88 protein-coding genes, 3 tRNA genes and 1 pseudogene are annotated in these 90,915 nt (G+C 66.5%); 57 read left to right on the plus strand and 35 right to left on the minus strand.

Annotated elements, in window-relative coordinates; translation table 11 throughout:
* A partial coding sequence (locus U7114_RS07155) for a CHAD domain-containing protein (protein WP_323056946.1) occupies positions 1-1,228 on the plus strand: 1,228 nt, incomplete at its 5' end.
* A gap of 79 nt (positions 1,229-1,307) precedes the next feature.
* Here the strand turns inward: U7114_RS07155 and U7114_RS07160 are convergent.
* Complete coding sequence (locus U7114_RS07160) at positions 1,308-2,744, minus strand: PucR family transcriptional regulator (protein WP_157241534.1); 1,437 nt, start codon at positions 2,742-2,744, stop codon at positions 1,308-1,310.
* Between the two features lie 168 nt (positions 2,745-2,912).
* Between U7114_RS07160 and U7114_RS07165 the strand changes: the two genes are divergently transcribed.
* Positions 2,913-4,343 carry a gamma-aminobutyraldehyde dehydrogenase gene (locus tag U7114_RS07165; protein WP_321214150.1) on the plus strand — a complete coding sequence of 477 codons (1,431 nt, stop codon included), beginning with the start codon at positions 2,913-2,915 and terminating at the stop codon, positions 4,341-4,343.
* Positions 4,344-4,395: 52 nt separating this feature from the next.
* Positions 4,396-5,766 (plus strand): 4-aminobutyrate--2-oxoglutarate transaminase, encoded by a 1,371-nt coding sequence (gene gabT / locus U7114_RS07170; protein ID WP_323056947.1) that lies wholly within the window; start codon positions 4,396-4,398, stop codon positions 5,764-5,766.
* 92 nt (positions 5,767-5,858) lie between these two features.
* Here gabT and U7114_RS07175 read toward each other — a convergent pair whose 3' ends face one another.
* Both U7114_RS07175 and rarD read right to left on the minus strand, forming a co-directional pair.
* Positions 5,859-7,112 carry an NAD(P)/FAD-dependent oxidoreductase gene (locus U7114_RS07175; protein ID WP_323056948.1) on the minus strand — a complete coding sequence of 418 codons (1,254 nt, stop codon included), beginning with the start codon at positions 7,110-7,112 and terminating at the stop codon, positions 5,859-5,861.
* A 40-nt stretch (positions 7,113-7,152) separates the two neighbouring features.
* Positions 7,153-8,193 carry an EamA family transporter RarD gene (rarD, locus tag U7114_RS07180; RefSeq protein ID WP_323056949.1) on the minus strand — a complete coding sequence of 347 codons (1,041 nt, stop codon included), beginning with the start codon at positions 8,191-8,193 and terminating at the stop codon, positions 7,153-7,155.
* 104 nt (positions 8,194-8,297) lie between these two features.
* Between rarD and U7114_RS07185 the strand changes: the two genes are divergently transcribed.
* The 14 genes from U7114_RS07185 to U7114_RS07250 all read left to right on the plus strand — a co-directional run bounded on the left by U7114_RS07185 (position 8,298) and on the right by U7114_RS07250 (position 23,493).
* Positions 8,298-9,296, plus strand: coding sequence for a DNA topoisomerase IB (locus U7114_RS07185; RefSeq protein ID WP_323056950.1), 999 nt, complete (start codon positions 8,298-8,300; stop codon positions 9,294-9,296).
* Between the two features lie 74 nt (positions 9,297-9,370).
* Positions 9,371-10,801: an FAD-dependent oxidoreductase gene (locus U7114_RS07190; protein WP_323056951.1), complete on the plus strand. Its 1,431-nt coding sequence runs from the start codon at positions 9,371-9,373 to the stop codon at positions 10,799-10,801.
* Between the two features lie 62 nt (positions 10,802-10,863).
* Positions 10,864-11,475, plus strand: coding sequence for a TetR/AcrR family transcriptional regulator (locus U7114_RS07195; protein WP_323056952.1), 612 nt, complete (start codon positions 10,864-10,866; stop codon positions 11,473-11,475).
* Positions 11,475-12,752, plus strand: coding sequence for a glycosyltransferase (locus tag U7114_RS07200; RefSeq protein ID WP_323056953.1), 1,278 nt, complete (start codon positions 11,475-11,477; stop codon positions 12,750-12,752). The genes U7114_RS07195 and U7114_RS07200 overlap by 1 nt, the downstream gene beginning before the upstream one ends.
* A gap of 176 nt (positions 12,753-12,928) precedes the next feature.
* Entirely contained in the window at positions 12,929-14,278 is a 1,350-nt protein-coding gene (locus U7114_RS07205; RefSeq protein ID WP_323056954.1) for a GAF domain-containing protein, read from the plus strand.
* A gap of 125 nt (positions 14,279-14,403) precedes the next feature.
* Positions 14,404-15,927, plus strand: coding sequence for an aldehyde dehydrogenase family protein (locus U7114_RS07210; RefSeq protein ID WP_323056955.1), 1,524 nt, complete (start codon positions 14,404-14,406; stop codon positions 15,925-15,927).
* 55 nt (positions 15,928-15,982) lie between these two features.
* Positions 15,983-17,005, plus strand: coding sequence for an alcohol dehydrogenase AdhP (gene adhP / locus U7114_RS07215; protein WP_197432478.1), 1,023 nt, complete (start codon positions 15,983-15,985; stop codon positions 17,003-17,005).
* On the plus strand, positions 17,005-17,412 hold the full coding sequence (locus U7114_RS07220; RefSeq protein WP_157241545.1) for a DUF779 domain-containing protein: 408 nt from the start codon (positions 17,005-17,007) through the stop codon (positions 17,410-17,412). Before adhP ends, U7114_RS07220 begins: the two co-directional genes overlap by 1 nt.
* A gap of 176 nt (positions 17,413-17,588) precedes the next feature.
* Positions 17,589-19,136, plus strand: coding sequence for an amino acid permease (locus U7114_RS07225; RefSeq protein WP_323056956.1), 1,548 nt, complete (start codon positions 17,589-17,591; stop codon positions 19,134-19,136).
* Positions 19,137-19,209: 73 nt separating this feature from the next.
* Positions 19,210-19,815, plus strand: a complete 606-nt coding sequence (locus U7114_RS07230) for a TetR/AcrR family transcriptional regulator (protein ID WP_157241547.1) — start codon at positions 19,210-19,212, stop codon at positions 19,813-19,815.
* 229 nt (positions 19,816-20,044) lie between these two features.
* A complete protein-coding gene (locus U7114_RS07235; protein ID WP_157241548.1) occupies positions 20,045-21,031 on the plus strand; it encodes an ABC transporter substrate-binding protein in 987 nt (328 codons plus the stop codon).
* Entirely contained in the window at positions 21,028-21,870 is an 843-nt protein-coding gene (locus tag U7114_RS07240; protein ID WP_323056957.1) for an ABC transporter permease, read from the plus strand. Before U7114_RS07235 ends, U7114_RS07240 begins: the two co-directional genes overlap by 4 nt.
* On the plus strand, positions 21,867-22,640 hold the full coding sequence (locus tag U7114_RS07245; RefSeq protein ID WP_157241549.1) for an ABC transporter permease: 774 nt from the start codon (positions 21,867-21,869) through the stop codon (positions 22,638-22,640). The genes U7114_RS07240 and U7114_RS07245 overlap by 4 nt, the downstream gene beginning before the upstream one ends.
* A complete protein-coding gene (locus U7114_RS07250) occupies positions 22,630-23,493 on the plus strand; it encodes an ABC transporter ATP-binding protein (RefSeq protein ID WP_157241550.1) in 864 nt (287 codons plus the stop codon). Before U7114_RS07245 ends, U7114_RS07250 begins: the two co-directional genes overlap by 11 nt.
* Here the strand turns inward: U7114_RS07250 and U7114_RS07255 are convergent.
* The 3 genes from U7114_RS07255 to U7114_RS07265 form a co-directional block, all read right to left on the minus strand.
* Entirely contained in the window at positions 23,471-24,106 is a 636-nt protein-coding gene (locus tag U7114_RS07255; protein ID WP_323056958.1) for a DUF2461 domain-containing protein, read from the minus strand. The genes U7114_RS07250 and U7114_RS07255 overlap by 23 nt on opposite strands.
* A gap of 125 nt (positions 24,107-24,231) precedes the next feature.
* Positions 24,232-25,728, minus strand: a complete 1,497-nt coding sequence (locus U7114_RS07260; RefSeq protein ID WP_157241552.1) for a catalase — start codon at positions 25,726-25,728, stop codon at positions 24,232-24,234.
* Between the two features lie 7 nt (positions 25,729-25,735).
* Positions 25,736-26,221 carry a Fur family transcriptional regulator gene (locus U7114_RS07265; protein ID WP_157241553.1) on the minus strand — a complete coding sequence of 162 codons (486 nt, stop codon included), beginning with the start codon at positions 26,219-26,221 and terminating at the stop codon, positions 25,736-25,738.
* Between the two features lie 112 nt (positions 26,222-26,333).
* Here U7114_RS07265 and U7114_RS07270 point away from each other — a divergent pair.
* Positions 26,334-26,618: pseudogene (locus U7114_RS07270) on the plus strand (MFS transporter); the annotation flags it as partial.
* 65 nt (positions 26,619-26,683) lie between these two features.
* Positions 26,684-27,553, plus strand: coding sequence for a zinc metalloprotease HtpX (htpX, locus tag U7114_RS07275; protein WP_321214133.1), 870 nt, complete (start codon positions 26,684-26,686; stop codon positions 27,551-27,553).
* A 112-nt stretch (positions 27,554-27,665) separates the two neighbouring features.
* Here htpX and U7114_RS07280 read toward each other — a convergent pair whose 3' ends face one another.
* Complete coding sequence (locus tag U7114_RS07280; RefSeq protein ID WP_104998705.1) at positions 27,666-28,157, minus strand: YajQ family cyclic di-GMP-binding protein; 492 nt, start codon at positions 28,155-28,157, stop codon at positions 27,666-27,668.
* A 185-nt stretch (positions 28,158-28,342) separates the two neighbouring features.
* On the opposite strand from U7114_RS07280, the gene U7114_RS07285 reads away from it, so the two are divergent.
* The 5 genes from U7114_RS07285 to U7114_RS07305 all read left to right on the plus strand — a co-directional run bounded on the left by U7114_RS07285 (position 28,343) and on the right by U7114_RS07305 (position 32,297).
* Positions 28,343-28,597 (plus strand): hypothetical protein, encoded by a 255-nt coding sequence (locus U7114_RS07285; RefSeq protein ID WP_157241554.1) that lies wholly within the window; start codon positions 28,343-28,345, stop codon positions 28,595-28,597.
* Between the two features lie 167 nt (positions 28,598-28,764).
* A tRNA-Tyr gene (locus U7114_RS07290) sits at positions 28,765-28,846 on the plus strand.
* Positions 28,847-29,062: 216 nt separating this feature from the next.
* On the plus strand, positions 29,063-30,133 hold the full coding sequence (locus U7114_RS07295) for a hypothetical protein (RefSeq protein ID WP_323056959.1): 1,071 nt from the start codon (positions 29,063-29,065) through the stop codon (positions 30,131-30,133).
* Between the two features lie 232 nt (positions 30,134-30,365).
* Entirely contained in the window at positions 30,366-31,724 is a 1,359-nt protein-coding gene (locus U7114_RS07300) for a CoF synthetase (RefSeq protein ID WP_323056960.1), read from the plus strand.
* A 141-nt stretch (positions 31,725-31,865) separates the two neighbouring features.
* Positions 31,866-32,297 carry a CBS domain-containing protein gene (locus U7114_RS07305; RefSeq protein ID WP_157241555.1) on the plus strand — a complete coding sequence of 144 codons (432 nt, stop codon included), beginning with the start codon at positions 31,866-31,868 and terminating at the stop codon, positions 32,295-32,297.
* A 92-nt stretch (positions 32,298-32,389) separates the two neighbouring features.
* Here U7114_RS07305 and U7114_RS07310 read toward each other — a convergent pair whose 3' ends face one another.
* Positions 32,390-33,358: a LysM domain-containing protein gene (locus tag U7114_RS07310; RefSeq protein ID WP_323056961.1), complete on the minus strand. Its 969-nt coding sequence runs from the start codon at positions 33,356-33,358 to the stop codon at positions 32,390-32,392.
* Positions 33,359-33,716: 358 nt separating this feature from the next.
* Positions 33,717-34,448 carry a potassium channel family protein gene (locus tag U7114_RS07315; RefSeq protein WP_157241557.1) on the minus strand — a complete coding sequence of 244 codons (732 nt, stop codon included), beginning with the start codon at positions 34,446-34,448 and terminating at the stop codon, positions 33,717-33,719.
* Between the two features lie 70 nt (positions 34,449-34,518).
* Here U7114_RS07315 and U7114_RS07320 point away from each other — a divergent pair, with 70 nt between their 5' ends.
* A complete protein-coding gene (locus U7114_RS07320; protein ID WP_157241558.1) occupies positions 34,519-35,067 on the plus strand; it encodes an acyl-CoA thioesterase in 549 nt (182 codons plus the stop codon).
* 3 nt (positions 35,068-35,070) lie between these two features.
* Here U7114_RS07320 and U7114_RS07325 read toward each other — a convergent pair whose 3' ends face one another.
* Positions 35,071-35,868, minus strand: coding sequence for an ABC transporter permease subunit (locus U7114_RS07325; RefSeq protein ID WP_323056962.1), 798 nt, complete (start codon positions 35,866-35,868; stop codon positions 35,071-35,073).
* A complete protein-coding gene (locus U7114_RS07330) occupies positions 35,865-36,788 on the minus strand; it encodes an ABC transporter ATP-binding protein (protein WP_323056963.1) in 924 nt (307 codons plus the stop codon). The genes U7114_RS07325 and U7114_RS07330 overlap by 4 nt, the downstream gene beginning before the upstream one ends.
* 159 nt (positions 36,789-36,947) lie before the next feature.
* Here U7114_RS07330 and trxA point away from each other — a divergent pair, with 159 nt between their 5' ends.
* Positions 36,948-37,361, plus strand: a complete 414-nt coding sequence (gene trxA / locus U7114_RS07335) for a thioredoxin (protein WP_323056964.1) — start codon at positions 36,948-36,950, stop codon at positions 37,359-37,361.
* Positions 37,362-37,437: 76 nt separating this feature from the next.
* Here trxA and U7114_RS07340 read toward each other — a convergent pair whose 3' ends face one another.
* Complete coding sequence (locus U7114_RS07340) at positions 37,438-37,716, minus strand: putative quinol monooxygenase (protein WP_104999812.1); 279 nt, start codon at positions 37,714-37,716, stop codon at positions 37,438-37,440.
* A 113-nt stretch (positions 37,717-37,829) separates the two neighbouring features.
* On the opposite strand from U7114_RS07340, the gene U7114_RS07345 reads away from it, so the two are divergent.
* Together U7114_RS07345 and U7114_RS07350 are read left to right on the plus strand one after the other, a co-directional pair.
* Complete coding sequence (locus U7114_RS07345) at positions 37,830-39,506, plus strand: AMP-binding protein (protein WP_323056965.1); 1,677 nt, start codon at positions 37,830-37,832, stop codon at positions 39,504-39,506.
* 153 nt (positions 39,507-39,659) lie between these two features.
* Positions 39,660-40,601, plus strand: coding sequence for a hypothetical protein (locus tag U7114_RS07350; RefSeq protein ID WP_157241562.1), 942 nt, complete (start codon positions 39,660-39,662; stop codon positions 40,599-40,601).
* 45 nt (positions 40,602-40,646) lie between these two features.
* On the opposite strand, the gene U7114_RS07355 is transcribed toward U7114_RS07350, so the two are convergent.
* Positions 40,647-41,630, minus strand: coding sequence for a DNA-3-methyladenine glycosylase family protein (locus U7114_RS07355; RefSeq protein ID WP_157241563.1), 984 nt, complete (start codon positions 41,628-41,630; stop codon positions 40,647-40,649).
* A gap of 163 nt (positions 41,631-41,793) precedes the next feature.
* Here U7114_RS07355 and U7114_RS07360 point away from each other — a divergent pair, with 163 nt between their 5' ends.
* Genes U7114_RS07360 through U7114_RS07385 form a run of 6 tightly spaced genes read left to right on the plus strand, consistent with a single transcriptional unit; the run spans position 41,794 to position 47,477 of the window.
* Positions 41,794-42,201 carry a VOC family protein gene (locus U7114_RS07360; RefSeq protein WP_157243009.1) on the plus strand — a complete coding sequence of 136 codons (408 nt, stop codon included), beginning with the start codon at positions 41,794-41,796 and terminating at the stop codon, positions 42,199-42,201.
* Positions 42,202-42,237: 36 nt separating this feature from the next.
* Positions 42,238-43,623: a cystathionine beta-synthase gene (locus U7114_RS07365; RefSeq protein WP_323056966.1), complete on the plus strand. Its 1,386-nt coding sequence runs from the start codon at positions 42,238-42,240 to the stop codon at positions 43,621-43,623.
* Between the two features lie 39 nt (positions 43,624-43,662).
* A complete protein-coding gene (locus U7114_RS07370; protein ID WP_157241565.1) occupies positions 43,663-44,826 on the plus strand; it encodes a cystathionine gamma-synthase in 1,164 nt (387 codons plus the stop codon).
* Between the two features lie 50 nt (positions 44,827-44,876).
* The gene (locus U7114_RS07375) at positions 44,877-45,368 is read left to right on the plus strand and encodes a winged helix-turn-helix transcriptional regulator (protein ID WP_157241566.1); all 492 of its coding nucleotides are present in this window, start codon (positions 44,877-44,879) and stop codon (positions 45,366-45,368) included.
* Positions 45,365-46,672, plus strand: coding sequence for an MFS transporter (locus U7114_RS07380; RefSeq protein WP_323056967.1), 1,308 nt, complete (start codon positions 45,365-45,367; stop codon positions 46,670-46,672). Before U7114_RS07375 ends, U7114_RS07380 begins: the two co-directional genes overlap by 4 nt.
* 34 nt (positions 46,673-46,706) lie before the next feature.
* Positions 46,707-47,477 carry an SDR family oxidoreductase gene (locus tag U7114_RS07385; protein WP_323056968.1) on the plus strand — a complete coding sequence of 257 codons (771 nt, stop codon included), beginning with the start codon at positions 46,707-46,709 and terminating at the stop codon, positions 47,475-47,477.
* A gap of 74 nt (positions 47,478-47,551) precedes the next feature.
* Here U7114_RS07385 and U7114_RS07390 read toward each other — a convergent pair whose 3' ends face one another.
* Genes U7114_RS07390 through U7114_RS07400 form a run of 3 tightly spaced genes read right to left on the minus strand, consistent with a single transcriptional unit; the run spans position 47,552 to position 50,938 of the window.
* Positions 47,552-49,090, minus strand: a complete 1,539-nt coding sequence (locus tag U7114_RS07390; protein ID WP_323056969.1) for an APC family permease — start codon at positions 49,088-49,090, stop codon at positions 47,552-47,554.
* Positions 49,091-49,103: 13 nt separating this feature from the next.
* Positions 49,104-50,315, minus strand: coding sequence for a glutathionylspermidine synthase family protein (locus tag U7114_RS07395; protein WP_321214114.1), 1,212 nt, complete (start codon positions 50,313-50,315; stop codon positions 49,104-49,106).
* 2 nt (positions 50,316-50,317) lie between these two features.
* Entirely contained in the window at positions 50,318-50,938 is a 621-nt protein-coding gene (locus U7114_RS07400) for a Tat pathway signal protein (RefSeq protein WP_157243011.1), read from the minus strand.
* Positions 50,939-51,134: 196 nt separating this feature from the next.
* On the opposite strand from U7114_RS07400, the gene U7114_RS07405 reads away from it, so the two are divergent.
* From U7114_RS07405 to U7114_RS07435, 7 genes are all read left to right on the plus strand, one after another.
* Positions 51,135-51,791, plus strand: coding sequence for an MOSC domain-containing protein (locus tag U7114_RS07405; RefSeq protein ID WP_157241570.1), 657 nt, complete (start codon positions 51,135-51,137; stop codon positions 51,789-51,791).
* A 405-nt stretch (positions 51,792-52,196) separates the two neighbouring features.
* Positions 52,197-54,341 carry a DEAD/DEAH box helicase gene (locus U7114_RS07410; protein WP_321214112.1) on the plus strand — a complete coding sequence of 715 codons (2,145 nt, stop codon included), beginning with the start codon at positions 52,197-52,199 and terminating at the stop codon, positions 54,339-54,341.
* Between the two features lie 248 nt (positions 54,342-54,589).
* Positions 54,590-54,661, plus strand: a tRNA-Thr gene (locus U7114_RS07415).
* Positions 54,662-54,722: 61 nt separating this feature from the next.
* Positions 54,723-54,796, plus strand: a tRNA-Met gene (locus tag U7114_RS07420).
* A 153-nt stretch (positions 54,797-54,949) separates the two neighbouring features.
* A complete protein-coding gene (locus U7114_RS07425; protein WP_323056970.1) occupies positions 54,950-56,146 on the plus strand; it encodes an acyltransferase family protein in 1,197 nt (398 codons plus the stop codon).
* Positions 56,147-56,216: 70 nt separating this feature from the next.
* Positions 56,217-56,774, plus strand: coding sequence for a dihydrofolate reductase family protein (locus U7114_RS07430; RefSeq protein WP_321214110.1), 558 nt, complete (start codon positions 56,217-56,219; stop codon positions 56,772-56,774).
* Between the two features lie 16 nt (positions 56,775-56,790).
* Positions 56,791-57,441: an NAD(P)H-binding protein gene (locus U7114_RS07435; RefSeq protein ID WP_157241574.1), complete on the plus strand. Its 651-nt coding sequence runs from the start codon at positions 56,791-56,793 to the stop codon at positions 57,439-57,441.
* Positions 57,442-57,447: 6 nt separating this feature from the next.
* Here U7114_RS07435 and U7114_RS07440 read toward each other — a convergent pair whose 3' ends face one another.
* The gene (locus U7114_RS07440) at positions 57,448-58,653 is read right to left on the minus strand and encodes an ROK family protein (protein WP_323056971.1); all 1,206 of its coding nucleotides are present in this window, start codon (positions 58,651-58,653) and stop codon (positions 57,448-57,450) included.
* Positions 58,654-58,749: 96 nt separating this feature from the next.
* Here U7114_RS07440 and U7114_RS07445 point away from each other — a divergent pair, with 96 nt between their 5' ends.
* The 4 genes from U7114_RS07445 (at position 58,750) to U7114_RS07460 (ending at position 62,762) form a co-directional block, all read left to right on the plus strand.
* Positions 58,750-60,462, plus strand: coding sequence for a glycoside hydrolase family 13 protein (locus U7114_RS07445; RefSeq protein ID WP_323056972.1), 1,713 nt, complete (start codon positions 58,750-58,752; stop codon positions 60,460-60,462).
* Positions 60,462-61,403: an aldo/keto reductase gene (locus U7114_RS07450; RefSeq protein WP_323056973.1), complete on the plus strand. Its 942-nt coding sequence runs from the start codon at positions 60,462-60,464 to the stop codon at positions 61,401-61,403. Before U7114_RS07445 ends, U7114_RS07450 begins: the two co-directional genes overlap by 1 nt.
* Positions 61,404-61,570: 167 nt before the next feature.
* The gene (locus tag U7114_RS07455) at positions 61,571-62,434 is read left to right on the plus strand and encodes a CoA ester lyase (protein WP_323056974.1); all 864 of its coding nucleotides are present in this window, start codon (positions 61,571-61,573) and stop codon (positions 62,432-62,434) included.
* 103 nt (positions 62,435-62,537) lie between these two features.
* A complete protein-coding gene (locus U7114_RS07460; RefSeq protein WP_321214105.1) occupies positions 62,538-62,762 on the plus strand; it encodes a DUF3188 domain-containing protein in 225 nt (74 codons plus the stop codon).
* Here U7114_RS07460 and U7114_RS07465 read toward each other — a convergent pair.
* Together U7114_RS07465 and U7114_RS07470 are read right to left on the minus strand one after the other, a co-directional pair.
* On the minus strand, positions 62,750-64,423 hold the full coding sequence (locus tag U7114_RS07465) for a SulP family inorganic anion transporter (protein WP_323056975.1): 1,674 nt from the start codon (positions 64,421-64,423) through the stop codon (positions 62,750-62,752). The two genes, U7114_RS07460 and U7114_RS07465, sit on opposite strands and share 13 nt — an antisense overlap.
* Positions 64,420-64,800 (minus strand): metalloregulator ArsR/SmtB family transcription factor, encoded by a 381-nt coding sequence (locus tag U7114_RS07470; RefSeq protein ID WP_323056976.1) that lies wholly within the window; start codon positions 64,798-64,800, stop codon positions 64,420-64,422. The genes U7114_RS07465 and U7114_RS07470 overlap by 4 nt, the downstream gene beginning before the upstream one ends.
* Positions 64,801-64,927: 127 nt before the next feature.
* Between U7114_RS07470 and U7114_RS07475 the strand changes: the two genes are divergently transcribed.
* From U7114_RS07475 to U7114_RS07495, 5 genes are all read left to right on the plus strand, one after another.
* Positions 64,928-65,389, plus strand: coding sequence for an FAS1-like dehydratase domain-containing protein (locus U7114_RS07475; RefSeq protein ID WP_321214102.1), 462 nt, complete (start codon positions 64,928-64,930; stop codon positions 65,387-65,389).
* Positions 65,390-65,392: 3 nt separating this feature from the next.
* Positions 65,393-65,830: a MaoC family dehydratase gene (locus tag U7114_RS07480; RefSeq protein ID WP_323056977.1), complete on the plus strand. Its 438-nt coding sequence runs from the start codon at positions 65,393-65,395 to the stop codon at positions 65,828-65,830.
* A 39-nt stretch (positions 65,831-65,869) separates the two neighbouring features.
* The gene (locus tag U7114_RS07485) at positions 65,870-66,937 is read left to right on the plus strand and encodes a UDP-N-acetylmuramate dehydrogenase (protein ID WP_323056978.1); all 1,068 of its coding nucleotides are present in this window, start codon (positions 65,870-65,872) and stop codon (positions 66,935-66,937) included.
* A gap of 73 nt (positions 66,938-67,010) precedes the next feature.
* Positions 67,011-68,120, plus strand: a complete 1,110-nt coding sequence (locus U7114_RS07490) for a winged helix DNA-binding domain-containing protein (RefSeq protein ID WP_323056979.1) — start codon at positions 67,011-67,013, stop codon at positions 68,118-68,120.
* A 164-nt stretch (positions 68,121-68,284) separates the two neighbouring features.
* The gene (locus tag U7114_RS07495) at positions 68,285-69,247 is read left to right on the plus strand and encodes a hypothetical protein (RefSeq protein ID WP_323056980.1); all 963 of its coding nucleotides are present in this window, start codon (positions 68,285-68,287) and stop codon (positions 69,245-69,247) included.
* Positions 69,248-69,331: 84 nt separating this feature from the next.
* On the opposite strand, the gene asd is transcribed toward U7114_RS07495, so the two are convergent.
* From asd to U7114_RS07550, 11 genes are all read right to left on the minus strand, one after another.
* Complete coding sequence (gene asd / locus U7114_RS07500) at positions 69,332-70,474, minus strand: aspartate-semialdehyde dehydrogenase (protein WP_323056981.1); 1,143 nt, start codon at positions 70,472-70,474, stop codon at positions 69,332-69,334.
* An 81-nt stretch (positions 70,475-70,555) separates the two neighbouring features.
* Positions 70,556-70,993 (minus strand): hypothetical protein, encoded by a 438-nt coding sequence (locus tag U7114_RS07505; protein ID WP_323056982.1) that lies wholly within the window; start codon positions 70,991-70,993, stop codon positions 70,556-70,558.
* A gap of 1 nt (position 70,994) precedes the next feature.
* Complete coding sequence (locus tag U7114_RS07510) at positions 70,995-71,657, minus strand: hypothetical protein (protein ID WP_323056983.1); 663 nt, start codon at positions 71,655-71,657, stop codon at positions 70,995-70,997.
* A gap of 19 nt (positions 71,658-71,676) precedes the next feature.
* A complete protein-coding gene (locus U7114_RS07515) occupies positions 71,677-72,633 on the minus strand; it encodes a hypothetical protein (protein ID WP_323056984.1) in 957 nt (318 codons plus the stop codon).
* Positions 72,634-72,746: 113 nt separating this feature from the next.
* Positions 72,747-72,965: an NF038396 family protein gene (locus tag U7114_RS07520; protein ID WP_323056985.1), complete on the minus strand. Its 219-nt coding sequence runs from the start codon at positions 72,963-72,965 to the stop codon at positions 72,747-72,749.
* Positions 72,966-72,968: 3 nt separating this feature from the next.
* Positions 72,969-73,553 (minus strand): dihydrofolate reductase, encoded by a 585-nt coding sequence (locus tag U7114_RS07525; RefSeq protein ID WP_157241584.1) that lies wholly within the window; start codon positions 73,551-73,553, stop codon positions 72,969-72,971.
* On the minus strand, positions 73,550-74,353 hold the full coding sequence (locus U7114_RS07530) for a thymidylate synthase (RefSeq protein ID WP_323056986.1): 804 nt from the start codon (positions 74,351-74,353) through the stop codon (positions 73,550-73,552). Before U7114_RS07530 ends, U7114_RS07525 begins: the two co-directional genes overlap by 4 nt.
* 44 nt (positions 74,354-74,397) lie before the next feature.
* A complete protein-coding gene (locus U7114_RS07535) occupies positions 74,398-75,366 on the minus strand; it encodes an NUDIX hydrolase (protein WP_323056987.1) in 969 nt (322 codons plus the stop codon).
* 11 nt (positions 75,367-75,377) lie between these two features.
* Complete coding sequence (locus U7114_RS07540) at positions 75,378-77,627, minus strand: RNA degradosome polyphosphate kinase (protein ID WP_323056988.1); 2,250 nt, start codon at positions 77,625-77,627, stop codon at positions 75,378-75,380.
* 128 nt (positions 77,628-77,755) lie between these two features.
* Entirely contained in the window at positions 77,756-78,727 is a 972-nt protein-coding gene (gene mshD, locus U7114_RS07545) for a mycothiol synthase (protein ID WP_321214091.1), read from the minus strand.
* A gap of 33 nt (positions 78,728-78,760) precedes the next feature.
* Complete coding sequence (locus U7114_RS07550) at positions 78,761-79,459, minus strand: winged helix-turn-helix transcriptional regulator (protein ID WP_157241588.1); 699 nt, start codon at positions 79,457-79,459, stop codon at positions 78,761-78,763.
* Between the two features lie 339 nt (positions 79,460-79,798).
* On the opposite strand from U7114_RS07550, the gene U7114_RS07555 reads away from it, so the two are divergent.
* The 5 genes from U7114_RS07555 to U7114_RS07575 all read left to right on the plus strand — a co-directional run bounded on the left by U7114_RS07555 (position 79,799) and on the right by U7114_RS07575 (position 84,537).
* Positions 79,799-80,566 (plus strand): permease, encoded by a 768-nt coding sequence (locus tag U7114_RS07555; protein WP_370460630.1) that lies wholly within the window; start codon positions 79,799-79,801, stop codon positions 80,564-80,566.
* 172 nt (positions 80,567-80,738) lie between these two features.
* Positions 80,739-81,347, plus strand: a complete 609-nt coding sequence (locus U7114_RS07560; protein WP_321214090.1) for an FABP family protein — start codon at positions 80,739-80,741, stop codon at positions 81,345-81,347.
* A 100-nt stretch (positions 81,348-81,447) separates the two neighbouring features.
* Positions 81,448-82,533, plus strand: a complete 1,086-nt coding sequence (locus tag U7114_RS07565; protein ID WP_321214089.1) for a YgfZ/GcvT domain-containing protein — start codon at positions 81,448-81,450, stop codon at positions 82,531-82,533.
* Positions 82,530-82,964: an ankyrin repeat domain-containing protein gene (locus tag U7114_RS07570; protein WP_323056989.1), complete on the plus strand. Its 435-nt coding sequence runs from the start codon at positions 82,530-82,532 to the stop codon at positions 82,962-82,964. The genes U7114_RS07565 and U7114_RS07570 overlap by 4 nt, the downstream gene beginning before the upstream one ends.
* Before the next feature lie 49 nt (positions 82,965-83,013).
* Complete coding sequence (locus tag U7114_RS07575; protein WP_323056990.1) at positions 83,014-84,537, plus strand: DHA2 family efflux MFS transporter permease subunit; 1,524 nt, start codon at positions 83,014-83,016, stop codon at positions 84,535-84,537.
* Here U7114_RS07575 and U7114_RS07580 read toward each other — a convergent pair.
* From U7114_RS07580 to U7114_RS07600, 5 genes are all read right to left on the minus strand, one after another.
* Entirely contained in the window at positions 84,499-85,215 is a 717-nt protein-coding gene (locus U7114_RS07580) for a GNAT family N-acetyltransferase (RefSeq protein ID WP_323056991.1), read from the minus strand. The genes U7114_RS07575 and U7114_RS07580 overlap by 39 nt on opposite strands.
* A gap of 82 nt (positions 85,216-85,297) precedes the next feature.
* Complete coding sequence (locus U7114_RS07585) at positions 85,298-86,323, minus strand: ATP-dependent 6-phosphofructokinase (RefSeq protein ID WP_104998653.1); 1,026 nt, start codon at positions 86,321-86,323, stop codon at positions 85,298-85,300.
* A 161-nt stretch (positions 86,324-86,484) separates the two neighbouring features.
* The gene (locus tag U7114_RS07590) at positions 86,485-86,742 is read right to left on the minus strand and encodes a PspC domain-containing protein (protein WP_104998652.1); all 258 of its coding nucleotides are present in this window, start codon (positions 86,740-86,742) and stop codon (positions 86,485-86,487) included.
* A gap of 3 nt (positions 86,743-86,745) precedes the next feature.
* Positions 86,746-87,045, minus strand: a complete 300-nt coding sequence (locus U7114_RS07595) for a hypothetical protein (protein WP_157241591.1) — start codon at positions 87,043-87,045, stop codon at positions 86,746-86,748.
* A gap of 1 nt (position 87,046) precedes the next feature.
* Positions 87,047-88,552 carry a PspC domain-containing protein gene (locus U7114_RS07600; protein WP_323056992.1) on the minus strand — a complete coding sequence of 502 codons (1,506 nt, stop codon included), beginning with the start codon at positions 88,550-88,552 and terminating at the stop codon, positions 87,047-87,049.
* Positions 88,553-88,676: 124 nt separating this feature from the next.
* Between U7114_RS07600 and U7114_RS07605 the strand changes: the two genes are divergently transcribed.
* Entirely contained in the window at positions 88,677-90,026 is a 1,350-nt protein-coding gene (locus U7114_RS07605; protein ID WP_323056993.1) for a PspC domain-containing protein, read from the plus strand.
* Positions 90,023-90,712, plus strand: a complete 690-nt coding sequence (locus tag U7114_RS07610; RefSeq protein WP_323056994.1) for a response regulator transcription factor — start codon at positions 90,023-90,025, stop codon at positions 90,710-90,712. The genes U7114_RS07605 and U7114_RS07610 overlap by 4 nt, the downstream gene beginning before the upstream one ends.
* Positions 90,713-90,915: the final 203 nt, after the last annotated feature.

The following is a 90,915-nucleotide window of genomic DNA, read 5'->3' on the forward strand; positions in this document are numbered from 1 at the left end:
GGTGGTGCGGCTGGAAACCAGCCGCACCACCCACGCCCTGTACGGCGAGGACGGCGTTCACTTGGCGGACCTCGCCGATGACCGGGTGACAGCCGAGCTCCTGCACCGCGGACAAAAAGGCGGAGCCGGGGGCGGCGGGGAGAAGCAGCATTGGCGTGAATGGGAGCTGGAACTCGTCCATGGCGATCCCGGGTTCTTCGGCCCCGCCGAGGAGCTGCTGGCCAAGGCCGGAGCCCGTCCTGCCGGGCACGCCTCGAAGCTTGCCCGTGCGCTGGGCGGCGCCGCCGGCTCCCTCCCGGACGCCGGCCCTTCCCGGAACGGAAGTACCCCTGCCCTGGCTGCCGGCAGGAAGGCCCCCGCAGCCGCCGTCGTCACTGCCTACCTCAGTGGACAGATCGGGGAGATCCTGGCCCAGGACCCGGGAGTCCGGCTGGAGGAGCCCGAGTCGGTGCACGACATGCGGTCCGCGCTCCGCCGGGTCCGCTCCGTGCTTTCTGCCTACTCAAAACTTTATGCAGCCGCTCCGGTGCGCCGGCTGCGCGACGAACTGAAATGGCTGGGCCAGCTGCTCGGCGCGCCACGGGATGCCGAGGTCCTGCTGGCCAGGCTCCGCGGGCACCTCGACGACCTTCCGCCGGGGGAGGGCGTGGACGACGTCAGGGCCAAGGTGGAGCACAAAGTGGGCGGCGCCTATGACGACGGTTACCGGCAGCTCCAGGAGGCGCTGCGCTCGGAACGCTACTTCCGGCTCCTGGATGACCTGGAGGCGTTCCGGGACAAACCGCCGGTCCGTCCGGACCCGGTGGCGCCGGGGCGCCGCGTGGCTGCGAAAGCCGTGGCCAAGGCTGCCAGGCGGCTGCGGCGCTCGCACAAGGCCGCGGTGCGGTCGAAGCGCGGAACGGCCCACGAAACCGCCCTCCACCAGGTGCGCAAGGATGCCAAGAAGCTGCGGCACGTGGCGGAATCTGCCGCCCAGGTCTACGGCAAACGTGGGGACAAGGTGGCCAAGGCCGCGCACCGGCAGCAAAAGATCCTGGGCAATTTCCACGACGCCGTGATCGCCCGGGACCTGCTGGCCACGGTGGGCTCACGCCAGGAACCGACGCCGGCTGCGGCAGCCTATGCAGCATTGGAGACGCGGGAGGACGGACTGATCAGCAGCTCCGAGGCCGAGTACCGGAAAGCCCGCAGGAAGTCCCGGAAACTGCTGCGTCGCGGGCTGGGGTAGCGGCATGTCAGGGCAACTCGGGGTCAGATAACGCCCGATAAATCGCTGATATCGGGCAGGAAGTGACCCCGCGTTGGCGTTATTTCCCCTGCCGCGCGGACAGCCGGGCCACGGCCAGCGCCAGCCAGAGCTGCACGCGGTCCGCAGTGACGGCGGGGTCGTAACCGGTCAGCTCGGTAATCTGCGCCAGCCGGTACCGGACGGTGTTCCGGTGCAGGGTGAGCTCCTCGGCGACGGCGGCCACCGAGCCGTTGTTGTTGAGGTAGCTCTCCAGCGTGGCCATCAGTTCCGAGCCGTGGGCGGCGTCAAAGGTCCGCAGCGGGTCCAGGGACTCGTTGGCCATGTCCGCCAGCGGTACGTCCTCGCTGGCCAGGAGCAGCGATGTCAGGCTGAGGCGCTCCGGCTCATTGACGGGCAGGCCGTGGCTTGCCGCGTCACGGGCCTCAAAGTAGCTCCACCGCAGGCCGTTCGGCTTGGTGTACGCGCCGCCGATCCCGATCGTGGCGTGGATGCCGGCTTCTGCCAGGTGGTCGCTCAGCTTCCGGGCAAGGGCAGGTGCGCCGCCGCCGTCGTCGTTAATGACCAGCACCAGGTCCTTGCCCACGACGGCGGCCACCGCCTTTTCCAGTTCGCGCGGCACCGAGGTACTCACCAGTGCCTTGTTGTGGGCGGCCGAAACGGCCAGCAGCACCACGTTCTTCCGGGTGCTGTTGACGCCCACGCCGGCCAGGCGCCGCTGGGCCTCGCTGGTCTCCAGCGCCCCGTGGATCACGTCTTCCAGGACCTGGCCGCAGAGGGCACGCTGGGCCTGGCGCTGCTTGACCATGTTGTTCAGCTCCACGCTGATCAGGCTTTGGGCGTACCCGATGATGCCCGAGTCCTCGAAGGGCTGCCGGACCCAGAGCGTGCAGGCATCCCGCCGGCCGGTGGGGACGGGATAGGAGGACCAGGAGTCCGCGGACGGGGAATCGCTGCTGCTGTTGTAGAGCTGGGCCGTGAACTGGGTGAGGGCCACGTCGGTGCGCAGCATGTTGCCCAGGTGCTTGAGGAGCTCGGCGAGCCCGCCACCGGTCAGCAGGGCCCGGGCCAGAATCTGGTGCCCGGCGATCAGCCGCTCGAGCTTGGCGTAGTGGTCCGCGGACTGGGCGTCGGCCACCAGCTTGCCAATGGCAATGAACGGCGTCTCGTAGGGAACCTCCACCACCGGCAGGCCCCACCGGTTCGCCTCCGCCAGCAGGGCAGGAGGGACCGTCTCGTGCGAGAGCCCCACGCCGAAGCCAATGCCCACGGCACCGGCCCGCTGCACCTGCCGGACAAAGCGCCGCTGCTCCGGCGCGGATCGCAGGCGCAGGCCGGTGGTGAGGATCAGTTCCCCGCCGTTGAGGAACCGGTGCGGATCCTCCAGTTCCGTGACTGCCACCCAGTTGATGTCCTGGTGCCAGGTGGTCTCGGCGACCCCGGCCTTGGACAACTTCAGGGAGTTAACACCCAGCAGGGCGGCAAGGGAGATGGCCATGGATCAAGGATAAACGGGCGCTGGGCAACCGCACTAAACAGCTCCCGGAAGGGTGTGCAGGTGGCTATTCACTGCACAGGGGCGCTGGCATAGGCTCAAGGCAGTTCCATCCATCCGCCCCGAACTCCGCCCGGGCGCGGGTGGCCCCTACGAAAGAGGTTGCACACCGTGGTCCAAACCTTGCAGAACTTCATCAACGGGAAGTTCGTCACCCCTGCCGGCACCACCCTGCTGGACATCGTGAACCCGACCAACGGGGAAGTCGTGGCGCACTCGCCCGTCTCGGTGCAGGCTGATGTGGACGCCGCCATGACCGCAGCCAAGGACGCCTTCAGGACCTGGAAGCACGTCACCCCGGGGCAGCGCCAGCTGATGCTCCTCAAGCTCGCCGACGCCGTCGAGGCCAACAGTGACGAACTCGTGGAGGCCCAGCACCGCAACACGGGCCAGGTCCGCTCCCTGATCGCCTCCGAGGAAGTGGCGGCCGGCGCCGACCAGCTCCGTTTCTTTGCCGGCGCAGCCCGCATCCTTGAAGGCAAGTCCGCCGGCGAATACTTCGAGGGGCACACCTCCTACGTCCGCCGCGAACCCATCGGCGTCGTGGCCCAGGTTGCACCCTGGAACTATCCCTTCCTGATGGCCATCTGGAAGATCGGCCCGGCGCTCGCCGCCGGCAACACCGTGGTCCTCAAGCCCTCGGACACCACCCCCGAATCCACGCTGGTCCTGGCCCGCCTCGCAGGGGACATCCTGCCCGCCGGCGTCCTGAACGTGGTGCTGGGCACGGGCGAGACCGGTGCCCTGATGGTGGACCACAAGGTTCCCGGCCTGGTGTCCATCACCGGCTCCGTCCGTGCCGGTATCGCTGTGGCGTCCGGTGCCGCCAAGGGCCTCAAGCGTGCCCACCTGGAGCTTGGCGGCAAGGCGCCGGCCATCGTCTTCAAGGACGCCGATATCAAGAAGAGTGCCGCGGCCATCGCCGAGTTCGCATTCTTCAACGCAGGCCAGGACTGCACCGCGATCACGCGCGTGCTGGTGGAGGACTCGGTGCACGACGACGTCGTCGCCGCCATGGTGGAGCACACCAAAACCCTCCGCACCGGCTCGCAGAACGATGAGGACAACTACTTCGGCCCGCTGAACAACATCAACCACTTCAACGCCGTCAGCTCGGTGGTGGAGAACCTGCCTGCCAACTGCCGGATCGAAATTGGCGGCCACCGGGCGGGGGAGAAGGGCTACTTCTTCGAACCCACCATCGTCACCGGCGCCAGGCAAAGCGATGACATCGTCCAGAAGGAAACCTTTGGGCCCGTCATCACCGTGCAGAAGTTCAGCACCGAGGAAGAAGCTGTGGAACTGGCGAATGACGTGGACTATGCCCTCGCCTCCAGCGTGTGGACCACCGACCACGGTACGGCCATGCGCCTGAGCCGCGACCTGGACTTCGGCGCCGTCTGGATCAACACCCACATCCTCCTCACCGCCGAAATGCCCCACGGCGGCTTCAAGCAGTCCGGCTACGGCAAGGACCTCTCCATGTACGGCGTTGAGGACTACACGCGCATCAAGCACGTCATGAGTGCACTCGACGCATAACCCCGCCGCCAAACCTCCGCATCAAACCCCAGGCTTTCCAGAAAGGCTCCCCATGACCACCACCGCATCAGACATCACCTTCCGCCTGGAGCAGAAGCGCCGGGTCCAGGCCGACTTCCCCGGGCCCAAGTCGGTGGCACTGGCCGAGCGCCGCAAGGCGGTAGTTGCCGCCGGCGTCGCCTCCGCCGTTCCCGTCTACGTTGCAGACGCCGACGGCGGGATCATCCACGACGTCGACGGCAACTCCTTCATCGACCTCGGCTCAGGCATCGCGGTGACCAGCGTGGGCGCGTCCGATCCCGCCGTCGTCGGTGCCGTCAAGGAAGCCGTGGAGCACTTCACGCACACCTGCTTCATGGTCACCCCGTACGAGGGGTACGTGGCACTGGCCGAGCAGCTCAACCGCCTTACGCCCGGCGACCACGAGAAGCGCACGGTCCTCTTCAACTCCGGCGCGGAGGCGGTGGAGAACGCCGTCAAGGTGGCCCGCCTCGCCACCGGACGCGACGCCGTCGTGGCTTTCGACCACGCCTACCACGGCCGCACCAACCTCACCATGGCGCTCACCGCCAAGGCCATGCCGTACAAGACCAACTTCGGCCCGTTCGCGCCCGAGGTCTACCGCATGCCCATGAGCTACCCGTACCGCGAGGAAAACCCGGAGATCACCGGTGCCGAGGCCGCCAAGCGCGCCATCACCATGATCGAAAAGCAGATCGGCGGGGACCAGGTTGCCGCGATCATCATCGAGCCCATCCAGGGCGAAGGCGGGTTCATTGTCCCTGCCGAGGGCTTCCTCCCGGCACTGGCCGCGTGGGCCAAGGACAAGGGCATCGTCTTCATCGCCGACGAGGTCCAGTCCGGCTTCTGCCGCACCGGTGAATGGTTCGCCGTCAACCACGAGGGCGTCGTTCCGGACATCCTGACCCTGGCCAAGGGCATCGCCGGCGGCATGCCGCTCTCCGCCATCACCGGCCGGGCAGACCTGCTCGACGCCGTGCACCCCGGCGGCCTGGGCGGCACCTACGGCGGCAACCCAGTGGCATGCGCTGCCGCGCTGGCATCCATCGGCTCCATGGAGGAGTACGACCTGAACGGCCGGGCCCGCCACATTGAAGCCCTGGCCACTACCCGCCTCCGCGCGCTGCAGGCCGAGCTTGCCGGTGCCGGAACAGCCGTCATCGGCGACGTCCGCGGGCGCGGCGCCATGCTCGCCATCGAACTGGTCCAGGCCGGCTCCAAGGAACCGAACCCGGAACTGACCAAGGCCGTGGCGGCCGCGTGCCTGAAGGAAGGCGTCATCATCCTCACCTGCGGCACCTACGGAAACGTGATCCGCCTGCTGCCGCCGCTGGTCATCACCGACGAACTGCTGACCGACGGCCTGGACGTCCTGGCCGCCGCCATCAAAGCCAACGCGTAGCCGTCCACAGAGTTAGCGTCCCTCGCAACGGCGCGAACACAACCCGAGGCCCCGGAACTATTGTTCCGGGGCCTCGGGGGATTAAGGCGCCGCTACCTCTGGGCTTTGTCCGGTTCGCCGATGACCACCTGCGCGGGACTGTGCAGCACGTAGCCGTTGAGCCAGGAAAACAGGGCGCGGACTTTCTGCTGGAATCCGGACAGCAGGGCAAGGTGCACCAGGAGCCAGGACAGAAAAGCCAGCGGACCCTGGAGCTGGACGCGCCGGCGCCCCAGTTCAGCCACCGCCGCGCCCCGTCCGATCATCGCCATGTATCCCTTGTCCACGTAGCGGAAAGGCTGCCGGGTTCCGCCGTTGAGGTCGGCAAGGATGTTGCGCGCGGCCCACTTCCCGGCCTGCTGGGCCACCGAACCGAGCTGCGGCAGTTTCGCTCCGGTCGAATCGGTGATGTTGGCGGCGTCGCCGATGACATACACGCCTTCCGCACCAGGGGCCGTCAGGTCAGCCTGGACGTCGATCCGGCCGCCCTTTCCCTGCGGCAGCCCCGAGCCGGCGATGAGGTCCCCGCCCTTCAGCCCGCCGGCCCAGACAACGATCCCGCCCGGGATGACCGTCCCGTCAGCCAGCGTCACGCCGTCGGCCCTGACCTCGGTGACGCCCACCCCCATATGCATCTGGACCCCTATCTTCGCCAGGCGTTGCCGGGTGTATTCCTGGGACTTGGAAGAAAACATGGCGAGCACGCTCGGCACCATGTCCACCAGGTGCACGCGGCACCTGGCCGCCAGTTCCGGGGAGAAGAACTTTGCCACAACGAACTTGATGTTTTCCGCCAGGGCGCCGGCGGTCTCCACCCCCGTGGGACCGCCGCCCACCACCACCATGTCCACTTCGGTTCCAGGCTCGCGGTCGGCCCGGTCCAGCAGCCGGGTCACGCTGGTTCCAAGCCTGGTGGCGTCGGTCACGGAGTACAGCGGGAAGGCATGCTCCTCCGCCCCGGGCGTATTGAAGAAGTTGGGCACGGCGCCCACGGCGATCACCAAAACCTGGGCGCGGAACGTGTCACCCTCGTCGGTGGTGACGGTGTGGTTTCCAACATCAACCGAGGCCACTTCCGCGGTCAGGACCCGCACGTTGCGAATCCGCCGGAACATGGACCGGATGGGGCGGGCAATGGCGGACACGCCTATCTGCGAGGTGGCCACCTGGTACAGCAGCGGCTGGAACTGGTGGTAGTTGTTCGAATCGATAAGCAGGACGCGGACGCCCTTGCGGCCAAGTTCCCTGGCTGCAGCGGTGCCGGCGAATCCGGCCCCGATCACGATGACCTGATATGAGTCCTCCATCCGAGCAACCTACTCCACCGGGGTTCCCGGCAACAGGGGGCTAGGAGGATTTGAGGGCCGCCCGGTTCCGTCGCCGGGCCACGGACGCCTTGCGGGCCGTGCGCAGCATGTCCACGGTCAGGACCAGCAGCGCCACCCACACCACGCCGAAGCCGATCCAGCGGTCCAGGGTCATCGCTTCCCTGAACACCACCAGCGCCAGGATGAACTGCAGCACAGGCGCGAAGTACTGCAGCAGCCCGATGGTTGTCAGGGGAAGGCGGCGGGCCGAGGCTCCAAAGAACAGCAGCGGTACCGCCGTGATCACGCCGGAGGCCAGCAGGAGCCAGAAATGGCCCGGTCCCTGGGTGGTGAGCGTGGCTGTTCCGGCGGCTGCCAGGTAGACCATCGTGGCCGCCGCGAACGGGGCCAGCACCATGCTCTCCACGCTGAGGCTGGTGACGGCGTCCACCCTGGACCCCACCCGCTTCTTGACGAAACCGTAGAGGCCGAAGCTGAGGGCCAGGGTCAGTGCGATCCACGGCAGCTTGCCGTAGGAGTAGGTGAGGACGCCCACCGCCACAAAACCGATGCCGACGGCGGTCCACTGCAGCGGACGCAGCCTCTCCTTCAGGACGAACACGCCCAGCAGGACAGACACCAGCGGGTTGATGAAGTAGCCAAGGGAGGCCTCAACGGCCTGCCCGGTGGTCACCCCGTAGGTGTACGTCAGCCAGTTGACGGCGATCAGGAAGGCGGCCAGGGCCAGCGAACCAAACACGGCGCGGTCCCGCAGGGCCTGCGCCAGCGCGGACCAGGAACGGGTGGCCATGATGAGGAGGGCGCAGAACAGCAGGGACCACACCACCCGGTTGGCCACGATTTCGACGGCGCCCGCCGGCATGAGGACAAAGAAGTACAGCGGGAGCAGCCCCCACAGCCCGTACGCCCCGATGCCAAAGAGGATTCCCGCCGTCGTCTCCTTATCTACGGCCTTGGGACCGGCGGCTTTGGGGCCGGCTGCCCGGGAAGGACGGGGCGCAGCGGCGGGAGCCGGGGCGCTGGCGGGGGAGGATCCATCGGGAGTGGGCACGGAACCCATAACACCACCCCGGGGGCAGGTATTCCAGCAGGCAGGGCACGCAACCGGCAAATAATCAGTAGGCTTGCTTTTATGATCTTCGCCAAGCGGCCGGACACGGCCCCATGAGGCTCCGGCGCAGCAACGCTTCGGGCCGAGGCTACCGCCGTGTTGCTGCCGGTAAAGGCTTCAGCTACCGGGACCTGGACGGCTCCACCTTGCCGCCCGGTCCGGTCCGGGACCGGCTGGAAAGCATCGGCATTCCGCCGGCGTGGACAGATGTATGGATTGCCCCGTTCGAGAACGGGCACATCCAGGCAACCGGTGTGGATGCGGTGGGCCGGCGCCAGTACATCTACCACCCGGAATGGCGGGAACGGAAGGACCGGGTGAAATTCGACCGTTCCCTGCAACTGGCGGAGTCGCTGCCGGCGGCCCGCCGCAGGGTCACCATGGACCTGCGCAGTGAGGGCTTTTCGCGTGACCGGGTCCTCGCCGGGGCCTTCCGGATGCTGGACAGCGGATCGCTGCGGGTGGGGTCTGAGCGGTACACGAACGAGAACGGCAGCCACGGGCTCGCCACCCTGCTCTGCGCCCACGTGACGGTGCGCAAGGACCGTATCCTGCTGAAGTTTCCCGCCAAGAGCGGCAAGGACTGGGAGTCGGAATTCCGCGACGCAGACCTCGCCGTCCTGCTGCGGCTGCTCAAGCGGCGCGGCCCCAATGCCCGGCTCCTGGCCTACAAGGAGGGACGGCAGTGGAAGCCCGTCACCAGTGCCGACATCAACGCCTACGTGAAGGAGCGGACCGGATCCGACTTCACGGCCAAGGACTTCCGGACCCTGCGGGGCTCGGTTGCGGCTGCGGGCAGCCTGGCCCGCACAGGCGCGCGGCGGACGGCGGCCAAACGCAAGAGGGCCATCGCCCGGGCCATGATGGAAGCGTCGGAGGTGCTGGGGAACACGCCGTCGATCGCCCGCAAGAGCTACGTCGATCCCCGCATAGTGGATCACTACCACGAGGGCGAAACCATCGATCCCAAACGGCCCGACTCCGCCGAAGCCGAGCTCAGGGCCCTGCTGTACCGCGAAGGTGACGTGGTTCCGCTGGCGAAGAGCGGCTGAGCCCTAGAATAGGGGACTGTGCGCTACCTGTCCGGCGCATTCTCGTCAAGACAGCCAGTTCAGAAGGGCTTCCGGTGTCCAACCACAGCGAATCCGCCTCCTCCCGTCCCCTCCGCGTCGCCATTGTGGGCGCGGGGCCGGCCGGTGTCTACGCTGCGGACATCCTCACGAAGTCCAGCGGGGTCAAGGACGGCGACTTCGCGGTCAGCATCGACCTGTTCGAGGCCTACCCGGCGCCGTACGGCCTGATCCGGTACGGCGTGGCGCCGGACCATCCGCGGATCAAGGGCATTGTCAATGCGCTGCACAAGGTCCTGGACCGCGGCGACATCCGGTTCCTGGGAAACGTAACGTACGGCCGGGACCTCACCCTGCACGACTTCCGGGCCTTCTATGATGCCGTGATCTTTTCCACCGGCGCGGTCAAGGACGCTGACCTGGACATCCCCGGCATCGAGCTGCAGGGCTCCTTCGGCGGCGCTGACTTTGTGTCCTGGTACGACGGCCATCCGGACGTCCCCCGCGAGTGGCCCCTGGAGGCGAAGGAAATCGCGGTGATCGGGAACGGCAACGTGGCACTGGATGTGGCCCGCATGCTGGTCAAGCATCCTGAGGAGCTGCTGAGCACCGAGATTCCGGACAACGTGTACCAGGGACTGAAGGCTTCGCCGGTCACGGACGTGCACGTCTTCGGCCGCCGGGGCCCGGCCCAAGTGAAGTTCACGCCGCTGGAACTGCGGGAACTGAGCCACATGAACGACGTGGACATTGTGCTCTACCCCGAGGACTTCGAGTTCGACGAAGCCTCCGATGACGCCATCCGCAGCAACAACCAGATCAAGACCATGGTGAACACGCTCACCAACTGGCTGGTGGAGGAGCACACCGAGTCCGAGAACCCGTCCTCCCGGCGGCTGCACCTGCACTTCCTGCACAGCCCCGTAGAGGTGCTCGACGACGGCGCGGGCAAGGTGGGCGGGATCAAGTTCGAGCGCATGCAGCTCGACGGGACCGGGAATGCCAAGGGCACGGGGGAGTACATCGAGTACCCGGTCCAGGCCGTTTACCGGGCCATCGGCTACCACGGCTCCGCCCTGGACGAACTCGAGTACGACGCCAAGCGGGGCGTCATCCCCAACGAAGGCGGCCGGGTCCTGGACGCTGAAGGCAACCCTGTTCCCGGCATCTACGCCACCGGCTGGATCAAGCGCGGACCGGTAGGCCTGATCGGCCACACCAAGGGCGACGCCCTGGAAACCATCGGTTTCCTCCTCGAAGACCGGCTGACCCTGCCCCCGGCCAAGAACCCTGACCCGCAGGCGATTATCGACCTGCTGGAAGAGCGCGGCATCGAATACACCACATGGGAGGGCTGGAACAGGCTCGACGCCCACGAAGCAGGCCTCGGTGCTGCCTGGACCGGGCCCGAAGGCCTGGACCACGTGGTCCGCGAACGCATCAAGGTGGTGCCGCGCGAGGAGATGATCCGCATCTCCCGCGGCTGAGGATTCCGTGACCATCCCCATACCCCTTACCTTGGGGCATATTTCGAGTTAAGCTGATTAACATGAATGCGGACGGGATGAAGACCCGGCCCTACGACTCGCCCAAGCGCGCCGCCTCCGCCGCCGAAACGGGGCGCCGGATACTGCAGGCAACTTTGGACCTGTTCAAGGAAGGGCCGCTCGGTGACGTCACCCTGAACGCAGTGGCGGATCGGGCAGCTGTTACCGTCCAAACTGTCATCCGCCGCTTCGGTGACCGCATGGGCCTCATCCACGCCGCCGCTGAATTCGCGTCCGCAGAGGTTGCCGGCCAGCGCGGCGCCGTTCCCCCCGGCGACGTCCCGGCCGCCGTCGACAACCTCCTGGAGCACTACGAAACTACCGGGGCGCTGGCCCTGAAACTGTTGGCTGAGGAGGACACCTCACCCCTCCTGGCGGAAATCACCGAAGGTGCCAGGCGCCTCCACCGGCAGTGGTGTGAGCGGGTTTTCGCCCCCTTCCTTGAGGGCGGGTTCCTCCCGGACGGGCAGGACCGGAACCGGCGCCTGGCCCAGTTCGTCGCCCTCTGCGACGTCTACACCTGGAAGCTGCTCCGCCTGGATGCGGGCCTCAGCCGCGGCCAGGTGGCACTTTCCTTACTCGAAATGCTGGAGCCCTTCACCCGGAGGCCGTGATGTCCACCGTTCTTGGCTATACCTCGCCCGCCATAGGCCATCTTTTTCCGATGGTTCCCCTGCTCCTGGAACTGAATGCCCGGGGCCACGATGTCCATGTACGGGCCCTTCCCGGCCAGGTCCCCATGCTGCGGAGCGCGGGCCTGCACGCCGAACCTGTCGACCAACGGCTCCTGGAGGTGGTGCACCGGGACTACCTAGCGAAGTCGGTCAAGGCGAACCTCGCCTCAAGCACCGAGACCTTCACAGCGCGTGCCCGGATTGACGCCCCGGACCTTCGCAGCGCCATTGGCGGCGTCAATCCCGACCTGCTGCTGGTGGACATCAACGCGTGGGGTGCCCGGATGGTGGCGGAAGCCAGCGGGCTCCCGTGGGGAGCGTTCAGTCCCTACACACCGCCGCTCCAGTCCAAGGGGACGCCGCCTTTCGGGCCCGGGCTGGACCCGATGCCGGGCCCGCTGGGAAGGATCCGGGACGCACTGGTACGCCCCCTCGTGACCGGAGCCGTGGAGAAGCTGATGCTGCCCGGCATCAACAGGGTGCGCGCTGACATCTCCGCCGGGAAACTTCCCCCGGTCCGGAGCGTGGACGCTTTCTTCCGCACCGCCCCGCTCACGCTGGTGACCACCTCCGAACCATTTGAGTACCCGCACCCTGACTGGGCGCCGGACGTCAGGATGATCGGGGCGCTGTCATGGGAACCGCCGGCACCGCCGCCCGCCTGGCTTGGTTCCCTCAAGGAACCGGTAATTCTGGTAACGACTTCGTCCGAATACCAGGCCGACGAAGCCATCGTTCACGCGGCACTGCAGGGCCTCGCGGGGGAGCCGTTCACCGTCGTCGCCACGCTGCCGGCCGCGGAGAGCGGCGCCGCAGGAGCGCACCGGGCTTCCAGTGTTGATGGCTTTGGACAGCTTCCCCCGAATGCCCGGCTGGAACATTTCCTGCCGCACGGGCCGGTTTTGGAGCACGCGGCAGTTGCCATCACCCATGGCGGAATGGGTGCCACCCAGAAGGCGCTGGCCAAGGGGGTTCCGGTGGTTGTGGTCCCGTTCGGCCGGGACCAGCATGAGGTGGCGGCGCGGGTTGTGGCGGCAGGCGCGGGTGTGCGCCTCAGCCGCAGGAAGCTCACTCCCGGGACGCTTCGAGCGGCGGTTCACGAGGCCCTTGGCAAGAGGGAAGGGGCCCGCCGGGTGGCCGAGGGGTTCAGGGCGGCCGGCGGTGCAGCCGCCGGAGCGGACGCCCTGGAGCAATTGGTCCGCATCCAATACGGCTGACGCGTCCCTGTTTGCGTAACTTTTGCAGGCAGCTGGTCCCCGCAACCGCGCCGTTCCGGGGACTGCCGCCTGCCACAGGGGCCAAAAGCAACGCATTTGCGGCTGCCGTTCAGCCGGCTGAGGGGTACAATTGCCGGGCTGGCAGAACGAGTGCCGCGCACCATCATGGGAGTTCGATGACGAACCTGATCCAGCCGGCCGCCGAGCCGCACCAGCGAGCCGCCCTCGCCGGGCATGAGTTCCTGGACGGTGCCGCTGCCGGCACCCCGGAAATACCAGGCCTGCGCAAGCTCATCAAAGAGTCCTGGCAGCGTTCGGCCAGTTTCAAGGCAAACCCGGACAGCCCGGCAGCCCCGCTCGCCATGGACCGGGACGTGCTGGAGGACTACCGCAGCCAGCACCCCCTGGCCGCCATCATGCCTGTCATTAACAAGCTCCTGGTCCAGCCCAGCCACGACAGCGGCCTGCTGGTGGCAGTGGGTGACGAGGTGGGCCGGCTCCTGTGGGTGGACGGGGACCCCGTGCTGCAGCGCCGCGCCGAGGGCATGATGTTCGTCCCGGGTGCCGACTGGTCCGAGGCAACGGTGGGAACAAGTGCCCCCGGAACCGCCCTTGCCCTGGGCCGGGGAATCCAGATCGCCGGGGCCGAGCACTACCAGCGCACCGTCCATCCCTGGAGCTGCACCGCTGTTCCTTTCCACGATCCGGATTCCGGCGCCGTCCTGGGCGTGGTGGACATCACCGGTACGGCCACGGCGGTGGCACCCCACACGTTGTCGCTCGTCGAGGCGACCGTGGCCGCCGCGCAGGCGCAGCTGCGGGTTGAACGGCTGCAGCTGGCGGCGTCGCTGGCCAGCAGGCCTGCACGACGGCGGAGCCAGGGCAGCGCTTCCCGGTCACCGGTGCCGGGGGCGAAGGAGGGCAGCCTGTACCGCAACAGCCTCCAGCTGCTGGGCCGCGACCAGGCCCTGCTCAGCATCGAGGGCAAAACCGTGGTGCTGTCCGCCCGGCACAGCGAAATCCTCGCCCTGCTGAGCTCGCACCCGGACGGACTGAGCGCCGAGGAACTCAGCGTCCTCCTGTACCCGGGCGACGGGTCCACCATGACGCTGCGCGCCGAAATGGTCCGGCTGCGCAAGGTCCTGCAGCAGCTCAACCCGGCCGCCGTTCCCGGCTCGCGGCCGTACCGGCTGCCCCTGGACCTGGTGCCGGACAGCGGCCAGGTCCTTAACTGCCTGCAGCGCGGCGCCCACCGGATCGCGCTGGAGATCTACCGCGGGGCCGTGCTGCCCAAGTCCGAGGCCCCCGGCATCATCGACCTCCGGGACAGGGTCTCGTCCCTGATGCGGGAAGCCGTCCTCACGGACGGCAGCGCCGAAACGCTGCTCAAGTACGCTGAGCTGCCCGAGGCGAGGGACGACGTCGGGGTCCGGCGTGCCGCCCTGAAACTGCTGCCTGCCCGCTCGCCCAAGCGTGCCGCCGTCGTCGCCGACCTCGAGCGGCTGGAAGCCGAACTGCGCGCCTGACAATGAGCCCCTGTGATGTGGGCCACAGGGTTGCAACCTGACTGCAACCTTTGCCCTCCTACGCTGAGTGCAACGGCAGAGGCCATGACCCGGCCTCCGCCCCATGCACAGCAAAGGAGCTAGCAATGACTGTTTACGCCCAGCCCGGTACCGAGGGTTCGAAGGTCACCTTCAAGGACCGCTACGAGAACTGGATCGGCGGCGAATGGGTGGCCCCGGTCAAGGGCCAGTACTTCGAAAACGTCACCCCCGTCACGGGCAAGGTCTTCTGCGAGGTGGCCCGCGGCACGGCGGAGGATATTGAACTGGCGCTCGACGCCGCGCACAAGGTTGCGCCGTCCTGGGGCAAGACCTCCGTGGCCGAGCGCGCCGCGATCCTGAACAAGATCGCTGACCGGATCGACGAGAACCTGGAAATGCTGGCCGTCGCCGAGTCCTGGGACAACGGCAAGCCCATCCGCGAAACCCTCAACGCCGACATGCCCCTGGCCGCGGACCACTTCCGTTACTTCGCCTCCGCCGTCCGCGCCCAGGAGGGCCGGCTGTCCCAGCTCGACGAGGACACCACCGCCTACCACTACCACGAGCCGCTCGGCGTCGTCGGCCAGATCATCCCGTGGAACTTCCCCATCCTAATGGCCGTTTGGAAGCTCGCGCCCGCCCTCGCCGCCGGCAACGCCGTGGTGCTCAAGCCCGCCGAGCAGACGCCGTCGTCCATCCTGGTCCTGATGGAGCTCATCGGCGACCTGCTCCCCGCCGGCGTCCTGAACGTGGTCAACGGCTTCGGCGTCGAGGCAGGCAAGCCGCTCGCCTCCAGCCCCCGGATACGCAAGATCGCCTTCACGGGCGAGACCACCACCGGCAGGCTGATTAGCCAGTACGCCAGCCAGAACCTGATTCCGGTCACCCTGGAGCTCGGCGGCAAGAGCCCGAACATCTTCTTCAACGACGTCGCCCAGGAGAACGACGCGTTCTACGACAAGGCCCAGGAGGGCTTCGCGCTGTTCGCCTTCAACCAGGGCGAAGTCTGCACCTGCCCGTCCCGCGCGCTGGTCCAGGAAGACATCTACGAGTCCTTCATGGCCGACGCCGTTGCCCGGGTAGAAAAGATGGTCCAGGGCAACCCGCTGGACACCGCAACCCAGGTCGGGGCCCAGGCCTCCAACGACCAGCTCGAGAAGATCCTGTCCTACATCGACATCGGCAAGCAGGAAGGCGCCACGGTCCTGACCGGCGGCGCCCGGGCCGAGCTGCCCGGCGACCTTGCCGGCGGTTTCTACGTCCAGCCCACGGTCTTCGAGGGCCACAACAAGATGCGGATCTTCCAGGAGGAAATCTTCGGCCCGGTGGTCGCCGTAACGAAGTTCAGCGACTACAACGACGCCATGGGCATCGCCAACGACACCCTCTACGGCCTCGGCGCCGGCGTCTGGTCCCGCAACGGCAATGTCGCATACCGGGCAGGCCGGGAAATCCAGGCCGGCCGTGTCTGGGTGAACAACTACCACGCCTACCCGGCGGGCGCCGCGTTCGGCGGCTACAAGTCCTCAGGCATCGGGCGCGAGAACCACGCCATGATGCTGGACCACTACCAGCAGACCAAGAACCTGCTGGTCAGCTACAACGAAAACAAGCTCGGCTTCTTCTAGAAGTAGCCGCTGCACCCAGTTCCAACCCCGCTACAACGACGCAAGGATTTCGCCAATGACGACGAGAATGCAAGCAGCAGTAGTAACCGAATTCGGCAAGGACCTCCAGGTCCAGGACCTCGAGATTCCCGCCCCCGGCCCGGGACAGGCACTGGTCAAGGTCCTGACCACCGGCGTCTGCCACACCGACCTCCACGCGGCGGAAGGTGACTGGCCCGTCAAGCCCTCACCGCCCTTCATCCCCGGCCACGAGGGCGTGGGGGAAGTGGTGGCCCTCGGCGAGGGCGTCACCGACCTGGCCGTCGGTGACCTGGTGGGCAATGCCTGGCTCTGGTCCGCCTGCGGCGACTGCCAGTACTGCCGCACCGGCTGGGAAACACTCTGCGAAGTGCAGAAGAACGCCGGCTACAGTGTTGACGGCTCGTTCGGCGAGTACATGCTGGTGGACTCGCGCTTCGCCGCCCGCATACCGGCGGGATCCGACCCCGTCGAGGTGGCGCCGGTGCTCTGTGCCGGCGTCACCGTCTACAAGGGCCTGAAAATGACCGAAGCAAGGCCGGGGCAGTGGGTCACCATTTCCGGCATCGGCGGCCTTGGTCACATCGCCGTCCAGTATGCCGTCGCCATGGGCCTCCGGGTGGCTGCCGTGGATATTGCCGACGACAAACTCGCCCTGGCGAAGGCGCACGGCGCCGAACTGACGGTCAACGCCCTGCATGAGGACCCGGTGGAAGTCATCCAGCGCGAAACCGGAGGATGCCATGGAGTACTGGTCACCGCGGTGCATCCCTCGGCCTTCGGGCAGGCGATCGGCATGGCACGCCGTGGCGGGACGATCGTGTTCAACGGCCTGCCGCCCGGCGACTTTCCCGCACCGATCTTCGAGATTGTGCTCAAGGGCCTGACAGTCCGCGGTTCAATCGTGGGCACCCGCCAGGACCTGGAGGAGGCGCTGGACTTCTACGCCCAGGGCAAGATCCACCCCACGGTGTCCGTCCGGGAACTCTCGGAGGTCAACGCCGTCCTGGATGAAATGAAGCACGCCAAGATCGACGGCCGCGTAGTCCTGAGGTTCTGATGCCGCTGGACAGGCTTGAGGCCGGGGTGACGCTGCCCGGGGAGGACTTCTCGCGGGTGGCGCTCACCCCGGCGGCCGTGCAGCTGCTGCGGAAACTGTGGCTCCAGCACGGTCCGCTCATGTTCCACCAGTCCGGCGGCTGCTGCGACGGGTCCTCGCCCATGTGCTATCCGGCGGGCGACTTCATCACCGCGGAAGCAGACGTCCTGCTTGGCCTCTTCGACCTCTCCGAGGGACTGGAACCGCAGCCGCTGGAATTCTGGATGTCCCGGGAGCAGTTCAGCTACTGGAGCCACACGCACCTGACGGTGGACGTGGTGCCGGGCAGGGGGAGCGGCTTTTCGGTCGAGGCGCCGGAGGGAAAAAGGTTCCTGATCCGGTCCGCCCTGATGGACTGGCCCGCCTAGGCCGGTTCGACCAACTACCACTTGGGACCCTTCATCTGAAGGGTCCCAAGTGCTTTGCCGGAATAAAGTTCGGCAGAGTAACCGTCTCACCATTCGGGACAATTGGGCCCGTCCAGTGGATGGACACTACCGTTAATAGGTCTGTTTCCATCCGAAACCAGGATTGTGATCCCCCAATGAACCTTCTCCGGACCAAATCCATCGAGCAGTCGATCGCCGACGCCGATGAGCCCGGGCGCAAGCTGAAGCGCTCCCTCAGTACCTGGGACCTGATGATCATGGGCGTCGCGGTTGCTGTCGGCGCCGGCATCTTCTCCGTTGGCGCCAAGGCCGCGGCCAACTTCTCCGGTCCCGCCGTGACCCTGTCCTTCGCCATCGCCGCCGTAACCTGCGCGCTGGCCATCATGTGCTACGCCGAGTTCGCCACCGCCATCCCCGTGGCCGGTTCCGCGTACGTCTTCACTTACGCCACCATGGGCGAACTCCTGGCCTGGATCATCGGCTGGAACCTGATCCTGGAGCTTTTCACCGCCGCGGCCGTGATCGCCAAGTACTGGGGCATCTACCTCAGCAAGGTATTCGCCCTCATGGGCGCCGATATTCCGCCGGCGATCTCCCTGGGCGGGATTGACCTCTACTGGGGTGCCTTCCTGATCGTCGCCGTCTTCACCGTGCTGCTGGTCCTGGGCACCAAGCTCTCCGCCCGCGTAGGCAACATCTTCACCCTGATCAAGATCGGCGTCGTCCTCTTTGTCATCGTGGTGGGCTTCACTTACGTGAAGATCGAAAACTACGCCCCGTTCATCCCGGCCGCCCAGCCGACCGGCGGCGCCGGTGGCGCCGACGTCCTGAAGCAGTCGTTCTTCGGCTTCCTCACCGGAGCCGCCCCCGCCCAGTACGGCACCCTTGGCATCTTCGCCGGCGCCGCTCTGGTCTTCTTTGCCTTCATCGGCTTTGACGTGGTGGCCACGTCGGCGGAAGAAGTAAAGAACCCGCAGAAGACGCTGCCGCGCGGCATCTTCGGCGGCCTGGCCCTGGTAACCCTGCTCTACATCCTGGTGTCCCTGGCACTCACGGGCATGGTGTCCTACACGCAGCTGGCCGAGGCCGAGAACCCCACCCTCACCACGGCCTTCGAAGCAGTGGGGGACACCTCGGCGGCCAAGATCATTGCCTTCGGCTCCCTGGTGGGCCTGACCACCGTGATCATGGTGCTCCTCATGGGCCTGTCCCGCGTGGTGCTGGCCATGAGCCGCGACGGGCTACTTCCCCGTGCACTGTCCAAGACCAGCCAGAAGCGTTCGACGCCGGTGCGCCTCCAGATCATCTGCGGGGCCGCCGTCGCCCTGGTCGCCGGGCTGACCAACGTGGACCTGCTGGAAGAAATGATCAACATCGGGACGCTGTCCGCCTTCGTGGTGGTAAGCCTGGGCATCCTGGTGCTCCGCAAGAAGCGCCCGGACCTGAAGCCGGCCTTCCGCGTACCGTTCGGCAAGGTCCTGCCCGTCGTGTCCGCCGTGCTGTGCTTCTACCTGATGACCAACCTCGCGGTGGAGACCTGGATCTTCTTTGCGGTCTGGCTGGTCATCGGCATGGCGATCTACTTCTCCTACGGCCAGCGCCATTCCCGCCTCAACGAGCGCTTCGGCGACGCGAGCGCGGCGGTCAACGGACCGGCTGCTGACAAAGTGCGCGACGGCGAGGACGAGCTCACCCGCGCCTGACACCCCGTGCGAATGCCCGCCCTGGCCTGGCCATGGGCGGGCATTCGCATGTCCGGCTTCTAGGATGGATCACATGGCCCGTCCCACACGATCCGAACGCAAGGCAGAACTCCTGGCCGCGATCCTGGATTACCTGATGGACAAAACGCTTGCCGAGCTCACCTTCCGGAGCCTCGCTGAGGGCCTGGGGATGAGCGCGTATGTGCTGGTGTACCACTTTGGAAGCCGGGACCAGCTGATCAACGACATTGTGGTTTCCATCGAGTCCCGGCTGGACCGGATGCGCAATACCGATGTGCACGACATCGACCGCGCCGCCTGGCGGGACTTCCTGCTCGACTCCTGGCAGTGGACCATGGCCCAGCGGAACCGGCACCTGACGCGCCTGGAATTCGAAGCGACGGCGCAGGACATCGTGGCCGCCGAACCGAGGGGAACGTCGCAGGAGCACTTCCGGATGCTCCACCATAAAACCCGCGACTGGCTCATGGTGCAGGGAATTCCGGAGGAGTTTGCCGACACCGACGCGCGGCTCTTCACGTCCACCTTCTACGGGCTGCAGTTCGACTTCGTGGTCATGAATGAGCCGGAAGCGGCCACCAAGGCCTTCGAGCTGATGCTGGCGGTCTTCTTCAACAACCTGGAAACGCGCCTGGCGCCCGGTGGAGGGCAGGGCTGAGCCGTCCCCGGCGCCGCAGGCCGGGCGTTGGCAGGAACTGCGGAAATCCCAGGCCTGGCCACTGGAAACTGTCCCTTACGGTGCCGTCTCAGAGCTGTAACAATGAGCCGTACACGGATGTGCTGGCAGTCGTACCATGATTGAATCGGATAGTCGAACTTCTGTTCGAATGTCGAACACTGGGCTTGGGGGCGGGTCAGCCCCCGGTCATGGGCACGAAGGAGTGATCATGAAACGTCGTCTTATTTCCATCCTGGCAGTTGCCTCTGTCCTGGGGCTGGCGGCCTGCGGAAGCGGCTCGCCCAGTTCTACCGGCGGCGGAAGCGCACCGGCCACCGGGGGCGGCGGCGCGGGCTTGACCAAGGTCAGCGTCGGCGTCATCCCCATTGTGGACTGTGCCCCCATCTACCTTGGCGACAAGCAGGGATTCTTCAAGGACGAAGGCCTTCAGCTGGACATCCAGACGGCCACGGGCGGCGCGGCGATTGTCCCCGGCGTGGTCAGCGGCAGCTTCGACTTCGCGTTCTCCAACCTGATTTCGGTGATGGTCGCCAAGGACAAAGGGCTGGACCTGAAGTTCGTGGCCAACGGCGCCTCCACCACCGGCGAGAAGGGCAAGGACATCGGCGGCGTCGTGGCCCCGGCCGGCTCGGACATCAAGTCCGCGAAGGACCTGGCCGGCAAAACGGTGTCCGTGAACAACCTCTCCAATATCGGCGACACCACCATCAAGTCGGTGATCGAGAAGGACGGCGGTGATCCAAGTGGGGTGAAGTTCGTGGAGGTAGCCTTCCCGGACGCCCCGGCGGCGCTGGCCAACAAGCAGGTGGACGCCGCCTGGATCCTGGAGCCCTTCCTGTCGAAGGCCGTTGCTGAAGGCGGAACCGTGGTGTCGTCCAACTTTGTGGAGATGAGCCCGGAACTGGACATCGCCGGCTACTTCACCAAGGGCGACACCATCAAAGGCAAAGCGGAGCTGACCGGGAAGTTCACCCGGGCCATGAACAAGTCCCTTGAGTACGCCCAGGAGCATCCGCAGGAAGTCCGCGACATCGTGGGCACCTACACGAAGATCGATGAGGCCACCCGGGCCAGGATGATCCTGCCGCGCTACCGCACTGACTTCGACAAGGATGCCTTCAAGACGCTCGGCGATGCCGCGGCCAAGTACGGCACCCTGAGCAAAGCGCCGAGTGCGGACGACCTCCTCCCGTGAGTTCAGGAACCCTGGCCACCGGCGGGGCCGCTCCACGGGCGGAGCGGCCCCGAAGGAAGGGCGGCAAGGGAGCGGCGAAACAACTGCTCGGAGTCGCGGGGATCATCGGATTCCTGGCCACCTGGGAGCTCATTCCCCGCCTCGGCCTGATTGATGAACGGTTCCTCCCGCCCGCCAGTGAAGTGGTTGCCGCCCTGGTTGTTGACTTCGGCCTCACGGCCTTCTGGGTTGCGGCGGGAGAAACCATGAAAGCGTGGTTCCTCGGCCTCCTGATCGCCGTGGCCGCAGCCGTCCTGCTCGGTTTCATCATCGGCTCCAGCGGCTTCCTCCGGAAGGCCACCAACTCCACCATCGAGTTCCTGCGCCCCATCCCGTCGGTGGCCCTTATCCCCTTGGCCGTGCTGCTCTTCGGGGTAAAGATCGAGTCGTCCCTGCTGCTCATCGTGTACGCCTCCTTCTGGCAGGTCCTCATTCAGGTGCTCTACGGCGTGGCCGACGTCGACATGGTCGCCAACAACACTGCCAAGACCTACGGACTGGGCCGGATGGCCCGCATCCGGTACGTCGTGTTTCCGACGGCCCTGCCCTACCTGATGACGGGTGTTCGGCTTGCCGCTGCGGTGGCGCTGGTCCTGGCCATCACGGCGGAACTGGTGATCGGTTCCCCGGGCCTGGGCCGGGAGATTGCCCTCGCCCAGTCCGGCGGCGCCATCTCCGGCATGTACGCCCTGGTGCTGGCCACCGGCCTGATAGGTGTCCTGATCAACATGGTGATGCGCCAGATCGAGAAGCGGATCCTGGCATGGCACTCGTCTGTGCGCTCGGAGGTGATCGTATGAGGTCGCTGAAAAACCTCGGCTATATCGTGGGCCTGCCGGTCCTGCTGGTCCTGGTCTGGTGGTCCTCCACCCTGGGAGCGGTCAACTTTTTTGTCCCCCGGCCCGCCGACCTTGTGGGGACCTTCGGCAAAGTCTGGTTCGGTGACAGGTTCTTTTCCGATGTCCTGCCCAGCCTGGGCAGGCTGGTGGTGGGCGTGGCGGTGGCCATTGCCATCGGAGTTGTGGGCGGGGTCCTGATCGGGTCCATCCGGTGGCTGCGGGCACTGCTGGAACCGACGCTGGAATTCTTCCGTGCCATCCCGCCGCCGGTCCTGGTGCCGGTGCTGATGCTGCTGATGGGCATCACCGACTCCATGAAGGTCATGGTGATCATTTCCGGTTGCGTCTGGCCCGTGCTGCTCAACACAATCGAGGGTGTGCGGGCTGTGGACCCGGTGCTCTCCGACTCGGCACACACGTACGGCATCAGCGGCTGGGCGCGCGTGCGGCACCTGGTGCTTCCTTCCGCCAGCCCGCAGATCATGGCCGGGGTGCGCCAGTCGCTGTCCCTCGGGCTGATCCTCATGGTGATTTCCGAAATGTTTGCCTCGTCCTCCGGGCTGGGCTTCACCATTGTCCAGTTCCAGCGGTCCTTCGCCATCCCGGAAATGTGGTCCGGCATTGTGGTCCTGGGCCTGCTGGGCGTGGCCATGTCTTTCATCTTCCAGTGGGCGGAGCGGAACATCCTGCGCTGGTACCACGGCCAGAAAGAGGTAGAAAATGCAGCCTGAACCCACCCAAGCGACCACGGAGGCCACCCTCTCCGTCCGCGGGCTGAAGAAGGTCTACCAGACCGACGGCGGTGACGTGGAGGCGGTCCGGAACCTCACCTTTGACCTGCGCGCGGGGGAGTTGGCCTGCCTGGTGGGGCCCTCAGGCTCCGGCAAGACCACGCTGCTCAAGTGCATCTCCGGGCTCATGGCGCCGACCGAAGGCGAAGTGCTCCTGGACGGCAAGCGGGTGACCGGTCCACCCAAGAAGATGGCCGTGGTGTTCCAGGAATACGGGCGTTCGCTGTTCCCGTGGATGCGGGTCCGCGACAACGTGGAACTGCCGCTGAAAAACCAGGGGGTGCCCAAGGCCGAACGGGACCGGCTGGTGGATGACGCCCTCGAGGCCGTGGGGCTCTCGCATGTGCCACGGTCCTACCCCTGGCAGCTTTCCGGCGGCATGCAGCAGCGCGTGGCTATTGCCCGGGCCATCGCGTACCAGCCCGAGGTCCTGCTGATGGACGAACCGTTCGCGGCCGTGGATGCGCAGACCCGGGCCGATCTTGAGGACCTGATCCGGGTGGTCTGGAGAAAGCTGGGCGTCACGGTGCTCTTCGTGACCCACGACATTGACGAATCCGTCTACCTCGGCGAGCGGGTAATCATCCTTTCCAGCTCGCCTACCGTGATCCAGGAGGATATTACGATCGACCTTCCGGACGAGCGCGACCAACTTAATACCCGTTCCCTGCCGCGCTTCACGGAGCTGCGCCACCACGTGTACGAACAGATCCAGCTGGCGAAGAAGGGGCACCGCCCGGCCGCGGCCTCATCCGGGAAGGAGACCCCGGTCAAGGGGCAGCATGCCGGCTGACCCAGTCAACTAATGGCCGCAGGTCCTCCCACAGCCCGGCGATGTCCTGGACCGCGGCAGGGGTTGCCAGCCAGTCCGGCCGGCCAAGGTTGACGCTGGCGGAGAGGGATTTGTGCTTTAGGAGTTCGGCCCGCGGGTGCTCCCGCGCATACCCGCGCGGCACCGTCTTCAGCTTCTCTCCCTCAACGGCAAAGCCGGCCGCGGCAACAGCCTCCAGGATCCGCAGGAGCGACTCGCCGGTGCCGGACGCGTCCACGGAATTGCGGTACCGGGCCAGCTGCGCAGGCGTATGCGAGTGGTAGCCGCCGCCCACCAGCAGGCCGTCAGCGCTTATCTGCAGGTAGTAGCCAACCCCTTCCTGGACGGATGCCACCGCACCCTGGGCCGTCTTGTAGGGGGACTTGTCCTCGGAAAACCGGATGTCCCTGTTGGGCCGGAAGAGCTTCGCCGGCCCAAACCTGGGTTCCAGCTCCGCAAGCAGTGACGAAAGCGGTTCCCTGACCAGGGAGAGGTACCTGTCCTTGTGTTCCTGCCACCACTCCCGGTTGTTGTTGTCCTGAAGCTCCTCATAGAACCCGAAGGCGCCGGCAGGTATGCCCTGGAAAGTTGTCATGCAGCGATCCTAGGGACGGCAGGCGGCGGCGGCCATGCGCGGAGCCGGGTATGTGGAAAAAAGAAGACCACCCCGCCACACGAACAGCGGCGGGGTGGTCTTCAGCAAGTCAAGACGGAGCTGGATCAGCCGATCTTGTTGGCAGCCTCAGCGTCGGAGGACGGAGCTGACGGAGCAGCCGCGGTACCGAGGTTGGCGCGCAGCTTGGCGCCGAGTTCGGCGTCAACGTTGGTCCAGTACTGGATGGCGCGTTCCTTGATGCCGGGGCTCTTGACGCCGCCCACGGCACCGGTGATGGTCTCGAGGAAGCGGGCCTTCGCTGCTTCGTCGTAGACCTCGCGGTAGAGCGTGCCCGCCTGGACGAAGTCGCCGTCCTCGGCGTGGAGGGAGTGCGCGGCGAGGGTCAGCTCGCCGTCGTTCTCCCAGCCGCCGGCCGGGTTCTGCGGCTCGACTGCGGCCGGGCCGCCAACGGAGTTGGGGGCGTAGACCGGCACGGACGGGGCGTTGAAGTGGTAGCGCCCGGCACCGTCCTGGCTGTAGTTGTTGACCTGGTTCTTGGGCTGGTTCACCGGGATCTGGGCGTGGTTGGTGCCTACGCGGTAGCGGTGGGCGTCCGCGTAGGAGAAGATGCGCGCCTGCAGCATCTTGTCCGGGGAAGCGGCGATGCCCGGCACGAAGTTCGACGGCGCGAAGGTGGCCTGCTCGATCTGCGCGAAGTAGTTCTCCGGGTTCCGGTTCAGCTCCATGGTGCCCACCTTGATCAGCGGGTAGTCGCCGTGCGGCCACACCTTGGTCAGGTCGAACGGGTTGAAGCGGTAGGTCTTGGCGTCCTCGTACGGCATGACCTGGACGTGCAGGTCCCAGGACGGGAAGTTGCCGGCCTCGATGTTCTCGGAGAGGTCGCGGATGTAGAAGTCGGCGTCGGAGCCTGCCAGCTGCTCGGCCTGCTCGCTGCCCATGGAGTTCACGCCCTGGTTGGACTTGAAGTGGTACTTGACCCAGAACCGCTCGCCCTCGGCGTTGATCCACTGGTAGGTGTGCGAGCCGTAGCCCTGCATTTCGCGCCAGGAGGCGGGCAGGCCGCGGTCGCCCATGAGCCAGGTGACCTGGTGTGCGGACTCGGGGGACAGGGTCCAGAAGTCCCACTGCATGTCGGCGTCGCGCAGGTGCGTGCCCGGCAGGCGCTTCTGGGAGTGGATAAAGTCCGGGAACTTGATGCCGTCACGGATGAAGAACACCGGGGTGTTGTTGCCCACGAGGTCGTAGTTGCCCTCGGTGGTGTAGAACTTCACGGCGAAGCCGCGGGGATCGCGCCAGGTGTCCGGGGAGCCGCTTTCGCCGGCCACGGAGGAGAAGCGGATCAGCATTTCGGTTTCGACGCCGGGCTGGAGGAAGGCTGCCTTGGTGTACCTGGACACGTCCTCGGTGGCCTTGAACGTACCGAATGCGCCGCCGCCCTTGGCGTGCACTACGCGCTCCGGCACCCGCTCGCGGTTGAACTGGGCGAGCTTTTCCACCAGGTAGTGGTCAGTCAGGATGATGGCACCGTCGGCACCGACTGACTTCGAGTGCGCGTCCGACGTAACGGGGGCACCTGACTGGGTTGTTGAAATGGCAGTCATTGTTCTCCTATTTCTCTATTTCTTGCGGGGGACGATTGGAAGGAAGTTGTTGGGACTGCTGGCAGTCCTGGCAGATGCCCTGGTACATGACATCGGCGATCTGGATGGTCATCGGCTTGGCGTTTTCATCCCAGTGGGGGGTGAGGCAGGGTGCGTGGCCCACTGCGCAGTCGACGTCCTCCACCCGGCCGCAGCTGATGCAGATGGCGTGGTGGTGGTTGTCGCCCACCCGCGTCTCGTACAGGGCGGGGGAGTGCGGGGGCTCAAACCTGCGGAGCATGTGCAGGTCCGTCAGGTCGCCGAGCACCACATATACGGACTGTGCCGTCAGCTCAGGCAGTTCGGCGCGGGCGGCGGCCAGGATGCTCTCCGCAGGGGAGTGGGGGTGGCGTTCGACGGCGGCCAGGACCGCCAACCGCTGTTTGGTCACCCTGCGGCCGTGGGCACGCAGGGCGGCAGCCCATGCCTCGTGGCCGTCAAAGTGTTCCGTCATGCCACCATTCAAGCACTTATTATGAGCATCTCACAATAAGGCTCGGCTAACACGTTGTGAACGGGAAGAAACCGCCGCCGCTAGGGTTGTTGGGTGGGGAAACTGCTCGCTGACGCGGCCCAACCTCCGGATGACCTTCGTGATCGACCTGGCGGCCATGGTCCTGGCCCGGCCGCGGGCGCTGATGCCGGCCATCGGTGCCGTCGTGATCGGCGGCGGCGAAGCGACCGTAGGCGTCCTGCTGGCGTCCACCGCCGTCGGCGCTTTCCTGGCGGGCCTGTTTTCCGGACCCCTCGGCGGCGTCCGCTGGCAGGGGAGCGCCGTGGTCATCTCGGTGACGGGGTGGGGTGCGTCCATGGCGGCCTTCGGCCTGGTGGTGCTGCTCGCCGGGCGTTCACCGGACGGGGACGCGCGGAACCCTGCCCCCTAGACAGCCGTTTCCATAGTGAGTAAGGAGGAGACGTGCACAAACACTACAACGGGCTCAAGACCGCGGCGCTCTTCGGGGTGCTGTGGGCGGTGCTGCTGGGCCTCGGGGCGCTGATCGGCACCAGTACCCGCAGCTCCGCGCCGATCTGGATCATGGCCCTCGTGGGCGTGGCCACGACGGCATACGGCTACTGGAACAGCGACAAGATCGCCATCCGCGCCATGGCGGCCTACCCCGTCACGGAACCGCAGGCGCCGCAGCTGTACCAGATGGTCCGGGAACTGTCCGTCCGCGCCAACCAGCCCATGCCGCGCATCTACCTCTCGCCCACCATGAACCCGAACGCCTTCGCCACCGGCCGCAATCCCCGGAACGCCGCCGTGTGCGTGACCGAGGGAATGCTGCAGTTGCTGGACGCCCGGGAGCTCCGCGGAGTCCTGGGCCACGAGCTCATGCACGTCTACAACCGGGACATCCTCACCTCGTCCGTGGCCGCCGCCGTCGCAGGCGTGATCACGTCGGTGGGCCAGATGCTCCTGTTCTTCGGCGGCGGTGACCGGCGCAATTCCAATCCGCTGGCGATGCTGGCCATGGCGCTCCTCGCCCCCTTCGCGGCGTCGCTGATCCAGATGGCCATTTCCCGGACCCGGGAGTACGACGCCGACGAGGACGGTTCGCAGCTGACCGGCGATCCGCTGGCGCTCGCCTCAGCGCTGGCCAAGATCGAGCGGGGCGTCACCATCGCACCGCTGCCGCAGGACCAGCGGCTGGTGAATGCCTCGCACCTGATGATCGCCAACCCGTTCCGCGGCGGTGCGATGACCAAGCTGTTTGCCACGCATCCGCCCATGCGGGACCGGATTTCCCGGCTGGAGCGGATGGCAGGCCGGCCGCTGGGCTGACGTCCGGCGTCTCCGGGACGCGCAAAGAGGCCGGCGCAGCCCTATTCCGGGTGCGCCGGCCTCTTGCGTGTCGGCCGAAATTATGCGCGTCGAGAACGACGGCGGCGGACGGCTAGCTGCGGAAGTTCACGAACTGCAGGTCGGCTTCCTCGAAGTCCTTCAGCAGGGCCATGGTGGCCTGCAGGTCGTCGCGGGACTTGGACGTCACGCGGAGCTCGTCGCCCTGGATCTGGGACTTGACCGACTTGGGGGCTTCGTCCCGGATGAGCTTGTTGATCTTCTTGGCAAGGTCCTGCGCGATGCCCTCCTTGATGGAGGCCTCCAGCCGGTACTCCTTGCCGGACGCATAGGGCTCGCCGGCGTCCAGCGACTTCAGCGAGATGCCGCGGCGGATCAGCTTGGACTGGAGCACGTCCAGCACTGCCAGGACGCGTTCCTCGGAGTTCGCCTTCATCAGGATCTTTTCGCCGCTGAAATCCACCTCGGCGCCGACGCCCTTGAAGTCGTAGCGCTGGGCCAGCTCCTTCTGCGCCTGGTTCAGCGCGTTGGCCACTTCCTGCTTGTCTACCTTGCTTACGACGTCGAACGTTGACTCGCCTGCCATGACTCTCCTTTTGCCGGTGGAAGCCCTGTGCGCGGACAGGGGGTGATCACTGCATTCCAGCCTAATACGGATGGCCGCGCTGAGGGGCTCAGGGATTCACAGTTCCCTCCCAGCGGACGCTCTGCAGGAACGAAGGAGGGCGGAGAACAGTTGAACGTGTTGGGAAGTTGTTCGAAGGGAACACCATGCACCGCAAGGCCGTCCGTTACGCCACCCGCACCACCTCGGCAGCAGCGGGGGCGGTGGCAGCAGCGGCGTCGTCGGTGGCCGCAGCAGCGGTGGCTGCGTCCATCATCCTCGCTCCGGTGGCCGATGCTTCATCCCGGATGGAGGGAGTCAGCGAGGACCTGCTGCGTGCAGTCCAGCTGAACCAGATCACTGAGGAGCAGGCCGTGAAGTTCGAGGCCCGCCTTGCCGGAAGGATTCTGGGAGAGGCCTGATTCCGTTCCTTTCCCCGTTGTTTCAAGGGATTTCCGGGCCTCCGCGGCCCGATTCGATTCTTCGGCGGAAGTTCTGTAAAGTTGTCTTGCCCGCGGTTACTGGAAGCGGAACGGCCCGGAAACGGACGTTCTGCAGACTGCATCGGCGGGTACTTCTTTTGAAGTTCGGCAGATTACCCGAGCGGCCAAAGGGGGCTGACTGTAAATCAGCTGGCAACGCCTACGGGGGTTCGAATCCCTCATCTGCCACCCAAGCGAAGGCCCGTAGTTTCCTGGAAACTACGGGCCTTTGTCATGCCCGGCCGCTGCGGGCCGTCGCCCTGGATCGGCTTCGGATCACGCCAGGCGGGCAGGCTGCCCGATCTTTTTCCAATCCTGTGACAAATCTGGGCGGATCTTGATGATGCCGCAGATAGTGTTCTCACATATTCGCAATTTTATGGGGGGAAATTGTCGGTGGCCGGCATGTCTGAAGATGTTCGGGGAGCCTGGCTCGATATCGCCGAGGAGGTCCGCTGGTATCCCTCGCCGCATAATTCCCAGCCGATAAAGCTGAGGCCGATCAGCGAGACCGTTGCAGTTGTCTATTACGACCTTGACCTTGGGCTGCCTGCCGAATCTTTCGGAATCCCTTTCGGCCACGTGTGCGCGGGGGTCTTCCTGGAGTCACTGTCCGTGGTGGCCGCGGCCCGGGGCTACCGCACCGTGGAAAGCCTTGAGCTTTCAGAAATGGATTTCGCTGCCGAGGACCGGCTGCATCTTATTGGCACAGTCCGATTGGAACCTGCTGCAGCTGGCTCCCATTCCCAGCCCTTGGCCGAAAGTGCTTTGGCCGCATTCCGGGCCAGGCGGACGTCGCGCCGGCCGTACGACAAGCGGGTGGTCGATGAGGCGATTTTGACGGCAGCTTCTTCCATTGCGGCCCGCCAAGGATACGCATTTCATTCAACCGCTGACAGCCGCACTGTTTCATCGCTTGTGCGGATCAATCAAAAAACTCTCTTTTCCGACTTGCGCAATAATGCGGTCTACGCCGAGATCATGGAGTGGCTGCGGTTTTCGAAGGACGAGGCTGCAGCCCGGGCAGACGGTCTCAGCGCGGAGACCATGATCATTCCCGGGCGGGTGCTTCGATTCGCGATGAAGCACCGTAATCTTTGGTCCTTCCCAGCCATCGGCGGTTTCATAAAGGCCGTCTATCTACGCACAATGCGTGGCGTGCGGCAGCTTGGATGGTTGGAGGGCCCGTTCGCGGAGCCGGGCCATTTCCTGGAAGCCGGGCGCACGTTCATGCAGGTATGGCTCTTTTTTTCGGAAAAGGGCGTATCCCTCCACCCCTTTGGCACTGTGATCACCAACCCGTCTTCTCACGCAGAATTCGTCGAGGAGGCTGGAATCAACGAGACAGCGAACAGGATGGCGTGGATGCTGTTCAGGTTCGGTTACAGCGACACCCCGCCAAAGTCTCACCGCCGCCCGGCGGCCTCGATGCTGCTCACCGATGACATGTCCGTACAGGAGCCACACCTTGAATAAGAAGCTCATATTTGCGTTCGTCTTTCTTATGGACAGATTCGTCGGGGTCTTTACGCCAAGGGTTTCAACTCACCGGATACTGCTGATGCCGGGCATCGAACCTTTCCGTTGGACCGCCGGACGCTGGAGGGCCTGGCGGACCTTTGAGATGGCGGCTAAACGGGTCCCTGCTTATCGTGAGTTCCTCTCCGAACATGGCGTCAGTGGAAGGCTTTCCCTTAAGCGCAGGACGGTGGCGGAGGCCTTCGCCGCGCTGCCGGAGATGGACAAGGACAGCTACATCAAACGCTGGACCATTCCTGCCCGCAGCGTGGACGGCGTGCTTCCCCGCCATGGAGTGGTTGTCGATGAATCTTCCGGAAGCTCGGGCGTTCCAACCAGCTGGGTGCGTGGCCGCGACGAACGTCTTGCCACAAGGCAGCTGCTCCAAGTTGGCTTTTCGCGCACCGCCGAGACACTGAGGAAGCAGCCGTTCGTGCTCAACTGCTTCTCACTCGGAGCATGGGCAACGGGGATGAACGTCACGACTTCCCTGACAGACGTGACAATGATCAAATCAATCGGCCCGGACCGTGACAAGGTAATCGCCACGATGCTGGAGTTCGGCCCGGATTACACCTACATCATCCTTAGCTATCCGCCCTTCCTGAAAGCCCTGTTCGACGATGATCGGATCATCTGGGAGGACTACGATATCGTGGCGGCATTCGGCGGCGAGGGCATCAGCGAGAACATGCGGGCCCACATCACGAAGTACGCCCACAGTGCCTTCGGCTCCTACGGTGCGTCCGACCTTGAGATCAACATAGCCATCGAAACGGACTACACCGTGGAGCTTCGCCAGGCGATCGCGGCCAACCCGGAACTGTCGTCACGGCTCACCCGGCAGGACGAATACGGCGTGCTCCCGATGATCTTCCAGTTCAACCCGTACGACTACCTCATCGAAACGAACGGGGACGGCGAACTCGTCGTCACGATCGTGCGCAAGGAGAACGTCAACCCGCGGATCCGTTACAACATTCATGACCGCGGACACGTGCTGCGCGTGCGTGAGCTCAACACTGTGCTTCGGGAATTTGGGCTCGAACACGTCATCCGCCAGCAGTTCCTCGATCTGCCCGTGCTCTTCCATTACGGCAGGAGCGACCTGTCCGTCGACTTCAACGGAGCAGTTGTGGCACCGGATGCATTGCGCGACGTCCTTAGCAGTGACCAGAGCCTTCTATCAGCAGTGGAAAACCATCGGCTTGTCAGTTTTGAGGATGCCTTGGGAAACCGGCAGCTTCACATCGCGCTTCAGCTCACCTCGAAAGCCACCACCGAGGGCACCTTCGAGGCAGCTTCCTACCGGACATACATCCTTGAACGACTAAGAAGCATGAACGGTGACTTCAACAACGCAATCCTTACATCACCTGATGCAAGCCTCCCGACGATTGCCTTCTATCCGCTGCGCACCGGCCCCTTCACGTCGGACGGTTCAAAGCTAAAGAACGAGTACGTCTGGCAACTTGGCCCTACGGCTCCCCAGGACTGGGAGCTGGACCTCACGTTCCGGGCCCAAAAGAGTCGGGCATCGGCTGACTGACGTGGGCCGTCCGGGGGGGCCGAAGCTGCCCCGGAACGGTGCCAGACCGCCGTCGACATCGGCACGGCCCGGGCGTAGTCTGGCAGCATCGGCGCATGTGCCCGATGCCCTGCGTCGATACCAATCGATGAAGGAGGACCAATGAGTGCCGTACGTGAATTCATGACTACGGACGCACAGTGTATTAAGGAAAACCAGTCCCTGGCAGATGCCGCCCGGATGATGAAGGACCTGGACTGCGGATCGTTGCCCATCTGCGGCGACGACGGCAAGCTGCATGGCATGATCACCGACCGTGACATCGTGATCAGGTGCGTGGCCGCCGGACGTGATCCGCGCGAAATGATGGCCAGCGAACTCGCCTCAGGCAAGCCGTACTGGATCGATGCCGACGCGAACGTTGACGCCGCCATTGAAATGATGGAAACACACCAGGTCCGCCGGCTCCCCGTGATCGCCGACCACAAGCTGGTTGGCATCATCAGCCAGGGGGACATCGCCCGCAACTACTCGGAACAGCGCGTGGGCGAACTGGTGGAGCATATCTCGGAGCGCAAGCGGATGAACGCATAGCCGGGATCTTCCTGGCGCAGTTCATGCCCTTGTCCGCGGCTCCCTGCCTTGAAGGCCAGGGACCGCGGACAAGCTATAGGCAACCTTGGCAGTCAGTTCAGCGCGATCAGGAGCATCTGGCTGGTGCCGGGGATGCAGGTCTGCAGGATGGCCCGGGGGAAGCCGCCGAAGACCGCAATCACGTCGTTGGTGGTTCCCGGGTTGGGTACCTGTCCCCGTGCCGAAACCGTGTACGTTCCATAGCCCGGGATGCTCACCGTCTCGCCCACCCCAATGCCGGAGAAACGTGCCCAGCCGCCGCAGAAATCGTGCTCCGTGATGAAGAGCGAATAGCCGTCATTGGGGGTGTAGTGGATGGGACCGATGCAGGCGTCCACCATGGCCTGGCCGCCGGCGCCCGCCACATAAATGGTGCGGACGGCGGGTGCGGCAAAGACAGGTGCCGGAGCGGCGGCTGCGGGTGCCGGGGCGGGAACGGACGCTGCAACGGGGGCGGAAGCGGGGGCCGCCGGCGCCGCAACAGGCGGGCCGGTCAGGACCAGCGTCTGGCCCGGGTAAATGATGCTGAACGGGCCGAGACCGTTGGCGGCGAGCATCGCGTTCATGTCCACGCCGTGACTGGCCGCGATGGCCCCGACAGTATCTCCGGGCACCACGGTGTAGACGTTCGGATCACCCGCAGGCGCGGGTTCAGGGGCGGGCGCGGGAGCAGGGGCAGGTGCCGGTTCAGCCGGTGGCGCCGTTTCGGGAGCCGCGGGCGCCGGAGCTTCCGCTTCCGGGGCTGGCGCTTCTGCCGCGGAAACAGCTTCCGCTGCGGCTGCCGGCACTTCAGGTGCCGCGGCTCCGGCAACCTGGCCGATCGCCGTCGTGCTTTGGGTCAGCGACGCGGGAGGCGCCGCCAGGGCACCGACGCCGACGGCGGCCACCACAGCGGCAGTGGCCATGCCGGCCCACAGCTTGTTGCTGATGGCCGGCCGCACGCCGGTGAGGTCGGTGCGGGGTTCATCGGTGGCAAAGCTCCTGCTGGGGCCTTCGGGAGTGGAGAGGTATGGCTGGTTCATGGGTAGCCCATCCGGGTTCGGTCCAGGCAGGCTGGCGCTGTGCGCTTCAGCAGGCAGGACGGATTCAGGGAGTATGCGCGCCGGCCGCCCCCAGCTGTTGCCGGGCTGCACAAAAGGCGCGTAATGGAGCGTCCGCATACCCAGAAAATACGGAGGCCCCGTGAAGAGGCAGGACCCCCGGGAAGCCAGCCCGGGGGACCCGCCCGCACGTGTCAGGTCCTAGGAATCCCGAGTCTAGGAAGGGAGCACGGCGGGCGGCACCAGTAGGAAATACCCGAATATTTGCGCGGGATACCCGATAACGCGGCACCGACTACTCAACCGCCGGCAACCCGATACTTGCCCGCAGCCGGGCGGACTACGGCGTGCGCCGCTCCTGCAGCTCGGCGATCTCGGCCCGGAGCGCAGCAATTTCCGCCACGAGCCCCGCCATTTCGGCACGGACCGGCTCCTCCGCCTCGGACACAGCCTCGGCGGTATCCTCCACCCGCTGGACCAGCCACGACGCAATGGACGCTGTCACCACACCCAGGACGGCAATGCCGCTCATCATCAACGCAGCCGCCACCATGCGGCCGATCGGCGTCACCGGGTACATGTCGCCGTAACCCACGGTGGTGATGGTGGTCATGGCCCACCAAAGGGCATCGCCGAAGGTAATGATCTTCGCGTCCGGTGCGGACTGCTCCGCATCCAGGACCGCGAGGGCTCCAACGAACACCAGCATCGTGGCCGAGCCCACCACGTAGGTGACCACGCGTCCCCTGAGCGTGTCGCCCAGCGTCCGGTGCAGCACGGACAGGAGCGTCACCAGGCGGAGGAGGCGCAGCGGCCGGAAGAACGGCAGGGCCACAATCACCAGTTCATGCAGGTTCCGGATGAACCAGGTGCTGCGGTCGCCCGCGAGCCACAGGTTTGCCAGGTAGTCCACCACGAAGATGCCCCATGTCGCCCACATGACTGCCTCGAGCCAGATGGCCGCACTGCCCTCCAGCCTGCCAATCACCTGCCATGCGTACGCTCCCAGGAAGACGAGCGCAGTCACCGTCAGCGGCCAGTCCGCCAGGTCCCGGTAGCGTTGTTGGGTCATGCAGGAAATCCTACTAACAGCTCCACCGCCGGCTGCGGCCATGCATGTTACTGGCGGGTAGCATAAGGGGATGCACCTGCTCCTGAGAACCCTCCTGATGCTCTTCCGATCCTCGCGCCGCCCGCCGGTGACGGTCTGGGACAGTGCCTCACTCCCGCTGCGGGTGCTGCCCACGGACATCGATATCGCCCTGCATGTCAACAACGGCATGTACCTGTCCCTCATGGACCTGGGCCGGTTCGACCTCATGGTGCGCAGCGGAGTCTGGAAGCGGATGCGCCGGCGCGGATGGGGCCCCGTGGTGGCCGCGGAGACCATCGCCTTCCGGAAGTCCCTCCAGCTGTGGCAGCACTACACCATCGAGACCCGTATCATCGGGCTTGATGCCAAGGCGATCTTCTTCGAGCAGCGCATGGTGGCCGACGGCGAGGTCTACGCCCGCGCGTACATCGCCACCCGGCTGGTGGCCAAGGGCCGGCCGGTCAGCCAGGAGGAGATCCTGCGCGAGTTCGGCGAGCCGCCTGCGGACCTGGTCCTCCCCGACTGGATCCACGAGTGGCGGGCGTCCAGTGCGCTGCCTGGCAGCAGGACGCCGGCGCCGCATGACTGGGAAGCGTAGCGCCTAAGCGCCCACGTCCCGCCGTTCCAGTGCGACGGCGGCCACCGCAACGAGTGCCGCCGAAATGCCCCACAGCCACGCTGCCGCCGCCCAGTCCGCCCCGTTGGCCACCGGCGAATTGCCGTACGCCCAGTGGTAGGGGCTCAGCTCCAGCAGCCACTCCACCTCCTTGCTCTGGCGCCCCACGGCGTTGAACACGTAACCGAGCACGGCCACGGTGGCGCCCGCGGCCAGTCCATAGGTCCGCCGGCCCGTGACAGTGCCGACGCACAGGGCAGCCGTTCCGCTGAGGAGCGCCAGCCCGGCAAACAGGACGGTGGCACCCAGCAGATTGTCCAGCTTGATATCCAGCTGCGCGGGCCCGTTCAGCAGCCAGACGAGCGCACAGACCAGGGCAGCAAGCAGGACCACGCGCAGGAACAGTGCCAGCGCCCGCTCCAGTACCACCTGGCCGCGGGACACACCGTGGGCCAGGGTCAGTTCCAGCTGACCCGATTCCTCGTCCCCGCCCACGGCCGCGGCGCCCCAGGCGACAGAGGCTATGGTCATCAGCATGAAGCCAAGGAGTCCGTACAGGGTGGCCTGTGCGTAGCCGGGTCCAGTGGCGATCTGGTCATAGTTCAGCGCCTTTGTCATCTCCGGGGGGAGAGCGTTGACCATGTCCTGCATTTCCGCGCTGCCGCCGAGGGACGGGTACAGCGGGAGGTAGAGGAAACAGGCTGCGGCCAGTCCGGCCGCCCAGCCCAGGGTGGAGCGCCACGTGTCGAGGAAGGCGCGGCGGAACAAGGGAAGTGTTGTCACCGCGCGTCCTCCGGCTGGCCTGAGTACATCTTGAGCACGGCTTCCTCCAGGTCAGGCTCATCGAGCACCAGGTCCGTCAGCTCAAGGGAACCCAGCATCCTGACCAGCGGCTGGATGGCGCCCTCCAGTACAGCGGACAGCGTCACGCTGCCGTCCGCCTCAAGCACCTCCACCTGTCCGATGCCGGGCACCCCCGACAGCAGCGCCACGGCGTCGGACGCCGGGATGCCGTGCGTGGCGAAGCGGACGTGGCGCACGGCCCCTTCGCGCAGCCCTTCGACCGACTCGACGGTGATGATCCGGCCATCGCGGAGGATGGCCACCGTGTCCGCCGTCTGCTGCACCTCGCTCAGGACGTGGGAGCTGAGGAAGATGGTCTGTCCGCGGTGTTTCGCCTCCCGCACCATCGCGTGGAACTCCTGCTGGACCAGCGGATCCAGGCCGCTCGTGGGTTCATCGAGGACCAGCAGTTCCGGCTGGTGCATAAACGCCTGGACCAGCCCGAGCTTCTGTTTGTTGCCCTTCGACAGCTGGCGCGTGTGGCGGTCGAGGTCCAGCCCCAGCCGCTCGGCGAGCCAGTCAATGCGCCCCGGCGGAACGGGCCCGCTGATGGCCTGGTAGTGCGCCAGCAGCTTGCGGCCCGTCACCCGGCCTTCGAGGAACAACTCTCCGGGCAGGTAGCCGATGCGGCGGCGAAGCCCGGGTCCGCCCAGCCGCGGATCAATGCCGAGGACGCGGATCTCGCCCCCGCTGGGCCGGATGATGTCCAGCAGGCAGCGCATGGTGGTGGTCTTGCCGGCGCCGTTGGGTCCGATCACGCCGAACACCGTTCCGGTCTCCACCTCGAAATCAATGCCGTGCAGCACTTCCCTGCGGCCGAACCTCTTGGTCAGGGACCGGGCGGAAACAGCGGTGGCCATGAGCCCTCCTGGACGCGAACACAGCGGCTGGTGACCCCCAGACTAGGCTCCGCGGGCGGCCGTGTACATGGAGGGCGCCCGGTTATTCCCGATCACGCGCGGAGCGAACAAGGGCTCCCTGAACAGGACAGGTCCGGGCATCACGCGTACCGTTGACACATGGCTACCCTTGACATCACAGGTGAACAGTTCGCATCCACCATCGAAGACAACGATATTGTCCTGGTGGATTTCTGGGCGGAATGGTGCGGCCCCTGCAAGCAGTTTGGGCCCACGTACTCAGCGGTCTCAGAGAAGCACCCGGATGTCCTCTTCACCAAGGTGGACACGGAGGCGGAGCAGCAGCTGGCCGCCGAGGCAGGCATCTCGTCCATCCCCACGCTGATGGCCTTCCGCGAAAAGGTGCTGGTGTTCTCGCAGCCCGGTGCGCTGAACGCCCAGCAGCTCGAACAGGTGGTGGATGCCGTGAAGGCGCTGGACATGGAGGAAGTCCATGCCCATGTGGCACGCCAGCGGGAAGAAGCCGCTGCAACGGCCGGCAGGCAGGACGGAACCCAGATCCCGGACGCCTGATCCTCCCTTAACTTCGAATGCGGGACCTCCCACTGGGAGGTCCCGCATTCGCTTTAAAGCAGCTGATTCGGACAGGCTAGATCCGTTCCACCTTGACCGGTTCCGCCAGCAGCGCGCTCAGCGATTCGTTGAGGTCCTGCACCGCGATGCCCTTGGAATGCTTGGCCAGATCCTCCTCCGACGCCCACTGCTCGGTCAGGACCAGCTTCTCTTCGGTGGCTTCGGTCAGCTCGTAACGGATGCAGCCCGGTTCGTTCACCACCTCGTCGATGGCTATTTCGAGCGCCAGCTTTACACGGTGGAACTCGCCGTCGTTGGGGATGAACGTTGCCTGCAGGTCAATGGGTGAACTCATGGATTTCACAATACCGGCAGCAGGGGAGGGCTTTGCCTCTGTTGCGCCGGACACCCGGGTGTTGTGGTTCCGCGGTGCTTTTATTGCCGGGGGCCACTTGGTAGCGTGCCACCATGCGCGCTTACACAGCCGGGGACACTGACGTCCCGCTGCTCGAAGAGACCATCGGCACGAACTTTGAGCGGGTGGTGGAGCGGTTCCCCTTCCACGACGCGCTGATTGAGGCGGCGCCTGTTCCCGGGGCGGATGCGCGCCGCTGGAGCTACACAAAAATGAATGACGACGTCGACAGGCTGGCGCGTGCGCTCCTCGCCATGGGCGTCGCCAAAGGGGACCGGGTGGGGATCTGGAGCCCGAACTGCGCCGAGTGGACGCTGCTGCAGTACGCCACGGCCAAGGCCGGCGCCATCCTGGTGAACGTCAACCCGGCCTACCGCAGCCACGAGCTGGAATTCGTGGTGAAGCAGAACGGCATGCGGATGCTGGTCACGGCGCCGTCGGACCGGAACAGCGACTACGTGGGGATGGCCCGCCGGGCGCTCGCAGGGTGCCCCGACCTGCGCCAGCTGGTCTTCCTTCCCTCGCCTGGCGGGGAAGGGCTCGACGCCGGCGTCCCCCTCAGTGACGCGGAACTGACCTACGCCGAGCTGCTTCGACGGGCGGACGACGTCGGACATTCCGGCCTGAAGGCCCGCATGGCTGAACTCGGACCGCACGATCCCATCAACCTGCAGTACACGTCCGGGACCACGGGATTCCCCAAAGGAGCCACCCTGACGCACCACAACATCCTGAACAACGGGTTTTCCATTGGCGAGCTGCTCGGCTACACGGAACACGACAGGGTAGTGATACCCGTGCCCTTCTACCATTGCTTCGGCATGGTGATCGGCAACCTGAACGCGCTGAGCCACGGTGCGGCCACCATCATCCCCGGCCGCGGTTTCAGCGCGGCTGCCGCCCTGGAAGCTGTCCAGGATTTCGGCGGCACGTCGCTGTACGGCGTGCCCACCATGTTCATCGCCGAACTCGCGCTGCCCGACTTTGCGTCCTACGACCTCTCAACCTTGCGCACCGGCGTTATGGCCGGCTCCCTGTGCCCCATCGAGGTGATGAACCGGGTGATCTCGGAGATGAACATGCATGATGTTGCCATCTGCTACGGGATGACGGAGACATCCCCGGTGTCCACCATGACCCGGCAGGGCGATACCCTGCAGCACCGCACCGAAACCGTGGGACGGACCATGCCGCACCTGGAGAGCAAGATCGTGGACCCGGGCTCCGGAGATGTCCTGGAGCGCGGGCAAATCGGCGAGTTGTGCACCCGGGGCTACGCGGTGATGGAAGGGTACTGGAACCAGCCGGACAAGACGGCCGAGGCCATCGACGCCGAGGGATGGATGCACACCGGCGACCTCGCCCGCATGGACGGGGACGGCTACGTGGTGATCGAGGGCCGGATCAAGGACATGGTGATCAGGGGCGGAGAGAACATCTATCCCCGGGAAATCGAGGAGTTCCTCTACACCCACCCGTCCATCCGGGACGTGCAGGTCATCGGTGTCCCGGATGCGCAGTACGGCGAGGAACTGATGGCCTGCATCATCCTGGAACCGGGGGCGGAACCACTGGATGCTTCTGCCCTCGCCGACTTCTGCCGCGGCCGTTTGGCCCACTACAAGATCCCGCGCTACGTGGACATCCGGGCCAGCTTCCCCATGACGGTCTCCGGGAAAGTCCGCAAAGTGGAGATGCGCGAGGAAGCAGTGGCCCGGCTGGGTCTCTGACTCGCCCTCCACTGCAACCTACGGCAACGCGGGGTCACTTTCCGCCCGATAATCCGGGTTTCTCTGGCAGGGAGTGACCCCGCGTTGCCCAGGGAAGGGCGCCCTGTGGATAACGTGAGACGCTGTTCTGCCCGAACGCGCACACTGGGTGGCATGGTTACTGCGAAGCCACTCCCCGAGGAGCTCTCAAAACTGCCATTCACGGTCTATCAGGCGCGGGCCCTTGGTGTTGCGCCGAACCGTTTGCGGGCCAAGGACCTGATGGGCGCAGGACGCCTAATCCGGGTGCACGCCGGCCGCGAGCCTTCCATGGTCGAGCGGGCACGCGTTCTCTGTGCTGCTACGCCGGACGCTTGGGTGTCGCACGAGACTGCCGGTATCTTCTTCGATTTGGGTCTCCCTCCATGGCTTGGCCAGGAGCCGCTCATCCACCTCAGCAAGCCTCACGGATTACCAAGGGTCCGTCGGGCCGGGGTCATCGGTCACCGCGTGCATGTAATTCCCGGTGAAGTCATTGAGATTGACGGGATCAGGGTCAGCGGTCCCGCTCGAACGTGGCTTGACCTGGCCCATAAGCTTCCCTTGCGGTATCTCGTGGCCATGGGTGACCAACTGATCCGCACTCCCCGGCCGGAGTTGGAGTTCCGCAGCCTGCCGTTTGCCTACAAGGAAGGTCTGCGCCTTTTGATACGGCAGCATCCCAACATGAAAGGTGTCGAAAAAGCGCGACTGGCGTTGGATGAGATGCGGGTAGGGTCGGATTCCCTCCCGGAAACGTTCCTGCGGCTGGCGCTCTTGGACGCGCGCCTCCCGGAACCCGAATTGCAGCTCCGTCTCGACCCCGGCGACCCAAGGTCGCCTGCAGCCGACCTTGGGTATCGAAAGCACCGGATCGCGGTGCAGTACGACGGCGCCCATCACCGGTCGAGGGAACAACAGTCGCGCGACAACCGTCGGGACGAATTCTTCATCAACGCGGGTTGGTCCTATTTCAAGCCGAACGCAGATGACCTCGCTAACGGTTTCCAGGACCTCATAGCCAGAATCAAACGGGCCTATTCCCGCCATAACGCGGGGTCACTTTTGGGCCGATGACTGGGGTTTATCTGGCTGTATGTGACCCCGCGTTGCACCGATGAGTCAGTGCCGGCGGTGGTCCTGGATGGTCATCCGGGGGCCGAACGTCGGTTTGCGGAAGCCGCTGGCCTGGATCATCCGCACCACGCGCTGGCGGTGCCCCCGCCATGGTTCCAGCAGCCGGAGCATGCCGGCGTCGTCCGTCCGGCTGCCGGTCAACGCCGCGCCCACGTAGGCAGCCAGGTGGTAGTCACCCACCGAGACCGAGTCCGGGCAGCCGTGGGTGCGCTGCACCACCTCGGCCGCTGTCCACACGCCGATCCCCGGGATTGCCTGCAGCTTTTCGGCGGCCTCCAGCGCCGGAAGCGCGGCCAGCCGTTCAATTGCGACGGCGGAACGCAGCGCCCGCATCACGGTGGCCGAACGTTGCGGCCCCACGCCCGCCCGATGCCACTCCCAGCTGGGGACCTGCAGCCATTGGCCGGCGGTGGGAGCCAGCACCAGGCCGGCCGGAGCCAGCGCGCCGGCCTGGGGAGCGGGGGAGCCGTAGCGATGCAGAAGGTAGCGGTAGGCCCGGCGGGCCTCGATCACCGTCACTTTCTGTTCAAGGATGATCGGGACGAGCTGGTCCACCATGCGGCCGCTGGCGGGAAGCCGGACGTCGCGGCTTCGCCGCCGCGCCTCACGGACCATGCCGGGGAGGGTGGCATGGAAGGAGGGCTCGTCAAACGCCGACCAGTCGTCATCCCCGCCCAGGAGCCGCGGCACTGCCCGCACGGCCGCCGCGGCGCCCGTGCCCCAGGCCTGGACGTCCACGCAGTGCTCCAGGCCCGGGCCGCCGGCGGAGCTGAACCTCACGGCGGCCGGGCCGTCCGTCGTCGTAAACGCATTCCAGATGACGTTTCCCTGGACACTGAAGGACGGATCGCTGTTGCCGCGCAGGAGCGGACTGAGGGTCCGGGCAAGGTGGTAAGGGCCGCCCGGATACCACCGGACAGAGGCGTCCGCCGCGGCTGCCAGCCGGGCGGGAACCTCTGCAATCGTCATACAGCCATCGTCCCACGGCCCAGCGACAACAGGCGGTCGCCACCATCTTTGGCAACCGGACGCACCTGCCAAAGGCCCCTTATCCAGCCGGCATTCCGGGTCTAGAATCCCAGGTGTGGCGCGGGGCATCCGCGCCTTACCTTCGAGATTCCAGGTGAGCGCAATGGGTGGAGTGGTGCATTTCGAGATCCCCGCTGACGATCAGGAGCGGGCCAGGAAGTTCTACCGGGAGGCCCTCGGTTGGCGAATCGACGCCGTCCCGGGAATGGACTACAACATGGTCATCACCACGCCGATGGACGAGGCGACCGGCCAGCCCACGGAAGCGGGCGCCATCAACGGCGGCATGATGGCCAGAGAAGGTGAAATCACCAGTCCCGTCATCACGGTGGACGTTCCGGACATTGACGCCACCCTCAAGACCGTGGAGCGGCTGGGCGGATCGGTCGTGATGCCCAAGAACGAGATCCCCGGAATGGGCTACTTCGCCTACTTCAAGGACTCCGAGAACAACATCATGGGCCTCTGGGAGAACCTGCCACCGGACCAGCAGGCCGAGGCTGCCGGGTAACGGCATGCATGCGGGGGAAGCGGTAGCTTTGTACACATGAAGTACGCCCAGTCCATCCTGGACCTCATCGGCAATACCCCGCTCATCAAGCTCAACCACGTGACAGAAGGCATCAAGGCCACTGTCCTGGTCAAACTCGAGTACCTGAACCCTGGCGGTTCCATCAAGGACCGCATCGCGGCGAAGATGATCGAGGACGCCGAGCGGGAAGGCAAGCTGCAGCCCGGCGGCACCATCGTGGAGCCAACCTCCGGAAATACCGGAGTAGGCCTGGCCCTCGTGGCCCAGCAGAAGGGCTACAAGTGCATCTTTGTGGTCCCGGACAAGGTGGGCGAGGACAAGCGTGCCGTCCTGCAGGCCTACGGCGCCGAGGTTGTGGTGACGCCAACTGCCGTCCCGCCGGACAGCCCGCAGAGCTACTACGGTGTTTCGGACCGGATCGTCCGGGAGACCCCCGGTGCATACAAGCCGGACCAGTTCTCCAACCCCGCCGCTCCCGGCAGCCACTACCAGACCACCGGGCCGGAGATCTGGCGGGATACGGACGGCAAGGTCACCCACTGCGTGATCGGCGCCGGCACCGGCGGCACCATCACCGGCACGGGCCGCTACCTCAAGGAGGTCTCGGCTGACAGGCCGGAGTCCGACGGCGGCGTGGTCCGGATCATCGGCGCGGACCCGGAAGGTTCGGTCTACTCCGGCGGCACCGGGCGCCCGTACTTCGTGGAGGGCGTGGGGGAGGACATGTGGCCCGCGAACTACGACAAGTCCGTGCCCGACCAGGTGATCGCCGTCAGCGACGCCGACTCCTTCGCCATGACCCGGCGGCTGGCCCGCGAGGAGGGCCTGCTGGTGGGCGGGTCCTCGGGCATGGCCGTCGTGGCCGCCCTGCAGGTGGCCCAGGACCTGCCCGAGTCCGCCGTCGTCGTCGTCATCCTTCCCGACTCCGGCCGCGGCTACCTCGCCAAGATTTTCAACGACCAGTGGATGCGCTCCTACGGCTTCCTGTCCGGCGGCGAGGAGACCTCCGTGGGTGAAGTCATCAGCTCCAAGAACGGCGAGCTGCCGGACCTGGTCCACATCCACCCGAACGAGTCCGTCCGCGATGTCATCAACATCATGAACGAGTTCGGCGTCAGCCATATACCGGTCCTGTCCCAGGAGCCCCCGGTGGTCATGGGCGAGGTGCTGGGTGCCGTGGATGAGCGTACCCTCACGGCCAAGCTGTTCCGCGGCGAAGCCAAGCTCACGGACAAGATCTCCGAGCACATGGGCCCCAAGCTGCCCGTCATCGGCTCCCTGGAAACCATCTCCGCAGCGAGGGAACTGCTCACGGACGTGGACACCGTCATGGTCACGTTCGTGGGTGCACCCGTGGGCATCCTCACCCGGCACGACCTCCTGGCCTACCTCAGCAACTGAACTGCTTCACCTGACCTGCGCCACCCGTAAAGGAGCACCATGTCCACCCCGCAAAACCAAGGTTTCAACACCCGCGCCGTGCACGCCGGCCAGGCTTTCGAGCCCCGCACCGGCGCGGTGGTGCCGCCGCTGCACTTCAGTTCCACCTACGCCCAGGACGGCATTGGCGGGCTGCGCGGGGGCTATGAGTACGGCCGCGGCGGCAACCCCACCCGCGACGCCCTGCAGGAACAGCTGGCCGCGCTGGAGGGGGGCACGCACGCCTACAGCTTCAGCTCCGGGCTGGCAGCGGAAGACTCGCTGATCCGTGCCCTGGCCCGGCCCGGGGACCACATCGTGCTCGGCAACGACGCCTACGGAGGCACCTACCGGCTGATCAGCCGGGTCCTGGGCGGCTGGGGAATCGGCAATACACCGGTGGACATGGCCAACCTGGACACCGTGCGCGGGGCGGTTACTGCGAACAAAGCCCGGATCCTCTGGGTGGAAACCCCCTCCAATCCGCTGATGAAGATTACCGACATCGCGGCGCTCGCAGAGATAGCGCACGACGCCGGTGCCCTCCTGGTGGTGGACAACACCTTCGCGTCGCCCTACCTGCAGACCCCGCTCGCCCTGGGTGCCGACGTCGTGGTCCACTCCACCACCAAGTACATCGGCGGCCACTCCGACGTCGTGGGTGGCGCCGTGGTGGTCAAGGACGCGGAACTGGCGGAGAAGATCGGCTTTGTGCAGTTCGCCGTGGGCGCCGTCTCCGGCCCCATGGACGCTTTCCTCACCACCCGGGGCCTGAAGACGCTCGGCGTGCGGATGGACCGCCACAGCCTTAACGGCCAGGCCGTGGCCGAGTGGCTGCTGGAACGTCCCGAGGTGGAGGCCGTCCTCTACCCGGGCCTGCCGTCCCACCCGGGCCACGAGCTCGCCAGGAAGCAGATGCGGAGCTTCGGCGGCATGGTCTCGGTGCAGTTCAAGGGCGGTGAAGCAGCGGCGCGCAAGGTGGCGGAGTCCACGTCCGTGTTCACCCTCGCGGAATCCCTGGGCGGGATCGAGTCGCTCATGAACTACCCCTCCGAGATGACCCACGCTTCGGTCAAGGGCACCGAGCTCGCCGTTCCGGTGAACCTGCTCCGGCTGTCCTGCGGAATCGAGGATGTCGAGGACCTGGTGGCGGACCTGGAGCAGGCGTTCTCGGCCATCCCGTAAACCACGAAGGTGGCTGGCTTTCTTGAAGAAAGCCAGCTAGGGTTTTCCCTATGCCTCTTCGATCCGACTGGTCCCAACGCAGCTGCAGCATGGCCCGCGGCCTTGACGTCCTGGGCGACCCCTGGAGCATCCTGGTGCTGCGCGAAGTCTTCTTCGGGAACGGCCGCTTCGACGCCATGAAAAGCCGGCTGGAAGTGGCGGACTCCGTGCTCACCAAGCGCCTGGCGGGCCTGGTTGAGTCCGGGCTGCTGGCCAGGAAGGCCTACGACGACGGCGGCCGGACACGCCAGGAGTACGTTCTCACCCCCAAGGGTGAGGACGCCCTCCCGGTCTTGAACGCCGTCACCATCTGGGCAGAAAAGCACCTGCCGGCGCCCTCGGACCAGGCACATCTTTACGTGATCCACACCGGCTGCGGGAAACCCACCACCTCGGCGGACACCTGCACCGAATGCGGCGAACGGCTGACGGCGGCCAACACCAGCTGGCACAGCAGGGCCCGTTCAGCGGAACCGGTCCGGCTCGCCACGGCCGCCGCATGAGGGAAACCAACAGCCGCCGCCTGCACCCCGCGTGGATCGTGGCCGCCGTCGCCTTCCTTGCGCTGGTGGGAGCCGCCGGATTCCGCGCCGCCCCCGGTGTCCTGATGGTTCCGCTGCAGCAGGAGTTCGGCTGGTCCACCACGGTGTTGTCCGCGGCCGTGAGCATCAACCTCGTCCTGTTCGGGCTGACGGCACCGTTCGCGGCCGCGCTGATGGAGCGGTTCGGCGTCCGGGCAGTAACAGCCACCGCGCTGGTGCTGATCGGCACCGGCAGCGCCCTGACGGTGCTGGTGAACCAGTCGTGGCAGATCCTGCTGACCTGGGGGCTGCTCATCGGGCTTGGCACCGGATCCATGGCGCTGGTGTTCGCTGCCACGATTGCCAACACCTGGTTCGTCAGGAGCCGCGGGCTGGTGATCGGCATCCTTACCGCCGGCAGTGCGGCCGGCCAGCTGGTCTTCCTCCCGTTCATCGCCTTGCTGGCGCAGGATCCGGGCTGGCGCCAGGCATCATTGCTGATCGCCGCCGGAGCCCTGGCTGTGGTCCCGCTGGTGCTGAAGTTCCTCAAAAACTCGCCGGCCGACGTCGGGGTCCTTCCGTACGGCGAACCCGCGCTGGCAGGGGGAGTCCCCGCACCGGAGCCTCCCTCGCACAGCGGCCCTCGCAGCAATGCCGCCGTGCGTGCCCTCCAGGTCCTCCGGCGGGCCAGCCGCGTCCGGACCTTCTGGGCCCTCGTGGCCGGTTTCGCGATCTGCGGCGCCACCACCAACGGGCTGATCGGCACCCACTTCATCCCCTCCGCCCACGACCACGGCATGGCCGAAACCACCGCCGCCGGCCTGCTTGCCGTCGTCGGAATTTTCGACATTGTGGGCACCATCGCCTCGGGCTGGCTGACCGACCGGTTCAACCCCCGCATCCTGCTGGCCGTGTACTACCAGTTCCGGGGGATCGGCCTGCTGGTGCTGCCCCTCTTGCTGAGTGCCGAAGTCCAGCCGAGCATGATCGTTTTCGTCGTGATCTATGGGCTTGACTGGGTGGCCACCGTGCCGCCAACAGCAGCCATCTGCCGGGAAACGTTCGGCGCGGACGGCAGCGTGGTCTTCGGATGGGTGTTCGCCGCACACCAGCTCGGCGCGGCCGCCGCCGCCCTGGGCGCCGGTGCCATCCGGGACGCCACCGGCCAGTACACCTACGCCTGGTTCGGCGCCGCCGCGATGTGCACCGTCGCGGCGGTCATCAGCGCCACTATCCGCAGGCACGCGGTCGCCCGCGAGCCCGCCCCGGCCGGAGCGCCCTCCTGACAGCGCCCCGGGACGCCGCCGCTAGGCTGGTCCCATGGAGACCCCACCCGAAGTTCCCGTCCGAAACGTAGCCCTCGTGACGGGCGCGGGCCGCCTTGCCTCCATCGGCGCGGGTATTGCCCGGCAGCTGGCGGCGGAGGGCTGGGACCTGGTGCTGGCTTACTGGCAGGACTACGACGCCCGCATGCCGTGGGGAACTGAACCGGACGACGTCGTCCGCCTGACAGCCGAACTGGAAGCCATCGGAGCCCGGGTTTACACCCTGCCGGCGGACCTGGAGGACCCTGCCACGGCTGAGAAGCTGGTGGCTGACGCCGTTCAGCTCGCGGGCCCGCTGCACGGCATGGTGCTGAGCCACGCCGAGTCGGTCGATTCAGGGATCCTGGATACCAGCCTTGAGTCGTTCGAGCGGCACTTCGCCGTCAACACCCGTGCCAGCTGGCAGCTGATTGCCGCCTTCGCGCGGCAGGCAACGGACGACGGCGGCGCGATCGTTGCGCTGACCAGTGACCATACAGCGTTCAACCTGCCGTACGGCGCCTCGAAGGGTGCGCTGGACAGGATCGTGATTGCCGCCGCCCGGGAGCTTGGGCCGCTGGGCATCTCGGCGAACGTGCTGAACCCGGGGCCGGTGGACACCGGCTGGATGGACGACGCGGTCCGCTCGGCTGTCCTGGCCCGGCAGCCCACGGGCCGCCTCGGCACACCGGCCGACGTCGCCGGCACTGTGGCGTTCCTGCTCTCACCCGCCGGCCGCTGGGTCTCCGGCCAGCTCATCAAATCCGACGGCGGCTTCTCGGCATGACCCCTCTGCGCGCCCGGCCCAACTAGGTAGCGCTAAGTGTCGTTTTGACCCCTCAAAACGACACTTAGCGCTACTTACTTGGGGGAGGGGGCGGCGGTTTGGCCTGGGACGTTGGTCCCGGTGAAGTAGCCGCGGGTGGACGGCAGGAAACGGCAGACGACGGCGAGCACCAAGCCCAGGGCCAGCAGCAGCACCCCGCTGACGAACGCGCCGCCGACGCCGAAGATCTGGGTGTCGCCGTAGGCCGGGTCCCACATCTGGACGGCCGAGACGAAGAAGGCGGCGGTCAGCAGCAGGGCGCCAACGAGCGGAAGGATGCCCCGGAACCACAGATTCCGCCCCGACTCCCGAAGGGTGCTGCGGAAGTACCAGAAGCAGGCAAAACCGGTCAGGGCGTAATAGAACGCGATGAACAGGCTGATGGCGCTGATGGAGTCGGAGAGCAGGTTTTCGCTGAGGAAGCTCATGGCCACGTAGTACGCGATGGCCGCCGCCCCCATGACCTGGGTGGAAAAGCCGGGCGTCTGGTTCTTCGGATGCACCTCGCCGAACTTGGCCGGCAGTGCGCCGTGGACCCCCATGGAGAGGGTGCCGCGGGCGGTGGGCAGGATGGTGGTCTGGGTGGAGGACAGAACGGAGGCCAGGACCGCGACGACGATCAGCCAGCCCCACGGGCCCAGCACCACGTCCCGCATGGCCAGGAAGACGTCGTCCTGGTTGGCCTCGTTGCCCAAACCGATGCCTTCGGTGCCCACGGTGGCGTACATCATCACCAGCAGCGCGACGGACACATAGATGGCCACCAGGATGAACGCGGAAATCACGGCACCGCGGCCGGGGGTGGTGGAGGGGTTCTCGGTTTCCTCATTCACTGCAAGGCAGGTGTCCCAGCCCCAATAGATGAACAGGGCAAGGAGCACGCCGTGGACCACTGCTCCCGGATCCGCGAACGCACCTGCCGGGTTGAACCACTCGAAATCGAAGGGCTGGATGGTGGTCTCGCCGCCCGCCGAGCCCCGGACAATCCCGACGACGATGGCCAGGGCGAAGATGCCCAGCGCAATGTACTGCACATACGTCAGGACCCGCTGGACGTGCTCGCCCAGCCGGATGCCGCGGTAGTTGACCAGGGTCATGACGGCGATGAACAGCACGCCCGTGGCCGTGACCACTGCCTTGTTCTCTGCCAGGGAACCGTCGCCCACCAGGAGCCACAGATACTGTCCGGCCACCTGTGCAAGGTTTGCCAGGACCACAATGCCCGCGAGCGCCACGCCCCAGCCGCCCAGCCAGCCCGCCCAGGGGCCGAAGGTGCGGCGTGACCACGTAAAGGTGGTTCCGCAGTCCGGGATGGCACTGTTCAGCTCGCGGAACGCATAGGCGATGAACAGGACGGGGATGAAGCCCAGCAGCAGGATCAGGGGAGTGTAGTTCCCGTTGACGGCCACGATCAGGCCTAGTGTTGCCGCCAGTGAGTACACCGGCGCCGTGGAGGCAAGGCCAATCATCACGGAGTCGCCGAGATCCAGGATGCCGGCCCGGAGTCCCTTGGCCGGAACTGTGGTCCCGTGCGCGCCGCCCGGGCCTCCCGTCGTCGTAATCTCCGTGCTCATGCTGTCACCGGGTTCATAGTGCGATACCTGCTTTGCTGGAGGATGCCCCGGCCGAAAGCGGCGCCGGCGCGTCGATGGTGTTGGGCACGAAGCGGCAAAAATAATCCGTGACCGGCCCGTCAGATTCCCGGATGCCGCAGCCCACGGACTCCCCGTCCACCACCCACAGGCCGAGGACGGGATGGTTGCCGTCGAAGTCGGGCAGTTCCTGGTACTGCTGGTAGCACCAGCCTTCACGGCCGTAGCCGCCGGGCTGCTCCAGGCTGATGCCTTGCGCGTGGATCTTGATGTTGTCGCCTTCGCGGCCGTGCAGGGGCTTGGCCACCCATTCCTTCAGCGGCCCCGGCTCGTTGAGGTACGCGGGCAGCAGGTTGGGGTGCTCGGGGTAGAGGTGCCACAGCGCGGCCAGCAGGGCCTTGTTGGAGAGCAGCATCTTCCAGGCCGGCTCGATCCAGCGGGGGTTGTGGGCGCGTTCCAGCAGCCGGTGCCCGAACGGTTCCTTCATCATCAGCTCCCACGGGTAGAGCTTGAAGATGGTGCTGATCATGAAGTTGTCCAGGTCCACGAAGCGGTTGAGGTTGGGGTCCCAGCCGATATCGGACATGTTGATGCCGATGGTGGTCCAGCCCGCCTGGCTGGCCACGTCCCGCATGTAGGCCGCCGTCATCCAGTCCTCGCCGGACTCCTCGACCTCCGAGTGGGCAACGTGCAGGGTGCTCATCCCGGTGCGGTACTGCACCTTCTTCCACTGCCGGATCAGGGCTTCGTGGATGCCGTTCCACTGGTCCTTTTCCGGAAAGACGTCCTGCAGCCAGAACCACTGCGCCACCGCCGCTTCGATCAGGCCCGTGGGGGTGTCCGCGTTGTATTCGAGCATCCTGGCCGGGCCGCCCTGCCCGTCATAGATGAAGTCGAACCGGCCGTAGACGTCCACGTCCCCGGCCTGGAGGGATTCCGCGGCCAGTTCGAGGGCCTGCGGGCCGATGCCGATGTGGCCCATGGCGCCGGTGGCCAGGAACTTGGCCGCTTCCAGGCACATCTTGTGCATGTTTTCGGCCGTCGCCTCGAGGGTTTCCACCTCCTCCATGGTGAATTCGTAGTACGCAGACTCGTTCCAGTACTCGATCCGGCGCCCGTCCTCCATGGTGGTGGTGGAGAACACCAGGCCCTGCTCTTCGATCTTCTGCTTCCAGCCGGGACGGGGCTCAGACGTCAACCGCTTCACGCTCAGCCCCCCGAGACCTTGCTGCCGCCACCGCTGGTGCCGCTTTTGGCGCTGGTGCCGAAGCCGCCGCGGCTGACCGTTCCGCCCTTGGTGCTGTACCCCGTGGACGCTTTCGCGCCGCTGGGAACAGTTTTGGTGTAGTTGGGGGCTGTGGAGCGGTTCTGGCCGATGGCGGGGACGTACGCGCCGCGGGAAAAGAAGTACCAGGCATAGAGGCCGCCGCCCCTGCCGGCGGAGCTGTTGCAGTTCGTGTCTTCCACGCGCTCGCCAGTTTCGTCGTTGAAACACACCTGCGCGTACTCGGGATCATCCTGGTTGCTGGCCACCACGGCGGTGATGGTGCCGGCGAGCAGCGCCGTCACGCCCAAACCCACGACGACGGTGCGCCGCTGGGAGCGCTTCTTCCGGGAGGCTTCCTCGTTGAGCTGCCGCTCGCGGTCCCGGGCGAACGGGTCCACGGGGGTAACCGGCTCGTTGAGCAGTTCGGGGCGGAGCTCCGGCTTGGGTACCTGCCAGGGAGGAGGCTTGGCGCCGCTGTGCCCGTCTCCGGCCGGCGGGACGCCCTCGCCCGCAGGCCGGTCGCTGCCGGGCCGCCCGGGGTCCGGGTCCTTGTTCGGGTCCATGGTGTCCCCCTCCGTTGTCCACGTGAATTGGGCACAGCGCTGCACCCCCCATTGCAATCCTTAAATCAGCGTAGTCCCTGCCGGTGCCCGCTGGCCCAAGCAGCTCGCATTAAACGTCGCGAAACCGCTGTTTGGCGACATTAAATGCGGGCCGGTTGGGTGCGGGAGCTGGGAAGGGGAGCCATACACTGGAGCCATGGAAACCGCCTCCGTCCTCGCCGTGTGCCGCGTCCACCAGCTCCTGCCGGATGCCTCGAACGTGGGCGTCACCGCCATCGACAAGCGCCCCGTCGAGGGCCCGGTCAAGGTGCACCGGCTGGGCCTCCAGGGCGACATCCAGGCGAACCGCGTCCACCACGGGGGACCGGACCAGGCCCTGTACGCCTACTCCCAGCAGGATGCGGACTACTGGTCCCGTGAACTCGGGCGGGACCTGCCCCCGGGGAGCTTTGGCGAAAACCTGCGGGTGGCCGGGATCGATGTCACCGGCGCCGTGATTGGTGAGCGCTGGCGGATCGGCCTGGACGTCGAAGTGGAGGTGACCTCGCCCCGTACCCCCTGCGCCACCTTCCAGCGCCGGATGCGGGAGCCCCACTTCGTCAAGAGGTTCACGGAGGAGGGCCGGGTGGGAGCCTATCTCCGCGTCATCAGGACCGGGAGCATCCAGGCGGGAGACCATATCCACCGGCTGTATGTCCCGAAGCACGGCATCACCGTGGGCAAGTGGTTCAGCGAGCCGGATTTGGAGGCAATGGAAGCACTGCGCGACGCCGATGCCGACGGGGAGATCCGCCTGCAGCAGCCGGAGTTCGAGCAGAAGTTCGAGGCGCTGGAACGGCAGCTGGGCCGGTAGCCGCAGGCTGAAGCGGGCGGCAGGGGAGCGGTGTGCGCAAGCTCACCGCCGCCGTCGTGCCCTCAATTTCCGCTGGAGCGGGCGCGTGCCCTACACTGGAGATATCCCCCACTCCGGAAATCCCTTATTCCTGCCCAATTTTTGAGGCAGGACTGGCAAGTGTTGGGGCCCGCGCAAGCGATGCGGGCATTTTCATAGGGAGAGCCGGCTAAAGAAAACGCTGTACAGACTGCTGGGATAGCAGCCAAGAGATGCAGCGGGAAGTCCTGCCACGGGATTGCGAAAGCGCCGGACTTCTGTGACCGGCCGGTCAACGTTTGCCCGGCACCTTTGGTCACACGTACTGCGGCTCCGCTCACCTCGGGTAGTGCCGTCTGGCCCCCTATGGATGAGGAATATTCCCCTATGCCCGAAAATCACAACGACGCCGCCGCTGACGCAGCAACAGCCAGCATCGAATTCACCGAGCCCGCTGCTCCCGCAGCCGAGGCCGCAACGGTTCCCGCCGAAGCCCCTGCTGAAGCGCCGGCCGCTCCCGCCGCCCGGGCTGACGAAGCTCCCGCCCCTAAAGCTGAAGATGCTCCCGCTGCCAAGGCTGAGGAAGACGAAGAAGAAGGCGTCAAGTTCGCCGACCTCGGCATCGACGGCCGCGTCCTCGCCGCCCTCCAGGACGTCGGCTACGAGAAGCCGTCCCCCATCCAGGCAGCAACCATCCCGCTGCTGCTCGAAGGCCGCGACGTCGTGGGCCTCGCCCAGACCGGCACCGGTAAGACTGCAGCATTCGCAGTACCGGCACTGTCCCGCCTGGCCGAGCTCCACGACCTCAACGGCCCGTCCCGGAAGACCCAGGCACTGGTCCTGGCTCCCACCCGCGAACTGGCGCTCCAGGTTGCCGAGGCCTTCACCTCGTACGCCAAGCACATTGACGATTTCACCGTCCTCCCCGTCTACGGCGGTTCCGCCTACGGCCCGCAGCTCGCCGGCCTGCGCCGCGGCGCCCAGGTTGTTGTCGGTACCCCCGGCCGCGTGATCGACCACATCTCCAAGGGTTCCCTGGACCTGTCCGAACTCCAGTACCTGGTGCTGGACGAGGCCGACGAAATGCTGCGCATGGGCTTCGCCGAAGACGTGGAGCAGATCTTCCAGCAGACCCCGTCGGACCGCCAGGTGGCACTGTTCTCCGCCACCATGCCGAGCCAGATCCGCCGCATGTCCAAGCAGTACCTGAACAACCCGGCCGAGATCTCCGTCAAGTCCAAGACCACCACCGGCGCCAACACCCGCCAGCGGTACCTGCAGGTCATGGGCCCGCACAAGCTTGATGCCATGACCCGCATCCTCGAGGTCGAAGAGTTCGACGGCGTCATCGCCTTCGTGCGCACCAAGATGGCTACCGAGGACCTGGCTGACAAGCTGAAGTCCCGCGGTTTCCAGGCCGCCGCGATCAACGGTGACATCCCGCAGCAGCAGCGCGAGCGCACTGTGGACGCGCTGAAGGAAGGCCGCATCGACATCCTCGTGGCCACCGACGTCGCCGCCCGTGGCCTTGACGTGGAGCGCATCAGCCACGTCATCAACTACGACATCCCGCACGACACCGAGTCCTACGTGCACCGCATCGGCCGCACCGGCCGCGCAGGCCGTTCCGGCGATGCCATCCTGTTCATGACGCCGCGGGAGAAGTACCTGCTGCGTTCCATCGAGAAGGCCACGCGCCAGCCGGTGGAGCAGATGCACCTGCCCACCGCGGAGACCGTGAACACCCTCCGCCTGGGCAAGTTTGCCGAGCGGATCACGGAGACCCTCGCCTCGGAGGACGTGGCCCCGTTCCGCGACCTCATCGCTTCCTACGAGGAAGAGCACAATGTTCCGGCGTCGGAGATCGCTGCAGCCCTTGCCGTAATGGCCCAGGGCGGACAGCCGCTGCTGGTGAAGGAACTGCCCGCAGCGCCGGAGTTCCAGAAGCGCGAGCGGTCCAAGGACGGCTTCGGTTCCCGTGGACCGACCCGCACGCTCACCGAGGGTAACGCCACCTACCGGATCGCTGTAGGACGCCGCCAGCGCGTCATGCCCGGTTCCATCGTGGGCGCCATTGCCAACGAGGGCGGCATCTCCTCGGCACAGATCGGCGGCATCGACATCCGCTCGGACCACTCCCTGGTGGAACTCCCGGCGGACCTGAGCCCCGAGCAGCTGCGTGCGCTGTCCCGCACCCGGATCGGCGGCGAGCTGATCCACCTCGAGCTGGACAACGGCCGCAAGCCTGCCGGCGACCGCGGCTCCTACCAGGGCAACCGCGGCGGTGACCGGGGAGGCAACTTCAAGGGCAACGGCGGCTTCAAGAAGGAATTCCGCAAGAACGACGGCGAGCGATCCTCCGCTGACCGCGGCGGCCGCTCCTACAGCGAGCGTTCCTTCAGCGCTGACAGCGGTGCCAACCGCGGCCAGGCCAGCGACTCCCGCTTCGGCGGCCACGGTGACGGATCCCGCAAGCCCCGCCACGGCAACGAGGGCGGCCAGCGCGACTTCAACCGCAAGGGCAAGTGGTAACCGTCAGCTAGCCTGACGCAGTTCCCCCGATGGGCCGGCTTTCGAGCCGGCCCATCGGCGTTTAACGCACGACGGCGGGACCGGCGTGTTCGCTTCGTCACACCTGTTTCACCGCGGGCCCTGCCGGCCCTGCATCGGCGCACCGAAGGCTCATTTAGGCCCGGTTTTCTGCGCTTTTAAGGGGCCAGGGCTGCGTTGGAGCGCCGATTTGTTGGTGGGAAAATCTTCCGGTAGAGTATTTACTCGTTGCCCCCCTAGCTCAGTGGTAGAGCGCGTTCTTGGTAAGAACGAGGTCACCGGATCGATTCCGGTGGGGGGCTCTGGATGAGGGCCTGTGTCAAGGCGGTTTTGACCGGCTTGGCGCAGGTTTTTCTCATTCGTGGCGGTGTAGCTCAGTTGGTTAGAGCGCACGACTCATAATCGTGAGGTCGGGAGATCGAGCCTCCCCACCGCTACAGGCTAAGCCCCTGGAATTCCCAAGATTCCGGGGGCTTTTCTGTGCCCTTTTTGCGTGGCACCCACGGAAGGTCCTTTGGCTCTGGTGCCGTGGGACGGACGGGCCACGATGGAGTCAGAAGCAGCAACGGTGGCGGCAGGGAGGGTTCAGGATGCCCCAAGCAGCAGGGTCCGGCGGGCCCGCCGCTGTGTCCGCCGGGACAGGGCGGCTGGCCTTCGTGGATGTCCTGAGGGTGCTGATTATCTCCATGGTGATCATCCACCATGCAGCCCAGGCGTACGGCCCCACCGGCGGCTTCTGGCCGGTGGAAGACCAGGCCACCAGCGACTGGTTCGTGCCGTTCTACACGGTGAACGCGGCCGTGGGCCTGGGCCTGTTGTTCCTGGTGGCCGGCTATTTCCTGCCCGGATCCTATGAGCGCAAAGGTCCGCGCCGGTTCCTCAAGGAACGGTGGGTCCGCATCGGGGTGCCGCTCGTGGTCTTCGTCGCGGCGGTCAACGTTCCACTCGCCTATCTGGCATCCGGAAGTCCCGAGCCGGGGGAGTTCGTCAGGTCGCTGTATGACGACGCCTGGCAGGGTGCCTACTTCTACCTCTGGTTCCTGGCACACCTCCTCCTTTATACGGCCGCCTATGTCCTGCTGGCGGAGCGGGTCCGCTGGTTGCGCCCGGCCTCACCAGGGACCCCGCGGCAGATGCTGCCGCCGCCCGGCCACGGCGCCATCCTGTCTTACGCAACTGCCCTGATCGTGGTTACGTGGGTTGTCCGGTGGTGGTTTCCCGTCGATGACTGGGTACCACTCTTCTTTGTCATACCGGCAGAACCCGCAAACCTCACCCAGTATGTGAGCCTGTTTGCCTTGGGCATCCTCGCCTACCGGAACGACTGGTTCCGGCGGATTCAGCGCCGCGTCGGCTTCACCTGGCTGGCTGTGGGCCTTGCGGCGTCCGCGGCCATCTTCTCCCTGCAGGCACTGGGACTCTGGGGCGCTGCCACGGCGACGGGCGGAGTGGACTGGCGTTCGCTGGTGCGGGTCGCCCTGGAGACGTTGGTCTGCGCCGGCCTGGGAGTGGGCCTGCTGGTCACGTTGCGCGAGCTCTTCCGCCGGCCGGTGCGGCTGGTGTCAGCGATGGCCACGGCCAGCTATGCCGCCTACATCCTGCACATCTTCGTCGTCGTGGGCGTCCAGGTGGCGATCCTGCAGGTTGCCTGGCCCGCCGGGGCCAAATTCCTCCTGGTCGCCGTGCTCGGTCTCCTCCTTTCCTTTGGCCTTGGCCACGTTTCCCGCACGGTGCCGGGACTGCGGGTGCTCCTCGGCACGGGCCCGGACCACCGGCGGACAGCCTGACCGCGCCGGGGAACTGCGCGTGGCCCCTGGCGGCTTCCAACTGCCTGCCTTCGCGGCCACAATAGGGACCATGGGCCAGCTCACTTACACCTGCATCACCTCCCTGGACGGATACGTGGCGGACCGCAACGGCAATTTCGACTGGAGCGCCCCCGACGAGGAAGTCCACGCCTTCGTCAACGACCTCGAACGGGACGTCGGGACGTTCCTGCTCGGCCGCAGGATGTACGACGTGATGGCGGTCTGGGAAACCATGGGCGGCCCCGGAGACCCGCCGGTGATCCAGGACTATGCCCGGATCTGGCAGGGGGCAGACAAGGTTGTCTACTCCTCTTCGCTTGCTGTCGCTGAGACGCCCCGGACCCGGATCGAGCGCACCTTCGACCCGGCTGCCGTCCGGGCGATGAAGGACGCAACGGACGGGACGATGAGCATCGGCGGTGCCAACCTGGCAGGACTGGCATTCGCGGCAGGACTGGTGGACGAGTGCGGATTCCTGATCAATCCGGTGGTGGTCGGGGGAGGCCTGCGGGCCCTGCCGGACGGCCTGGAATCAAAGCTTGAGCTCCTCGACCTGCGCCGTTTCGGCAACGGCGTGGCCTACCTGCGCTACCGCGTCCTGCGGTGAAGGGCAGAATGGGGGCATGACGCGAATCGCAATCATCGGCGGCCACGGCAAAGTGGCCCTTCACCTGTCCGCCCTGCTCACGGAAGAAGGCCACAGCGTTACCTCGTTCATCCGCAACCCGGACCATGCAGCCGACGTCGCCGCTACGGGGGCGGTGCCGTCGGTCCTGGACGTTGAGAATGCGACGACGGCGGCACTCGCCGAAGCGTTGAAGGGCCATGACGCGGTGGTCTGGTCCGCCGGTGCGGGCGGCGGCAACCCGGCACGCACCTATGCGGTGGACCGGGACGCGGCCATCCGTTCGATGGATGCGGCCGCCGAAGCCAATGTGGGCCGCTACGTGATGGTGTCCTACCTGGGCGCCGGGAAGGACCACGGCGTGCCGGAGGACCACTCCTTCTTTGCGTACGCCGAGGCGAAGGCCGCCGCCGACGAGTACCTGCGCGGCACCGGCCTTGCCTGGACCATCCTGGGCCCGGGGGCGTTGACGGACAGGCCGGGAACCGGGCTGATCGACGTCGATCCCGCTCCCGGGGGCAGCCGGGAAACCTCGCGGAGCAACACGGCAAGCGTCGCGGCCGCCGTGCTGGACCTGCCGGAAACCGCGGGCAGGACCATCGAATTCTGTGACGGCACACTGCCCATCGCCGCTGCCCTGCAGCCCTAGCGCGGACTAAGCGCGGGGGACCAGCTGCAAGTCGAGGGAATGCTTCTCCACGTAGTCCAGCGCGCCCCGGACGGCCCCAACGGTCACGATCGAGTCGCCCAGCGGCGAGACCGCAATCCGCGGGGGAGTGGCGGTGAAATCCTTCAGCCGCCGTTTGATCGGTTCGAGCAGGACGCCTGCGGAGTTGGCCACTGCACCGCCGATCACCACAAGCTCCGGGTTGAACACCGTCGCCACCGCGCCAATGACCCGGGCCAGCCGGTCCGCCAGGCGTTCAAGAATGCGCAGGGCCACGGCGTCGCCTTCAGCACCGGCCGCGAAGACGTGCTCAGCCTCCGCCCCGCCTTGGGCTGCATAATCCCGGAGGGATGTCCGGGTTTTGCCGGCCAGCGCCTCGGCCGCCCACGTCCTGGCGAGGCTTGCAATGCCGAAGGTGTCCCCCACACCCTCGACCTGGTCCAGGAAGGCGAGTTCACCGGCGCCGCCGCGGCTCCCGTGCAGCAGCCGCCCGCCGTCGATCACCCCTGAACCGAAACGCTCACTGGCAAGGATCACCACGACGTCGTCCACTCCCGCCGCCGCACCCCGCCAGCGGTCGCCGAGGGCGGCAAGGTTGGCGTCGTTTTCCAGCAGGACCGTCCAGCCGTGCCGGTCCCGCATGGCTGCCTTCAGGCCGACGTCGAACAATCCCCAGAAATGCTGGGCCACCAGCACGTCACCGTTGCGGTCCACCGGGGCGGCAATGCCGGCGCAGACGGCGAGGACCGACTCCGGGGCGGCGCCCACGCTGCGAAGTGCCGTCATCGCAGCCCGGTCGATGACGGAGATGCGTTCCCCGGCCGAAATTTCGGCTTCCGCGAAGGGCAGCGTGGACCGCCCCAGCACCTGCCCGCGAAGGTCCGACACCACCACCGTGGCCTTGGAAACCCCCACGTCCATGCCCAGTACGTAGCCGGCACGCTCGTTGAGTTGGAAGCGGCGGGCGGGCCGGCCCTTCCGGTACCCGCCGGATGCACGCTGGTTCTCCAGTTCGCGGAGCCAGCCCCGCTCCTTGAGGTCCTCGCAGACGGAGATGGCGGTGGCGCGGGTGAGGCCGGTGGCTTCCATGACTTCGGTGACGGTGACGACGCCGGAGGAGCGCATGAAGTCCAGTACGGCGCCGGCGCTGACACGGCGCAGCAGTTGGGGGGTGGCGGCGGTGGTTTCAGCCATGCTGTTGACCTTTCCGTGCAACGCGCCAGATAATGATCGGGCAGCTAAATTTAGAACCAAAATAAATATAGTCGACAAGCAGCAAAGGATCACCCCTTGTCCACCACCGCCACTCTGGCAACCCTTTCCGATTCCGACCGCCTGGCCGATCCGAACTGGTGGCGCCAAGCCTCTGTGTACCAGATCTATCCGCGCAGCTTCGCGGACTCCAACGGCGACGGCATCGGCGATCTCAAGGGCATCACCGCCAAGGTCCCGTACCTGAAGTCGCTCGGGATCGACGCCGTCTGGCTGAGCCCGTTCTACCCCTCGGCGCTTGCCGACGGCGGCTACGACGTGGACGACTACCGCGACGTTGACCCCAAGCTGGGCACGCTGGCCGATTTTGACGAGATGGCCAAGGCGCTGCACCAGGCCGGCATCAAGCTCATCGCCGACATCGTCCCCAACCACTCCTCCAACCGGCACGAATGGTTCAAGGAGGCGCTCGCCTCGCCCAAGGGATCCCCCGCACGGGACCGGTACATCTTCCGTGACGGCAAGGGCCCCAACGGCGAGTTTCCGCCGTCGGACTGGGACTCCGTCTTCGGTGGGCCCGCCTGGGAACGCATCACCGAGCCGGACGGCACCCCGGGCCAGTGGTACATGCACATCTTCGCCAAGGAGCAGCCGGACCTGAACTGGTCCAACCGGGAAATCCGCGAGGACTTCCTGAAGACCCTGCGCTTCTGGTCCGACCGCGGCGTGGACGGCTTCCGGGTGGACGTGGCGCACGCGCTCACCAAGGACCTCACCGAACCGCTGCTGTCCAAGCTGGAACTGAGCGCGGCCAACACCGGCGTGGACGGTTTCGACGACGGCACGCACCCCTTCTGGGACCGCGACGAAGTGCATGAGATCTACGCCGAGTGGCGCGAGGTGTTCAACGAGTACAACCCGCCGCGCACCGCCGTCGCCGAGGCGTGGGTCCACGCGACCCGCCGGGCCCGCTATGCCAGCCCCGAGGGCCTCGGCCAGGCCTTCAACTTCGACCTCCTGCAGGCCGACTTCGATGCGGCGGAGTTCCGCGAAATCATCACGCGCAACCTTGCCGAGGCAGCTGCCACGGGGGCCTCCTCCACCTGGGTCTTCTCAAACCATGACGTTGTCCGCCACGCCACCCGGTACGGCCTGCCGCAGGTCTCCAAGGGCAAGGAGCGCACCAAGGGCCAGGACGGCAAGGACTGGCTGCTGGCCGGCGGCCCCAAGGAGGAGCTGGACGTGGAGCTCGGCGAACGCCGTGCCCGCGCCGCCACCCTGCTGATGCTCGCCGTCCCGGGCTCCGCCTACCTGTACCAGGGTGAGGAGCTGGGACTCCAGGAAGTGGCGGAGATCCCGGAGTCCGAACGCCAGGACCCCTCGTTCCTCCGTAACAAGGGTGTCGAAATCGGCCGCGACGGCTGCCGGGTGCCCCTGCCCTGGAAGGTCGAGGGAACCTCCTTCGGCTTCGGCGACGGCGGCGCGCACCTGCCGCAGCCTGACTGGTTCAGCAAGTACGCCGTCGAGGCGCAGGACGGGACCGAGGGTTCCACGCTGGAGCTCTACCGCAAGGCCCTGAAGCTCCGCCGCGAGCTGCAGACGGACGAAGCGCTGGAATGGGTGGAAACCGGCAACCCGGAGGTCCTCCACTTCCGCCGCCCCAACGGCTGGCAGTCCGTGACCAACTTCGGGGACACCGCCGTCGACCTCCCGGCAGGCACCGTCCTGGTCAGCAGCGACGTCCTGGAGGACGGCAAGCTGCCCGCCAACACCACGGCATGGCTGCGCTGATGCAGGAACTGATTTATGGCTGCATGGGCCTGGGCGGCAGCTGGTCCGACGAGCCGCATGCCACCGAGCATGTTGACGAGGCCGCTGCCGCCGTCGAGGCCGCCCTGGGCGCGGGAATCACCCTGTTCGACCACGCGGACATCTACCGCAGGGGCAAGTCCGAGGCGGTCTTCGGCGAGGTGCTGGCGTCCACTCCCGGGCTGCGTGACCGCATCCGGCTGCAGACCAAGTGCGGCATCAGGCTCGGCGAACCCGGGCTGCCCGGGCACTACGACCTCAGCCGCGAGGCCATCCTGGAGCGCGTCAACGAAAGCCTGAAGCGGCTGCGGACGGACTACGTGGACATCCTCCTGCTGCACCGCCCGGATCCCTTGGCGGACCCGGCGGAGGTGGCCGCCGCCGTCGGGCAGCTGATGGCCGAAGGCAAGGTGCGGCAGCTGGGTGTTTCCAACATGTCCGGGGCGCAGATCGAGGCGCTGCAGGACCGGCTGGAAACCCCGGTGGTGGCGAACCAGCTGGAAATGAGCCTGCTCAAGCGGGCGTGGCTGGAGAGCCAGGTGCTGGTCAACCACGCCGAGCACCTGGACTATAGTTTCCCGCACGGCACCCTGGAGTACTGCGTCCGGAACTCCATCACGCTCCAGGCCTACGGCTCGCTCGCCAGGGGCCTGTACACGGGCGCGGAACCGGAGAGCCCGACGTCGGCGGAGGCAGCCACCGTCGAGCTCGTGGCGCAGCTGGCGGGGGAGTACGGCAGCTCCGGGGAATCGGTCCTTCTCGGGTGGCTGATGAAGCACCCGGCCGGCATCGCGCCGGTGATCGGGACCGTCAACCCGGGCCGGATCCGGGCCTGTGCCGACGCCGCCCGCGTGGCCCAGGCGATGACCCGGACGGACTGGTACCGACTCTGGGTGACAGCGCGCGGCAGCAACATCCCCTGACCCACCCCAGCTGACTGGCAGCAGGTGTCGTTTTGGCGCCCCGAAACGGCACCTGCTGCTACCTACTTTCGCTGCCCGGCCGTCATATCCCGTTTAGTTCGTATTGAACCCCACAAGCTGGCCGTTTTTATGCCCCGTGCCCCTGCCCGGGCGGATACGGTAGATACATGACGTCTACCATCGCCACCGAGACCGTAAGGCCGGAACGCAATATCCCAGCAGAGATCGCCCGCTCATGGCTCCTCGTGAATGCCATGAAGACGGAGCTCTTCGACCAGTCGGCAATGTCCCGCGCCGATTCGATCATCCTGGATATTGAAGATGCAGTGGACCCCTCCCAGAAGGACCAGGCCCGGAACAACGTCATTGACTGGCTGACCGCCGGCGGCAAGGCCTGGGTCCGCATCAATGACGCCACCAGCCCGTTCTGGGCAGCGGACCTGGCAGGACTCCGCGGCACGCCGGGCCTGCTCGGCATCATGCTGGCGAAGACCGAATCCGCGGACCAGGTCACTGAGAGCTTCCACCGCATGGACGGCAATACGCCCGTGATCCCGTTGGTGGAATCCGCCGTCGGCATCGAGGAAGCCAACAACATTGCCAAGGCGCAGGGCGCCTTCCGGCTGGCCTTCGGTTCCGGCGACTTCCGCCGCGACACCGGCATGGCCGCCACCCCGGAAGCCATGGCCTACCCGCGCGCCAAGCTCGTTGTCGCCAGCCGCGTCGGCAACCTGCCCGGGCCCATCGACGGCCCCACCGTCGGCACCAACCACCCCATCCTGCGGGAGCAGACCGGCATCACCGTGATGATGGGCATGACCGGCAAGCTCTGCCTGGCCATCGACCAGACCCCCGTCATCAACGAGGTCATCAGCCCCACACCGTCGGACGTCGCCTGGGCCACCGACTTCATGGCCGACTTCGAAGCCAACGGCCGCGTGATCCGTGACGGTTCCGACCTGCCCCGCCTGGGCCGCGCCGAAAAGATCATGAAGCTCGCGGTAGCCTTCGGGGTGCAGCCCGCCCTGTAGGACCTTGCAACGCGCGACGGCGGGCTTCCGCAACAGGTGCGGTCAGCCGCCAAGGCATGGCGCCCCGGGCTGAGCGGCTGAGGTCGGCCGGTAGACTTTCAGGGTGCTGAACGAATTCTGGGCCACCGCGCCCACCCGCTACAAAGTCCTGGTTTTCAGTGCGATGGGACTGATCGCCGTCGGAATTATCCTCAACCTGGTAGGCAACACCAGCGGCAACTCCGGCCTGGCCACGGCATCCCTCCCGCTGATCGGGCTGGGCCTGGTCCTGCACATCGCCGGGATTGTGGTCCGCGGCCAGGCGATCCGGAAGGGCTACAAGCGGTAGCCGGCGTTACGGCGGACGTGGCTGCGGGCGTGTTCCACTGCGTCCCCGAGGTGCCCGAACAGGTGCTTGTGGTGCCGCAGGGACCGGATCACTCCCACGTTGGTCACCAGCCGCAGGTGGTCCGGCCGGACGCCCTTGAGTAGAACGGTGATTCCCCGGAGCTCAAGCGCGGAGACCACCTCCACCAGTGCATGCGCGCCCGTGGCGTCGAGCATCCTCAGCTGGGAAAGTCTGATGATGGCCACCTGGACGTCCTTGACCTGGCTGATCTCCTGCAGGATCCGTTCGGCGGCGCCGAAGAACATGGCCCCGTCCAGCCGGAGGACTGCGATGTGCTCGTCACCCTCGGCGCGCGGACCGGGGATCTCCTCCCGCTGCACGCTGCTCAGCGAGGCGAACGTGCGCAGGGCGAAGAGGGCTGCCGCCGCGAGCCCTATCTGGATGGCAACGATCAGGTCGAACGCCACCGTGATGATCGCCGTCAGGATGAAGACGGCGGCGTCGGACCTGGTGGAGCGGAGGATCGCCGCAACGGTCCGCCGGGACACCATCCGCACCGCAGTGACCATCAGGACTCCGCCGAGGGCTGCCAGCGGAATCCGGCTGACCATGCCTGAGGCGAGGTAGACAATCGCGAGCAGCACCACGGCGTGGACAGCGGCAGCCAGGCGGGTTTTTGCACCTGAGCGGACGTTCACAGCCGTCCGTGCGATGGCCCCGGTGGCGGGCATGCCGCCGAAGAGGCCCGCGGCGATTGACGCCAGGCCCTGGCCTGTCAGTTCCCGGTCCGGGCTGTACGGTCCACTCGGTCTGCCGTCCGGCCCGGTCATTCCTGCCGCAACCCGGGCAGACAGCAAGGATTCGATGGCGGCAAGGCAGGCGATTGCCACCGCGGGCATGGCCAGGCTGCCCAGCAGATCCAGGTCAAAGACGGGAACCGCGGGGGCGGGCAGGGAATGCGGCAGGGGGCCGATCCTGGGGATGTCCAGCCGGAACAGCTCGGCGGCCGCCGTGGCGAGGAGCACCGCGATCAGGCTGGCGGGCAGGGCCTTGAGCAGCTTCTGCACAAGGATCATCACGACGGCGACTCCCGCCACGACCGCGAGGGTCAGCAGGGCAGTCGGGACCGTTGCGGCGGCTGCGGCTTCCACTGCAGCGATGAGGGTGTTGTGTCCCGGGATGCCCGACGTTCCGGTGGCGAGCGGAACCTGTTGGAGGAAGATAATGGCGGCGATCCCGAGGGTGAAGCCTTCCACCACGGGCCACGGAATGAAGGCGACCGCCCGGCCCAGGCCGCTGAACCCCAGGACGCAGACCAGCAGCCCCGCCATCAGTGACAACGCGGCCACACTGCCGGCGCCGTGGACTGCCACCACAGGGGCCAGCACCACAACCATGGCACCGGTCGGGCCGGACACCTGGACGGGTGATCCGCCCATCACGGCTGCCACCAGGCCGGCGATGATCGCCGTGATGAGCCCGGCCTCCGCACCCACTCCCGAGCTGACGCCGAACGCCAAGGCCAGCGGCAGGGCAACAATGCCCACCGTGATGCCGGCCAGCAGGTCAGTCCGCCACGATGTTCCAAGTCCCGCGTAATCCAGCTTCGAGGGCAGGAACCGGCCGGGGTGCCGCCTGTCAGTGCTTACGCCCGGCTTCACGAGGCGGCCCCGCCAGCGAGGTGCCCCGCAGGCAGCTGCTGCGCCAGCCGGAGCTGTTCGTTTGCATCGGCAAGGTTGTCCAGGAGGAATGTCCGCGCGATGGCAAGCAGTTGGGAAATCCCGGGGTGCGCCAGCCGGTAGGTCACGGCATTGGCGGTGCGCACAGAGGTGACCACCTTGTGCTTGCGCAACGTGGCCAGGTGCTGGGAGAGGTGCGAGGCTTCAAGCCCCGTCTCCGCCAGGAGGTAGCTCACTGCTGCGGTCTCCTGCGGAGCCGCTGCCAGCAGTTCAAGGATGCGGATCCTTGCAGGGTGCGCCAGCCCCTTGAAGAGGTTGGCCTTGATTTCGTACAGCGGAGCCTGGGCGGAAGGCAGCACGGGAAGCTCCTTGACGTGACACTGATGGCCAATGGGCCAGGAACCAGCGAATTGATGGATTGATGAATTCATCATATCAGGATGGTGCAAGTCCCCTGCCGGGCGGGGCAACGATAGGCTGGAACCCATGACTATCAATCCGGACCTGCAGGGCCGAAGCTACCCTGCCGCAGAGGTGTACGACGTTGGCCGTGAGAAAATCCGCGAGTTCGCCCGCGCCGTGAAGGCCACCCATCCCGCGCACTTCGACGTCGACGCCGCCAAGGCCCTGGGCCACGCGGATCTCGTTGCCCCTCCGACCTTCGCCATCATCATCGCCCAGCGCGCCGACGCCCAGCTCATCGAGGATCCGGAAGCGGGCATCGACTTCTCCCGCGTGGTCCATGCAGACCAGCGCTTCACCCACCACCGGCCGATTTTCGCCGGAGACCGCCTCGTGGCGGAACTCCACGTCGACGGCGTCCGGGCCATGGGCGGCGGGGCAATGATCACCACGCGTTCGGAGATCTTTGCCCTCGGTACGGATGATTCCCGTGACCCCGTCACCACCACCACGTCGTCCATCCTGGTCCGCGGAGAGGGACAGTAACCAATGAGCCACAGCATTCACGACCTCAGCGCCGGCCAGGAGATCGGCAGCCGCACCATCGAGGTCACCCGCACCGACCTGGTCAAATACGCCGGCGCATCCGGCGACTTCAACCCCATCCACTGGAACGAAGCCTTCGCCACCAGCGTGGAACTGCCCGGCGTCATCGCCCACGGCATGTTCACCATGGGCTCGGCCGTGCAGCTGGTCACTGACTGGGCAGGCGACCCGGCCGCCGTCGTCGACTTCCAGACCCGCTTCACCAAGCCCGTCCTGGTCACGGACACCACGGGCACCGACCAGCCTGGCGCCACCATCGAGGTCAGCGGCATCATTGGCAAGCTCGATGCCGAGGCGAACACCGCGCGGGTTGACCTCACCGTTGTTTCCGCGGGACAAAAGGTCCTGATGAAGGCCCAGGCCGTCGTCCGGCTCAGCTGAGCCGGGAAGCGTGTCCCACTTTGCCGATAGGGTTGTCTGGTGACTTCCACCCTGCTTTCCCAGCTCACAACGGCCGCCGTCGGGGGCCCCGCCGGCACCTACATCGAGGCCCGCACCGAGGCTGAGATCATCGAGGCCGTCCGGTCAGCCGACGCTGCCGGGGAGCCCCTGCTGATCATCAGCGGAGGCTCCAACCTGCTGGTTTCCGACGACGGGTTCCCGGGTACCGTGGTGAAGATCGCCTCGGAAGGCTTCACGGTCAACGCGGAGGATTCCTGCGGCGGCGTGGCCGTGGTGGTGCAGGCCGGCCACAACTGGGACAGGCTGGTGGAATACGCTGTTCTGCACGCGTGGTCCGGGATTGAGGCCCTCGCCGGCATCCCGGGCTCCACGGGGGCCACCCCGGTGCAAAACGTCGGCGCCTACGGCTCCGACGTGTCCCAGACCATCGCCGCCGTCCGGACCTGGGACCGCGAGCGGAACGCCGTCAAGACTTTCACGAACTCGGAGCTGAAGTTCGGCTACCGGGACTCCATCCTCAAACAGACCACCACCAATGGCTCGCCGCGTTACGTGGTGCTGACCGTGGAGTTCCAGCTGCCCATCGGCCGGATGAGCGCTCCCATCCGGTATGCGGAGCTGGCCCGCTCGCTGGGCGTGGAGCAGGGAAAGCGGGCCTACTCCACGGACGTGCGCCGGGAAGTGCTGCGGCTGCGGGCATCAAAGGGAATGGTGCTGGACCCGGCGGACAGGGACACCTATTCCACGGGGTCGTTTTTCACCAATCCGATCGTCCCCGCTGAAATCGCCGCAGCCCTTCCGGAAAAGGCACCCCGCTACCCGGCGGGCCATGACGGGCTGGTGAAGTTGTCCGCGGCCTGGCTCATCGACCAGGCGGGCTTCGGCAAGGGCTTTGGACTGGAGCCGGGCAGTGTGAGCGGGGGCCGGGCGTCCCTGTCCACCAAGCACACCCTCGCCATTACCAACCGCGGCTCTGCCAGCGCCCAGGACGTGCTGGCGGTGGCGCGGGAGGTGCGCGCCGGCGTCGAAAAGCGCTTTGGCATCCGGCTGCACCCGGAACCACTGCTTATCGGCTTGGAGCTTTAGCCCAGGCGGCGCCGGGGTCATCCACCACCCGGGCCAGGCGCGGGCGTCCCGGAACCGGGCCTAAGATGGGCACATGGCTGTCGACCTGCACCGGCGCAACCCCAAAATCCTGGGCCGCCTGAGGATGGTTTCGCAGGGCCTCGCAGGGGGAACCCACGCGATCGGCCCGGTCGCCGAAGCGGTGCGTTGGATGACCGCCATGCAGGCGCAGGACCTCCAGGCGGCCATGTGGGCTGTGGGCGCCAGGGTCTCTGGATGCGGCCTCACCGACGTCCGGTCCGCCATTGATTCAGGTGCCGTGGTGCGGTCCTGGCCGATGCGCGGAACCTTGCACCTGGTGGCTCCGGAGGACCTGCGGTGGATGCTTGACCTCACAGCGGACCGGCTCACAAGGAGTATTGCCGCGCGGCACCGGGAACTGGAGATCACGTGGGCGGACATCGAGAAGTGCCGGGACATCGCGCTGGAGCATATTGCCGGGGCCGGTCCCGCCAGCCGCACCGAACTGTTCGCCGCCTTCGACGCAGCAGGGCAGCCGACCCGGGGCCAACGGGGCATCCACATCCTGGGGGCCTTGTGCCGGCACGCGTGGCTGGTGCAGGGGCCGCTGGCCAAGAACCAGCAGTTGCTGGTGCCCTTCGAGGAATGGATACCCGTTTCGCGCAGCCTGGAGCGGCAGGAGGCCGTCGCGGAGTTCCTGCTGCGATACCTCCGAAGCCACGGCCCTGCCACCCTTCGTGACTTCGCCTGGTGGACCCAGCTTCCCCTCACCGAGGTTCGCGCCGCCTTTGAGGACGCCAAGCATGAGTTGGTTGAGCTGGAATTCCGGGGCACAACCTATTGGCTGTCGGCTGAGACAGCATCCCTCCTTGACGGCGGCCTGCCCGGACAGCGGTCCGTCCTCCTGCTGCCCGGCTTCGACGAGTTCCTGCTGGGCTACGCTGACCGGCGCGCGGTCCTGCCGCCCGAGCATTCCGACAGGATCGTGCCCGGCGGCAATGGCGTCTTCAAGAAGACACTGGTGGCCGGGGGAGAGGTGATCGGCACATGGTCCCGCGACGGCGCCGGCCCGCGCGCCGCCGTCGTGCCCGAGCTCTTCGACGCCACCAAGCCGCTGGGGCCGGCCGCCAGGGCAGCGTTCGCCAAAGCCGCCCAACGCTACCTCACGTTCCTGGACAACTGACTCTACGGCCCTGCTCGCACGAGCGGTGCTGCCCCGCACAAGCGGTGCTGTCCAAGACCGCTCGTGCGGGGCAGAGCCGCTGTCGGGTATCAGGTCGTGGCGACTGTCCACATCCTGTTGCGGCCTGCTTCCGCCAGCGCGCCATGGCGGACCACTCTTGGACCATGAAACCTGACAAGATCCGGGAACTGCTGGACGAGCGCTGGCCCGAGTTCCCTGTGGCAGCAACTCAGCAGTTGTCGCGCGCGGGCCTCGAAGACAGGATACTGACGGCGGCAGTGCGCACGGGACTGGTCATCCGGCTGCGTCGGGGTGCGTACGTCCGAAGCGCCTACTGGCACGGTTTGAAGCCATGGGTTCGGGATGGCCTGCTGGTGCACGCCCACCACTTGTCCACGGGCGGGGCGTCACGGTACAGCCACGTGAGCGCAGCCAGGTTGCATGAATGCCAGGTCTGGGGCGCGGGGCCACGGGTGCATGTCACCACGGGCTACGCCAACTCGCGAAAGAGTGCCGGCGAAGACGTCAGGACGCATCGGGCACGCCTCGGCAGCACGGATCTCACGTCGTTCCTGACCAGTGACGGAAGGGAAATTCTCGCAACCAGCCTTGCGAGGACCGTCCTGGACTGTGCCCGGACCCTGCCACTTGAGCAGGCCGCCGTCATAGGCGACCACGCTCTCCGGAAAGGAGCCGACCTGCCTTCGTTGCGCCGGCTCCTCGACGAAGGGCCGGAAAAGCGGGGGAGCCGGCGCGCGCGTCTTCTCCTCGACTCGCTTGACGGACGCTCAGAATCGGCAGGCGAAACGCGAACCAGGCTTCTGCTGCATTCCCTTGGCAGACGAAACTTCACACCCCAGGTCGAAATACTAACGTCCGCCGGGCTCTTCCGCGCTGATTTTGCCGACCCTGGATCGAAGATCATCATCGAGTTTGACGGCGCCGGCAAGTACACGGACTACCGGTCCACGGACGAGGTGTTGCTGGCCGAGCGCCGGCGGGAGACCGCGCTGATCGAGGAGGGGTGGTCGGTTCTTCGGCTGGTGTGGACGCACCTTGATCGCCCTGCCGAGCTCAACCGCCGCATCCAGGCCATGGCAGAGCGCTCCCGGAGAAGGTCCGCCTGACAACAGGGACGGCCCTGCCCCGCAGGAACGGTGCCGGTCAGCAACGTTTGTGCGGGGAAGGGCCGCTCGAGGGCAGCGGAAGCGTTACAGGTTCCCGGTAGCGATGTTGAGCATGCGGCGGAGCGGCTCGGCGGCGCCCCAGAGGAGCTGGTCGCCCACGGTGAAGGCGCTGATGTACTGCGGGCCCATTTCCATCTTGCGGATGCGGCCCACCGGGATGTCCAGGGTGCCGGAGGCGGCGACGGGGGTCAGGTCGGCCATGGAGGCTTCCTTGGTGTTGGGAACCACCTTGGCCCACTGGTTGTCCTCGTCGAGCAGCTTCTCGATCTCGGCGACGGACAGGTCCTCGCGGAGCTTCAGCGTCAGGGCCTGGGAGTGGGAGCGCATGGCACCGATCCGGACACAAAGGCCGTCCATGATCACGCGGTTTTCCTGGGAGGTGCCCAGGATCTTGTTGGTCTCCACCCCGGCCTTCCACTCTTCCTTGGATTGGCCGTTGCCCAGGTCCGCGTCGATCCAGGGGATCAGGGAACCGGCCAGCGGCACGCCGAACTGGGTTGCATCAATGTCAGTCCGCTGGTGGGCCAGGACCTTGCGGTCAATGTCCAGGATGGCCGACGCCGGATCGTCCAGTTCCGTGCTGACCTCGGCGTTGAGCGTGCCGAACTGGCTGAGGAGCTCACGCATGTGCCGTGCGCCGCCGCCGGAAGCAGCCTGGTAGGTCATGGAGGTGCCCCACTCCACCAGGCCGTTCTTGAACAGGCCGCCGAGGCCCATAAGCATGCACGATACCGTGCAGTTGCCGCCGATGAAGTCCTTGGTGCCGTTGACCAGGCCCTTGTCGATGACGTCCCGGTTGATCGGGTCCAGCACGATGATTGAATCGTCGTTCATGCGCAGGGTGGAGGCGGCGTCGATCCAGAGGCCGTCCCAGCCGCGGCTGCGCAGCTCGCCGTGGACCTGCTTGGTGTAGTCGCCGCCCTGGGCGGTGACAATAATGGGCAGCTTGGCCAGCGTGTCGACGTCGAACGCGTTTTCGAGCTTGCCGGCGCTGCCTGCTGCTGTTCCAGCAAGCGTCGGCGCGGCACCTCCCGCGTTGGACGTGGAGAAGAACACCGGGTTGATGTTGGCGAAGTCGCCCTCGTCCTGCATGCGCTGCATCAGGACGGAACCGACCATGCCGCGCCATCCGACCAGGCCGACGGAAGGGGTAGCTGCTGTAGTCATTCGTCCAGTTTAGACTTCGGAACCGGGACGGCGCAGTCGGTTACGTCACTGCCCGGTCCGGCAGTCACAACCGGCGGGGTGCTACCTGTCGAACTGGCGGGCAGTGGGCTCGGGGACTCCCCGTTCCGCGCGCAGGCGCTTGGCCCGGGAAGCCACGCTCGCCATCCGCCCGGCGTACAAGACACCGCCGATTCCGGCAACGGTCAGGATCAGGGCGCCCCACAGCGGGTCCTGGCCGCGGCTGGTGGGTCCGGCCACCAGCATGACGGAAAAAACCGCCACGGCCGCGAAGAAAGCGGCCATCAGCAGGAAGCCGCCGGCGGACCGCACCTGCGGGTGTGAGCTCGCCGTGACCACGCCGAGCTCTTCCCTGGCATAGCTGTGAAGCCTGCCCTCCGCGGTGCGGAACAGGATCCGCTTCTCACCCTGTGCCAAGGCCTGGTCGTGGTAGGCGCGGACCTGGTCGTCGGAGCCGGAAACGTTGCCCGGGTTGTTGCTGGCTGGAATGCCGTTCTGCACGCTAGTCCTGTCGGATTGATCGGATGTGGTCCAGCACCTGGCTGTCGGTGAGGCCGTCGATTTCCCGGATGGGCTCCGCAGGGGCATCGATAATGCCGTATCCCACGGCCCAGCCCTGGCCGCTGCGCTTGACCAGCAATTGCTGCCCGGCCCCGTCCACCAACAGCCGGATGGTGGCGCCGCCGGAGGGGTTCTCTTCGAGGTGCTTGCGCACAATGAAGAAGTTGACTTCCGCCGGCGTGGAATCGGGGCGCTGGGCCATGGCGAACCAGCTAAGGTACGCGCGCGGCTGCAGCAGGATCCGGTATGCGGGCGACTCCACAGACAGGACGTTGTCCACGGAGTCTGCGGTCAGCAGGTTGATCTGCACCCGTTTGGTTGCCTCCGCCAGTGCGCTGGTGACCGCGGCGACCGGGCCGTCTACGGACAGCTCACCACCCGGTTCAACGGTGGCCGCACCGCGGGCCACCAGGGAGGAAGCGCCGGCAGAGAGAAGCGGGGCGTCGTCGAGTTCGCCCTCCAGCCGGAGCGCTTTGGCGGATGCTTCGGCGCCCGGGCCGCGCCGGAGGTTCAGGAGCACCAGGAGTTCTGCGAAGCCAAAGCCGATGGCGTCCGGAAAGCCCTCGGCGGTTGAGGACCTGGCTGTGGTTGTTGTCTCAGTCACTGAATGTTCTCCTCAGTTTTCAGAAGCCAAAGAAGTCGCCGACAGCGTCCACGCCGTCGCCGACAGCGTCGCCAACGGCCTCTGCCCCGTCAGCGATCTTATCGCCTACGTAGTTGACGGAGTCGTGGATGACAGGCACGTTGTCGTAGAGGGCCAGCGCGCCGCTGGCCACCATGCAGGCCGTGCCGATGGGAGGAGGAGCGAAGGAACCGGCGCCCAGCAGGGCCTTGGTGGTGGAGTACGCGGCAGAACCATAGTCGCCCTCCTGGAAGTTGTTGAAGGCGTCGAGGGAGTCCAAGCCCACGCCCACGACTCCCAGGCCCTTGCTGAAACCATCAAGGTACTTGAACGCGTTGCCTTCCTTGGCAAGGTTGAGTACCTCATGGAACTTGCCCTCGAACAGGTTGTTGGACATGTTGAAGAATGTGCTGAAGGCGTTGGAGTTCTGGAAGGCCCGCCAGGCCACCGGGTCCATGAAGTCACCGACACGTGACTTATGGAGCATCGCGCCAATGTCGAACAGGCCCGCCCGCAGGTTCGGGAAGGCCTTGATGAGGCCGTAGATGTCCCACCCGTCCCGGAACGGGGAATCCGGATCTGCCAGCCAGCCGGGGCCCCAAGGGTTGCTGCTGCCTTGTCCGGGGACAGTCCCGCCCGGACCGCCGCCACCCGGGCCACCTGTCCCGGGCCCGCCGGAACCGCCGGCGCTGCTCGCCCTGTCCTGTTCATCGGCGTTTGTAAGCAGGAGCTTTGATTCCTGCTTGAGGCGCGCCGCCGTCTTCTGCAGGAGCGCCCGGTGGTTGCCGTTCCAGTCGGAACGGAAATGTTCAGCATCCCGGCCCTTCCAGGAGGGCGTGTTGTTGATCTGGCTGCTCAGCTGTGTGGACTGCTGCAGCAGCAGGTCCGCCGTTGTGCCGAACTGCTTCGCGAGCGTCCGCAGCTGCTCAACGTCGGCGCCCCACAAGTTTCCTGCCACCAGGCATCCCCCAATCTCTTGAAACAGCCGTTCCCTGACGCTGCAGGCCCCAGCCTAGTGAACAACCCGGGACGTGCGCGATGGGGTGTCCTCCCCATCGGCGGACTATGCCACTAGCGAGTGTCGGATTCCTTCCGCACAGCGGCTTTTCGGGCACGCAAGGCGAAGAACGCACCGAACGCGAAAACCTGAGTCACCACCACCAGCACGATGGCTCCGGCGATCTTGTTCCCGCCCAAAATCATGGTGAGCCCAACAATCGCGGACAGGAGAGCCAGGAGGGGGAGAAGCATGTACCCCAGGACAAACAGGGTTTCCGGTTTCTTCAGCATGACCTAGCCCTCGGTCCTTGACCATTTGGTGAACCTGTAGCGCGTGCCGTTGGCGGCCGTGAGCCACCCGTCGGGCGGGACGGAGACGGACGCCTCCCAACTGGTGCCAAGCTCCGGGGCGAACGTGTCGCCGTCGGCCTCGACATCGATGGTGGTGACCACCGCAACGTTGGCGAGCTCGGTGGCCTGGCGGAAAATCTCGCCGCCACCCAGGATCCAGACCGTGTCCCCGCCGTCCACGAACTGCGACTCCAGCAGTGCGTCGTCAAGGGAGGGAACCACGACGGCGCCCTTCGCCTCGGGCGTTTCGGCCCAGCTCTTCTGCCGGGTGACCACGATGTTGGTGCGGCCGGGCAGGGGGCGGTATTTGTCAGGGAAGGACAGCCACGTTTTGCGGCCCATGATCACAGGGTGGCCCATGGTCAGCCGGGTGAAGTGCTTGAGGTCCTCCGGCAGGTGCCACGGCATGTCGCCGTCCTTGCCGATGACACCGTCCGGGGTCTGCGCCCAAACCAGGCCAACGCCGGTCACGGAGGCGGCAAGTTCCTCAGTGAAGGACTGCGGGTCAGTGAAGTTCTCGGTGCTCATACGGCGATCGGGGCCTTAATGGTCGGGTGGTGTTTGTAGCCCACCACTTCGAAGTCTTCCAGCGTGTAGTCGAAGATCGACGCCGGCTTGCGGGTGATCCTCAGCTGCGGGTACTCGTACGGCTCCCGTTCCAGCTGCTTGAGGACCTGGTCCATGTGGTTCTCGTAAATGTGGACATCTCCGCCGGTCCAGATGAACTCGCCGGGCTCCAGCCCCACCTGCTGCGCCACCATGCAGGTGAGCAGCGAGTAGGAGGCAATGTTGAAGGGGACGCCCAGGAACATGTCCGCGGAGCGCTGGTACAGCTGGCAGGACAGCTTGCCGTCAGCCACATAGAACTGGAAGAAGGCGTGGCACGGGGGCAGGGCCATGTCCTGGAGCTCGGAGACGTTCCAGGCGGACACGATGTGCCGGCGTGAGTCGGGGTTGGCCTTCAGGTTTTCGATCAGCTCCGCGATCTGGTCAATGTGGCCGCCGTCGGGAGTGGGCCAGCTGCGCCACTGCACACCGTAGACAGGTCCGAGGTCGCCATCTGCGTCGGCCCATTCGTTCCAGATGGTGACGCCCTGGTCCTGCATCCATTTGATGTTCGTCTCACCGCGCAGGAACCACAGGAGCTCTACTGCCACCGACTTGAAGTGCACCCGCTTGGTGGTGATCAGCGGAAAACCCTTCGTCAGGTCGAAGCGTATTTGGCGGCCGAAAACGCTGGTGGTTCCGGTTCCGGTGCGGTCCGATTTGTGCGTGCCGGAAGCCAGGACATCGCGGAGGAGGTCTTCATAAGGCGTTGGGATGCTCACGGCTAAAGTCTACTTGGCCGGTCCGGGGAGCCGCTGCGCGACATTCAGTCGTCGAACGGCTTGAACTGCTCCACGGCCACGACCCGACCCTGCCCGCCTGGAGCCACGTGGCACACCACCAGTTCGCCGGGGGAGAGGTACGGCTCCTTGGCCGGCAGGAGCGCGCGCAGGTGCGCCGGCATGTGCCGGCCTAGCTGGGTGAACACGGTGGGCAGCGCGGGGCGGTGCGTGCAGATGACCACCGGCCGCTGCTTGTCGAAAAGGCCCTCGATGACGGCGGCCGTTTTCTTGGGGCTCCGCTGGTGCCGGTGCTCCGTGAGCGGCTCCGCCAGCTTCACCTTCGCCCCCGCCGCCTTCGCGTAAGGCGCCACTGTTGCCACGCACCGCAGCCAGGGGCTGGTCACCACGCGGAGCGGCTTCCAAGCGTGCAGCAGCCTGCTGACGGCCTGCGCCTGCCGTGTCCCCGTGGCGGCAAGCGGCCGCTCCCCCTCTGCCTTGCTCCAGGATGAACGCGGCTTGGCCTTGGCATGCCGGAGCACCACGAGCGGCCACGTGTCCAGCTCCCCGCGCCTGTGCGCGTCGTGCAGGTACTGAAGGGGCACGACGTCGGAGGGATTGGACAGCAGCGCAGCCGCCTTCTCGGGGGCGCACCACATGACGCTGTCCACCTCCTTCCCGTCGGGAAGCATCCTGACCCCGTTTGCCTTGACGGCCCAATAGTGGACCACCTTGAGGCCGGAGGCCACGTGGTAGTGGATGGGCGGCAGCGGGATGCCCAGCTGGGCGATGAGCCCGATTTCCTCCTGCACCTCCCGGACTGCGCACTCCGGCACCGTCTCGTCGTCGTCGATCTTGCCCTTGGGCCACGACCAGTCGTCGTAGCGCGGGCGGTGGATCAGCAGGACTTCAAGCTTGTCCTTCACCACGCGCCAGGGCAAAGCGCCGGCAGCCGTTACGGCTACTGGTTCCCCCGGGTGGTCTGTCTGGTCTGCTACAAGTGCGTCGCTCGACAAAACAGTGGCCCTTAGCGCCGGCTCAGGCTGCGCTGCCGGGGGCGGGAGGCCAACAGCCAGGACTGGACGTCTTCAAGGGGCGTGCCGTCGTCGGACAGGTGGTGCCGGGTCCAGACCCCTTGGTTGTCGAGGTGCCAGCTCGCGGTTTCGGGATCCATGTAGCGCGTCAGCAGGTCAAGGACGTAGGTGATGTCGTCGGCGCTGGCCAGCTGGACCAGGGCCTCCACCCGGCGGTCCAGGTTGCGGTGCATCATGTCCGCCGAACCGATGTACACCACCGGATCCCCGCCGTTGGCGAAGGCGAACACGCGGGAGTGTTCCAGGAACCTGCCCAGGATGGAGCGGACGGTGATGTTGTCGCTGAGGCCCGGCACTCCCGGGCGGAGGGAACAGATTCCGCGGACCACCACGTCCACTTTCACGCCGGCCTGCGAAGCCCGGTACAGGGAATCGATGATGGCCTCATCCACCATGGAATTGACCTTGATCTGCACGCGGCCGGGGATTCCGGCACGGGCATTGCGGATTTCGGTTTCAATGCGGTCGATCAGCCCCGAGCGCACGGAACGGGGTGCCACCAGCAGCCTCTTGAACGTGGATTTGGGTGCGTAGCCGGAGAGCTGGTTGAACAGCTTGGACAGGTCTTCGCCCACCTGCTCGTTGGCGGTCAGCAGGCCCAGGTCCTCGTAGTAGCGGGCAGTCCGGGGGTGGTAGTTGCCGGTGCCGATGTGGCAGTAGCGGCGCAGCCCGTCAACCTCCTGGCGGACCACAAGCGAGAGCTTGCAGTGGGTCTTGAGTCCCACGATGCCGTAGACCACGTGCACCCCGGCCTGTTCCAGCTTGCGCGCCCAGGAGATGTTCGCCTGCTCGTCAAACCGCGCCTTGATCTCCACCAGGGCCAGGACCTGCTTGCCGGCCTCGGCCGCATCGATCAGCGCGTCCACGATGGGGGAGTCGCCGGACGTGCGGTACAGGGTCTGCTTGATGGCCTGGACCTTGGGGTCCGCGGCCGCCTGCTCCAGGAAAGCCTGGACGGAGGTGGAGAACGAGTCGTAAGGGTGGTGGAGCAGGATGTCCCGCCGGCGCATGGCGGCAAACACGTTCGCGGCCTTGGACGTCTCCGACTCGTTGAGGTACCGGGAGGTGTGCGGAACGTGCTTGGGGTAGTGGAGGTCGGCACGGTCGATGCCGGCAATCACGGACAGCCCGCGCAGATCCAGGGGAGCCGGAACGGAGTAGACCTCGGATTCCTCCACCCCCAGCTCGCGGATCAGCAGCGCGCGGATGTTCGGGTTGATGTCGTTGGTGACTTCAAGCCGGACAGGCGGGCCGAAGCGGCGGCGCAGGAGTTCCTTTTCGAGGGCCTGCAGGAGGTTCTCGGCGTCGTCCTCCTCCACCTCAACGTCCTCATTCCTGGTGACGCGGAAGGTGTGGTGCTCGAGGACCTCCATCCCCGGGAAGAGCTTGTCCAAGTGGACGGCAATGACTTCCTCAAGGGCGATGAAGCGGGCCACGCGCCCGGCCACCGCGCCGGCACGGGGACCGTCGATGGAGATCAGGCGCGGCAGCTGGTCCGGCACCTTGACGCGGGCGAAGAGCTCCTTGTCGCTGACCGGGTTGCGGACCACCACGGCGAGGTTGAGCGAGAGCCCCGAGATGTAGGGGAAGGGGTGGGCCGGGTCCACCGCCAGGGGCGTAAGGATGGGGAACACCTTCTCGGCGAACATGACACTGAGCTGCTGCTTGGCGGTCTCATCCAGTTCGTCCCAGTGCATGAGGTGGATGTGTTCATAGGCCAGGGCGGGGCGGAGCTGCTCGGCGTAGACCTGCGCGTGCCGCTGCTGCAGCCGGTGGGCCTCTTCGCTGATCCGTTCCAGCACCTCCACGGGGCTGAGGCCCGCGGGGGAGGGGACAGCCAGGCCGGTGGCGATGCGCCGCTTGAGGCCGGCAACCCGCACCATGAAGAACTCGTCCAGGTTGGAGGCGAAGATCGACAGGAAGCTGACGCGCTCCAGCAGGTGGAGCGTGGCGTCCTCGGCCAGTTCCAGCACGCGGGAATTGAAGCTGAGCCAGCTGAGCTCCCGGTCCAGGAAGCGGTCCGGCCGGATGTCGCCCTCCGGCTGCAGGTTCGGCGCGAACTCCGGGATGTCAATGCGGTCCTGGGTGGCGCGCGACGCCGGAACCTCCGAGGAGCCGAAGCGGGCACGCACCGGCACTGCAACATCCTGTGACGTGGCTGATCCGGAAGGTTCCGGGTTCATGGCATCTCCTTTACCTGGCGGTTGATGCTGGCGCTTCCGGCCTGCGCGGTCCTGCTTCAACCTTACAAGCATTCAGCAGGCAGAAGACCGCTGATTTCCGGCCCGCACCTGATACTCCGCTTGCAGGACTAGCCCGCTGCCACCGGCCCGTACATGACGTCCATGTCCCAGCGGGTGAACCCCAGCCGCCGGTACAGCGAAACGGCAGGGGCGTTGTCGGCATCTGTGTAGAGCATGACCGCGTGCAGTCCCAGGTCCTGGAGGTACCTGATGCCGGCCACGGTGAGGGCTTTGCCGAGGCCCATGCCCTGGGCAACAGGCGCAACACCTACTGCGTAAACCTCACCGATGGCGGGGTGGGGGCCGTGCTGGGGGTGGACCTTGGTCCAGTGGAACCCAAGCAGCCTGCCCTGCCGGTCCTCGGCCAGCAGGAAGCCTTCGGGGTTGAACCAGTCCTCGGCCATGCGCGCCTCAAGGTCGGCCCGGGTCAGGCTGCCCTGTTCGGGGTGGTGGGCGAAGGCGGCCCGGTTCACGGCCAGCCAGGCTTCCTCATCCTGGCCGGGGACAAAGGCGCGGATGGACACCCCCTCCGGCAGGACGGCCTCGGGAAGGTCCGCCCCCGCCGTCGTCATCCTCATTTTCCAGAGCTCACGGACGGGCCCAAATCCATAGCGGGCGGCCAGTTCCGCGGCGGCCTCGTGGTTGCCGTGGGACCATGCCTTCAGCCCGTCCAGCCCGCGGCTGTCCTTGAGCGCGCCGACCAGGCGGTCCGCCACGCCCTGGTTCCGGTAGCTGGGGTGGACGGCGATCTCCAGCACTCCGGTGCCGTCAGGGGATTCCACCACCACGGCAAATCCGGCGAGGTCCTGCCCGCTGGCGGGATCGGAGTCCTCGTCCGGGGCATAGAGCGCCAGGGTCAGCACTGAGTGCTCCGCCGAATCGCCGGCCCGCATGGTCACCTGGGTCTGCTCCGAAATGGAGGGATTGCCGTCCGATTCCTCTGCCGCGGCCAGGAGGTCCCGGCAGTCCTTCAGCAGCTGCTGGTCAACCGCGCCCCGTTCAGCATGGACGGGCCACTTCTCTGGGTGCGCTGGAGTCATGAGGCAAGGCTATACGGGAAGCGGCTCGGGCGCTCAGGCCTCGGTGAGCTCATCCTCCTGCTGCCGCACCAACGTCAGGCGGTAGCCCACGTTGCGCACGGTGCTGATGAGGTTCTCGTGATCGGCGCCCAGCTTCGCCCGCAGCCGCCGGACATGGACATCCACGGTGCGGGTGCCGCCGTAGTAGTCATAGCCCCACACTTCGGTGAGCAGCTGCTGGCGGGTGAAAACTCGGCCGGGGTGCTGCGCCAGGTATTTGAGCAGCTCAAATTCCTTGAAAGTCAGGTTGAGCGGTGCGCCGTTCACGCGGGCGGTGTAGCTCGCTTCGTCGATGACAACGCCGGCGGCCCGGATCTCCGTTGGCGTGTCCTCCTGCTCGGGGACGGCGCGCGCCACAGACAGCCTGATGCGGGCTTCCACTTCAGCGGGCCCGGCGGAGTCCAGCACGATGTCGTCCACGGCCCAAGCCGACGAAACAGCCGCCATGCCGCCTTCGGTCAGGATCAGCACCAGCGGCGCGCTCAGGCCGGTGGCCTTGAGCAGCTGGGTGAGGGAGCGGGCGCCCACCAGGTCCTTGCGGGCATCCAGCAGCACGATGTCGCAGGGATCGGTCTCCAGCAGCGCGGTGGGCTCGGCGGGGAGGATGTGGACCCGGTGGTTCAGCAATTCCAGGGCAGGCAGGATGTCTACCGAAGAGCCAGGGCTGTTCGTCAAGAGCAGGATGTGCGACATTGTTCCTCCAAGGGCCGTCCGCGCATCATTGGGCGACTGAACCGGGTTTCCACCGGCCGGTACTGGCTTCCTGCTCGGGTCTTGGGCCATTGTTCAGGGCGCCGGCCGGCCACCTCAGCAGGGAGCGTAGCTGAGCTTTGAGTATACCCGGCGGGGCCTTCGCGGCCATGGATTCGGAGCGGATGAGGGGACGTTTTGCGACATATGCCGTTCATATAAGGCAGGATTGAGCCAAGGGCCCCGACGCCCTCCGCGAAGGGCGGCCCGCCTTTCCAGGTCGACGCCAGGATGGGATTGCAGCGCAGTGAGTGCAGAAACTAAGTCCAGGCCGGGTTCCGCGTGACGGCGGAACTGCAGGCGCCTGCGCGGTCCTTGGGCTCGTGGACCATCGGCGTGGCGGGAATGGCCGGCCTGGCCGCGATCATTGCCGGGGTGTATACCTCCCGCGAGGTGCTCGTAGGCGTTGCGGTGGCGATCGCCGCCGCCATCGGCGTCGGCTGGCCGCACTTCCTCCGTATTCCTGCCAAGAAGACCCTGGCTGCGGTGATTGCCGTGCCGGGCGCCGGAGCCGCGGTTGGCGCCGGCCTGGCTCCTGCTCCCGGGTACCTGGACTGGACCCCCGCCTTCATCGCGCTGGGCATGATCGCCGTCTTCGTGGTGCAGCTGATCCGCGGAACCGGGCAGGCGCAGCGGCTGGAATCCACCCTGGGATGCTGCGCAGGGGTGCTGCTCGCCTGCCTGGGCTCCGGCTGGATAGCGGGCGCTCGGTTCAACGGGGTCCGGGAGATGCTCCTGGTGGCGGCCATCAGTGCCGCGGTTGCCCTGCTGGCCGGGCTGATCCGCTGGCCGGACAGCGTCGTGGCACCCCTAGGAATCGTGATGGCCGGCCTGGCAGGGCCCCTTGCCGGACTGGTGTTTTCGGACATTGCGGTCCTGCCGGCCGCCATCTTCGGCGTCGTAGTCGGGGCGGTGCTGGCAAGCTTCCGGCGGCTCGTAACGCTTCGCGGTGCACCCCTGAACATCCAGGCTGCCCTTAGCATGGGCCTTGCGCCTGTCTCGGCGGTGGGTTCCCTGGCCTACTTCATAGACAAACTACTCATCTACTAACGCGTTAGGATGGCACCATGTCCGTACTTGCATTTGAAATCTTCTTCCTTGTCCTGCTCGGCATCGCCAGCCTCGCCATGGCCTGGTTTGCCGGCTTCGTGGTCTACCGCCTGTTCAAAGGCCAGAAGTAGTCCCCTTTTTCCGGAGCTAGCCGTTTCCCGAGGTAATCGCAGTGCCCATTGAGATTCCTACAGACCTGACTCCCGAACTTGTTCCGCTTTCCTGGCTCATTGGTGAGTGGGAAGGCCGCGGCCGCCTCGGCAGCGGGGACGAGGACTCGGAGCATTTCCTGCAGCACGTGTCCTTCACGCACAACGGGCTGCCGTACCTTCAGTACCGCGCGGAGAGCTGGCTGACGGACGACGACGGCACGCGCCTGCGGCCGCTCACCGTCGAGACCGGTTTCTGGGCGCTGGAGCGCAAACAGCTTGATGCCGACGGCGGCCCGGGCCTGATCCCCGCGGACATTGTTCCGGCGCTGAAGAGTGCCGACGAGGTGGAGGCCTTGCGCAACAGCGAGGGCGGGTTCGACATCTCGGTGTCCATTTCGCACCCCGGCGGCATTTCCGAGCTCTACTACGGGCAGATCAAGGGCCCGCAGATCCAGCTCACCACGGATATGGTCATGCGCGGCAGCCACTCCAAGGACTACAGCGCCGCCACGCGCATCTTCGGCCTGGTGGACGGAAACCTCCTGTGGCGGTGGGACGTCGCCGTTGGCGGCAAGGACGGAAAAGGCCTGGAAGCGCACGCCTCGGCCTTCCTGAAAAAAGTCTCCTGACCCCTCCCCGTCCTTCGGCGCTGAGGGCGCAGGCGGCGGGATCCCGCGTCGATTTGCAAGAATCCGGAATACCGCCGAGCCCCAAGGACTTCTACTACATATGACTACTCCCAGCCCCCTGCTGTCGCGCCCTGGCGCCGTCGAGGCGGCCGGTGCCGACGCCGGCGTTGCCGCCCACTACGGTGAGCCCCTCCGCGAGCAGCGCGCCCTCGCGGCCGGAACCGCCGTCGTCGACCTCTCCTCCCGCGGCGTCGTGACGGTGACGGGTCCGGACCGCCTCAGCTGGCTCAACACCCTCTCCTCGCAGCAGGTCACAGGCCTGCAGCCGGGCGAGTCCAGCGAACTGCTCCTTTTGAGCGTGCAGGGCAGGATCGATTTCGACGCCAGGGTGATTGACGACGGCGGCACCACCTGGCTGATCGTCGAGGCCGCCGAAGCCGCCCCGCTGGCAGAGTTCCTCAACAGGATGAAGTTCATGCTCCGCGTGGACATCGCGGACGTCTCAGCCGACTGGGCCGTCATCGGCAGCACGAAGGCAGTTCCCGAATGGTCCGGCCTGCTGGCCTGGCAGGACCCGTGGCCGCACGTGGGCGCGGGGGGTTACTCCTACGCCACTGTCCCGGAGTCGGGCCATCCCGGCCTGGAGCGGCCGTGGTTCGAGTACCTGGTGCCGGCCGACGAGCTGGAACGGACAGTGGGAGAGCGCCCCCTTGCAGGCGTCCTCGCCGCCGAGGCGCTGCGCGTGGCAGCCTGGCGCCCCCGGATCGGGGCCGAGACGGACGACAAGACCATTCCGCACGAACTGGACCTCCTCCGGACCGCCGTGCACCTGGCCAAGGGCTGCTACAAAGGGCAGGAAACCATCGCGCGGGTGCACAATCTGGGCCACCCGCCCCGGCGCCTTGTCTTCCTCCAGCTGGACGGCTCGCAGCACACGTTGCCCCAGGCCGGCAGCCCCGTGCTGGCGGGGGAGCGGAAGGTGGGGACCGTGACGTCAGTGGCGCAGCATTATGAGATGGGCCCGGTCGCCCTGGCAGTCATAAAGCGTTCGGTTGCGCCCGATGAGATACTGACGGTCCTGGATGGCGACGAGCCGTACCCCGCTGTCCAGGAAATCATCGTTGCCCCGGACGCCGGCCAGGTCGTGGGGCGCCAGACCGGATTCCTCAGGGGGCCACGTTCATGACCGAAGACGCCGGAACCAGCGCAGCACTGTCGGGCACAGCACCACCCGGCCCAGGGCCCGACGACGAGACGCTGGCCTTGGCGCAGACGCTCTTCCAGGCGGCACGGGAGGGGGAGACGGCACTGTTGCGTGCCTACCTCGACGCCGGCGCTCCCGCCACCTTGACCAACGCGGCGGGTGATTCGCTTCTCATGCTGGCCGCCTACCACGGCCACGCGGAGACCGTCCAGCTCCTCCTGAAGCACGGTGCCGATGCCAACTCGGCGAACGACCGGGGTCAGACCCCGCTCGCCGGAGCGGCGTTCAAGGGTTACACCGGCGTTGCCCGGGCACTGCTCGACGCCGGCGCCGATCCGGACGCAGGTTCGCCGTCCGCCCGCGCAGCCGCCCAAATGTTCGCCCGCCAGGAGATCCTGGACCTCCTGGGCTAGCACCACCGGGTCCCGCCCGGCGGATCACAACCTGAGGAAGGATTGCCCAGTGGAAAACGTGGCGAAGCCGTGGGCGGCCCTCTGGTCTCTGGTGATCGGGTTCTTCATGATCCTGATCGATACCACCATTGTGTCCGTGGCCAACCCCCGGATCATGGAGGGCCTGGACGCGGACATCAACTCGGTCATTTGGGTCACCAGCGCCTATCTCCTGGCCTATGCGGTCCCGCTGCTGATTACCGGCAGGCTGGGGGACCGCTTCGGGCCCAAGAAGCTCTACCTTGCCGGCCTGGTGGTCTTTACCCTGGCTTCGCTGTGGTGCGGCCTGTCGGGCCAGGTGGAGGTGCTGATAGCGGCACGCGTGCTGCAGGGGCTCGGCGCGGCCATGATGACGCCGCAGACCATGGCAGTGATCACCCGGATCTTCCCGCCGGACAGGCGCGGTGCCGCCATGGCGATCTGGGGTGCCACCGCAGGCATGGCCACGCTCGTGGGACCCATCCTGGGCGGCGTCCTGGTGGACGGGCTCGGCTGGGAATGGATCTTCTTCATTAACGTGCCCATCGGCATTGCAGGCTTTGTCCTCGCGCTGCGCAACGTTCCGTCCCTCAGTACCCACCCGCACCGGTTCGATATTCCCGGCGTGGTGCTCAGCGCCGTCGGGCTCTTCCTCCTGGTGTTCGGCATCCAGGAGGGCGAAACCTACAACTGGGGCACCATCACCGGTCCCGTCACGGTGTGGGGCCTGATCGTCGCCGGCCTTGCCGTGCTGGCTCTCTTCGTGGTCTGGCAGCGGTTCAACAAGGGTGAGCCGCTGCTGCCCCTGGGGCTCTTCCGCGACCGGAACTTTTCCCTGGCCAACATCGGGATCACCACTGTCGGCTTCACGGTGACGGCCTTCAGCCTGCCGCTCATCTTCTACTACCAGTTGGTCCGTGGCCTCACGCCCACCCAGTCCGCGCTGATGATGGTTCCCATGGCGCTGATCTCCGGCGGCCTTGCTCCAGTGGTGGGAAAGATCATCGACAAGGTCAACCCCAAATTCCTCACTGCCACCGGCCTGGTACTGATGGCCGTGGCCCTGGTGTGGAACTCAGTCCTGATGCGGCCGGACACCCCCATCCTCCTGTTCCTGCTGCCCAGCGCCGTCCTGGGGTTCGCCAACGCAGGCATCTGGGCTCCGCTGGGCACCACCGCCACCCGCAACCTCCCGCCGCGGCAGGCAGGGGCCGGGTCCGGCGTGTACAACACCACGCGGCAGATCGGTGCCGTGCTGGGCAGCGCGGCCATTGCCGTGCTGATCCAGGCCCGGCTCGCAGCCGAGCTTCCGTCCGGCGGACCCGGCGGGGCGGCCGGGGAAGGAATGGGCTTCTCCGGAAGCCTGCCGGAGGCCCTTCACAGCGGGTTTTCGACGGCGATGGGCCAGTCCATCCTGCTGCCCGCCGGGGTGGTCCTGGTCGGCGCCGCCGTGGCGCTGTTCTTTGCGAAGCCGCAGCCGGTTCAGGACTGGGGCGGGCGCGGGGCCGTTCCGGGGTCAGCCAAGGTGGACGCTGGTCTGGATTCCGCCGGCTGACAGGCCGAGCCTCCGGGCCAGCGCCACGGCTCCGGTGTTGCTGACGTCCGTCCGCCATTGCAGCGTAAGCCCGGCGGCCAGCGCCTCGTGCGCCGCGATGGAGGCGGCCAGCGTCCCCAGGCCCCGCCGCCGCCATGCCGGGTCCACCAGGACACCCAGACGGGCCAGCAGGCCCTCCCACTCAGAGTAGGCTCCGCAGGCAAGCGGCACGCGGCGGCCCTCCATTTCGTGGACGATCGTGTAGCGGTTTTCGAGGTCCGACAGGCCCACCTCGTTGACGTCGTCCGGCGGGCAGTTGCCCTCCAGTTCGATGGCCTCCGGGTTGCCGTGCGAAACGGTCATCTCTTCCGGGGGCTGCTTCAGGGGAAGGTCGTCCGCGAAGAACAAGGCCGCGGCACCCAGCCCGTGGCCGCCGTGGGACCGCGTCAGCGTCATGAGCGTTACATGCTGGGCCATCTCCTCGTCGGCGATGCCCTCCGCGGCGTCGATGACCCACTGCGGGCCCACCAGCGCAGAGCTGCCAAAGAGCCGGACAAATTCCACTGTGCGGGCGTTGTCGTCCGCGCGGACGATCCGTTCCCCGGACGCCAAGGCGGATCCGAAGGCGTCGTCGTCGAGTCCCAGGTGCCGGGCCCACGCGAGCTGGATGATGGCTGCGGAACCGGGGTCAAGTGTCATGCCTCCAGCCTAGGGCGGGCAGCGCGCACCGCAGAACAGGACGCCGCGGCAGCATGGGAGGACACGGCCTCCCGGCGACAACTCAGCCGAACAGGACGGCGGCCTCGTCGTAGCGTTTCTGCGGGACGGTCTTGAGCTGTCCGAGGGCATCCTGGAAGCCCACGTGCTCGATGTCCGTTCCCTTGAGCGCCACCATGGTGCCCCAGTAGCCTTCCACCACGGAGTCGATGGCCGCCATGCCCAGGCGGGTGGCCAGGACGCGGTCGAACGCGGACGGCACGCCGCCGCGCTGGATGTGGCCCAGGATGGTGGCGCGGGTTTCGATGCCGGTCCGGGCTTCCAGTTCCGGGGCGAGCTGGTCCGCGATGCCGCCCAGGCGGGGACGGCCGAAGGTGTCCAGGCCGCGCTCGGAATGCGGGGTTTCCATGTGCTCCGGGACGAAACCTTCCGCCACCACCACCAGCGGGGCACGGCCACGGGAATGGGCTTCCTTCACCCATTCGGTGATCTGCTCGATGCTGACCTTCTGCTCCGGGATGAGGATGGCGTGCGCGCCGGCGGCCATGCCGGCGTGAAGGGCGATCCAGCCGACATGCCTGCCCATGACTTCGGCAATCATGCAGCGGTGGTGGGACTCACCGGTGGTGCGGAGCCGGTCGATCGCTTCGGTGGCGATCTGCACAGCGGTGTCGAAGCCGAACGTGTAGTCCGTGGCGTCAAGATCGTTGTCCACCGTCTTGGGGACGCCAACGATCTTCAGGCCCGCGTCCGTGAGTCGCTTCGCCGCAGCGAGGGTACCCTCACCGCCGATGGCGATGATGGCATCAATTCCGAGCCGGTCCATGTGGGCTTTGATGACCTCGGGACCGCCGCCGTTTTCGAACGGATTGGTGCGTGAGGTGCCCAGGATGGTGCCGCCCTGCTTGGCGATGCCGCGGACCATGGTCCGGGGGATGTCGATGATGTCGCCCTCAACGACGCCGCGCCAGCCATCGAGGAAGCCAACGAACTCGTGGCCGTGGATGGCGATACCTTTGAGGACCGCGCCGCGGATGACCGCATTCAGGCCGGGGCAGTCGCCACCGCTGGTAAGAATTCCAATTTTCATGTCTCGCTCAAATCCTGGGGAGAGGGTTTACAGGCAGAGCGCCACGCTGAGCTCACATAGATTCTAGTGGCGTGTGTGGGGTACGACACAAACTGGTTACACAAGGCCCCCGCTCCGGTGCAGCTGGAGCGGGGGCCTTGTGGTGCTTTGTCAGGACGGGTTCAGGGACGGTTCAGGGACCGCCGCTCGAGGAACACCTGGAGCGGGATGACGTCCTTCTGGTCGGGCAGGATCACCCAGGCCAGGAGATAGAAGATGACGGCCGGGCCGGGGAGCAGGCAGAAGACCAGGAACGCGATGCGGACGAAAGCAACGTCCACATTGAGCTTGGCCGCTATTCCTCCAAGCACGCCTCCAAGCCACCGTTCCGGTCCGCGTTTCAGGCCGAGGCCCCTGACGATGCTGAAAAACTTGTCCATGGTTCAAGACTTCCGTGTTGTAGGGCCGTTGTCACGTTTCCGGGCGGAGAGGAGGCCGCCGAGCACCAGGGCCGCGCCTGCCCCAATCATCAGTCCGATCAGGACATAGGTCCCGTTGAGCGTGACGATGCCCAGTTGGGCGATGATGATCAGCGCGGCGAGGGCCACGACGATCAGGCCCCAGACGATGGTTCCCACGCGTGCCCCGGAAGGCGGGGCAGAAGACGCGCCTGCCGCCGTCGTGCCGCCCTGCGCATAGGGATCCGGAATGTACGGGTTTGAGCCCGGAGTTTGGCTGCTCATGTCAGTTGCCTTCCTGGATGGTGACGTTGCTGACGGTGCCGTTGATCTGGATGACCAGGTGGCTGCCGGGCTTGTCGGTGTTGTAGCTGCTCTGCCGGGTGGTGATGCCGCCCCGCTGGTTGCCGCGTTCGTTCAGGTTGCCGAGGGTCATGTCCGCCTTGATGTCCACGGGCACGTCGCCCGGGATGACTACTGTGACGTTGCTGGCCGTGATGTCCAGGGGGACGCGGACCTCCGAGGTGAGCGGGGCATCCAGGGACATGGCCGTAAGGTCAACGGTTCCGCTGCCGGCCGTGATGTCGAATCCGCCGCTGGCCTGCTCGATGCTCGTCGGTGCCCAGTCAACCTGCTGGAAGCGGACGCGGTCTCCGTTGTTGCCCACCACGTTGAAGATTCCTCCTATGATGAGGGCCGCCACGGCGAAGAACGAGAGGATGCCGGGGGTCCGGCCGCGGAGGCCAAGAATGAGGATGCCAATGCCCAGGACGGCTGCCGCGCTTGCCCAGGCAACCGCGTTGGCGGAGTTACCGAGGTCGATGACGTTGGTGAGGTCCAGGGCTTTCACGCCAGCGCCCACCAGCAGGGCACTGCCGGCAGCTATTGCGACGGCGGGAGTGCCGGGACCTGCGGCGCGCACCCTGGGAGCGGGGGGCGGAACCGGCGACGGCCGGCTTCCGGAGTATCCACCGCTGCCCCATCCGCCACTGCCGGAACCGCTGCCAGTGCCCCCGCTACTGCCGCCGTAGGGGTTGCCGGCAAACGGACCGCTGCCTGCGACGTCTGAGTACGGCGGTGTGGTTGGGGTGGACGTCCCGGCTGAGTAGGCAGCCGTGCCGGCCGCTGCTGCACTGGTCGGCGTGCCGGCGGCTGTCTTGTTGCGCTGCACCAGGTAGTACACCAGGTAGATGGCGCCGCCGACCCACAGCAGGGACCACAGGAAGGGGCCCACACCCCGGTTGCCCCAGCCCCAGAAGCCGTTGCCGAGCCCGCTGAATCCTGCCACCACCGCGATCAGTGAACCCGTCATGCCGGTGGTCCAGCGTCCCGCGCCGGCTTCCTGGACGTGGATGCGCCCGTCGGGCTCGGGCAGGAACGCCCAGGCAAGCCCGTAAAGAAGCACGCCGATCCCTGCGAAGAGGGCAAGGATGATAAAGACGCCGCGGACAATCAAGGGGTCGACTCCCACACGCTGCGCGATGCCGCTGGAAACGCCGCCCACCCAGCGGTCCTGCCCGCGGCTGATTCCCTGGCTCCGGACCCAGGTGAAGAAATCGGTCTGCTGGCCCGGGACTCCGGCATAGGAGTAACTGCTGCCGGCGCCGGGGGTTTCATGCGCCGGGCCCGGGTTTGCGGAATCCCGCGGCGGCGCGGAGGCAGAAGGAGGCGGCGCCAGGGGCTGGGTGGGGTTTTCCCGCCCGGGGAGGGGCTCTGTGGTGTTCTCAATTTTCGGGCTGGCCGGGGGTTCTTCCGGCGTGCCGTCATGGGGGTTCGGGGTTAGCGAGTTCATACTTCGATCCTGCCGCTCCCGGCCGGGCGGCTCTACCGGGGGACACCCTGAGCCGTCCCTGAGAGGCCCCCGGTTCCCGTGCCAACCCGGTCCGGGAGACCCTGATCCGTGCTTGGATTGGACCATGACATCCGCGCCCGCCCGCCCGCCGCTGGTCCGAAGCAGCGACCGCTTCATTGCCGGGGTCTGTTCGGGCCTCGCCGCGCATCTTGGGCTGCCGGTGAACACGGTGCGTGTGGGAATGGTCCTGGCTTCATTCGCCGGAGGGGCCGGCGTCGTGTTCTACGCCTGGCTCTGGATCATGGTGCCCACCGCCTACGAAAGCGCCCGGCGGCAGGAACGGCGGCCGACGTCGCCCATTGCTCCTGCCGTGATGGGCGGCACCGTAACGGGCACGCTGTCGGCGAACGCCGGCCCCGGCATGGTGCCGGGCGCCGGAGTGCCCGCGGAGGCGGTGCAGGTGCCTTGGTTCCGGTTCCGCGAGATGCGGTACGGCAAGGAGATCCTGCTCGGCGTCGGGCTGCTCCTGGTGGCGGGCATCCTCGGGGCCCAGCTGCTGGGGATCGACGTTCCGTTGGGGACCATCATCCCCGCGGCTGCGGTCCTGGGCGGAGCCTCCATCGCCTGGATGCAGCTTGATGAGACCCGTCGGGCCGGGCTGGTGGATAAAACCAAAGCGAACCAGGCAGGCGGCTGGGCACGGCTTGCCGCCGGCCTGGCGCTGGTGGTGGCGGGCGTCCTGGTGATGGTGTCCGGGTCCGGTTCCTGGGAGCAGACCTGGCTGGCGCTGCTGGCATCCGTGGCCGTCCTCGGCGGCGTGGTGCTGGTCCTGCTCCCGTGGGCGCTGAAGTTCTGGCGAGACCTCGAAGCTGAACGCGCCGGCAGGATCCGCGAGACTGAACGAGCGGAAATCGCGGCACACCTTCACGATTCGGTCCTGCAGACGCTGGCACTCATCCAACGGCGCGCGGCCAATGAGCACGACGTTGTCCGCCTCGCCCGTGCGCAGGAGCGCGAACTCCGGGGCTGGCTGTTCGAGGACCCAGGAAAGGACGCCGGGCAGCTCTCGGACCGGATCAAGGCAGTGGCCGCGGAAGTGGAGGACCTGCTGGGGAACGCAGTGGAGGTGGTCAGCGTGGGAGACACCGAGGTCACCGAAGGCCATGAGGCGCTGATCCAGGCCAGCCGCGAGGCCATGCTCAACGCCTCGCGGCACGGCGGCGGTGCGGTATCGGTCTATCTTGAGGTCACCGGCGGGCGCGCCGAAGTGTTCATCAAGGACCGGGGTCCCGGCTTCGAACTCCAGGACGTTCCCGAAGACCGGCTCGGCGTGCGGGAGTCCATCATCGGCCGGATGAACCGGCACGGCGGCACGGCCAACATCATCAGCACCAGTGAAGGCACGGAAGTCCGGCTGGGATTCCCGGCCGCGCAGGCGGAGAAGCAGACGCAGAACACGGAAGGCAAACCATGAACCCAGCACAGGGAGCCGGCAACGGGACCAACCGCGCCACACAGTCTGTCCGGGTGGTGCTCGTGGACGATCACGCGATCTTCCGTTCAGGCCTGAAAGCCGACCTCGATCCCAGCGTCCAGGTTGTGGGCGAGGCCGCCACCGTGGAGCAGGCCATCGCCGTGATCGCGAAGGAGCGGCCGGACGTGGTGCTGCTCGACGTCCACCTTCCGGGCGGCCTCGGCGGCGGCGGCCGTGAAGTGATCGCCGGCTCGGCGACACTGCTGTCCACTACGAGGTTCCTGGCGCTCAGCGTCTCGGACGCGGCGGAGGACGTTGTGGCGGTCATCCGGGCTGGAGCCCGGGGCTACGTCACCAAGACCATCTCCGGGGCCGAAATCACCGACGCCGTCTACCGGGTGGCCGGAGGGGATGCCGTCTTCTCGCCGCGGCTGGCCGGCTTTGTCCTGGACGCCTTCGGCACGGCCCCGGCGGACATCGCCGATGACGAACTGGACAGGCTCTCCGCGCGGGAGCTCGAGGTGATGCGCCTCATCGCCCGCGGCTACAGCTACAAGGAGGTGGCCAAGGAGCTCTTCATCAGCATCAAGACGGTGGAAACCCACGTCTCGGCAGTGCTCCGCAAACTCCAGCTGTCCAGCCGGCACGAGCTGACCAAGTGGGCCGCCGAACGCCGCCTCCTCTAACCCCGACGCTCTCTCACTTGATGCGCCTTAAACCCGAACGCTCTCTCACTTGATGCGCCTTAAACCCGAACGCTCTCTCACTCTCCTGAAGGGAGTGAACTGCTCCCCGGAAGTTGGACTGAGAAATTCAGTTCCGACTTCCGGGGAGCAGTTTTATGCATGCACGTAGTTCATTGTCTGAGGCGCAGCGCGAGGCGGCTGTA

Source organism: Pseudarthrobacter sp. C1 (assembly GCF_034720455.1).
Taxonomy (GTDB): domain Bacteria; phylum Actinomycetota; class Actinomycetes; order Actinomycetales; family Micrococcaceae; genus Arthrobacter.

Bases quoted from the DNA above. Each gene is read 5' to 3' on its own strand.
- U7114_RS07160 (WP_157241534.1), bottom strand. From the start codon at position 2,744: ATGGCCATCTCCCTTGCCGCCCTGCTGGGTGTTAACTCCCTGAAGTTG.
- gabT (WP_323056947.1), top strand. From the start codon at position 4,396: ATGACCACCACCGCATCAGACATCACCTTCCGCCTGGAGCAGAAGCGC.
- U7114_RS07175 (WP_323056948.1), bottom strand. From the start codon at position 7,112: ATGGAGGACTCATATCAGGTCATCGTGATCGGGGCCGGATTCGCCGGC.
- rarD (WP_323056949.1), bottom strand. From the start codon at position 8,193: ATGGGTTCCGTGCCCACTCCCGATGGATCCTCCCCCGCCAGCGCCCCG.
- U7114_RS07185 (WP_323056950.1), top strand. From the start codon at position 8,298: ATGAGGCTCCGGCGCAGCAACGCTTCGGGCCGAGGCTACCGCCGTGTT.
- U7114_RS07195 (WP_323056952.1), top strand. From the start codon at position 10,864: ATGAATGCGGACGGGATGAAGACCCGGCCCTACGACTCGCCCAAGCGC.
- U7114_RS07200 (WP_323056953.1), top strand. From the start codon at position 11,475: ATGTCCACCGTTCTTGGCTATACCTCGCCCGCCATAGGCCATCTTTTT.
- U7114_RS07205 (WP_323056954.1), top strand. From the start codon at position 12,929: ATGACGAACCTGATCCAGCCGGCCGCCGAGCCGCACCAGCGAGCCGCC.
- U7114_RS07210 (WP_323056955.1), top strand. From the start codon at position 14,404: ATGACTGTTTACGCCCAGCCCGGTACCGAGGGTTCGAAGGTCACCTTC.
- adhP (WP_197432478.1), top strand. From the start codon at position 15,983: ATGACGACGAGAATGCAAGCAGCAGTAGTAACCGAATTCGGCAAGGAC.
- U7114_RS07220 (WP_157241545.1), top strand. From the start codon at position 17,005: ATGCCGCTGGACAGGCTTGAGGCCGGGGTGACGCTGCCCGGGGAGGAC.
- U7114_RS07225 (WP_323056956.1), top strand. From the start codon at position 17,589: ATGAACCTTCTCCGGACCAAATCCATCGAGCAGTCGATCGCCGACGCC.
- U7114_RS07230 (WP_157241547.1), top strand. From the start codon at position 19,210: ATGGCCCGTCCCACACGATCCGAACGCAAGGCAGAACTCCTGGCCGCG.
- U7114_RS07235 (WP_157241548.1), top strand. From the start codon at position 20,045: ATGAAACGTCGTCTTATTTCCATCCTGGCAGTTGCCTCTGTCCTGGGG.
- U7114_RS07245 (WP_157241549.1), top strand. From the start codon at position 21,867: ATGAGGTCGCTGAAAAACCTCGGCTATATCGTGGGCCTGCCGGTCCTG.
- U7114_RS07250 (WP_157241550.1), top strand. From the start codon at position 22,630: ATGCAGCCTGAACCCACCCAAGCGACCACGGAGGCCACCCTCTCCGTC.
- U7114_RS07255 (WP_323056958.1), bottom strand. From the start codon at position 24,106: ATGACAACTTTCCAGGGCATACCTGCCGGCGCCTTCGGGTTCTATGAG.
- U7114_RS07260 (WP_157241552.1), bottom strand. From the start codon at position 25,728: ATGACTGCCATTTCAACAACCCAGTCAGGTGCCCCCGTTACGTCGGAC.
- U7114_RS07265 (WP_157241553.1), bottom strand. From the start codon at position 26,221: ATGACGGAACACTTTGACGGCCACGAGGCATGGGCTGCCGCCCTGCGT.
- U7114_RS07280 (WP_104998705.1), bottom strand. From the start codon at position 28,157: ATGGCAGGCGAGTCAACGTTCGACGTCGTAAGCAAGGTAGACAAGCAG.
- U7114_RS07285 (WP_157241554.1), top strand. From the start codon at position 28,343: ATGCACCGCAAGGCCGTCCGTTACGCCACCCGCACCACCTCGGCAGCA.
- U7114_RS07295 (WP_323056959.1), top strand. From the start codon at position 29,063: ATGTCTGAAGATGTTCGGGGAGCCTGGCTCGATATCGCCGAGGAGGTC.
- U7114_RS07305 (WP_157241555.1), top strand. From the start codon at position 31,866: ATGAGTGCCGTACGTGAATTCATGACTACGGACGCACAGTGTATTAAG.
- U7114_RS07310 (WP_323056961.1), bottom strand. From the start codon at position 33,358: ATGAACCAGCCATACCTCTCCACTCCCGAAGGCCCCAGCAGGAGCTTT.
- U7114_RS07315 (WP_157241557.1), bottom strand. From the start codon at position 34,448: ATGACCCAACAACGCTACCGGGACCTGGCGGACTGGCCGCTGACGGTG.
- U7114_RS07320 (WP_157241558.1), top strand. From the start codon at position 34,519: ATGCACCTGCTCCTGAGAACCCTCCTGATGCTCTTCCGATCCTCGCGC.
- U7114_RS07330 (WP_323056963.1), bottom strand. From the start codon at position 36,788: ATGGCCACCGCTGTTTCCGCCCGGTCCCTGACCAAGAGGTTCGGCCGC.
- trxA (WP_323056964.1), top strand. From the start codon at position 36,948: ATGGCTACCCTTGACATCACAGGTGAACAGTTCGCATCCACCATCGAA.
- U7114_RS07340 (WP_104999812.1), bottom strand. From the start codon at position 37,716: ATGAGTTCACCCATTGACCTGCAGGCAACGTTCATCCCCAACGACGGC.
- U7114_RS07345 (WP_323056965.1), top strand. From the start codon at position 37,830: ATGCGCGCTTACACAGCCGGGGACACTGACGTCCCGCTGCTCGAAGAG.
- U7114_RS07350 (WP_157241562.1), top strand. From the start codon at position 39,660: ATGGTTACTGCGAAGCCACTCCCCGAGGAGCTCTCAAAACTGCCATTC.
- U7114_RS07355 (WP_157241563.1), bottom strand. From the start codon at position 41,630: ATGACGATTGCAGAGGTTCCCGCCCGGCTGGCAGCCGCGGCGGACGCC.
- U7114_RS07360 (WP_157243009.1), top strand. From the start codon at position 41,794: ATGGGTGGAGTGGTGCATTTCGAGATCCCCGCTGACGATCAGGAGCGG.
- U7114_RS07365 (WP_323056966.1), top strand. From the start codon at position 42,238: ATGAAGTACGCCCAGTCCATCCTGGACCTCATCGGCAATACCCCGCTC.
- U7114_RS07370 (WP_157241565.1), top strand. From the start codon at position 43,663: ATGTCCACCCCGCAAAACCAAGGTTTCAACACCCGCGCCGTGCACGCC.
- U7114_RS07375 (WP_157241566.1), top strand. From the start codon at position 44,877: ATGCCTCTTCGATCCGACTGGTCCCAACGCAGCTGCAGCATGGCCCGC.
- U7114_RS07380 (WP_323056967.1), top strand. From the start codon at position 45,365: ATGAGGGAAACCAACAGCCGCCGCCTGCACCCCGCGTGGATCGTGGCC.
- U7114_RS07385 (WP_323056968.1), top strand. From the start codon at position 46,707: ATGGAGACCCCACCCGAAGTTCCCGTCCGAAACGTAGCCCTCGTGACG.
- U7114_RS07390 (WP_323056969.1), bottom strand. From the start codon at position 49,090: ATGAGCACGGAGATTACGACGACGGGAGGCCCGGGCGGCGCGCACGGG.
- U7114_RS07400 (WP_157243011.1), bottom strand. From the start codon at position 50,938: ATGGACCCGAACAAGGACCCGGACCCCGGGCGGCCCGGCAGCGACCGG.
- U7114_RS07405 (WP_157241570.1), top strand. From the start codon at position 51,135: ATGGAAACCGCCTCCGTCCTCGCCGTGTGCCGCGTCCACCAGCTCCTG.
- U7114_RS07410 (WP_321214112.1), top strand. From the start codon at position 52,197: ATGCCCGAAAATCACAACGACGCCGCCGCTGACGCAGCAACAGCCAGC.
- U7114_RS07425 (WP_323056970.1), top strand. From the start codon at position 54,950: ATGCCCCAAGCAGCAGGGTCCGGCGGGCCCGCCGCTGTGTCCGCCGGG.
- U7114_RS07430 (WP_321214110.1), top strand. From the start codon at position 56,217: ATGGGCCAGCTCACTTACACCTGCATCACCTCCCTGGACGGATACGTG.
- U7114_RS07435 (WP_157241574.1), top strand. From the start codon at position 56,791: ATGACGCGAATCGCAATCATCGGCGGCCACGGCAAAGTGGCCCTTCAC.
- U7114_RS07440 (WP_323056971.1), bottom strand. From the start codon at position 58,653: ATGGCTGAAACCACCGCCGCCACCCCCCAACTGCTGCGCCGTGTCAGC.
- U7114_RS07450 (WP_323056973.1), top strand. From the start codon at position 60,462: ATGCAGGAACTGATTTATGGCTGCATGGGCCTGGGCGGCAGCTGGTCC.
- U7114_RS07455 (WP_323056974.1), top strand. From the start codon at position 61,571: ATGACGTCTACCATCGCCACCGAGACCGTAAGGCCGGAACGCAATATC.
- U7114_RS07475 (WP_321214102.1), top strand. From the start codon at position 64,928: ATGACTATCAATCCGGACCTGCAGGGCCGAAGCTACCCTGCCGCAGAG.
- U7114_RS07480 (WP_323056977.1), top strand. From the start codon at position 65,393: ATGAGCCACAGCATTCACGACCTCAGCGCCGGCCAGGAGATCGGCAGC.
- U7114_RS07490 (WP_323056979.1), top strand. From the start codon at position 67,011: ATGGCTGTCGACCTGCACCGGCGCAACCCCAAAATCCTGGGCCGCCTG.
- U7114_RS07495 (WP_323056980.1), top strand. From the start codon at position 68,285: ATGAAACCTGACAAGATCCGGGAACTGCTGGACGAGCGCTGGCCCGAG.
- asd (WP_323056981.1), bottom strand. From the start codon at position 70,474: ATGACTACAGCAGCTACCCCTTCCGTCGGCCTGGTCGGATGGCGCGGC.
- U7114_RS07520 (WP_323056985.1), bottom strand. From the start codon at position 72,965: ATGCTGAAGAAACCGGAAACCCTGTTTGTCCTGGGGTACATGCTTCTC.
- U7114_RS07525 (WP_157241584.1), bottom strand. From the start codon at position 73,553: ATGAGCACCGAGAACTTCACTGACCCGCAGTCCTTCACTGAGGAACTT.
- U7114_RS07540 (WP_323056988.1), bottom strand. From the start codon at position 77,627: ATGAACCCGGAACCTTCCGGATCAGCCACGTCACAGGATGTTGCAGTG.
- mshD (WP_321214091.1), bottom strand. From the start codon at position 78,727: ATGACTCCAGCGCACCCAGAGAAGTGGCCCGTCCATGCTGAACGGGGC.
- U7114_RS07550 (WP_157241588.1), bottom strand. From the start codon at position 79,459: ATGTCGCACATCCTGCTCTTGACGAACAGCCCTGGCTCTTCGGTAGAC.
- U7114_RS07565 (WP_321214089.1), top strand. From the start codon at position 81,448: ATGACTACTCCCAGCCCCCTGCTGTCGCGCCCTGGCGCCGTCGAGGCG.
- U7114_RS07570 (WP_323056989.1), top strand. From the start codon at position 82,530: ATGACCGAAGACGCCGGAACCAGCGCAGCACTGTCGGGCACAGCACCA.
- U7114_RS07580 (WP_323056991.1), bottom strand. From the start codon at position 85,215: ATGACACTTGACCCCGGTTCCGCAGCCATCATCCAGCTCGCGTGGGCC.
- U7114_RS07585 (WP_104998653.1), bottom strand. From the start codon at position 86,323: ATGAAAATTGGAATTCTTACCAGCGGTGGCGACTGCCCCGGCCTGAAT.
- U7114_RS07590 (WP_104998652.1), bottom strand. From the start codon at position 86,742: ATGGACAAGTTTTTCAGCATCGTCAGGGGCCTCGGCCTGAAACGCGGA.
- U7114_RS07595 (WP_157241591.1), bottom strand. From the start codon at position 87,045: ATGAGCAGCCAAACTCCGGGCTCAAACCCGTACATTCCGGATCCCTAT.
- U7114_RS07600 (WP_323056992.1), bottom strand. From the start codon at position 88,552: ATGAACTCGCTAACCCCGAACCCCCATGACGGCACGCCGGAAGAACCC.
- U7114_RS07605 (WP_323056993.1), top strand. From the start codon at position 88,677: ATGACATCCGCGCCCGCCCGCCCGCCGCTGGTCCGAAGCAGCGACCGC.
- U7114_RS07610 (WP_323056994.1), top strand. From the start codon at position 90,023: ATGAACCCAGCACAGGGAGCCGGCAACGGGACCAACCGCGCCACACAG.